Annotated in this window: 111 protein-coding genes and 1 pseudogene (2 of these 112 running past the window's edge); 57 read left to right on the forward strand and 55 right to left on the reverse strand. The window is 63.4% G+C overall.

Features of this window, described 5'->3' with window-relative positions; all coding sequences use genetic code 11:
* Nucleotides 1-645: the 5' end (the start) of a molybdopterin-dependent oxidoreductase gene (locus IVB40_RS10845; protein ID WP_247818854.1), read on the reverse strand. Its footprint begins 2,079 nt before the window's first position; 645 of the gene's 2,724 nt are visible here — the first part of the coding sequence; its start codon is at nt 643-645; its stop codon lies off the left edge, out of view.
* Nucleotides 642-1,469, reverse strand: a complete 828-nt coding sequence (locus IVB40_RS10850) for an FAD binding domain-containing protein (protein ID WP_247436731.1) — start codon at nt 1,467-1,469, stop codon at nt 642-644. Before IVB40_RS10850 ends, IVB40_RS10845 begins: the two co-directional genes overlap by 4 nt.
* A 153-nt stretch (nt 1,470-1,622) precedes the next feature.
* Here IVB40_RS10850 and IVB40_RS10855 point away from each other — a divergent pair, with 153 nt between their 5' ends.
* On the forward strand, nt 1,623-2,972 hold the full coding sequence (locus IVB40_RS10855) for an 8-oxoguanine deaminase (protein WP_247818855.1): 1,350 nt from the start codon (nt 1,623-1,625) through the stop codon (nt 2,970-2,972).
* A 112-nt stretch (nt 2,973-3,084) separates the two neighbouring features.
* Here IVB40_RS10855 and IVB40_RS10860 read toward each other — a convergent pair whose 3' ends face one another.
* From IVB40_RS10860 to IVB40_RS10875, 4 genes are all read right to left on the reverse strand, one after another.
* On the reverse strand, nt 3,085-4,161 hold the full coding sequence (locus IVB40_RS10860; RefSeq protein WP_027566587.1) for a BMP family ABC transporter substrate-binding protein: 1,077 nt from the start codon (nt 4,159-4,161) through the stop codon (nt 3,085-3,087).
* A gap of 77 nt (nt 4,162-4,238) precedes the next feature.
* On the reverse strand, nt 4,239-5,156 hold the full coding sequence (locus IVB40_RS10865) for an ABC transporter permease (RefSeq protein WP_027566588.1): 918 nt from the start codon (nt 5,154-5,156) through the stop codon (nt 4,239-4,241).
* On the reverse strand, nt 5,143-6,234 hold the full coding sequence (locus IVB40_RS10870; protein WP_247818856.1) for an ABC transporter permease: 1,092 nt from the start codon (nt 6,232-6,234) through the stop codon (nt 5,143-5,145). The genes IVB40_RS10865 and IVB40_RS10870 overlap by 14 nt, the downstream gene beginning before the upstream one ends.
* Nucleotides 6,218-7,789 (reverse strand): ABC transporter ATP-binding protein, encoded by a 1,572-nt coding sequence (locus tag IVB40_RS10875; RefSeq protein WP_247818857.1) that lies wholly within the window; start codon nt 7,787-7,789, stop codon nt 6,218-6,220. The genes IVB40_RS10870 and IVB40_RS10875 overlap by 17 nt, the downstream gene beginning before the upstream one ends.
* Nucleotides 7,790-8,361: 572 nt before the next feature.
* Between IVB40_RS10875 and IVB40_RS10880 the strand changes: the two genes are divergently transcribed.
* Nucleotides 8,362-9,471, forward strand: a complete 1,110-nt coding sequence (locus tag IVB40_RS10880) for a hypothetical protein (RefSeq protein WP_247818858.1) — start codon at nt 8,362-8,364, stop codon at nt 9,469-9,471.
* Between the two features lie 132 nt (nt 9,472-9,603).
* Here the strand turns inward: IVB40_RS10880 and IVB40_RS10885 are convergent, their stop codons facing one another.
* From IVB40_RS10885 to IVB40_RS10910, 6 genes are read right to left on the reverse strand one after another with little or no spacing between them, the layout of a single operon-like run.
* Nucleotides 9,604-10,089, reverse strand: coding sequence for a nucleoside deaminase (locus IVB40_RS10885; protein WP_247818859.1), 486 nt, complete (start codon nt 10,087-10,089; stop codon nt 9,604-9,606).
* Between the two features lie 13 nt (nt 10,090-10,102).
* Nucleotides 10,103-11,635 carry an ABC transporter ATP-binding protein gene (locus IVB40_RS10890; protein WP_247818860.1) on the reverse strand — a complete coding sequence of 511 codons (1,533 nt, stop codon included), beginning with the start codon at nt 11,633-11,635 and terminating at the stop codon, nt 10,103-10,105.
* Entirely contained in the window at nt 11,632-12,315 is a 684-nt protein-coding gene (locus tag IVB40_RS10895; protein ID WP_247460969.1) for an isochorismatase family cysteine hydrolase, read from the reverse strand. Before IVB40_RS10895 ends, IVB40_RS10890 begins: the two co-directional genes overlap by 4 nt.
* 11 nt (nt 12,316-12,326) lie before the next feature.
* A complete protein-coding gene (locus tag IVB40_RS10900) occupies nt 12,327-13,253 on the reverse strand; it encodes an ABC transporter permease (protein WP_007612833.1) in 927 nt (308 codons plus the stop codon).
* A gap of 1 nt (nt 13,254) precedes the next feature.
* Nucleotides 13,255-14,367: an ABC transporter permease gene (locus tag IVB40_RS10905; RefSeq protein WP_247818861.1), complete on the reverse strand. Its 1,113-nt coding sequence runs from the start codon at nt 14,365-14,367 to the stop codon at nt 13,255-13,257.
* Nucleotides 14,364-15,476 (reverse strand): BMP family ABC transporter substrate-binding protein, encoded by a 1,113-nt coding sequence (locus tag IVB40_RS10910; RefSeq protein ID WP_027566597.1) that lies wholly within the window; start codon nt 15,474-15,476, stop codon nt 14,364-14,366. Before IVB40_RS10910 ends, IVB40_RS10905 begins: the two co-directional genes overlap by 4 nt.
* 403 nt (nt 15,477-15,879) lie before the next feature.
* Here IVB40_RS10910 and IVB40_RS10915 point away from each other — a divergent pair, with 403 nt between their 5' ends.
* Nucleotides 15,880-17,139: an allantoate amidohydrolase gene (locus IVB40_RS10915; RefSeq protein ID WP_247818862.1), complete on the forward strand. Its 1,260-nt coding sequence runs from the start codon at nt 15,880-15,882 to the stop codon at nt 17,137-17,139.
* A 97-nt stretch (nt 17,140-17,236) separates the two neighbouring features.
* Complete coding sequence (locus IVB40_RS10920; protein ID WP_247818863.1) at nt 17,237-18,610, forward strand: hypothetical protein; 1,374 nt, start codon at nt 17,237-17,239, stop codon at nt 18,608-18,610.
* Nucleotides 18,611-18,620: 10 nt separating this feature from the next.
* Here IVB40_RS10920 and IVB40_RS10925 read toward each other — a convergent pair whose 3' ends face one another.
* The gene (locus tag IVB40_RS10925; protein WP_247818864.1) at nt 18,621-19,934 is read right to left on the reverse strand and encodes a dicarboxylate/amino acid:cation symporter; all 1,314 of its coding nucleotides are present in this window, start codon (nt 19,932-19,934) and stop codon (nt 18,621-18,623) included.
* A 216-nt stretch (nt 19,935-20,150) separates the two neighbouring features.
* Nucleotides 20,151-20,372, reverse strand: coding sequence for a hypothetical protein (locus tag IVB40_RS10930; protein ID WP_247818865.1), 222 nt, complete (start codon nt 20,370-20,372; stop codon nt 20,151-20,153).
* A 351-nt stretch (nt 20,373-20,723) separates the two neighbouring features.
* Between IVB40_RS10930 and IVB40_RS10935 the strand changes: the two genes are divergently transcribed.
* A complete protein-coding gene (locus IVB40_RS10935) occupies nt 20,724-20,906 on the forward strand; it encodes a hypothetical protein (protein WP_027519316.1) in 183 nt (60 codons plus the stop codon).
* An 18-nt stretch (nt 20,907-20,924) separates the two neighbouring features.
* Here IVB40_RS10935 and IVB40_RS10940 read toward each other — a convergent pair whose 3' ends face one another.
* The 3 genes from IVB40_RS10940 to IVB40_RS10950 form a co-directional block, all read right to left on the reverse strand.
* Nucleotides 20,925-22,301, reverse strand: coding sequence for a VWA domain-containing protein (locus IVB40_RS10940; RefSeq protein WP_247818866.1), 1,377 nt, complete (start codon nt 22,299-22,301; stop codon nt 20,925-20,927).
* Between the two features lie 5 nt (nt 22,302-22,306).
* A complete protein-coding gene (locus IVB40_RS10945; protein ID WP_007601482.1) occupies nt 22,307-23,254 on the reverse strand; it encodes a MoxR family ATPase in 948 nt (315 codons plus the stop codon).
* Between the two features lie 147 nt (nt 23,255-23,401).
* Nucleotides 23,402-23,602 (reverse strand): hypothetical protein, encoded by a 201-nt coding sequence (locus IVB40_RS10950; RefSeq protein WP_247356466.1) that lies wholly within the window; start codon nt 23,600-23,602, stop codon nt 23,402-23,404.
* 224 nt (nt 23,603-23,826) lie between these two features.
* Here IVB40_RS10950 and IVB40_RS10955 point away from each other — a divergent pair, with 224 nt between their 5' ends.
* A complete protein-coding gene (locus IVB40_RS10955) occupies nt 23,827-24,801 on the forward strand; it encodes a quinone oxidoreductase (protein ID WP_247402853.1) in 975 nt (324 codons plus the stop codon).
* A 39-nt stretch (nt 24,802-24,840) separates the two neighbouring features.
* Here the strand turns inward: IVB40_RS10955 and IVB40_RS10960 are convergent, their stop codons facing one another.
* On the reverse strand, nt 24,841-25,116 hold the full coding sequence (locus tag IVB40_RS10960; protein WP_247818867.1) for a hypothetical protein: 276 nt from the start codon (nt 25,114-25,116) through the stop codon (nt 24,841-24,843).
* A 96-nt stretch (nt 25,117-25,212) separates the two neighbouring features.
* Nucleotides 25,213-25,821 carry a S24 family peptidase gene (locus IVB40_RS10965; RefSeq protein WP_007612810.1) on the reverse strand — a complete coding sequence of 203 codons (609 nt, stop codon included), beginning with the start codon at nt 25,819-25,821 and terminating at the stop codon, nt 25,213-25,215.
* 158 nt (nt 25,822-25,979) lie between these two features.
* On the opposite strand from IVB40_RS10965, the gene IVB40_RS10970 reads away from it, so the two are divergent.
* Nucleotides 25,980-26,507, forward strand: a complete 528-nt coding sequence (locus IVB40_RS10970; protein WP_027566605.1) for a GcrA family cell cycle regulator — start codon at nt 25,980-25,982, stop codon at nt 26,505-26,507.
* 46 nt (nt 26,508-26,553) lie between these two features.
* Nucleotides 26,554-27,129, forward strand: a complete 576-nt coding sequence (locus tag IVB40_RS10975) for a hypothetical protein (protein ID WP_247818868.1) — start codon at nt 26,554-26,556, stop codon at nt 27,127-27,129.
* Between the two features lie 40 nt (nt 27,130-27,169).
* Here IVB40_RS10975 and IVB40_RS10980 read toward each other — a convergent pair whose 3' ends face one another.
* Nucleotides 27,170-27,526 (reverse strand): hypothetical protein, encoded by a 357-nt coding sequence (locus IVB40_RS10980; protein ID WP_007612800.1) that lies wholly within the window; start codon nt 27,524-27,526, stop codon nt 27,170-27,172.
* 241 nt (nt 27,527-27,767) lie between these two features.
* Here IVB40_RS10980 and IVB40_RS10985 point away from each other — a divergent pair, with 241 nt between their 5' ends.
* From IVB40_RS10985 to IVB40_RS10995, 3 genes are all read left to right on the forward strand, one after another.
* The gene (locus IVB40_RS10985) at nt 27,768-27,968 is read left to right on the forward strand and encodes a hypothetical protein (RefSeq protein ID WP_247818869.1); all 201 of its coding nucleotides are present in this window, start codon (nt 27,768-27,770) and stop codon (nt 27,966-27,968) included.
* A gap of 300 nt (nt 27,969-28,268) precedes the next feature.
* Complete coding sequence (locus tag IVB40_RS10990; protein ID WP_027519309.1) at nt 28,269-28,454, forward strand: hypothetical protein; 186 nt, start codon at nt 28,269-28,271, stop codon at nt 28,452-28,454.
* Nucleotides 28,455-28,596: 142 nt separating this feature from the next.
* Nucleotides 28,597-28,938: a phasin gene (locus IVB40_RS10995; protein WP_027519308.1), complete on the forward strand. Its 342-nt coding sequence runs from the start codon at nt 28,597-28,599 to the stop codon at nt 28,936-28,938.
* Between the two features lie 196 nt (nt 28,939-29,134).
* On the opposite strand, the gene IVB40_RS11000 is transcribed toward IVB40_RS10995, so the two are convergent.
* The 3 genes from IVB40_RS11000 to IVB40_RS11010 all read right to left on the reverse strand — a co-directional run bounded on the left by IVB40_RS11000 (nt 29,135) and on the right by IVB40_RS11010 (nt 32,526).
* Nucleotides 29,135-29,452 carry a cytochrome c gene (locus IVB40_RS11000; protein ID WP_247356472.1) on the reverse strand — a complete coding sequence of 106 codons (318 nt, stop codon included), beginning with the start codon at nt 29,450-29,452 and terminating at the stop codon, nt 29,135-29,137.
* A 293-nt stretch (nt 29,453-29,745) separates the two neighbouring features.
* The gene (locus IVB40_RS11005) at nt 29,746-30,576 is read right to left on the reverse strand and encodes an alpha/beta fold hydrolase (protein WP_247818870.1); all 831 of its coding nucleotides are present in this window, start codon (nt 30,574-30,576) and stop codon (nt 29,746-29,748) included.
* A 153-nt stretch (nt 30,577-30,729) separates the two neighbouring features.
* Nucleotides 30,730-32,526 (reverse strand): POTRA domain-containing protein, encoded by a 1,797-nt coding sequence (locus IVB40_RS11010; protein WP_247818871.1) that lies wholly within the window; start codon nt 32,524-32,526, stop codon nt 30,730-30,732.
* Nucleotides 32,527-32,655: 129 nt separating this feature from the next.
* Between IVB40_RS11010 and IVB40_RS11015 the strand changes: the two genes are divergently transcribed.
* Together IVB40_RS11015 and IVB40_RS11020 are read left to right on the forward strand one after the other, a co-directional pair.
* Nucleotides 32,656-33,936: a FecR family protein gene (locus IVB40_RS11015; protein WP_247818872.1), complete on the forward strand. Its 1,281-nt coding sequence runs from the start codon at nt 32,656-32,658 to the stop codon at nt 33,934-33,936.
* A gap of 59 nt (nt 33,937-33,995) precedes the next feature.
* A complete protein-coding gene (locus IVB40_RS11020; protein ID WP_247818873.1) occupies nt 33,996-36,737 on the forward strand; it encodes an EAL domain-containing protein in 2,742 nt (913 codons plus the stop codon).
* Between the two features lie 12 nt (nt 36,738-36,749).
* Here the strand turns inward: IVB40_RS11020 and IVB40_RS11025 are convergent, their stop codons facing one another.
* Nucleotides 36,750-37,034 carry a hypothetical protein gene (locus tag IVB40_RS11025; protein WP_007612789.1) on the reverse strand — a complete coding sequence of 95 codons (285 nt, stop codon included), beginning with the start codon at nt 37,032-37,034 and terminating at the stop codon, nt 36,750-36,752.
* 244 nt (nt 37,035-37,278) lie between these two features.
* Between IVB40_RS11025 and rocF the strand changes: the two genes are divergently transcribed.
* From rocF to IVB40_RS11045, 4 genes are all read left to right on the forward strand, one after another.
* Nucleotides 37,279-38,256, forward strand: coding sequence for an arginase (rocF, locus tag IVB40_RS11030; protein WP_247436804.1), 978 nt, complete (start codon nt 37,279-37,281; stop codon nt 38,254-38,256).
* Nucleotides 38,257-38,417: 161 nt separating this feature from the next.
* Complete coding sequence (soxC, locus tag IVB40_RS11035; protein WP_247818874.1) at nt 38,418-39,689, forward strand: sulfite dehydrogenase; 1,272 nt, start codon at nt 38,418-38,420, stop codon at nt 39,687-39,689.
* The gene (locus tag IVB40_RS11040) at nt 39,676-40,218 is read left to right on the forward strand and encodes a cytochrome c (RefSeq protein ID WP_247818875.1); all 543 of its coding nucleotides are present in this window, start codon (nt 39,676-39,678) and stop codon (nt 40,216-40,218) included. The genes soxC and IVB40_RS11040 overlap by 14 nt, the downstream gene beginning before the upstream one ends.
* A 97-nt stretch (nt 40,219-40,315) precedes the next feature.
* On the forward strand, nt 40,316-40,612 hold the full coding sequence (locus IVB40_RS11045; RefSeq protein WP_035961179.1) for a hypothetical protein: 297 nt from the start codon (nt 40,316-40,318) through the stop codon (nt 40,610-40,612).
* Between the two features lie 6 nt (nt 40,613-40,618).
* Here IVB40_RS11045 and IVB40_RS11050 read toward each other — a convergent pair whose 3' ends face one another.
* Entirely contained in the window at nt 40,619-41,833 is a 1,215-nt protein-coding gene (locus tag IVB40_RS11050; RefSeq protein ID WP_247290489.1) for a mandelate racemase/muconate lactonizing enzyme family protein, read from the reverse strand.
* A 175-nt stretch (nt 41,834-42,008) separates the two neighbouring features.
* On the opposite strand from IVB40_RS11050, the gene IVB40_RS11055 reads away from it, so the two are divergent.
* A complete protein-coding gene (locus tag IVB40_RS11055) occupies nt 42,009-42,197 on the forward strand; it encodes a hypothetical protein (RefSeq protein WP_027566617.1) in 189 nt (62 codons plus the stop codon).
* Between the two features lie 154 nt (nt 42,198-42,351).
* Here IVB40_RS11055 and IVB40_RS11060 read toward each other — a convergent pair whose 3' ends face one another.
* Together IVB40_RS11060 and IVB40_RS11065 are read right to left on the reverse strand one after the other, a co-directional pair.
* Complete coding sequence (locus IVB40_RS11060; protein WP_247818876.1) at nt 42,352-43,638, reverse strand: divalent metal cation transporter; 1,287 nt, start codon at nt 43,636-43,638, stop codon at nt 42,352-42,354.
* 283 nt (nt 43,639-43,921) lie between these two features.
* Entirely contained in the window at nt 43,922-44,107 is a 186-nt protein-coding gene (locus IVB40_RS11065; protein ID WP_007612773.1) for a hypothetical protein, read from the reverse strand.
* A 270-nt stretch (nt 44,108-44,377) separates the two neighbouring features.
* Here IVB40_RS11065 and IVB40_RS11070 point away from each other — a divergent pair, with 270 nt between their 5' ends.
* Both IVB40_RS11070 and IVB40_RS11075 read left to right on the forward strand, forming a co-directional pair.
* Nucleotides 44,378-44,614 carry a hypothetical protein gene (locus IVB40_RS11070; protein ID WP_247818877.1) on the forward strand — a complete coding sequence of 79 codons (237 nt, stop codon included), beginning with the start codon at nt 44,378-44,380 and terminating at the stop codon, nt 44,612-44,614.
* 454 nt (nt 44,615-45,068) lie between these two features.
* Nucleotides 45,069-45,272 (forward strand): hypothetical protein, encoded by a 204-nt coding sequence (locus tag IVB40_RS11075; RefSeq protein WP_027566621.1) that lies wholly within the window; start codon nt 45,069-45,071, stop codon nt 45,270-45,272.
* An 18-nt stretch (nt 45,273-45,290) separates the two neighbouring features.
* Here IVB40_RS11075 and IVB40_RS11080 read toward each other — a convergent pair whose 3' ends face one another.
* Nucleotides 45,291-45,494, reverse strand: coding sequence for a hypothetical protein (locus IVB40_RS11080; protein WP_346283288.1), 204 nt, complete (start codon nt 45,492-45,494; stop codon nt 45,291-45,293).
* A 257-nt stretch (nt 45,495-45,751) separates the two neighbouring features.
* Here IVB40_RS11080 and IVB40_RS11085 point away from each other — a divergent pair, with 257 nt between their 5' ends.
* A complete protein-coding gene (locus IVB40_RS11085; protein WP_247290468.1) occupies nt 45,752-45,928 on the forward strand; it encodes a hypothetical protein in 177 nt (58 codons plus the stop codon).
* Nucleotides 45,929-45,947: 19 nt separating this feature from the next.
* Here IVB40_RS11085 and IVB40_RS11090 read toward each other — a convergent pair whose 3' ends face one another.
* The gene (locus IVB40_RS11090) at nt 45,948-46,724 is read right to left on the reverse strand and encodes an EAL domain-containing protein (protein ID WP_247818878.1); all 777 of its coding nucleotides are present in this window, start codon (nt 46,722-46,724) and stop codon (nt 45,948-45,950) included.
* Nucleotides 46,725-47,354: 630 nt separating this feature from the next.
* Between IVB40_RS11090 and IVB40_RS11095 the strand changes: the two genes are divergently transcribed.
* The gene (locus IVB40_RS11095) at nt 47,355-47,603 is read left to right on the forward strand and encodes a hypothetical protein (RefSeq protein WP_247460941.1); all 249 of its coding nucleotides are present in this window, start codon (nt 47,355-47,357) and stop codon (nt 47,601-47,603) included.
* Between the two features lie 128 nt (nt 47,604-47,731).
* Here IVB40_RS11095 and IVB40_RS11100 read toward each other — a convergent pair whose 3' ends face one another.
* On the reverse strand, nt 47,732-48,292 hold the full coding sequence (locus IVB40_RS11100) for a hypothetical protein (protein WP_247460940.1): 561 nt from the start codon (nt 48,290-48,292) through the stop codon (nt 47,732-47,734).
* Between the two features lie 321 nt (nt 48,293-48,613).
* Here IVB40_RS11100 and IVB40_RS11105 point away from each other — a divergent pair, with 321 nt between their 5' ends.
* Nucleotides 48,614-48,883, forward strand: a complete 270-nt coding sequence (locus tag IVB40_RS11105) for a hypothetical protein (protein WP_027566626.1) — start codon at nt 48,614-48,616, stop codon at nt 48,881-48,883.
* Here the strand turns inward: IVB40_RS11105 and IVB40_RS11110 are convergent.
* Together IVB40_RS11110 and IVB40_RS11115 are read right to left on the reverse strand one after the other, a co-directional pair.
* Nucleotides 48,877-49,083 carry a hypothetical protein gene (locus IVB40_RS11110; protein ID WP_247290462.1) on the reverse strand — a complete coding sequence of 69 codons (207 nt, stop codon included), beginning with the start codon at nt 49,081-49,083 and terminating at the stop codon, nt 48,877-48,879. The two genes, IVB40_RS11105 and IVB40_RS11110, sit on opposite strands and share 7 nt — an antisense overlap.
* Nucleotides 49,080-49,280: a hypothetical protein gene (locus IVB40_RS11115; RefSeq protein ID WP_027566628.1), complete on the reverse strand. Its 201-nt coding sequence runs from the start codon at nt 49,278-49,280 to the stop codon at nt 49,080-49,082. The genes IVB40_RS11110 and IVB40_RS11115 overlap by 4 nt, the downstream gene beginning before the upstream one ends.
* Nucleotides 49,281-49,785: 505 nt before the next feature.
* Here IVB40_RS11115 and IVB40_RS11120 point away from each other — a divergent pair.
* The gene (locus IVB40_RS11120; RefSeq protein ID WP_247460938.1) at nt 49,786-50,562 is read left to right on the forward strand and encodes a DUF4261 domain-containing protein; all 777 of its coding nucleotides are present in this window, start codon (nt 49,786-49,788) and stop codon (nt 50,560-50,562) included.
* A 469-nt stretch (nt 50,563-51,031) separates the two neighbouring features.
* On the opposite strand, the gene IVB40_RS11125 is transcribed toward IVB40_RS11120, so the two are convergent.
* On the reverse strand, nt 51,032-51,244 hold the full coding sequence (locus tag IVB40_RS11125) for a hypothetical protein (protein ID WP_247818879.1): 213 nt from the start codon (nt 51,242-51,244) through the stop codon (nt 51,032-51,034).
* A 196-nt stretch (nt 51,245-51,440) separates the two neighbouring features.
* Here IVB40_RS11125 and IVB40_RS11130 point away from each other — a divergent pair, with 196 nt between their 5' ends.
* A complete protein-coding gene (locus IVB40_RS11130) occupies nt 51,441-52,814 on the forward strand; it encodes a hypothetical protein (RefSeq protein WP_247818880.1) in 1,374 nt (457 codons plus the stop codon).
* 437 nt (nt 52,815-53,251) lie between these two features.
* Here IVB40_RS11130 and IVB40_RS11135 read toward each other — a convergent pair whose 3' ends face one another.
* The 3 genes from IVB40_RS11135 to IVB40_RS11145 all read right to left on the reverse strand — a co-directional run bounded on the left by IVB40_RS11135 (nt 53,252) and on the right by IVB40_RS11145 (nt 55,754).
* Entirely contained in the window at nt 53,252-54,802 is a 1,551-nt protein-coding gene (locus tag IVB40_RS11135; protein WP_247818881.1) for an FAD-dependent monooxygenase, read from the reverse strand.
* Between the two features lie 299 nt (nt 54,803-55,101).
* On the reverse strand, nt 55,102-55,446 hold the full coding sequence (locus tag IVB40_RS11140) for a response regulator (protein ID WP_027566639.1): 345 nt from the start codon (nt 55,444-55,446) through the stop codon (nt 55,102-55,104).
* Between the two features lie 107 nt (nt 55,447-55,553).
* Nucleotides 55,554-55,754: a hypothetical protein gene (locus tag IVB40_RS11145; protein ID WP_247402917.1), complete on the reverse strand. Its 201-nt coding sequence runs from the start codon at nt 55,752-55,754 to the stop codon at nt 55,554-55,556.
* Between the two features lie 363 nt (nt 55,755-56,117).
* Here IVB40_RS11145 and IVB40_RS11150 point away from each other — a divergent pair, with 363 nt between their 5' ends.
* The 5 genes and pseudogenes from IVB40_RS11150 to IVB40_RS11170 all read left to right on the forward strand — a co-directional run bounded on the left by IVB40_RS11150 (nt 56,118) and on the right by IVB40_RS11170 (nt 60,293).
* Nucleotides 56,118-56,417, forward strand: coding sequence for a hypothetical protein (locus IVB40_RS11150; RefSeq protein ID WP_247402919.1), 300 nt, complete (start codon nt 56,118-56,120; stop codon nt 56,415-56,417).
* Nucleotides 56,418-56,489: 72 nt separating this feature from the next.
* Nucleotides 56,490-56,896, forward strand: a pseudogene (locus tag IVB40_RS11155) (GNAT family N-acetyltransferase).
* 237 nt (nt 56,897-57,133) lie between these two features.
* Complete coding sequence (locus IVB40_RS11160; protein ID WP_247818882.1) at nt 57,134-58,402, forward strand: CoA transferase; 1,269 nt, start codon at nt 57,134-57,136, stop codon at nt 58,400-58,402.
* Between the two features lie 106 nt (nt 58,403-58,508).
* Complete coding sequence (locus tag IVB40_RS11165; protein ID WP_247818883.1) at nt 58,509-59,738, forward strand: acyl-CoA dehydrogenase family protein; 1,230 nt, start codon at nt 58,509-58,511, stop codon at nt 59,736-59,738.
* Between the two features lie 9 nt (nt 59,739-59,747).
* Entirely contained in the window at nt 59,748-60,293 is a 546-nt protein-coding gene (locus IVB40_RS11170; protein ID WP_247290439.1) for a flavin reductase family protein, read from the forward strand.
* Nucleotides 60,294-60,318: 25 nt separating this feature from the next.
* On the opposite strand, the gene IVB40_RS11175 is transcribed toward IVB40_RS11170, so the two are convergent.
* On the reverse strand, nt 60,319-61,410 hold the full coding sequence (locus IVB40_RS11175; RefSeq protein WP_346283289.1) for an NAD(P)-dependent oxidoreductase: 1,092 nt from the start codon (nt 61,408-61,410) through the stop codon (nt 60,319-60,321).
* A 1-nt stretch (nt 61,411) separates the two neighbouring features.
* On the opposite strand from IVB40_RS11175, the gene IVB40_RS11180 reads away from it, so the two are divergent.
* The 6 genes from IVB40_RS11180 (at nt 61,412) to IVB40_RS11205 (ending at nt 67,763) form a co-directional block, all read left to right on the forward strand.
* On the forward strand, nt 61,412-62,395 hold the full coding sequence (locus IVB40_RS11180; RefSeq protein ID WP_247818885.1) for an ABC transporter substrate-binding protein: 984 nt from the start codon (nt 61,412-61,414) through the stop codon (nt 62,393-62,395).
* A 78-nt stretch (nt 62,396-62,473) separates the two neighbouring features.
* Complete coding sequence (ilvD, locus tag IVB40_RS11185; RefSeq protein WP_247818886.1) at nt 62,474-64,168, forward strand: dihydroxy-acid dehydratase; 1,695 nt, start codon at nt 62,474-62,476, stop codon at nt 64,166-64,168.
* 121 nt (nt 64,169-64,289) lie between these two features.
* The gene (locus IVB40_RS11190) at nt 64,290-65,135 is read left to right on the forward strand and encodes an ABC transporter ATP-binding protein (protein WP_247818887.1); all 846 of its coding nucleotides are present in this window, start codon (nt 64,290-64,292) and stop codon (nt 65,133-65,135) included.
* The gene (locus IVB40_RS11195; protein WP_247290429.1) at nt 65,132-65,917 is read left to right on the forward strand and encodes an ABC transporter permease; all 786 of its coding nucleotides are present in this window, start codon (nt 65,132-65,134) and stop codon (nt 65,915-65,917) included. Before IVB40_RS11190 ends, IVB40_RS11195 begins: the two co-directional genes overlap by 4 nt.
* Nucleotides 65,914-66,681 (forward strand): ABC transporter permease subunit, encoded by a 768-nt coding sequence (locus tag IVB40_RS11200; RefSeq protein WP_247818888.1) that lies wholly within the window; start codon nt 65,914-65,916, stop codon nt 66,679-66,681. Before IVB40_RS11195 ends, IVB40_RS11200 begins: the two co-directional genes overlap by 4 nt.
* 35 nt (nt 66,682-66,716) lie before the next feature.
* Nucleotides 66,717-67,763, forward strand: a complete 1,047-nt coding sequence (locus IVB40_RS11205; RefSeq protein ID WP_247818889.1) for a peptidase M29 — start codon at nt 66,717-66,719, stop codon at nt 67,761-67,763.
* On the opposite strand, the gene IVB40_RS11210 is transcribed toward IVB40_RS11205, so the two are convergent.
* Genes IVB40_RS11210 through IVB40_RS11230 form a run of 5 tightly spaced genes read right to left on the reverse strand, consistent with a single transcriptional unit; the run spans nt 67,760 to nt 73,466 of the window.
* Nucleotides 67,760-68,752, reverse strand: a complete 993-nt coding sequence (locus IVB40_RS11210; RefSeq protein ID WP_247818890.1) for a 3-hydroxybutyryl-CoA dehydrogenase — start codon at nt 68,750-68,752, stop codon at nt 67,760-67,762. The genes IVB40_RS11205 and IVB40_RS11210 overlap by 4 nt on opposite strands.
* Before the next feature lie 3 nt (nt 68,753-68,755).
* A complete protein-coding gene (locus tag IVB40_RS11215; protein WP_247818891.1) occupies nt 68,756-69,844 on the reverse strand; it encodes an NAD/NADP-dependent octopine/nopaline dehydrogenase family protein in 1,089 nt (362 codons plus the stop codon).
* On the reverse strand, nt 69,841-71,364 hold the full coding sequence (locus IVB40_RS11220) for a long-chain fatty acid--CoA ligase (protein ID WP_247818892.1): 1,524 nt from the start codon (nt 71,362-71,364) through the stop codon (nt 69,841-69,843). The genes IVB40_RS11215 and IVB40_RS11220 overlap by 4 nt, the downstream gene beginning before the upstream one ends.
* A 2-nt stretch (nt 71,365-71,366) precedes the next feature.
* Nucleotides 71,367-72,656, reverse strand: coding sequence for an acyl-CoA dehydrogenase family protein (locus IVB40_RS11225; protein WP_027566688.1), 1,290 nt, complete (start codon nt 72,654-72,656; stop codon nt 71,367-71,369).
* 12 nt (nt 72,657-72,668) lie between these two features.
* Complete coding sequence (locus IVB40_RS11230) at nt 72,669-73,466, reverse strand: alpha/beta hydrolase (RefSeq protein ID WP_247818893.1); 798 nt, start codon at nt 73,464-73,466, stop codon at nt 72,669-72,671.
* A 216-nt stretch (nt 73,467-73,682) separates the two neighbouring features.
* Here IVB40_RS11230 and IVB40_RS11235 point away from each other — a divergent pair, with 216 nt between their 5' ends.
* The 4 genes from IVB40_RS11235 to IVB40_RS11250 all read left to right on the forward strand — a co-directional run bounded on the left by IVB40_RS11235 (nt 73,683) and on the right by IVB40_RS11250 (nt 79,075).
* The gene (locus tag IVB40_RS11235) at nt 73,683-74,444 is read left to right on the forward strand and encodes an SDR family oxidoreductase (protein ID WP_247818894.1); all 762 of its coding nucleotides are present in this window, start codon (nt 73,683-73,685) and stop codon (nt 74,442-74,444) included.
* A gap of 43 nt (nt 74,445-74,487) precedes the next feature.
* Nucleotides 74,488-75,324: an enoyl-CoA hydratase family protein gene (locus IVB40_RS11240; RefSeq protein ID WP_027566691.1), complete on the forward strand. Its 837-nt coding sequence runs from the start codon at nt 74,488-74,490 to the stop codon at nt 75,322-75,324.
* A 93-nt stretch (nt 75,325-75,417) separates the two neighbouring features.
* Nucleotides 75,418-77,769: a bifunctional salicylyl-CoA 5-hydroxylase/oxidoreductase gene (locus IVB40_RS11245; protein WP_247818895.1), complete on the forward strand. Its 2,352-nt coding sequence runs from the start codon at nt 75,418-75,420 to the stop codon at nt 77,767-77,769.
* 55 nt (nt 77,770-77,824) lie between these two features.
* A complete protein-coding gene (locus tag IVB40_RS11250) occupies nt 77,825-79,075 on the forward strand; it encodes a flavin-dependent oxidoreductase (protein WP_247460916.1) in 1,251 nt (416 codons plus the stop codon).
* Between the two features lie 9 nt (nt 79,076-79,084).
* Here the strand turns inward: IVB40_RS11250 and IVB40_RS11255 are convergent, their stop codons facing one another.
* Both IVB40_RS11255 and IVB40_RS11260 read right to left on the reverse strand, forming a co-directional pair.
* A complete protein-coding gene (locus IVB40_RS11255) occupies nt 79,085-79,540 on the reverse strand; it encodes a cupin domain-containing protein (RefSeq protein ID WP_027566694.1) in 456 nt (151 codons plus the stop codon).
* Nucleotides 79,541-79,569: 29 nt separating this feature from the next.
* Nucleotides 79,570-80,745 carry an ABC transporter substrate-binding protein gene (locus IVB40_RS11260; protein ID WP_247460914.1) on the reverse strand — a complete coding sequence of 392 codons (1,176 nt, stop codon included), beginning with the start codon at nt 80,743-80,745 and terminating at the stop codon, nt 79,570-79,572.
* 277 nt (nt 80,746-81,022) lie between these two features.
* Between IVB40_RS11260 and IVB40_RS11265 the strand changes: the two genes are divergently transcribed.
* The 3 genes from IVB40_RS11265 to IVB40_RS11275 all read left to right on the forward strand — a co-directional run bounded on the left by IVB40_RS11265 (nt 81,023) and on the right by IVB40_RS11275 (nt 83,832).
* Nucleotides 81,023-81,514 carry a MarR family transcriptional regulator gene (locus IVB40_RS11265; RefSeq protein WP_027566696.1) on the forward strand — a complete coding sequence of 164 codons (492 nt, stop codon included), beginning with the start codon at nt 81,023-81,025 and terminating at the stop codon, nt 81,512-81,514.
* 146 nt (nt 81,515-81,660) lie between these two features.
* The gene (locus IVB40_RS11270; protein ID WP_247818896.1) at nt 81,661-83,352 is read left to right on the forward strand and encodes a benzoate-CoA ligase family protein; all 1,692 of its coding nucleotides are present in this window, start codon (nt 81,661-81,663) and stop codon (nt 83,350-83,352) included.
* 21 nt (nt 83,353-83,373) lie between these two features.
* Nucleotides 83,374-83,832 (forward strand): RidA family protein, encoded by a 459-nt coding sequence (locus IVB40_RS11275; RefSeq protein WP_027566698.1) that lies wholly within the window; start codon nt 83,374-83,376, stop codon nt 83,830-83,832.
* Nucleotides 83,833-83,864: 32 nt separating this feature from the next.
* Here the strand turns inward: IVB40_RS11275 and IVB40_RS11280 are convergent, their stop codons facing one another.
* Nucleotides 83,865-84,593: a CBS domain-containing protein gene (locus tag IVB40_RS11280; RefSeq protein WP_247290406.1), complete on the reverse strand. Its 729-nt coding sequence runs from the start codon at nt 84,591-84,593 to the stop codon at nt 83,865-83,867.
* 190 nt (nt 84,594-84,783) lie between these two features.
* Here IVB40_RS11280 and IVB40_RS11285 point away from each other — a divergent pair, with 190 nt between their 5' ends.
* Nucleotides 84,784-86,631, forward strand: coding sequence for an alpha/beta fold hydrolase (locus IVB40_RS11285; protein WP_247818897.1), 1,848 nt, complete (start codon nt 84,784-84,786; stop codon nt 86,629-86,631).
* Here IVB40_RS11285 and IVB40_RS11290 read toward each other — a convergent pair.
* Both IVB40_RS11290 and IVB40_RS11295 read right to left on the reverse strand, forming a co-directional pair.
* Nucleotides 86,628-87,599 carry a CHAD domain-containing protein gene (locus IVB40_RS11290; RefSeq protein WP_247290402.1) on the reverse strand — a complete coding sequence of 324 codons (972 nt, stop codon included), beginning with the start codon at nt 87,597-87,599 and terminating at the stop codon, nt 86,628-86,630. The two genes, IVB40_RS11285 and IVB40_RS11290, sit on opposite strands and share 4 nt — an antisense overlap.
* Nucleotides 87,600-87,611: 12 nt before the next feature.
* On the reverse strand, nt 87,612-89,144 hold the full coding sequence (locus IVB40_RS11295) for a bifunctional aminoglycoside phosphotransferase/ATP-binding protein (protein WP_247818898.1): 1,533 nt from the start codon (nt 89,142-89,144) through the stop codon (nt 87,612-87,614).
* A gap of 193 nt (nt 89,145-89,337) precedes the next feature.
* Here IVB40_RS11295 and IVB40_RS11300 point away from each other — a divergent pair, with 193 nt between their 5' ends.
* Nucleotides 89,338-90,177, forward strand: a complete 840-nt coding sequence (locus IVB40_RS11300) for a universal stress protein (protein ID WP_247290397.1) — start codon at nt 89,338-89,340, stop codon at nt 90,175-90,177.
* A gap of 70 nt (nt 90,178-90,247) precedes the next feature.
* On the forward strand, nt 90,248-92,941 hold the full coding sequence (locus IVB40_RS11305) for a bifunctional acetate--CoA ligase family protein/GNAT family N-acetyltransferase (RefSeq protein WP_247460904.1): 2,694 nt from the start codon (nt 90,248-90,250) through the stop codon (nt 92,939-92,941).
* 7 nt (nt 92,942-92,948) lie between these two features.
* Here IVB40_RS11305 and IVB40_RS11310 read toward each other — a convergent pair whose 3' ends face one another.
* A complete protein-coding gene (locus IVB40_RS11310) occupies nt 92,949-93,437 on the reverse strand; it encodes a phage holin family protein (protein ID WP_247460903.1) in 489 nt (162 codons plus the stop codon).
* Nucleotides 93,438-93,713, reverse strand: coding sequence for a hypothetical protein (locus IVB40_RS11315; RefSeq protein WP_027566706.1), 276 nt, complete (start codon nt 93,711-93,713; stop codon nt 93,438-93,440).
* Nucleotides 93,714-93,888: 175 nt separating this feature from the next.
* Between IVB40_RS11315 and IVB40_RS11320 the strand changes: the two genes are divergently transcribed.
* Genes IVB40_RS11320 through IVB40_RS11330 form a run of 3 tightly spaced genes read left to right on the forward strand, consistent with a single transcriptional unit; the run spans nt 93,889 to nt 96,902 of the window.
* Nucleotides 93,889-95,025, forward strand: a complete 1,137-nt coding sequence (locus IVB40_RS11320; RefSeq protein WP_247460901.1) for an ABC transporter permease — start codon at nt 93,889-93,891, stop codon at nt 95,023-95,025.
* 2 nt (nt 95,026-95,027) lie between these two features.
* A complete protein-coding gene (locus IVB40_RS11325) occupies nt 95,028-95,795 on the forward strand; it encodes an ABC transporter ATP-binding protein (protein ID WP_027519252.1) in 768 nt (255 codons plus the stop codon).
* 3 nt (nt 95,796-95,798) lie between these two features.
* Nucleotides 95,799-96,902, forward strand: coding sequence for an MlaD family protein (locus IVB40_RS11330; protein ID WP_247356555.1), 1,104 nt, complete (start codon nt 95,799-95,801; stop codon nt 96,900-96,902).
* Nucleotides 96,903-96,908: 6 nt separating this feature from the next.
* Here the strand turns inward: IVB40_RS11330 and IVB40_RS11335 are convergent, their stop codons facing one another.
* Entirely contained in the window at nt 96,909-97,226 is a 318-nt protein-coding gene (locus IVB40_RS11335; RefSeq protein ID WP_247356556.1) for a cytochrome c, read from the reverse strand.
* Between the two features lie 148 nt (nt 97,227-97,374).
* Between IVB40_RS11335 and IVB40_RS11340 the strand changes: the two genes are divergently transcribed.
* Together IVB40_RS11340 and IVB40_RS11345 are read left to right on the forward strand one after the other, a co-directional pair.
* The gene (locus IVB40_RS11340) at nt 97,375-98,085 is read left to right on the forward strand and encodes a helix-turn-helix domain-containing protein (RefSeq protein ID WP_247818899.1); all 711 of its coding nucleotides are present in this window, start codon (nt 97,375-97,377) and stop codon (nt 98,083-98,085) included.
* 493 nt (nt 98,086-98,578) lie between these two features.
* Nucleotides 98,579-99,307, forward strand: a complete 729-nt coding sequence (locus tag IVB40_RS11345; protein ID WP_027566711.1) for a Crp/Fnr family transcriptional regulator — start codon at nt 98,579-98,581, stop codon at nt 99,305-99,307.
* On the opposite strand, the gene IVB40_RS11350 is transcribed toward IVB40_RS11345, so the two are convergent.
* A complete protein-coding gene (locus IVB40_RS11350) occupies nt 99,304-100,080 on the reverse strand; it encodes a cyclase family protein (protein ID WP_247290372.1) in 777 nt (258 codons plus the stop codon). The genes IVB40_RS11345 and IVB40_RS11350 overlap by 4 nt on opposite strands.
* A gap of 322 nt (nt 100,081-100,402) precedes the next feature.
* Between IVB40_RS11350 and IVB40_RS11355 the strand changes: the two genes are divergently transcribed.
* The 4 genes from IVB40_RS11355 to IVB40_RS11370 all read left to right on the forward strand — a co-directional run bounded on the left by IVB40_RS11355 (nt 100,403) and on the right by IVB40_RS11370 (nt 104,122).
* Complete coding sequence (locus IVB40_RS11355; RefSeq protein ID WP_027566713.1) at nt 100,403-101,374, forward strand: TRAP transporter substrate-binding protein; 972 nt, start codon at nt 100,403-100,405, stop codon at nt 101,372-101,374.
* Nucleotides 101,375-101,459: 85 nt separating this feature from the next.
* Nucleotides 101,460-102,008, forward strand: a complete 549-nt coding sequence (locus IVB40_RS11360) for a TRAP transporter small permease (RefSeq protein WP_027566714.1) — start codon at nt 101,460-101,462, stop codon at nt 102,006-102,008.
* Nucleotides 101,999-103,291, forward strand: coding sequence for a TRAP transporter large permease (locus IVB40_RS11365; protein ID WP_247290369.1), 1,293 nt, complete (start codon nt 101,999-102,001; stop codon nt 103,289-103,291). The genes IVB40_RS11360 and IVB40_RS11365 overlap by 10 nt, the downstream gene beginning before the upstream one ends.
* Before the next feature lie 24 nt (nt 103,292-103,315).
* Complete coding sequence (locus IVB40_RS11370) at nt 103,316-104,122, forward strand: SDR family oxidoreductase (RefSeq protein ID WP_247290367.1); 807 nt, start codon at nt 103,316-103,318, stop codon at nt 104,120-104,122.
* 9 nt (nt 104,123-104,131) lie between these two features.
* Here the strand turns inward: IVB40_RS11370 and IVB40_RS11375 are convergent, their stop codons facing one another.
* Genes IVB40_RS11375 through IVB40_RS11390 form a run of 4 tightly spaced genes read right to left on the reverse strand, consistent with a single transcriptional unit; the run spans nt 104,132 to nt 108,398 of the window.
* Entirely contained in the window at nt 104,132-104,830 is a 699-nt protein-coding gene (locus IVB40_RS11375) for a substrate-binding domain-containing protein (protein ID WP_247290364.1), read from the reverse strand.
* Nucleotides 104,827-106,959 (reverse strand): molybdopterin cofactor-binding domain-containing protein, encoded by a 2,133-nt coding sequence (locus tag IVB40_RS11380; protein WP_247290362.1) that lies wholly within the window; start codon nt 106,957-106,959, stop codon nt 104,827-104,829. Before IVB40_RS11380 ends, IVB40_RS11375 begins: the two co-directional genes overlap by 4 nt.
* A complete protein-coding gene (locus IVB40_RS11385; RefSeq protein ID WP_247290360.1) occupies nt 106,956-107,426 on the reverse strand; it encodes a (2Fe-2S)-binding protein in 471 nt (156 codons plus the stop codon). Before IVB40_RS11385 ends, IVB40_RS11380 begins: the two co-directional genes overlap by 4 nt.
* A 15-nt stretch (nt 107,427-107,441) precedes the next feature.
* Nucleotides 107,442-108,398, reverse strand: a complete 957-nt coding sequence (locus IVB40_RS11390) for a tripartite tricarboxylate transporter substrate binding protein (protein ID WP_247403054.1) — start codon at nt 108,396-108,398, stop codon at nt 107,442-107,444.
* 252 nt (nt 108,399-108,650) lie between these two features.
* Between IVB40_RS11390 and IVB40_RS11395 the strand changes: the two genes are divergently transcribed.
* The gene (locus IVB40_RS11395) at nt 108,651-110,741 is read left to right on the forward strand and encodes a molybdopterin-dependent oxidoreductase (protein ID WP_247290357.1); all 2,091 of its coding nucleotides are present in this window, start codon (nt 108,651-108,653) and stop codon (nt 110,739-110,741) included.
* A 110-nt stretch (nt 110,742-110,851) separates the two neighbouring features.
* Nucleotides 110,852-111,473, forward strand: the 5' portion of a protein-coding gene (locus IVB40_RS11400) for an enoyl-CoA hydratase/isomerase family protein (RefSeq protein ID WP_247290355.1). It continues 161 nt past the right edge of the window; the window shows 622 of its 783 coding nt (coding positions 1-622); the start codon lies at nt 110,852-110,854; its stop codon lies off the right edge, out of view.

The following is a 111,473-nucleotide window of genomic DNA, read 5'->3' on the forward strand; positions in this document are numbered from 1 at the left end:
CAGCACCGCGTGCACGCCGGGAACGCTCAGCGCTTCCGACTTGTCGATCGCGACGATCCTTGCATGGGCGTGCGGCGAACGGAGCAGCTTGATATGCAGCAGGCCGTCAATCTGCGTGTCGAACGTGTAGCGCGCCTTGCCGCGCACGACATCGGGGCCAGCCGGCTCTGGCAGGCTGCGACCGAATGCGGCGCCGGCCTCGACGTTCGCCTCGATATTGGTCTTGCCGATCAACGCATCCTCGATCGAACGATACCCGGTGCAGCGGCAGATATTGCCCTTCAGCGCGACGCCGAGATCGGTGCGCTGCGCCTGGTTCAGCGAGGCACAGGTCAGGATCATGCCAGCGGTGCAAAAGCCGCATTGAAAGCCCTGCGCATCGAGGAAAGCCTGCTGCATCGGGTGCGCCCCGCTGTCTCCGCCGAGACCTTCGATCGTGGTGACGGCGCGCCCCTCGGCACGGAAGGCCGGGATCAGGCAGCTATGCACCGGCTCGCCGTCCAGCAGCACGGTGCAGGCGCCGCAATCGCCGGCGTCGCAGCCCTTCTTCACGCCGAAATGGCCGAGCTCGCGCAGGAACGTGCGCAGGCACTGGCCGGCGCGTGGCTCCTGCGGAAACGTCGTGCCGTTGACCTCGAAGCTCATGACGACGGTGCTCCGAGGAGTTCGTCGCGGATCTCTTCGGCAAGCCGCAGTGTCATGTGCTTGCGCCACAGCGGCTTGCCGTGGATGTCGGTGTGGTAGAGATCGTCGGTGATCTGCTGCGCGATGGCTTCACGAAGCGCTTTCGCGTCGGGGGCCTCGCGAAAGGACAGCCGAATCGGCCGCACGGTCGAGGCGGTGACCGTGAGCGTCAGCGTGCCATCGGCATCCAGACTGCCGATCACCAGCGCCGCCGAGCGGCCGACCGGCGCCAGCGAGATCTGGCGAAAGACCGTACGACGCTTCAAGGCGGCAATCGGGATATCGATCTGCCGGAGCAGGTCCCCCGGCGCCAGAAGGTTGAGCTGGTTGCCGGTGACGAAGTCGACGACGGGCATCATCTGTTCGCCGCCGCCGGCCTTCCAGATGGTGCAGACGCCCTCCAGCGCAGCGGTGAGCGAGATCATCGGTCCCGCCGGAAGCGACATGCAGAGATTACCGCCGACGGTCGCCGTCTTCCAGATCTTGAACGAAGCAAGGAAGGCGCGGCAGCACTGGTTGATCAGCGGCGCCGCGAACCAGTCGGGTGGGCAGACGAATCCATCGAGCTGTGCAAGGGTGCAGGTGGCAGCGATGCTGAAATGGCTCTCGGTGACCGTCAGCGCCGGCCATTTCAGATCGATGAGATCGATGAGCCGAGTGAGGTGAACTTGCGGCTCCGAGAACAGCCAAGTGCCGCCCGCGAGCCAAGCATCACCTGGCGTCCAAACGGGCAGCTGCGCGCGCGTTTGCGGATGGGCGACCGCTGTGATGGTATTCAAGTCCATGGCGACGTCAACGCTTCCAACGAGTGAATCGAGCCAGGAGAAAGTCTTGCAAGACGAGCGCCAAGTCGCAACAACAAGTCGCAACAAAAACGCAATCAGGCCGGCCCCTGCCGTGCAGGCCTGTCGTGAGCGGATGTGAGGAGAAGCGGGATCATGAGCGACGCAAAGCCGATCTGGATCAGGAATCCTCTGGCTATCCTCGCCGATGGCGCCGAGCGCGGGATCGTGGTGAAAGGCGGCCGGATCGTCGAGCTGGTGCCGGCCGGCGCTGCGCCCGCAACCGCTGACGTCGCGGTGTTCGACGCTGGCGACCACGTCGTGCTGCCGGGCCTCATCAACACCCATCACCATTTCTACCAGACGCTGACACGGGCGCTACCCGCGGCGATGGACCGCGAGCTGTTCCCCTGGCTCCAGGCGCTCTATCCGGTGTGGGCGAAGCTGACGCCTGAAGCTCTCGAGCTCGGCGTCACCGTGGCGATGTCTGAACTGCTGCTGTCGGGCTGCACCACCACAACGGATCATCACTATGTATTTCCGGCAGGGCTCAAAGACGCCGTCGATATCGAGGTGGCGGTGGCCAGGCGGCTCGGCGTGCGCGTGCTGCTCACGCGCGGCTCGATGAACCTGTCGCAGCGCGACGGCGGTCTGCCGCCTGATAGCGTCGTGCAGGACGAGGACACCATCCTCGCGGACAGCGCGCGTGTGGTCGCCAAGTACCACCAGCGCGGCGCGGATGCCATGGTGCAGATCGCACTCGCACCTTGCTCGCCGTTCTCGGTGACGACGTCCCTGATGCGCGCCACCGCCGATCTGGCCAAGAAGCTCGACGTGCGCCTGCATACCCATCTTGCCGAGACCGAGGACGAGAACAAATTCTGCCAGGAGATGTATGGCTGCCGTCCGCTCGACTATCTCGAACAATGCGGCTGGCTTAATGCGCGGACGTGGCTCGCTCATGGCATCTTCTTCAACGCAGACGAGATGAAGCGGCTCGGCAAGGCGAAGACGACGATCAGTCATTGCGCCTGCAGCAATCAACTCCTGGCCTCCGGCTGCTGTCCCGTCTGCGAGATGGAGGAGGCCGGCGTTGGCATCGGGCTTGGTGTCGACGGATCGGCCTCGAACGACGGATCGAACCTGATGCAGGAGGTGCGGGCCGCGTTCCTGCTGCAACGGGCGCGCTACGGGGTGACGAAGGTCAGTCACAAGGATGCGCTACGCTGGGCCACCAAGGGCTCGGCGGCCTGCGTCGGTCGGCCGGAACTCGGGGAGATCGCGCTCGGTAAGACGGCCGATCTCGCGCTGTTCAGGCTCGACGAGCTACGCTTCTCCGGCCATGGCGATCCCCTGGCGGCACTGGTGCTGTGCGGGGCGCATCGGGCCGATAGGGTGATGGTGGCAGGAAAATGGGCCGTGATCGACGGCGCGGTCCCCGGCCTAGATGTGGCAGACCTCATCCACCGCCACAGTTCGGCGGCGCGGGCCATGCAGGCGGCATAGTATCCAGGCGAAGATAGAAAGAGGGGGCGACCACAAGTGCCGGGTGCTTCTGGCCACCCCCTCCGAACCTCCTCCGGGAGGAGCAGGTGATTTAGGCGATGCAAGAAGCGTGCTACTTGCCCGGCAGCTTGTCGTCGATCCCTTTGACATAGAAATTCATGCCGAGGATCTGGCCGTCGTCGAGATTGGCGCCGCCCTTGCACTCGACCGGCTTGCCGTCCTGCCCAAGGACCGGGCACTTGAACGGATGCAACTTGCCCGCGGTGATCGCGGCCTGGGCATCCTCGGCAATCTTCTTCACGTCGTCAGGCATGTTGGTGTAGGGCGCCATCGCGAACATGTGGCTGTCGAGGCCGCCCCAGCTGTCCTCGGATTTCCAGGTTCCGTCGAGCTCGGCCTTGACCCGGGCGATGTAGTAGGGACCCCAGGTATCGAGGATCGAGGTCAGCTGGGTCTTCGGTCCGAACTTGATCATCTCGGAATCCTGGCCGAAGGCGAGCTTGCCGCGTTCGCTGGCGATCTGCATTGCCGCCGGCGAATCCGTATGCTGCATGATCACGTCGGCACCCTGGTCGATTAGCGCCTTGGCGGCGTCGGCTTCCTTGCCCGGGTCGAACCAGGTGTTGGCCCAGATGATCTTGACCTTGATGTTCGGGTTGATGGTCTGCGCGGCGAGGATCGTCGCGTTGATGCCGGAGACAACCTCGGGAATCGGGAACGAGCCGATATAGCCGAGCACGCCGGACTTCGACATCTTGGCCGCGATTAGGCCCTGGATGTAGCGGCCCTGATACCATTTAGCCGAATAGGTCGACATGTTCGGGTTGCGCTTGTAGCCGGTCGCGTGCTCGAAATGCACGTTCGGATATTTCTTCGCGACCTTCAGCGTCGGATCCATGTAGCCGAACGAGGTGGTGAAGATCAGCTTGTTGCCGGCGCGGACGAGCTGCTCGATCGAGCGCTCGGCATCGGGGCCTTCAGGCACGTTTTCGAGAAAGGTGGTTTCGATCTTGTCGCCGAGCTCCTTCACCAGCGCCTGGCGTGCCAGTTCATGCTGATAGGTCCAGCCGAGGTCACCGACCGGGCCGAGGTAGATAAATCCGACTTTCAGCTTGTCGGCGGCGGAGGCTGCACTGACGCTCCCGGCAAGCAAGAGCCCGGCGGCCAGCGCAAGAAGTGATTTCCTCATCATCAATCTCCAAATGTCAGGGGAAAGCCACGATCCGCAACGTGCGCGCCCCATCGCGCACGGTGTGGAAATGAAACTCAGCGGTCAGGCACGAACACGGTGCCAAGCGCAGCCGGTGCGGTCGATCCACCCGTGCGCGCGCGGGAGAGCAGGACCAGGACGACGACAGTCGCAAGGTAAGGCAGCGCCGACATCAACTGCGAGGGAATGCCGACGCCCCAGCCCTGCGCGTGCAGCTGCAGGATCGTCACCGCGCCGAACAGATAGGCGCCGACCACGAGGCGGCCCGGCCGCCAGGACGAGAACACCACCAGCGCCAGCGCGATCCAGCCGCGTCCCGCGGTCATGCCCGGAATGAAGAACGGCGTATAGGCGAGCGGCAGATAGGCACCGGCAAGTCCGGCGCAGGCGCCGCCGAACATCACCGCTAGGGTGCGGATGCGCAGCACGGGATAGCCGAGCGCATGCGCGGAGACATGGTTGTCGCCGCAGGCGCGCAGGATCAATCCTGGCCGCGTGCGGTACAGGAACCACCAGACGCCGACGACCAGCGCCAGCGAGAAATAGACAAAGGCGTCCTCGCCGAACAACACGCGACCGACCAGCGGAATATCCGTGAGACCGGGAATGTTGAGATGCAGCGCCGGGGTGATGCGCTCGCCGACGAAACCGGCGCCGATCAGGCCGGAGAGTCCGACGCCCAGGATGGTCAGCGCAAGACCCGTTGCAACCTGGTTGACCGCAAGTCCGAGCGCCATCAGTGCGAAGACCAGTGACATCAGCGTGCCGGCGACGATGCCAAACAGTGCGCCAATGAAGATCGAGCCGGTCAGCCACGCACCTGCAAAGCCACATGCGGCGCCGACGATCATCATGCCCTCGACGCCGAGATTGAGCACGCCGGAGCGCTCGGTCACGAGCTCGCCGGTCGCCGCGATCAGGAGCGGCGTCGAAGCGGCGAGCACTGCGAGAATGATGGCTTCAATGAGCTCCACGAGCCACCTGTCGGTTCGGGAAGACCAGCTTGAAGCGGTAGAGAATGAGGGAATCGCAGGCGAGCACGTAGAACAGCAGGATGCCTTGAAAAACCTTGGTGACGTCCAACGGGATCTTCATCGCGATCTGCGCCTGCTCGCCGCCGATAAAGGTCAACGCGAGAAAAAGGCCTGCAATTAATATTCCAAGGGGGTTCAACCGGCCGAGAAAGGCCACGATGATCGCCGTAAAACCGTAACCCGGCGAGATGCCGGGCTGGAGATGTCCGACCGGACCCGCGACCTCGATGATACCGGCGAGGCCGGCCAGCGCGCCCGAGACGGCGAAGGTCAGGATGATCAACTGGTTGGAATTGAAGCCGCCGAACCGCGCGGCGCGAGGCGCCGCACCGACCACGCGAATCTCGAATCCCTTTATGGTGCGCCCGAGCAGGATCGCCACCGCCGCGACGACGAGAAGGGCGATGATGGAGCCGAGATGCAGCCGGCCGCCTTCGATCAGGAGCGGCACCGTTGCGACCGGATCGAACTCGGCGGTGGTCGGGAAGTTGAAACCGTGTGGATCGCGCCAGGGGCCGCGCACGAGATAGTCGAGGAAGAGATCGGCGACATAGACCAGCATCAGGCTGGTCAGGATTTCGCTGGCGCCGAACTTCACCTTGCAGATTGCCGGGATCAGTGCGTAGAGCGCGCCCGCCGCGGCGGCGAGCACAAGCATGACCGGCAGCACCCAGACGCCGGCGTCGGTGCCCTGCGTCTTCACCGCAATCCAGCTTCCGGCGACTGCACCAATCAGGAACTGCCCTTCGGCGCCGATGTTCCAGGCATTGGCGAGATAGCAGAGCGATAGTCCGATCGCGATCATCACCAGCGGAGTTGCCTTCACCGCGATTTCCTGGAGCGAATAGCTGTCGGTCAAAGGCGCGATGAAATAGGCGTGCAGGGCGAGCAGCGGATTCTTGCCGAGGATCGCGAACAGGATGACCATGGTCACGATCGTGAGGCCGATCGCGATCAGCGGAGAGATCAGCGCGATCGCGTTGGAGCGCTCGGCGCGCTTCTCAAGCACCAACTGCATGCGCGGCCTCCTTCGGCTCCAGCGTGCTGCCGCCCATCAATAGGCCGAGTTTTTCGCGCGTCGCCTCGCTGGTGGCGAGCGGTGCAGACAGATGGCCATGGAACATCACGGCGATGCGGTCGGCGATTTCCGCGAGCTCGTCGAGGTCCTGGCTGGTGACGAGCACGGCGGCGCCTGCGGTTGCGAGATCAAGCAGCGCCTGGCGGATGACGGCGGCAGCGCCGGCGTCGACGCCCCAGGTCGGCTGGCTCACCACCAGCACCGCGGGATTGCGCAGGATCTCGCGTCCCACAATGAACTTCTGCAAATTGCCGCCGGAGAGGGATGCTGCTTCCGGATCGCGCTTGGCCTTGCGGACGTCGAACGTCTCGGTTGCGCGGTCGACCGTCTTCAGAGTGGCCGCAGTATCGATGAAGCCGTGATGGACCATGCCGCTGGCGGCATGCCCGGTGAGAAGCGCATTCTCCGAAAGCTTCATGCGGGGCGCGGTGCCGTGGCCGAGCCGCTCCTCGGGAACGAAGGCCGCGCCGAGCTTGCGGCGCTGCGTGATCGAGAGATGGCCGGCAGCAAGGCCTTCGATCACGATCGTGCCGGGATCTTTCGACAGGCGTTCGCCGGACAGCGCGGCGAACAATTCGTCCTGGCCGTTGCCGGCAACCCCGGCGATGCCGAGGATCTCGCCGCCTTTCAGCTCGAACGAGATGTACTCGAGCCGCACGCCATGCGCCTCGCCGGGGGCGAGCGAGAGATCGTTGACGACGAGGCGCGGCACCGTGGTCTGCCGGCCGGCGGCCGCCTTCACTTCCTTGATCTCGCCGCCGACCATCATGCGCGCGAGCGAAGCGGCGGTCTCAAGCCTGGGATTGCAGGTCTCCACCTTCTTGCCGCCGCGCAGGATCGTTGCCGTGTCGCACAGGCGCTTCACCTCTTCGAGCTTGTGGCTGATATAGAGGATCGCGCGGCCTTCGGCCTTGAGCCGCTCCAGCACGATGAAGAGCTGGTCGGCTTCCTGTGGCGTCAGCACCGCGGTGGGCTCGTCAAGGATCAGGAATTGCGGATCCTGCATGAGCGCGCGAACGATCTCGATGCGCTGGCGTTCGCCGACCGACAATTGCCAGACCTCGCGTTTGGGATCGAGCGGCAATCCATAAGTCTTCGACACCTGCTCAAGCCGCGCCGACATGTCCTTGAAAGATTGTTTCCCGTCGAGGCCGAGCGCGACGTTCTCGGCGACGGTGAGATTGTCGAACAAGGAGAAGTGCTGGAACACCATGCCGATGCCGCGGCCGCGCGCTTCCGAGGGACCGGACAGCAGGATCGGCTGGCCCTGCCAGAAAATCTGGCCAGCGCTGGGCTGGATCAGCCCGTAGATCGCCTTGACCAGCGTCGACTTGCCGGCGCCGTTCTCGCCCAGCAGCGCGTGGATTTCCGTTGGCCAGATATCGATGTCGATGGCATCGTTGGCGAGGAAATCGCCATAGCGCTTGGTGAGCCCGACCGTCCTGAGGAGCGGGGACTCGCCGGAATGCAGGCTCTTAGCCGTGGGATCCAACATTCGCTGATGCGCTTGCATGGGGTGAAGTGCCTCAATACTGGGCTAGTTTGAACCGCCGCGTAAGGTGTGAAAAAGCGTCATCCCTTGCTCAACGCTTCGGCAGGCAAGTGGTGTCGGCGAGTCGCGGCTGTCGCCGGGAGGCGATCGTCCTCAAATGCCTGCCGAGCAGCCTTTGCAGTCCCGACTTGCGTGCGACGCGTGTTGCAAATTTGTGACGGCTCAAGCCAAATCGGAACCGGCTATGCAGGCTTGGCGTGAAGTTAAGCAGAGACGCGCCATCACGCGTATGCATTTGCGAACACCGCAACAGTAGCTCCCGCCCATCTTGTCTGCCTCGTCCGCGAGACATGAAAAGGCGAGCGAAATCAAACGGGAATATCCGGCAATGGCCGCTCTCGCCTGACCCTGTGGCGGTGAGCTTGGCCTTCCAAATCCGCCAGTGAAACGCAGCACCCTGTGCAAACAAGCGGCATGCCTTGAAACAAGTTGAGGCTTCTCACTCCGGGAGATCGGCGCAAGTGTCGCACCCAAGGGACGTTCATTTTTACGTGTCCAAACTTGGGGGTATTCGGATGTCGTTTCGTATGAAGGCAGTTGCGGCGGCGGCGCTGTCACTTGCTACGCTCGCTACCGGTGGCATGGCTCGGGCAGCCGACTTGCCGGTCAAGGCTGCCAAGAAGGCGGCCGACCTTCCGTTCTTCCTGGTGATCGACGACCGCGTCACCTTCTCCTACATCTTCAATGCCTCGCAGCCCGGTGCGTTCACCAACACCAACGGTGTGATCAACGCCAAGACGACGAAGCAGGTCTACTCCTTCACCCACTTCGATGCCTGGACCTACGGCACCAACTTCTTCACCATCTCGATGTTCAAGTCAGACCACAACGATCCGGCAGGCCCCTGCACCGCCACAGGCGTGGTCGTTTCGCCGGCAGCGGGGTTCGCTGCGACGCCGACGAGCTGTGCCGGCGCGACAGAAATCTACGGCCTTTTCCGCTCAACCTTCGGCTGGAACGAGATCTTCAACACCAAGGCCTTCACGCAAGGCCCCCTGCACAACATCTCGTTCGAGGTTGGTATGGATGCCAACACGGAGAACCGGTATTTCGGCGCCGCCAAGCGCGACGTTGTCGCGGGTCTGCAGTTCGCCTTCGATCTTCCCTATAAGGGCTACTTCAACGTCGCGCCGCTGGTGTATTGGGAGTTCGCCAACCACAACTCCTTCTCGCAGTGCGGCGCCGGTTGGTCCGCTCCGTGTATTGCCGACGGCAACACGTCGTTCAAGCCGACCTGGGCGATCGAAACCAACTACTATATGGACCTCGGCTTTCTGCCGCAGAACATGCAGTATTTCTCGATCAGCGGCCGCGCGGCGTGGTACGGCAAGAAGGGCACCGACACCGAGCCGCTTCCCGCCAGCGTCGCCAACAACGTCTATCCGACCAAGGTCGAGTTCAATTCCGAGCCGATCCGCCTGACCCTCGATGCCTCGAAGGCGATTTGGGGCGACAAGTACTCGCACTTCGTCGACGTCTGGGTCGCCTATCGCTACTGGCAGAACAAGTTCGGCCTCGATCACAACAATGCCTTTGCTTGCACCACCTTCGTCGGTGGTACGAAGGTGAGCACCGGATCCTGCACCGAGTCCTCGCTCTACTCCGGTATCACTGTGAAGTTCTAACCACCTGACTCTTCAGGTGAATGACGATGACGCCGCGTCAAACCTCCGCGGCGTCATCTTCGTTTGGGGGACGGGCTGGGTACCGTCAGGCAGCCCTTCAATGAGCGCGGGACAAGGCCCGCTCGGCGCCGTCTACTTCGTCCACACGCCATCGTGCAGCGCTTCGGCCTCGTCTTCGAGCAACGGCCCCACAACCTCTGTCGGCCGCTGGCCGCTGGCAAAGACTTCGCGGCAGGGCAGGTCGAGGGTCGGGTTCTCCGGATGATCGCCGGTGATGCCGCGCAGGCGGTGCTCGCTGAGCCCATAGACGACACGGCGGATGCCGGCCCAGTAGATCGCGCCGGCGCACATCGCGCAGGGCTCGGCGGAGGAATAGAGGGTGGCTCTCGCCAACACGTCGCGGCCGAGCGTCCGGCAGACCAGTGTCGCGGCGAGGCGCTCGGCATGCGCGGTGCCGTCGTGATCCGGCATGTAACCGTTCTCTGCCTCGATCAGCACTTTGCCTTCAGCATCGACGACGATGCAGCCGAAAGGATGGTTGCCGTGGGTGAGGGAACGGCTGGCGACCGCAAAGGAAAGGCGGAGGAAGTGCTCGTCGCGCTCGGACCCGCCGCTCATCGCTCTCCCCTGGTCAATGCCCCGCCATATGCCGACCGACAACGGTGAGATCGGCTTCGCTGGTCCGTGCTTCATACACGAATTCGCCGTGGAACATCACCACCAGCCGATCGGAGAGTTCAAGGAGTTCGTCGAGGTCCTCGCTGACCAGCAGCACCGCGGCGCCGCGGTTGCGCGCGGCCATGATCTCGGCATGGATTTGCGCCACCGCTGCGAAATCGAGCCCGAAACAGGGATTGGCTGCGATCAGCACCTCGACGGCGCCGCCGAGTTCGCGGGCCAGCACGGCGCGCTGGACGTTGCCGCCCGACAGCGCCGAGATCGGCGTGTCGGGCGTGCGGGTCTTGATCTTGTACTGGGCGATCTTCTTCCTGGCGTCGACGCGGAAGGCACCGCGGTTGAGCCACCAGCCGAAGCTAGCGAAAGGCGCGCGGTCGAACTCGCGAAAGGCGATGTTGTCGGCGACGCTCATGCCGCCGACACATGCGTTCTTCAACGGCTCCTCCGGCAGGAGTGACATCTTGTGCCGCCGCATCTCCTCGCGGCTGGCGTGATAGGCATCGCCGGCGACACGGATCTCGCCACTCTCGGCTTCGCGCTGGCCGGCCAGCACCTCGACGAGCTGGCGTTGGCCGTTGCCGGAGACGCCGGCGATGCCGACGATCTCGCCGGCGCGGACCGTGAGGGAGACATCATGAACGGCGATGGCGCCGGCGTCGTCGCGCGCGCGCATCTTCGCCAGCTCCAGCCTCGCCTTGCCGGCCTCTCCGGTGCGGGGCGGCTGCACCGTCAGCTCCTCGGCGCCGATCATGGTGCGCGCCATCGCGTCCGGCGTCAGTTCGGACACCTTGCCGGCACCGGCGAGCGTGCCGCGGCGCAGGATCGTGACGTCGTCGGCGAAGGCCATGACCTCGCGGAACTTGTGCGTGATCATCAGGATGGTCAGCTCGCCCTTGAGGACCATGTCGCGGAGCATGCCGAGCACCTCGTCGGCTTCCGCCGGGGTCAGCACCGAAGTCGGCTCGTCCAGGATCAGGAAGCGGCGCTTCAGGTAGAGCTGCTTGAGGATCTCGCATTTCTGCCGCTCGCCCGCGGAGATGTCTGCGACTTTTGAGCTGAGCGGGACCTTGAATGGCATGCGCGCAAGAAAGGCCTCGAGCTCCTTCATCTCTTTCGGCCAGTTCACGACAGCCGGCACGTCATCGCGCGCCAGCACCAGATTTTCGGAAACCGTCATCGCCGGCACCAGCGTGAAATGCTGGTAGACCATGCCGAGGCCGAGGGCGTGGGCGTCCTTAGGATTGCCGATCGCGTGCTCGCGCCCGCCGACCAGAATGTCGCCCTCGGTGGCGTGATAGTAGCCCATGATGCATTTGACCAGGGTCGACTTGCCGGCGCCGTTCTCGCCGAGCAGCGCATGGAACGAACCCGGCCGCACTTTCAGCGCGACATTGTCCAGCGCTAGGAAATCACCGAAGCGCATGGTCATGGCGATGGCATCGACGCCGAAGGCGCCCGATGGCGGCGGCGTTTCGCCGACAATCACGAAATCGCTCCGATGAAAGCGTCGGACGTCGAGACCGCGCCGAACACGCCGCCCTGCATCTTGATCATCTTCAGCGCGTGGTCATGGTTGCTCTTGTCGGTCGCGCCGCAGCAATCGTGCAGCAGCACGCATTCGAAGCCGCGGTCGTTGGCCTCGCGCATGGTGGTGTGAACGCAGACGTCGGTAGTGATCCCAGTGAGCACGATGTTCTCGATGCCGCGCACGCGCAGGATCAGCTCCAGATCGGTGGCGCAGAACGAGCCCTTGCCGGGCTTGTCGATGATGGGTTCGCCGGGCAGCGGCGCGAGCTCCGGGATGATGTCCCACCCGGCCTCTCCGCGCACCAGGATGCGGCCGCAGGGGCCCGGATCGCCGATGCCGGCGCCGATCTGCCGGGACCGCCAGCGCTTGTTGGCAGGCAAATCCGACAGATCGGGACGGTGGCCTTCGCGGGTGTGGATGATGTGAAAGCCTTGGCCCCGCATGGCCGTCAGCAGTCTCTTGATCGGCTCGATTGGCGCCCGCGTCAGTGAGAGGTCGTAGCCCATCTTGTCGACATAGCCGCCGACGCCGCAGAAATCGGTCTGCATGTCGATGATGATGAGCGCGGTATTCTCGGAACGGAGATCGCCGCTATAGGGCCAGGCATAGGGCTCGGACTTGATGGTGCGCTCGGGCATAATTTGGCTCTCTAGCGGGTGATCGACAATTCGGCCGGGGCTCCGGTCAGCGTGCGTTTCGGCGAGCAGGTGATGATCATGATCGCCAGCGTCAGGATGTAGGGGGCGGCGTTGAAGAGGTGGTAGCCGGAGGTGACGCCGACCGATTGCAGCGCCGGGCCCAGTGCTGCAGCACCGCCAAAGGCGAGCGAGGCCCACAGACAGAGCAAGGGATCCCAGCGCGCGAAGATCACGAGTGCAACCGCCGTAATGCCCTGGCCCGAGGACAGGCCCTCGTTCCAGCTTCCGGGATAGAACAGCGACAGGAAGGAACCGCCGATTCCGGCAAGGAAGCCGCCGACCATGGTTGCGCGCAGGCGGATCAGCAGCACGGAGTGGCCCATCGCACGCGCGGCGTCCGAACTCTCGCCGGCGGTGCGGATCAGGAGGCCCCAGCGCGTAGTCCGGAAGGCCCAGTAGAGAATTGGGGCGAGCGCGACGCCGATCAGGAACAGCACGTTGACCCGTAGGGCCGCGCGCACCTGCGGAATATCGCTCCACCAGCCGAAATCGATTGCGGGCAGTCGAGGTGCCGTCGGCTCGATCAACGGTTTGCCGAGGTAGAAAGCTAGTCCGGTGCCGAACAACATCAGCGCGATGCCGACCGCGACGTCGTTGACGCGCGGCAACGAGCAGATGCCGGCATGCAGCGCGCCCAGAAGCGCACCGGTGATGCCAGCGGCGAGCACGCCCAGCCACGGCGATCCCGTGAGATAGGAAATGCCGTATGCGCTCATCGCGCCCATCACCAGCGTGCCTTCGAGGCCGAGATTGATGCGGCCTGAGCGCTCGGTGATGCATTCGCCCAGGCTCACGAACAGGAACGGGGTCGAGACGCGAATGGCGCCGCCGAGCACGGCGAGCGGGACGGTCCAGAGTCCGATCGAGCCGTCTGCCATCTCAGGACTTTCCCTTCAGAAACCCGATGCGGCCGTAGAGCGCATCGCTGGCCAGGACGAAGACGAAGATGATGCCTTGCAGCACCAGCACGGATGCATCCGGCAATCCGAGGCGGCGCTGCAACAGCCCGCCGCTGGCGCTGATACCACCGAGCAGAATCGCGACGGGGATAATGGCGAGCGGATTTTGCCGCGCCAGGAAGGCGACGAGAATCCCTGTGAAGCCGTAGCCCGCGGCGAGGTTGGCGTTGGTGCGCCCCTGCACGGCGGCGACCTCGACCATGCCAGCAAGGCCCGCGGCGCCGCCGGCGAGGAAGCAGACGGTCAGGATCAGCTTGCTGACATTGAGACCGACGATCTTCGCAGCGCGGATGTTGCCGCCGGCAACGCGCGCGGCAAAGCCGAACACAGTGTGATAGATCAGGATATAGGCGGCGATCGCGGTGATCAGGCCGAACACGAGACCCCAATGCACGTCGGTGCCGGGAATCGATCCGATCATGTTGGCCGCGCCGATCTCGCGGGTCGACGGCTTGTTGAGGCTCGCGGGGTCGCGCATCACGCCTTCGACGAGATGGTTGAGGACCGCGAGCGCGATATAGACGAGCAGCAGGCTCGAGATCGTCTCGTTGACGCCGCGATATTGCCGCAGCGCGCCCGAGAGCATGACCCAGAGGCCGCCGCCGATCACGCCGGCGATGACCATGGCGATCTGCACGACGAGCGGCGGCATGCCCTGAAGCACCAGCGCCGCGCTGGTTGCCGACAGTGCGCCGATCAGGAGTGCGCCTTCGCCGCCGATGATGACCATGCCGAGCTGCGCGGGCAGCGCCGTGCAGAGTGCGGTAAGGATCAGCGGTGCCGCGCGCGTCAGCGTGTTCTGCCATGAGAACCAGGTGCCGAACGCGCCGTAGTACATGTAGAAATAGAGGTCGAGCGGGCTCTTGCCGAACATCGCGACGAAGATGCCGAAGACCCCGAGCGCGCCGGCCAGCGCCGCGCCCGGGATCAGGACATATTCGATCGCTCCGCCGTGACGTTGGAGGAATCCCGGATCGGCGGCCGGGGCCACTGTCCCGACCGCTTCAACGAGATCCGCAGCTTCCGTCGTCACGAAGTTGCCCCGACCACGCCCTCCACAAGATAGTCCATCTTCTCGAGCTCGGGATCCTTCTGGCCGCGATCGGTGCCGGCTGCGATCACCGTCTTGCCCTTGTTGTCGACCAGGCCTCCCTTGAAAATGGCGTAGCCGTCACCGGACAAGAACTTGGCCTTGACGTCGTCGGCGTGCTTGCGCGCCTCGGCGGAGACCGCTTCGCCATAGGGCGAGGTCTTGACGATTTCCTCCTTGAGGCCGCCGCGATAGAAGTTCGGGATGCTCTCGCCGGCGGCGATCATCTTGACGAACTTGGGGTACAACGCTTCCCAGTTCCACTCGGCTCCCGTGAGATACGCCTTTGGCGCGAGTGGCGACTGGTTGACGTGATAGCCGCACACCATGGCGCCCCGGCGCGCGGCGTTCTCGACCATGGTCTTCGGACCGTCGACATGGCAGGTCAGCACGTCGACGCCCTGGTCGATCAGACTGTTGGTGGCCTCGGCTTCCTTGACCGGCATCGACCAGTCACCGGTGAAGATGACCTGCGTGGTGGCCTTGGGATTGGCGAGCCGCGCGCCGAGCGCGAATGCGTTGATGTTGCGCAGCACCTGCGGGATCGGTTTCGCGGCGACGAAGCCGAGTTTGCCGCTCTTGGAGCTGTAGCCGGCGACGATGCCCGAGATATACTGGGCTTCATCGATATAGCCGAAATAGCTGCCGGCGTTCTTTGGGTCCTTGTCGCTCCACAGGCCGCCGCAGTGCTCGAAGTGAAGCTTCGGGAATTTGTTGGCCATCTTGACCATGTGCGGATTGTAGTAACCGAACGAGGTCGGGAAGAGCAGGGTGGCACCGTCGAGATTGATCATCGACTCGATCGTCTTCTCGACCGCGTCGGTCTCCGGCACCTTCTCTTCTTCCACGACCTTGAGGCCGGGAATCTTCTTCAGCGCCGCCGCGCCCTGCGCATGCGCCTGATTGTAGCCGTAGTCGTCGCGCGAGCCGACATAGATGAAACCGATCGTCGTCTCGGCCGCAAAGGACGGGCGGGCGCCGGCCGCCGCGCCGAGCGTGAGGGCCGCACTGCCCTGCAACAAATGACGTCGTGAGATCCTGCCAAATTCCATTGCTTGCTCCCCTTGGCGGATGAACCGCCTCATCTCGCGCTGCGCCGGTCTGGCGGAGCCCGGGATCAATTGTCGCAAGCTTCGTGCCAGAGGTTGCCGAGAGAGAATCTTTGATTAAGCCGTTGAAATTAATTAGGTATTTTCGGCAATTCGAGCTTGATCAGGAAAGCAGCAGATGAAATTATAGGCAATATTTTATAATTGTATGCAATGGAGTTAAGCAATCTTAACCGGCCTGGACATGTGCATGACGAGGGCCGGGTGGTCTGCCGGCGACCGCATTCATGCTAACCACGCGCTGATTGGAACGGTGTCGGCCGCGTGATTTCGCTGGCACCGAACTTGAATCGATTGCGCCAAGACCGACGTCGCCGCGGTCCCAAGAGATGGAAAGCTCGCCGAGATGGCTGCTGGTAACGCCGTTCACACTGGTTCGCTCGGCGAAGAGATCGTGCGAGGGATCAATGAGCTCGCGGCGATCTCGGAAGAAGGCGACAAGCTCACCCGCATCTATCTGACCAGCGAGCTGCGCAAGGCGGCGGACCTCATCCTGAGCTGGATGCGCGACGCCGGCATGAGTGCGCGTCTCGACGCGATCGGCAATGTCTGCGGGCGCTATGAAGGCGAGCGGCCGGGCGCGCCCTGCCTGATGCTCGGCTCGCACTACGACACCGTGCGCGATGCCGGCAAATGGGACGGGCCGTTGGGCGTGATCACGGCGATCGCCTGCGTCGCCGATCTCAACCGCCGCGGCAAGCGCCTCCCGTTCGCGATCGAAATCGTCGGTTTTGCTGATGAGGAAGGGGTGCGCTTTGCTTCGACCTTGCTCGGCAGCCGCGCGGTCGCCGGCACCTTTGACGAGAGCGCCCTCAACACACGCGACCGCGATGGCGTGTCCATGCGCGACGCGCTGGTGCAGTTCGGGCTCGACCCCGATCATATTGGCGCGGCCGCGCGAGCCCGGCGCGAGCTGCTTGCCTATCTCGAGCTGCACATCGAGCAAGGGCCGGTGCTGGAAGCACAAAACCTGCCCGTCGGCGTGGTCACCGCGATTGCGGGCGCGACACGGCTTGCCGCGCGGCTGACCGGCATGGCGGGGCACGCAGGCACGGTGCCGATGGCACTCAGGCGCGATGCGTTGGCGGGCGCGGCCGAATGTATCGGCGCGATCGAACAGTTTTGCCGCACCGACGAGGACGGACTGGTCGGCACCGTCGGCTACATCCAGGCGAGGCCCGGCGCGACCAACGTCATTCCGGGCGAGGTGTCGTTCACCATCGACATGCGGGCACCGACGGACATGCACCGCAAGCGCGCGGTCCCCGATGTCGTCAGGCAGATCGAAGCCATCGCAAAGCGCCGTCAACTGTCGCTTCAGCTCGACGTCACCCACGAGAACCGCACCGCGCCGTGCGCGCCCTGGCTGAAGGACCAGATCGCGCAGGCAATCAAGGCGGAAGGTTTTTCCGTGTTCGAGCTGCCGAGCGGGGCCGGGCATGACGGCATGGCCATGATCGATATTGCCGATGTCGGCATGATCTTCGTCCGCTGCCGCGGCGGCATCAGCCATCACCCGGACGAGCATGTCGAGCTAGCCGACGCCGATGCCGGCGCCCGGGTGCTGCTGCGGCTGATCGAGGATTTTATGCCGCGGAAAGGGTAAACTGAACCGGCAAGTCACGGGATGGAGACACGAATCATACAGGTCTAGAGCCGCGACGGCCTCCCGCCGAACCACGAGACACCATTCGACGGCGCCTATGAACAGCGGCATCTCTTTTCCATCCCATCGCGAAAACCGATTTTACCAGGGTGTGGCGGCGACCTTCGTCGCCAACGCGCTCCAAGCCGTGAACTTTCTCGGTGATCGATTCCTGAGGCAGTCACATCATCCGTTCACGGCCATCGAAGACCTTTACCGGCACTCGATGGACAGCGCCTTTGCGGTGACTGAGTCCTTTCTCGTCACGGGCGCGCCGCACGCCTCTGCGTATTATCCGCGCGACTTTGCCTGGTTCTATCCCGACGTCCTCGACCCCGACACCATCATGGATTCGCAGGATGCGGTGCGGCGGGCTCGTCTGCTCGACAAGAGCGTCCGCCTGCTGCTGGAAGCGGTTCGCGCCAACGTCGTCACGACGACCATCGTCCCGGCTGGGCGCGCCAGGTATCTTGGCGTGAACTATTTCTCGCGTCCCTCGGATACGCTGCTCGGCATTCTGGCCGGCCTGCGGCAGATGATCTCTGCCGAGGAGAGAGGGTCATCCTATCTGGCGATGTCGCAATGCGCGCATGCCGGCCGCCTGCTGCTGGCCGAATATTGCGGTGATCTGAAGCGGGCGATCCTCCAGCTCGCAAGCGAGCTCGAACCGTTCAATGATGATGGCTCCACCTATTTGCTGTGCGACGCCAGTGCTCCGCGCTCCGCAGCAACCGACACGCGCGCCGAGCGCAGGCGTTTCGTCACCAATGCCTGCGTCTACACGACGTTCTTGTGGGGCGTGCAGCTCGGAATCGTAGACGAGAACGAGCTGAAGCGGCGGCTCGGACGCGACCTGGCGCAGTACAAGAGGGACCTGCTCCACCTGTTCGGCAAGGGCGGCTATATCAGGCATTCTCTTGATGGCGCCACGGGCTCGCCAGTGTCCTCGGTCGCGCTGGATTTCGTCGGTGTGCATCGCGGCTTCTGGGATATGAGCGAGGAAAGCGAGCGCGCACTGTTCGCGGCCACGGCGGGTCTGATCATTGCGGAGCCGCGCTTTCGCATCCCCGGCACATTCCACTTCCTGGTGTCCGCGGATAATCCGCGTAACAAGATGATCCACAAGATCGCGGCTCCCGCCTACCAGGGACGGTCCTCCTGGCCGACGTTCAACGTCGAGTTCGCGGATCGCATGCTGGACTACGACGAATTCTCGGGGAGCAATACTTACCGTTCCTGCGCCCGGGGAATTCTGAAGGACATTCGCACCGCGATCGAAGTCCACGGCGGCTATCAGGAGCTGATCTCGGAGCAGGGCCTGAAATATCACACCTGGGCCTACAAGGGCGCCGTAGCCCACTCCTGGTTTCCGCGTTTCCTCTCCGTCTGGAGGAGGGCGCATGGAACGCCGCTCCTCCAGTGGAATGACTGAACGGCGGTCGTTACCCCGCCGTTACGTCCACGAGCTCGCCGCCGTCGAGGACCTTCGCCGCCTTGGCGCGGTCGAGGTCGCCTTCCCAGGCGGCCACCACCACGGTGGCAACGCAGTTGCCGGTGAGGTTGCCGACCGCGCGAGCCATGCCGATGAACCAGTCGACCGACAAGACCAGCACGAGGCCGATCGCAGGGATGCTCGGCACCGCGTTCAGCGTCGCCGCCAGAATCACGATCGCGGAGCCCGGTACGCCATGCGCACCCTTCGAGGTGATCAGGGAGACGCCGAGCACCAGCAGGAGATCGCCGAAGGACAGCGGCGTGTTGGTCGCCTGCGCGATGAATACGACCGCAAGCGTCAGGTAGATCGAGAACGCGTCGAGATTAAAGGAATATCCGGTCGGGATCACCAGGCCGACCACGGAATCCTTTACGCCCATCCGCTCCAGCTTCTTCATGATCTGCGGCAGCACGGCGTCCGACGAGGCGGTCGCGAGCACGATGGTCAACTCCTCGCGCAAGTAGGCGAGGAATTTGAGGATGTTGATGCCGGCGAGCGCCATGACGCCGCCGAGCACGCCCAGCACGAAGATGCCGACCGAGACGTAGAACAGCGCCACCAGTGAGACGAGCTGCTTGAGCGAGCCGACGCCGTATTTGCCGACGGTGTAGGCGACTGCGCCGAGCACGCCAAGTGGAGCGACGCGGACGATAAGCCCCATGACGCGGAACAGCACGGTTGAGGCGGCATCGATCATCGACGTGACGAGCTTGCCTTTCTCACCGCCGACCAGTGCGAGGCCTACGCCGAACAGCACGGCGAAGAACAGCACCTGGAGCACGTCGTTGCGCGACAACGCGTCGAACGAGGTGCTCGGGATCACGTTGAGGAGGAAGGAGCCGATGCCGCCGCCCTGAAGCTTGTGGGCGTTGTCGGCATAGGTATTGAGGGCCTTGGCGTCCAGCGTCGAAGGGTCGATGTTCATGCCGTGGCCGGGGCCGAAAGTGTAGGCCAGGATGAGACCGACCACGAGCGCGACTGTGGTCATCACCTCGAAATAGACCAGCGCCTTGACGCCGACGCGTCCGACCTTCTTGAGGTCGCCCGCACCGGCAATGCCGTGCACGACGACGCAGAACACGATCGGCGCCACGATCATCGAAATCAGCTTCAGGTCGCTCAGAATCTTGAGCGAGATGGCAAAATCCGGCGCGGCCACGCCGAGAATGATGCCGAGGATCAGCGCGGCCAGGACCTGGACGAATAGCGATGTATAGAGCGGCTTTGGCTCGGCAGCCGGGGCCGCGGCAATGGTCGACATGGTGACTCCCCCGTTTTGACGACGTCTCGATCGTCGAAAGGAGCAACTAGCGCGCCAGATTGTCGCGGTTTCCGCTGAGGAGGAGGTCTATTTGGTCGCTTTTGCGGTGCGACTGGGCATCCGCATCGGCACCGGGCCACCGTTCGAGCTGCCATCGGTCACATGGACAGGCGATTTTGCGGTCGTACCGTCATGTTCCGCACGCGGGTGGCCGTGTCACGCCGCCAGATCCAGCAGCCGACACGATCCGCGTACCAGCACCTTGCGTCCATTCGGCGTCATGACCGGCACACCGTAGCAGACGACGACAAGACCGAGCTTAACGAGGCTCTCGATGAGATAGGCCTTGGAAAGGCGACCGTTCGACACCGGGTTGCGCAGCGCTTTCAGAACCTCCCATTGGTCCGGCGAAAGATCGAAGTCGATGTCGTTGCTCATGTTGCCTCAAGCCGTAGTGCCGTTCGTGCGCCTCTGTTAGCGGCGTTGCATGAAGACCGTGCGACGACAATGAGTCGGGAATTCGGTGAGATGTTTAGAACTCCTCTTCACAAATTGCTGCACGCCATTGCGCCACAAGCGTTAAGACCGCTCGATCACGAGGACCGTCCGGAGCCTCGATCACATATTGATGATGTGGGCATCATGTTGGTCGGCAAACTACCGCACTGCACGGGAAGCGCTGCTGTCCCATTCTGCGTCGCAATACGCACAGAAATCATGAGACGAAGGGTTCGGGATTCTGTTACGCTGATTCACGGGGAATGGCTTCACACGGCAGGAGTGGAGTGCATGAACAGACTGGTCGAAATTCGTAGTCAGGAATCCCTGTGCCGGGAGCGCGCCGCGCTTGATTTCCAGCGCCGGGTTTTCTGGCTTGCGCAAGCTCAAGAATGGGAGCAGCGCGCGCTTGACGAGATCGCCTATCATTTCCGGGAGTGCAATGTGGCTCAGACGGAGCTGATGCGAAACTGACGTCCGCTTGGGTAAGGCCTACTGATAAGTCGCCACAATATCGGCCACCGCGCGCTCGAGCTGCTGCGCGGTGGCGCACTGGCGCACCACGCTGCAGAAGGTCGCATAACGCGGCATCTCGGAATCGCCAAAGCCCCAGGCGAGACGTCCTTCGGGATTGAGCCACACCAGTCGCTTCGAGCGCTCAGAGATGCGGCGCAGGATGTCGGCGCGCGGATCGAGATTGTTGCTGCGGGCATCGCCCAGCACGATCACCGTGGTCTGCGGCGTCAGCGTGCTCATAAACTCCTTGTCGAAATCGGCCAGCGAAGAGCCGTAGTCGGAGGAGCCGAAGCCGACCTTGGACATGATCTCGGCCATCGCCTCTTCCGGCGGTTTCGATTCCAGGACGTCGCTGACTTCGATCAGATGCGAGGAGAAGGCGAAGGAATGGACGTCGTCGACCACCTCGTGCAGCGAGTGGATCAGGAGCAGGAAGAAATCCGAGACCTGCGCGACCGAGCCCGAGACGTCGCAGAGCGCCACGATCTTCGGCCGGTCGCGATGCTTGCGCTTCCAGGCCGTGAGAAAGGGGATGCCGCCCCAGGCGGCGTTGCGGCGCAGCGTGCGGCGGACGTCGAGATGACCGCGCCGCTGGCGCTTGCGTGGCTTCGAATAGCGCTCGCGCAGGCGCCGCGCGATCTGGCGGATGAGAGCGCGCATTTCCGCGACATGGCGCCGCTCGATGCGGGCAAGCGGCGCGTTGCGCAGAATCTCGTTGCGGAGGTTTTCAGCCTCCTCGCGGGCATAGAGCGCAAGCCCCTGCGCGACAGTGTCGCGAACGGCGTCGCGCAAGCCATCGAGCGCGGCGCGAAGCCGCTCGGCCAGTGCCGGATTGGTCGCGGTCAGCTCGTCGAGATCGTCGCGTAGCCGCTGGAGCCCCATGGCGTCGAGGATGCGGCTGGAGAAGATGCCGCGCTGGGTGGAGTAGCGGATGTCGGACAGGGAGGCCGCACCTGAGGCGCTGGCGATCGCGGCGGTGATCGCGTTGCGATCCTGCGACAGCAGCATCTGCGCGAGGGGGCCCAATTCTGCGGGAGGCGAACCGCCGCTCGCATCGCTGGCCTCGCCGGATGACGGAGATTGATCTGCGTCCTCCGAAACATCGTTGCTGTCGGCTTCAGGCTGTTCCTGCCGCGGCTCCGGCTGGCTGAAGAACAGATCGAAGCAGTCACCAAGCGCAAGCTTTTCGTCCTGCGACTTGGCGAGCGTCAGAAGGAGCGCATCGCGCAGAATGGTCCGGTCGGAAACGCCGACCTGCGCGACCGCACGCATCGCATCGATGCTTTCGGCCGGCGAGACATGGACCCCGGCGCCCCGTGCCGCACGGAAGAAGCGATGAATATTCTCGCGCATCGGCGTCAACCGAAGACGTTGGATCGTGCTGCCTTGGCAATGAAGGTCGTAATCTGAGGCTGAGCCGCCTCGATGTCGGCCTCGTATTTCAGAAGCACGTTGAGCGTGTCCTTGACGATCTCGGTGTCGAGCTCCGAGGCCTGCAAGAGCACCAGCACGCGTGCCCAGTCGATGGTCTCGCTGACCGAAGGCAGCTTCTTCAGGTCGAGCGAGCGGATTTCGTGGATGAAGCCGACCATCTGCCGCCGCAGCGTCTGCGAAATGTTGGGGACGCGGCTCTCGACGATGCGCTCCTCGAGCCGCTGCTCGGGAAAGCCGATGTGCAGATGCAGGCAGCGCCGTTTCAGGGCGTCGCCGAGATCGCGCTCGCTGTTCGAGGTGAGGATCACCGTTGGCGGCGTGATCGCGGAGACGGTGCCGAGTTCCGGAATCGTGACCTGGAAGTCGGAGAGAATTTCCAGCAGCAGCGATTCGAATTCCGCATCCGACTTGTCGATCTCGTCGATCAGGAGCACGCAGCCGCCCGGCTGCTCCAGCGCTTGCAGCAGCGGCCGCGGCTCGACGAACTCCTTGGAGAAGAACACGTCGCCGAAATCGTGGAGCTGATTAAGTGCAGCGTGCAAAGTCTGCGCGCCGCCCAGGACTTCGCCGAGCTTGTCCTTGAGGATCTGCGTGTAGAGAAGCTGCTTGGCGTATTTCCATTCATAGAGCGCCTTGGCCTCGTCGAGGCCTTCATAGCATTGCAGGCGGATCATCTTCAGGCCGCGCCAGGCCGCGATCGCCTTGGCAAGCTCGGTCTTGCCGACGCCCGCGGGGCCTTCGACCAGGATCGGCTTCTCGATCTGTTGCGACAAATACACGGCGGTCGCGATCTGCCGGCTCGCGATGTAGCCTTGCGCGGCGAGGCCGCTCTCCACTGCCTCGATCGCTGTCGAGGGCTTCTGTTCAGCCACGAAAAGGCGCTCCCAAAGGTCTTGATTGAGGCTTGTTCTGCCTGCGTTCACGGCAAAGAACAAGCCTCGTTTGGGAGAGCCCAGACCCGCGCGAATGGGCGTTTTTTCCGCTCAGCGCAAATAGTCTAGCAGCCACCAGCCGCGCGATCAGTGCCGCAGCAACTCCGGCTTGCGGATCGTCTGTCTGACCTCGGCGCCGCAATCGGCGCATTCATAGACGAAGTCGATCTTGGCAAGACTCCAATGCGGTTCGACCTCGCGCACATACATTGGAAGGAACCCCGTGCAAGCAGGGCAAATCACAGGCGCGATCTCGATATCCTGATGATGCTGTACATAAGCTGGCATCTCGGCTCTCCTTCGCAGACGACGTCCAAACCCGCGCGAAGGCTACTGCCGGCTGGCGCAAGGCGGACATCAACTCTTTCGAACAGAGGTGGAACGGCGGAGGTTTGTCGTTCGCTGTGACATTCTTGTTACGTCTCTGTACTGTGACGGGCGGACCAAATACCTATTTCGAAAGCTCGATCCGGTATTCGGATTTTGACCTCAACGATAAGGGAGCAACGCCCATGACGCATGCCATTCGCTTTCACAAGACTGGTGGTCCGGAAGTGCTGGTCTGGGAGGAGGTCAGTGTCGGCAAGCCCGGACCTGGCGAGGCGCGAATCCGCCATACCGCCGTCGGTCTCAACTTCGTCGACATCTACAACCGTTCGGGCCTTTACCCGGTGCAACTGCCGAGCGGGCTTGGCAGCGAGGCCGCTGGTGTCGTCGAGGAGGTCGGGCCCGGTGTCACCGATCTGAAGCCGGGCGATCGCGTCGCCTACGGCGCCTCGCCGCTCGGCGCCTATTCCGAGGCGCGGCTGATCCCGGCCGACCGACTGTTGAAGTTGCCCGACGGTGTCGACGACAAGACTGCGGCGGCGATGATGCTGAAGGGACTCACCACGCAGTATCTGATCCGGCAGACCTATCGTGTGAAGGCCGGCGACACTATCCTGCTCCATGCGGCAGCCGGTGGTGTCGGCCTGATTCTCTCCCAATGGGCCAAGCATCTCGGCGCGACCGTGATCGGCACCGTCAGCAATGACGAAAAGGCCAAGCTCGCCAAGGCGCATGGCTGCGACCATGTCATCATCTATAGCCGCGAGGATTTCGTGAAGCGCGTGGATGAGATCACTGGCGGCAAGAAGGTGCCGGTGGTCTATGACTCCGTCGGCAAGGATACGTTCCTGAAGTCGCTCGACTGCCTCGCGCCGCTCGGCGTCGCCGCGCTGTTCGGTGCGTCGTCCGGCGCCGTCGAGCCGCTCAATCTCGGTTTGTTAGCGCAGAAGGGCTCGCTCTACGTCACCCGGCCGACGTTGTTCACCTACGCCGCCAAGCGTGAAAGCCTGGTCGCGATGGCAGGTGAGTTGTTCGACGTGGTCAAGTCCGGCGCGGTCAAGATCGAGGTGCACCAGACCTATCCGCTGAAGGACGCCGCCAAGGCGCATGCCGATCTCGCCGCGCGCAAGACCACGGGATCGACCGTCCTCACGGTGTGATCTCCGACCGGCCTGTGGCGCAGGCCGCTTGGCCTTGCGTCACGTCGGCTCGTGCTTACGCAGATCGTGGGCGTGATCGAGGCGGATAGCCTGTAAGTCGACTTCTTCGGGCTGGATCTCCGGGAGGGCCGCCTCGGCGAGGATGGCCTCGGTAATGTCCTCGACCGAGCTCTCCGCGATCTCGTGGATGAACGAGATGTTCCGATATTCACCTGAGGCAACGCGGGAAATGACCTCACGCCTGGTGATTTCAGGGTCGACGACCGCCTCGCGGCCGCGGCGCCCATAATCGATCATCACGACAAAATACTGCATGAAACGATCCTGCCGTGCCCCATGTCGGGCACGGCAGAGTATTTCCGAAAAACGGAATCAAGTCAAGGCGCATTTCGTAAAAACGGAAATTCCAGACTACTTGCTCCTCTTGCGAGGGCGCGCCGACTTGGCGCGCAGCCGCTCCAGCTGCCCCTTGGGCATGGAGAGGCAGATCTCGCCGACCCACTCCAGTTTCACGCCGACGATCTGCTTGGCATTGAAGCTGCTGAGATTGACGACGGAGGGGGATTTGCCCCGCTCGATCGTCTTTAGATAGCGCTCGCCGGTCTTGAGCCGAACCACGGCCTCCTCGCCGTAGAAGCTCGACAGGGGATGGCGCTGGTCCTTGTAGACCACGATGACGTCGCCGCTCTCGTATTTGGGCAGCATCGAATCGCCTACGATCTCGAATGCGATGGTCTCCTCCATGATCGGAAAGGGCAGCGCGATGTCGCCTAGGCCTTCCGGTGGAACCTGCTCATAATCCGGCTCGATCACGGCACCGGCGCCGACGCGGCCCATGATCGGCGCGAGATTGAGCTCGAGATATTCCATGATCGGAATGATTTCCGAAGCCTTCACCAGGCGTTCACCGCCGAGGATCTCCGAGACCGCGCCGGGCCGTACGCCCATGGCAGCCGCCAGGCCGCCCTTGCTCTTGCCTGTCTTTTCCAGGCCCCGTTCGATCATTGCAGCGTCCAACATGGTGATTCCCTCGATTGTCCATCGTTCCGCCTCTTGTAATCCGAAATTCGGAATTGATGCAATTATGAATATCAGAATTATCGCTTGACTCCGACTTCGGAATACCGGAATGTGCGCTTCGCCTCGCGATCGGAGGAGGCGCATCACAGGACAGCAGCATGGAACCGGGCCATTGGCCGTCGGAGCACTCCGACGCGCTTCGCGACTATTTTCTCAAGGGAATGTCTTATGCGGAGATCGGAAGACAGATTAACGCAAGGTTTGGAACGTCTTACACGCGCAACGCGGTGGTCGGCCGCGCCAAGCGGCTCGGGCTGGTCGTGCAGGTGCGGACGGCGAGCCCGTCGATCGTCCCAGTGTTGCCGTCTGGGGGCTGTCTTGTCCTGCCGCACCGCCCTACGGTGCTGAGCCTGCCGCCGAAATCTGCGATGAAGCCTGCCGCGCAGGTCAAATTGCGCTGCGTCGGCGTCCAGCCGCGCCTGGTCCCGTTGGTCGAACTCGCTGGCGAGGACTGTCGCTATCCCTATGGCGGCGACAAGGACGGGGAGGAGATCACCTTCTGCGGCCATCCGCGTGAGCCGGGCTCGAGCTATTGTACGCCGCATGCGCGCCTGACGCGCCGCGCCGGAGCTGGATCCGCTCGCGTCGCCGGCCCCGTCGTGCTGAGGCTGGTCTCTGCCGCCTGACCTGACGACCGCCCGTTCAATCGTCAATTTCGCAAGGAGTATCCGAGTGACACGTGTCCGACGCAACAGGTCTTACAAACTGGCGGATGTCTACGATCGACGCTCGCGTGAGATACCGTTCAATGCGGAGATCGCGGAAGTCGAGGTGGACAATCCGCTGGCGCTCGACCCCGGCGAGAAGATCATGGCCGTGCGGTCGATCCGCAGCGATCCGCTCGGCCGGCTGCACGCGCACCATCAGATCGACGAGGCGCAGTATCGCGGCGGGCGCGCCTTCCAGAACGATTGGGAGAGGGCCGAGCGTGGCCCTCAGGCGATGGACCCGACCCGCGAATATGTCGATGGCGCGCGCACGCGCGAGCCGGTTACCGAGAGCCAACGTCAGGCGGTGCTGCGGCTGAACCGGATCGAGCGCGAACTCGGCACCGACGGTGCCGCGCTAGTGCACGACGTGTTGGTGCTGGGCCTGACCATGGACGAGATCGGCCAGCGCCGCGCCGTTCGTACGCAACGCTGGACCGACTATTTTTCCCGACGTTTTCGTGAATGCCTGGACCGGTTGGCACTGATCTACGGCTTTGCGACGGAAACGGGGGCACGGCGTGCAGGGCAACGCAGATGACAAGGGCGCGCCCGCGACCTCGGTCGCGCCGGTCTGCTGCTTAGGGATGCGGTAGGATCTGGTAGGTCGTGGTATACGGCTCGACCCGGAGCGACGCGTTGGCCAAAAGCCCGATTCTGGCGGTCGGCGCTTGCTGCAATTCGCCGTTCGGACCGCGATGCACGTTGTATTGCCAGACGGTGAGATCGCCCTTCTGTGCCAGAGCATGTGCAACGGCGCTGGCATCATTGCCGCCGAGCGCCTGAAGCTCCTCCGTCGACAATCCGACGACGATTTCGTCCTTGATGGTGACGATCTTGAACAGGTTCATCCTTGTCTCCTGCGCCCATGCGCCTTGTATCGAGAAGGTGAGAAGCGCGACTGCGGCGCCCTTGATGAGATCGCAGCGAGAAAGCATGCCGTCGTCCTTTGGTTCTGGGGCGCCGAATCGATCAATGCATCGGCCATGGCGCCTGTGATCTGCGTGACTGTTTCGCCACCGCTTTGTCGTTTGCTCCTCAAAAACGGTTCACCGCCGGAAACAAATGCGGCCCGATGAATTCTGATGCGAAGAGGCGAGTCCAAGTCCAGGAGCTCGATGGGGCGGGTTAGATGAATCCAAACGCCATAGTCAGTCTCTTGGTTCAGAAGGCCGCTCTGTGGCTGCCGATCCATGGCCCGAGATCGACATCTATTTCGTGGACGATACAACCGCCGACGCCGGACTCAACAATTACGTGCATACGCTGAAGAAGCACTGGTTCGGGTCCACCAATGTCCATTCACATCTGAAACAAGACGAAACAAGGCGTCGATTGACGGCGATCGAGGCTGCATGCCTGATCGATGACGCTTCTTGACGCAGGTGGGTGACGGCTGGCCATATTCCTGTTATCCGGAATTGCCGTGGCGCGATGCAGACGAAGCATCGCTGGGCCAACTGTTAGGCTTGCCGGAGGGGTTGTTTCTTGACATGGTTGCAACCGGCTCAAGTGTGCCCGCTTGCACATGCAACTCGGCGTGCGAACACACCGGGTTTCCCCCGGACGAAGCGCGCCGTCGCCATGGCATCCCGGTTGTGTCATTCGGTTGTGGCGTTCGGTTCTTAGTTGGGACCTCGATGTTGGATCACGAAGTCCGATGCTTGTTATAGGTGCGAGATGAAGAACCTCAATTTCGCAGCTGAGCTGCACCTCAAGCTCGGCGCGCCTGCAAGCGGTACTGTCGAAAGCCTGCGCCTGCTCCGCGCCTTTCTGAAGCTCGCGCCCCGGCAGCGTTTCGAGGTCATCAAGCTTGTCGAAGACCTCGCCACCGAAGAATCCCTTCCCGAACACCCCCTGTCCTGAGCCGGCCTGCGCGCTGGCCTTACCCCTTGCCCTTTGTTTTCCTGCCAGAGCCGGCCGCCGGGCGACGCCTTCCCCGGCCTGGACGCTGGCAGGCGATCCGGCAAGTGTGGTATTCAGTTCTGAAAACGGGAGGAGTGCGACCATGATCGAACCGAAGCTCGAAGTTCCGGCCGAACTGCGCGACCTGGCCGAGAAGACGATTGACCAGGCGGAAAAAGCATTCGGCATGTTTTTCGAAGCCGCCACCAAATCGATGACGACCGTTCCGGGTGCGGGGACGGACGTCTCGAAGCAGGCGCTCGCATTCACCGAGCAGAACATGAAGTCGGCGTTCGAGCATGCTCGCAAGCTCGTCCATGCGACCGACCTTCAGGAGGCGATGCGAATCCAATCGGATTTCCTGCGCAGCCAGTTCACCAATGCCGGAGACCACATGCGCCAGATGACCGGCAGTCTCATGCAGCCAGGGAAGGGCAAGTCCTGATTCTCGGTGTGTTCCTGGCGCGTCCAGAGATTGGACTTGCGCGGGCGTGATTATCCGCACGTCGATGCGGGTACCGGTCCATGCTGGGCCGTCGAATGGACCTCATTCGCCCCCATCATCCCTTCTGCTGATCCCTGTCGGTTCTCAGGCAGGGATAAGCATTTGTCGCGGGTGTCTTGACCGATCGGTGGCTCTGCTAGCGCAGCGATGCGATGTAGGCCGCGATATCGCCGGCTTCGATCCGGCTCAAAGGGAAATTCGGCATCTTCGGGTGCGGGTCTAGCAGGAAAAAGGCGAGCCTTTCCGAACTGAAGTCAGGCCTGCGCGCAACGGACGCGAAGGAGGGGACGTCGGCGCTCGCCTGGATCTGGCCGTTCGCCACGACATGGCAGCTGGCGCACCAGCGCCTCGCAAGGTCGGCGCCGTGATCTGCATCGGCGGCGAGAGCGGACGACGCGCACACGCTCGAGGCCACTGCAACCAGCAGACAGATTCGTCTCAAATGCCGGTGCATAGGGCAACCCTGTGTGTTGTTGGCTAGCGACGCCGTCCTCATCCGCAACACGAACCCGGAAACTGCGAGAGGTCGATGCGGGCGATGATCGACCGCAGCAGCTTGCGGGCCAAACGATAGAGATGCCGGGCGAATCTCGGCGTCCTTGCCGCAGGCAGGACAAAGCTCGTCGCAGCGAGTCTTTTCGTACCAAGGCTTTCGATGGAGTGCGACACGGTGCCTCTCCGAGATGGCAAGGCTCTTTCTAGCGTGGCCGGCTCGCCGCAGCCTTGATCTGCCGCAAAGGTGCTGGACTAATAGTCGCCGGGGTTCATGATCATCGGGCTTCGTGTATCGGCCGGCGCGAGCGCGCTGCTGGCGCTGTCGCGCAGGAAGCGGTCGAGTGTCGCCTGGATCTTCTCCTTGACCGCATCGGGACCGCGATCGCTCATCTCGGTATGCTGCGCGCCGGTGTGGATAATGTCGATGCCGCGCGCCTTGGCCTCCTCCGGCGTCGGCAGCACGCCGGGATCGGTTACGAAATGCGGATCCTTCGAGCGGAACGACAGGATCTTCATGTTGTCGCTAAGCACGAAAGGCACTCGCAGATTGTCCAGCGTGATCACTTTCGACACCAATTCCGGGTGCTGATGGGCGACATACATCGAAACGTCGCCACCGTTGGAATGCCCGACGAGCGTGATGTGGTCGTAGTCGGCGTTCTCTTGCCGCCGCTTCAACTCGCCCAAGGTGAAAAGGATGTTGGCCTCGCAGCGGATATAGACCTCGCGCCGGCCGACATATTGCTGGCCGGTCTTGGTCATCAGCGGCGGATCGCTCGGCAGATCCTGCTGGATGCTCGCGACGAGATAACCGCGTGCGGCGAGCACGTTGGCGAGGAAGGAATATTCGGTGGCCTTGACGGTATTGCCGTTGCTGATGATGGCGAGCGGGAGCTTCCAGAGGCCGAGATTGGCCTTGGTCTCGTAATCGCGCCGTACAGCGATTTCGACCGCAATCGGCCGCTGGCGCGCGGCGTCGAACAGGGTCAAAACCTCATGGCGGATCGCGAACCGGCTGACGACGAAATACTGGCCGACGCCGAGGATGCAGAGAAACGCCAGAACAGCAAAAACCTTTTTCATGGTTCCGTCTCAATCACTTTGGACTGAACATGGCCATTGGGAACTCCCGGATCGAGCGATCGTGAGCAGGTTACGGGATTAAATTTAGGCAAGTCTGTGAGCCGCGTCCCAAAAGAGCCGCATGCCCGGGGCCATGGCGGGAAGGGCAAGGGTTTAGAGACAGCCGCCCTTGCCGCGTTCGGGGCATAGCCGCAGCGCGCTTGACAGAGTAAACAGGAAGCGGGGGCTGCGGCGGTCGTTGTCGGGCGCCCGGTAGCTCAGGGGGACGGCCACGCCGAGATCGGCCTGGAAATCGTCCGGCAGGAAGAACCGCACGCCAGCTCCGGCCGAGGTCAGCGACAGGCCGTCGCTCAGGCGGTAACCGTCGTTCCAGACGGCGCCGGCGTCGCCGAAGGCATAGAGCTGATAGCCGGTCCAGTAGCGGTAGTTGAGCTTCTGGTCGAAGCGCAGTTCGAGTGAGCCGGCAAGACCGTTGTCCCCGCTGATCTCTGCTGCGCCATAGCCGCGCCCGAAGGCGGCGCCACCGAGATAGAATTGCTGCGAGGTGAACAGCGGCCGTGACGCCGTCTGGCTCGCAGCGGAAAGCTTGAGCGACCAGACGTCGTTGAGCGTCTGGTAGCGCGTGAACCAGAGGTTTAGCACCGAGAAGTTCGATGACGCGCCATCGCGCGACAAAAGATCGTCGTCGAAATGCGAGGAACCGAAGATGTCGAGGCCCAGGCGGTAGGTCAGCGTCGCGAAATTGGTGCCGCCGAAATGGTCCTGAAGCCGGTAGTCGGCGGTCAGGCTCACGGTCCTGATGTGGTCATTGTACCAGGGGCCGTAAAGGTCATGCTCGGACACGTTGCTGAAGGTCGTCGCCGCAGTCAGGGTCAGCGAGGAGGATTGCGACTGCAATGGGACGATGCTGGCACGCAGCTCGAACGCCTCGGTCGTGGTGATGTCGCTGTCGAGGCGGCGTGCATCGCCCGGTCTAACCGCGCTGTACAGGACGGACCCGCCGAGACGCACACCGTCGACACCGACCGGTGCATCGTAGGACAACCGTGCGAAGCCAAGCTGGCGGGGGTCGTTGGCGATGGTCGACAGATTGACCGCCAGCGTGTCGCCGGGCGTGAGGTAGGAGTTAAACGCGCCGGTCGCATAGGTCTGCCACGGACCGACTGATGATGAGCCGAGATTGTCCAGACCGAACGACGAGAAGACGTGCCAGGTCTTCAAATAGACGATGAGGCGGAATCGGCCGGTTGCAGTGCCGATCTCCTCCAGTGCGGTATCGGTAATCCGGACGCCAGGTCTGCCGTTGATGAGAAAGAGCTGACGTTCCAGCGTTGCCAGGCGCGACGGTTGCTCGGCTAGGATTGGCCCGAGCATCGGCCTCACGCCGAACTGCTCGGCGCCGTCGCCTTTCAGCTCGGCCTGCACGATAGCGCCTTCGACCACCTGGATCCGGAGCAGGCCGTCGGCAATGTCTTGGGGCGGCACGATCGCCCGGCTCAAGTGAAAACCATCGGCGCGGTAGAGATCGCTGATCGCGCCGGCGATCACGGCGAGATCGGCCTGCGAAACCTTCTTGCCGACATAGGGCTGATAGACCGCGGCGATGCGATCGGGGGAAACGGCCCGGGCCCCGCTGACGTTGATGCCGCGCAGCACGAACTGAGGCTTGGTATCGCCGCCGGTGTTGGGCTGGCCGACTGTCGGCAGCCTGACCGGAGGGCGGCTCAGCGATTCCCGCTCGGTTTGGTTTTCAAAATATTTCTCAGGCTGGCGCGGATCGAAGCCCGGCTGGTTCGCCTGTTGTGCGAAAGCCTGAGGAACTCCCGTGAAAAAAGCGGCTAACAGCACCAATGTGGTAATGAGATGCCGCTTCCCGACGCGCGCAATGCGCCTGTCCCCGTAGTTCGACGGAGATGTGCCCCTGATGCGATAAGGGTTCGTTAGCCACATGATTTTTCATAGTTTTTTATGGTCAATGAACCGTTAACGCGACCGCTCCGCTGGCCGCTTCCCGCTAATCCTATGTTGAGTGATTTCGGATACCCCTCAGGCTGGCTGTAACGCGGACTGAGGATCGTCATGCTGAGCAAAATTGGAATGCGGTGCGCCTTCGCGGCTGCGCTGATCCTGGGAACGGCTTGCGGCGCATCCGCCGCCGACGATGGCGTCTGGTCGGTCGGCAAAGCCACCGGCGAGGTCTGGGTCGCCACCAGCGGCGCGCAGCAGGTCTCGTTGAATCAGCAGGAGGCGCTCAAGCCCGGCGACACCATTCGCACCGGACGTAATGGTCGCGTGCTCCTCGTCCGCGGCGAGGAGACGATCCTGATCTCTCCCAACTCGGTGGTCGGCTTGCCGACCGAGAGCAAGGAGGGCCTCTCGACTACCATCATCCAGCAGGCAGGTTCGATCCTGCTCGAGGTCGAGAAGCGCAACGTCAAGCATTTCGAGGTCGAGACGCCCTATCTCGCCGCCGTGGTCAAGGGCACCCAGTTCAGCGTCACCGTGGCCGCGGGCAGCACCAAGGTCGGCGTGCTTCGCGGCCAGGTCGAGGTCTCCGACTTCAAGACGGGACAGATCGCCCAGGTCCTGCCGGGGCAGGCCGCCACCGTATTTGAGCATGGCAAGCCTGGTCTCAGCCTGAGCGGCGCCGGGACCTTCAATCCGATCGAGCACGGCAAGCCACGCGCCTCGAGCATCGAGCGCGTCCCCGTGCCGAAATCGGGCCTGCCGGCGCCGCGCAACGGGGCGAATGGCCACATGATCCATGCGCTCGGGCCGATCGATAAGGGCACCAAGGCGGCTGGCGCGCTCAAGCCATCGCAACAGGCGGCTGGAGCTCACGCGTCCAAGGGCGGTGCTGCAAAGCCCGGCGTCGTACGCATCTCGAACTCGCTCGGCGAGGTCAAGCTGAACGTCCACAAGGTCACGCACGGGCTCGCCCACGGCGGCGGTGCCCCCGGACAGGTGCGCAACGCGCACGCCAGCACGGAGACGGTCTGGAGCGACTCGAAATCGGGCACAAACGCATCCAACAGCACCGTCCAGACTGCGGTCACCACGAGCAGCGGCGTGACGGCTGGCAGCACCAGCTCGTCGGCTGCGAGCACGACAATAGCCGCGACCACGGCCGGTGCGTCCAGCGACGGCTCTGGCGGCGGCAGCGGAAATTCCGGTGGCAAGACCAACCCCGGCAACGGCAACTCCGGTAACGGCAATTCCGGCAATGGGAATTCCGGCAACGGTAACGGCAACAACGGTGCCACCGGTAACGGCAGGGGCAACAACGGTAACGGCAACGGCAATGGCGGCGGCAACGGCAGCAATGGCCACGGCAATGCCTTTGGCCACAACAAGCACTGAGGCGATTTCCTGGGGATGAGGGGGCGCAACCGCAGAAGCGGGTGCGCGGGAGGACCGGAGTGAAGCGCTATCGTCCGCATATTCTAGTCGTGTCCGCGCTGGCGATCGTGCTGTCGACGGGGTGGCATGGTGCGCTTCGCAACGCGCTGACCGACCTACGGTTCGCCTGGCAATCGCGCGCCGCGAGCGGCAACGTCGTCGTGGTGGCCATTGACGCGCCCTCAATCGACCAGATCGGGGTATGGCCCTGGCCGCGCCGGCTGCACGCGGAACTGTTGCAAAGGTTAGAGGCTGCGGGGGCACAGGACGTCGCTTTCGACGTCGATTTCAGCTCGCCATCCGATGCGGCCTCCGACGAGGCTTTCGTCAACGCGCTGCGTGAGGCCGGCGGCTCGACCATCCTGCCGTCCTTCAAGCAGCCGGCGCCGAATGGCGGCGCAGCTCACATCAATCGTCCCCTGAAGCCGTTCGGCAACCAGTCGTGGCCCGCGCTGGTCAATGTCGGGATTGAATCCGACGGGCTCGTTCGCCGATATCCGTTCGGCGACAAGCTCGGCGATGCCCTGATGCCGTCGATGGCAGTCGTATTGGCCGGGCAGGACGCCAATCGGCGGCCGCCGTTCCTGATCGATTTCAGTATTCGGGCGGGCTCCGTTCCAAGTGTCTCCTATGTCGACGTGCTCCGCGGCAACACGGCCACTCTCGACAGGCTGAGAGACAAGAAGATCATCATTGGAGCGACGGCGCTCGAACTCGGCGACCGCTTCAGCGTTCCAAATGGCCGCATCATCTCCGGACCCATCCTCCAGGCGCTGGCAGCGGAATCGATCCTCCAGAACCGGATGCTGCGCTGGACTTCCGATACCGGCATGATCCTGGGTCTCGCGGTGATCTGCCTGCTGATGATGTATTCGTGGCGCCGCTTCGCTTCGGGAATTCGCGTCGCAATCCTGATCTCGGCCGGGGCGGCCTTCGAGCTGGTTGCGATCCTCGTTCAGGCAAGATGGCCCTTCATCATCGACACATCGCTGTTCCACATCGCGATTGTCGCTTATCTGACGGCAATCGCACTCGACGAAATCGATTTCCGCGGTCTGCTGGGGCGCATCGCCGAAAGCCGCTTTCATCGTATCGCGATGTCGCTTGGCGATGGCCTCGTCTGCACCGACGAAGGTCAGCTGATCACCGTGTGGAATCCCGGCGCCAGTGCGATCTTCGGCTATATGCCCGCCGAGATCATCGGCCGCCCGTTCGAAACGTTGTGCGCCGTGTCAGTGGACGGTGACGCGAGGCCGTCCATGCGCGATGCCGCGCGCCAGGCCCTCCTGGTCCCCGGCGGGGCGGTCGTCGTCGAGTTCGAAGGGCGGCGCAAGAACGGTGAAACTTTCCCGGTCGAGGCGAGCTTCTCGGGCTGGCAGGGAACGGACGGCTTCCAGTACGGAGCCATCCTGCGCGACATTTCGGTCCGCAAGCGCGAGGCCGAACGCGTCAGATATCTCGCCGAGTACGACGTGCTGACCGGTCTGGTCAACCGCAACACGCTGCATGCCGGACTGGTCGGCATGATCGCGGATGCAGCGCAGCGTCCTTGCGAGGTCGCGCTGCTCGTGATCGGGCTCGACGGCTTCCAGAGCATCAACGACATGCTGGGTCATTCCGCCGGAGATCTCGTGCTGCAGGCGGTCGCGGGTCGCCTGAAAGCCCAGGCAGGCGACGGCGCTATCGTTGCCCGGCTTAGCGGAGACGAATTCGCCATTGCGCGCAAAGGGGCCGATGGCGACGAGCGGATCGCAGAGTTCGCTGAGCGCATCGCGCGCGCGTTCGAAGCGCCGCTTGCGACCGGCACGCGGCAGCATCGCGTCAGGATCAGCATCGGCGTCGCGGTCCATCCGGAAGGCGGACACAACGCCGACGATCTCCTGAGCAACGGCCATCTTGCGTTGACCAAGGCAAAGCTGACGCGGCGCGGCGGTCATGTGGTCTTCGAGAGCGCGATCCGGCAGGAGCTGGAGAACCGCCTGACGCTGGAGAGCGAATTGGCGCTTGCCGCGGATCGCGGCGAGTTCGAGCTGTTCTACCAGCCCCAGGTTCGCCTGATCGACGCCAGCCTGGTCGGAGCCGAAGCGCTCATCCGCTGGCGGCATCCCGTGCGCGGCTACGTTTCGCCGGGAGAGTTCATGCCGGTGGTCAACAGCTCAGCCCTGTCCGAGCGGATCGGAAACTGGGTGATGGAGACCGCCTGCCGGCAGGCACGCGCCTGGGAATTGTCCGGCGACAGAGTGCGCGTCGCGATCAATTTGTCGCCTTCGCAGCTTCACTCCGGCGACCTCGCCCATTCGGTTGCGGGGATGCTCGAAGCGACGGGGCTCACACCGTCGCTGCTCGAGATTGAGGTCACTGAGGACATCCTGCTTCACGACGAAGCCCGCGTGCTCGACATGTTCAAGCGCATTCAGCAGCTCGGCGTCCGCGTTCTGTTCGACGATTTCGGCACTGGCTATGCGAGCCTGAGCTATCTGAAGAAGTTTCCGCTCGACGGGCTCAAGATCGACCGGTCGTTCGTGCTCGGTCTGCTCGCGAATTCCGACGATGCCGCGATCGTCGGGTCGACCATCGGCCTCAGCAAACAGCTCGGACTGACGGTCGTGGCCGAGGGCATCGAGAATCGCGCTACGGCCGACTTCCTGGTGAGCATGGGATGCGAGGAAGGCCAGGGCTATTTCTTCGGCCGTCCGATGCCGGCGGAAGCATTCGAGCGGCAGTTCCTCGCAGCCGAGTGCGCCGCCGTCAGTGCGGCCTGAACATACGTTGCTCTAGCGCCGCCGCGCGACCGCGACGCCGAACAGGAAAGCAACGAACAGGCTGGCGAGCGGCGCTTCGCGCGTGATCGCGGCGACGGTCGCGAGGGGCCGGCCCGGCTTTCGCGCTTCGTCGATAGCGGAGGTCATGCGGTCGACAGCTGCATGCAGGCCACCCGCGACTTCACCGATGGTGCGGGATACGTCCGTCGCGGCATCGATGGCGCGCTCGGCCATGCCGGGATGTGAGGTGGACTGCGGGATCTCCGTGCTCAAGTGCGCGACCTCCGGGCTGATCATGTGACGGAGGCCGATACCTTTGGCTATCCGCGCGAGCGCTCGTTCTGAACAGCGGGTCAGATGACCTTTGGCTATCCGCGACAGGCGCCGTGGTTTTTACGGCGGGTACCGGCCTTGAATGAGCAATTCGGCGCGCGGGCTTTTGTTCCGAAACGATCCGCCCCTGCGCGGACCCGCCCCCGTGAAACGACGGATGCGAATCTCTGTTAGGCTGGCTCAATCTTGCTGATGTCAGGAGACAGCTGTGACCGACCGGACCACGACGGATCGAGCCCGGCGCATCGCCTTGCTCGGCGCTCCCATCGACATGGGGGCTTCGCAGCGCGGTACCCTGATGGGCCCTGCGGCGCTCCGCACTGCCGGCCTTGCGACACTGCTCGAGAGCCTGGATTTCGAGGTGGTCGATTACGGCGATCTCTCGGTGGCCGAGCTCCGGGACCTCGCAGACAGGGCCCCCGACAAAGCCAATCACTACCGCGAAATTCAGCGCTGGACGCGCGTGCTGAGCCGCAGAGGCTACGAGATCGCGAAAACCGGCGCGCTGCCGATTTTTCTCGGCGGCGATCACACGTTGTCAATGGGATCGGTGAATGCCATGGCCCGTCACTGGCAGGAGCGCGGACGCGAGCTGTTCGTGCTCTGGCTCGATGCCCATGCCGACTACAACACCCCGGAGACGACCATCACTGCCAATATGCACGGCATGTCGGCGGCATTCCTTTGCGGCGAACCCGGCCTCGACGGATTGCTGGGCGACGATCCGCGCGCCTCGATCGATCCCGACAGGCTCGACCTGTTCGGCGCGCGCTCGATCGACAAGCTCGAAAAGGAGCTGATGCGCACGCGCCGGATCAGGGTCGTCGACATGCGCCAGATCGACGAATTCGGCGTCGCCGTGCTGATCCGCCGCGTCATAGAGCGCGTCAGGGCCAGCAACGGCGTATTGCATGTCAGCTTCGACGTCGATTTTCTCGACCCCTGCGTCGCACCTGGCGTGGGCACGACGGTGCCGGGTGGAGCGACCTATCGCGAGGCGCATCTGATCATGGAGCTCCTGCACGATTCCGGCGTAGTCGGTTCACTCGACATCGTCGAGCTCAATCCGTTCCTCGACGAGCGTGGCCGCACCGCGCGCACCGCGGTCGAACTGATCGGCAGCCTGTTCGGCCAGCAGATCGCCGACCGGCCGACCCCGAGCAACGCGATCGCGCCGGGCGAGTGAGGGACGAGCCGTTTGTGCGTTGCGAAGAAGAGAATTGCCGTCGCTGCCACCGGATTTAGATCAGTCCAGATGGAAATCGCCTGTTTTTGAAATGGCTGCGAATTGCAAATGCTCGTTGCAGAATGTTTCATGCGGATCGCGCTTCAGCCGAGGATCCGCAAATGAGCCGCACCTTCGACGCCGACGACAAATCCGCGGGCACGACTCGCCGCCGCTTTCTGCGTGGCAGCGCTGCGGTGGCGGGTGGGACCGTCCTGGGCGCCGGCGCATCGGTTGCCGCCGGGGCCGACAACCTTCCACCCAACATTCCCGAATGGATGAAGGCGCCGGGCGAACCGACGGGGGGCCAGCTCTATGGCGCGCCATCGTCGTTCGAGAAGGGCGTCGTCAAGAACATCCCGAAGACTCTCAAACAGTACATCTCGGCCTCCAGCCGGACGCCGTTGCAGGAGCTCGATGGCATCATCACGCCGAATGGACTGTTCTACGAGCGTCACCACGGCGGCGTTCCGACCATCGATCCGGCCCAGCACCGGTTGATGCTGCACGGGCTGGTCGAGCGCCCGCTGATCTTCAAAATGGACGATCTCAGGCGGTTCCCGTCGGAATCGCGTGTCCACTTTCTCGAATGCTCCGGCAATCCCGGCTACAGCAAGCCTTACGGCAGGACCGCGTCAGACCTTGTGGGTCTGGTGAGTTGTGCAGAATGGACCGGCGTCAGCCTCAAGCTAGTGCTGCAGGAGGCCGGGTTGAAGCCGGATGCCAAATGGGTCGTCGCCGAGGGCGCCGATGCGGCTGCGCTGACCCGCAGCATTCCGATCGAGAAATGCCTCGAGGACGCCATGCTGGTCTACAGCCAGAACGGGGAGCGGCTTCGCCCGCAGCAGGGCTATCCGCTCCGGCTCTTCCTGCCGGGCTTCGAGGGCAATATGAGCGTGAAGTGGCTGCGGCGCCTGCATGTGACGGCGGAGCCGGTTTATTCGCGCGAAGAGACCTCGAAATACACTGACCTCCTGCCGGACGGCACCGCGCGTGAATTTTCGTTCTACATGGAGGCGAAGTCGATCATCACGAGGCCCTCCGGCGGCCAACGCCTGGGCGCGCCCGGCTTCCACGAGATCACCGGCATCGCCTGGAGCGGGCATGGCAAGATCGCGCGCGTCGAAGTGTCCGTCGACGAGGGAAAGAGTTGGCAACCGGCGCAATTGCAGGAGCCGGTGCTGACGCGAGCGTTGACACGCTTTCGCCTGCCCTGGCAGTGGGACGGCAAGCCTGCCGTGATCCAGAGCCGGGCCATCGATGAGACCGGCTATGTGCAGCCGACGCTTTCCGAGTTGCTCGCGGTGCGCGGCGAGAACTATTTCTACCACAACAACGCGATCTGGCCGTGGCGCATCGCGGCCGACGGCGAGGTGACCAATGCGCTGGCGTGAGACTTGCGGCATTGCTGTCGTCATCTTGCTGTGTGCGTTCGCGAGCGGAGCGCAAGCACAAAGCCTGTACGGCCTCGGACGCCCCGCGACGGCTGCGGAGATCGCGGGCTGGAATATCGACATCGGACGCGACGGCAGCAATCTGCCGAAGGGAAGCGGCTCGGTCAGCCATGGGCGCGAGGTGTTCGCCCAGCAATGTGCATCATGCCATGGCGACAAGGGCGAGGGCGGGCTGGGTGATCGGCTCGTCGGTGGGCAGGGCACGATAGCAACGCCAAAGCCTATCCGGACCGTCGGCAGCTATTGGCCATATGCGCCGACGCTGTTCGACTACATTCGCCGTGCGATGCCGCAGAACGCGCCGCAATCGCTCAGCGATGAGGAGGTTTACGCGGTGTCGGCGTACATCCTGAACCTGAACGGGCTGGTGGGAGCGGATGCGACGCTCGATGCCAATTCGCTTGCGGCGGTCAAGATGCCGAACCGCGACCGGTTCGTCGGCGATACCCGGCCGGATGTGAAACACTGAATGCCTTGTGGCGCTCAGGTTCCCTGCTTGGAACTTACGTTCGCCAAGGGCGGAACTCGCAGGACCCGATTGCATTAACCTGCGAGAGGAAAAACCTATGGATTCCACGATGGCAACGGATCGCTTCGCAAATTCCATGTCCTCAGCGCTTCGCCATCCCGGCGTGATCGCGTTGATTGTGGCCGCGGTGACGATTGCTGCGATGCTGATCGTCGATCACGGACCATGGAATCGGGCCAAGACGCAGCCTGCTCACGTTGCGATGTATGCGACCACGGGCGAGGCCGCACGCGCCGCAGGCGCCGCAGTGCTCCCGACCGAACAGAAGTCGCCGCTCGAGCCGGAGCGGCCGGGGCCCAAGACGTCCCCGACCGTCAATCCAGTGACGCCGTAAGACGCTCTAGCCTTTGCGGCCGTAGTTGAGCAATCCGCCGCTGGTCTTTGGCGGGTGCGCCCGAAGGGCTTCCTCGTTCGGATCGGTACCCCAGCCGGGCCGGTCCGGAATGACCAGATGGCCGTCCTGAATTTCGGGCTCATGCGTGAACAGTTCGCGGTCCCACGCCAGGCGATCGATGTCGATCTCCATGATGCGCAGGTTCGGCACGGCGGCGCAGAAATGCGCGTTCATCATCGAGCAAAGATGGCCGTAGAAATTGTGTGGGGCAACGTTGACTTCGAACGCTTCAGCAGCGGCTGCGATCTTCATCGACTGCCAGACGCCGTTCCAGGGCGTGTCGATGATCGCGACGTCCATGGCCTGCTCGCGGAAATAGGGCAGGAATTCCCGCAAGCCCAATAGCGTTTCGCAGGACGAGATCGGATGCGGGCTTTGCCTGCGGATGTAACCGAGCGCTTCCGGATTGAAACTGTCGATCTCGACCCAGAACATGTCGAAATCCGCGATGGTGCGCAGGATCTTCAGGTAGCCCTCGGTCTTGGCGTTGAAGTTGCAGTCAAGCAGGATGTCGACGTCGGGGCCCGCCCCGTCGCGGATCGCTTCCAGATGCATGCGCAGGTCGCGCAGGATCTTGCGATCGACGTTGATTTCGGGGGCGAAGGGCGAGCCGAAGCCCGGTCGCCAACCGGTTGGCTTGCCGTCGTCGTAGGAGAAGATGTTGGTCTTGAGCGCGGTGAATTTGTTCTCGCGCACTTCGCGTCCCATTGCCTTGACGCCGTCAAGGTTCTCGATCGGCGGCTTGTACCAGGACGGATGATTGATCCGCCACGTCGCGCAATGCGACCAATAAACCCTGACACGGTCGCGGATCTTGCCGCCGAGCAGTTCGTAGCAGGGCACACCGAGACACTTCGCCTTGGCATCGAGCAGCGCATTCTCGATCGCGCCGAGCGCCTGCGCCACCACGCCGCCGGCGGCGGGACGCGTGGCCGCGAACAGCTCTGCGTAGATGCGCTCGTGCCGGAAGACGTTCTGCCCGACGACGCGGGCGGACAGGCGCTGGATCGCAGCGCCGACGCCAGGCGAGCCGAAGCCCTCGTCGAACTCGCTCCATCCGACGATGCCGTCCTCGGTCGTCAGCTTGACGAAGTGGTAGTTTCGCCAGCCGGCGTCGCAGGCGAGAATTTCAAGACTCGTTGCTTTTGATGATCTGGTCATGTCGCTCCCTGTGACCCGGCTGGGTCCTTTTTTTTGTTTGGCCGGCTCGCAAGCCCCGCTCCAGCCGCAACTGTTAAGCTAATGGCCCTGCGCAGTGAAGCCGGGGGGGCTGCGCCGGGGGCGCTTTGCCGCCTTTCTTCGGCGGGAAAGGTCGGGGAATCCAGTGGGGACAGCCATGATCTTTCCCGGGATCGTCCTGAAAAGGGACCATGCTTTGACGTTTTTGGCCACAATCGGGATCGACCCTCCGGCCATGAAATTTCTGGCTGTGATTTCGATCCTAGCGCTGCTCACGATGGGTGGAGCCGCCATTTCCGATCAGTTTCTGACGGCCGATCAGCACGTCGCGCACGGGGTGGAATAGCGCGGCGGGCGGAGATGCTTTTTTGTCTTGGGGAGACAGCGATGCTTTCGATCGATCAATTCCTGCGCTTCATCAGCGTGCCGGCCGTGTTCGCGGCCCTCGTCATCGCCTCGCAGATCTCGGCCGCCTTGTCGCAAGGTTAGTGAAAGGCTGGTCAGCCGATCGCGGACGAGCCGAGCAAAGCGAGCACGGCCAGCGCCATCAGCGCGGTGCCGAGCCAGCCCAGCGCGACCAGCCATGAGCGGCCCTTGAAGCGACCCATGATCGCCTTGCTCGACACGATCAGCATCATCATGGCCATGATCGGAACGGCGACGATGCCGTTGAGCACGGCGCTCCAGACCAGCATGTGGATCGAATCGATCCCGGTGAAACCGAGCCCGAAGCCCATGATGGTTGCCGCGGCGATGATGGTGTAGAAGCCGACCGCCTCGTCGGGCTTCGCCTCCAGCGTCGCGCGCCAGCCGAAGATCTCCGCCACGCCGTAAGCGGCCGAGCCCGCCAGCACCGGAATCGCGAGCAGGCCGGTGCCGATGATGCCGGTCGCGAACAGGGCGAAGGTGAAGTCGCCGGCGAGCGGCCGCAGCGCTTCGGCGGCCTCCGTCGCCGAATTGATGTTGGTGACGCCATTCGCGTGCAGCACCGACGCGGTGGTGAGGATGATGAAGAAGGCGATGCCGTTGGAGAGCAGCATGCCGGCGATGGTGTCGGACCTGATGCGTGCCAGCTCCGGACTGCCGCCGCGCTTCAACTCGCGCAGCGGCTTGTCGCGCTTGCCCTGGTTCATCTCCTCGATCTCCTGCGAGGCCTGCCAGAAGAACAGATACGGGCTGATCGTGGTGCCGAGCACGGCGACGACCATCATGAAATAGTCGGCGCTGACATTCGTCTTCGGCCACACCGCCGCGAGCAGCGCCGTGCTCCACGGGATCTTGACGGTGAAGGCGGTCGCGACATAGGCGAACAGCGCCAAGGTGAGAAATTTCAGCACCGGCGAATAGCGCCGATAGGGCAGGAACACCTGCAGCAGGGTCGAGCCCGCCGCGAAGATCAGCGCGTGCTCGTGGTTGAGGCCGCCGATCACCAGCGACAGCGCCTCCGCCATCGCCGCGATGTCGGCGGCGATGTTGAAGGTGTTGGCGGCGACGAGCATGCCGACCAGCGACAGCACCGCCCAGCGCGGCGCGATCTGCATGACGTTGGCGGCGAGCCCCTTGCCGGTGACGCGGCCGATCCGGGCGCTGACGAGCTGGATGGCGATCATGAACGGCGTGGTCAGAAACACCGTCCAGAGCAGTCCGTAGCCGAATTGCGCGCCGGCCTGCGAATAGGTGGCGATGCCGGACGGATCGTCGTCCGCCGCCCCGGTGACGAGACCCGGCCCCAGCCTCTGCAACAGCGTCGGCGCGGATTTCGTAGCGGTGAGGGCACTGTCGGTCATGGCAGGAGGACCTCGGTCGGGCGCGTCCTTCACAAATGCTAATCAGGGAACAAGGTTCCCGCGCCGGAGGTGAGCGGGCGTCTCATCCGATTCGGATAAAGCTAATCGGCTTTGACTCGTCGGGCAAAACACCTGTATAAGTGCATCATCGGAGGATACCCGGTGCCCGCTTTGGCGCGCATCCCCGGGCGCAACCGGGCGGCCATGGACGGCTGTCGCGCATTCCGCAACCCCCGTATTACGGACACCAGCAAGGTGTTCGTCCCGCAGAGAGTGCGGTCGATTATTTGATGCTGACGAACATGCCCCAGGCGCCGGCCAGCGCGGCGCCGGAAAAGACGATCAGCGGGTTGTCGCAGAACGCACTGCCATAGGTGCACATGGTGACGCCAAACGAGCCGATCTCGTGATGGCTCGCGGAGTAGAACAGTCCGGACAGCACCAGCAATGCGGCGGCGACGACATACATCGACGATCTCTCCGAGCTACCCCCTTGCGTCTGTCGCAAGGGACCTGTCAAGGGACGCGTCCCAGCATGGCGCGAACCCATTGCATCCTGCCGAATTCACCCTGCTGCATTTGAACTAAAGTTGACCCGTCCCCCCGGGATGCCGCCGTCGGCTGCAGTTTGCTGCGCAATCTGGACGTGCGAGCGGGAATGGAATATCTGCGCGGGAACTGTTGGACGCGCTCTCCATTAACGAACATGAACAATTGGACCAACTGAGGGGAGTGGCCCATGGGCGCCGAGCGGATGCACCCTCCGCGGTACTGGCGGATGCGGGCGGAAGAATTCCGCACCAAGGCGGACAATTGCGAATATCCCGAGACGCGGGACGTGCTGCGCAAGGTGGCGGAAAATTACGACGAGCTGGCCCGCCGCGCCGCGCGCATCTCCACACTCGAGAGCCTAGACGGGGGGGGGGGAGCCCGCCAACAGCAAGCCGGCTTGATCGTTCAGGACAAACCCGCTTGATGGTTCAGGACAAAGCCCATGACCAGCGCGCGCGATCATGGGGCGTCTAGGCCCTCGCTTCTACCACAAGCACCGCCCGCGCCATTGGAACGAATGTCCACTTTGGCACTTAGGAACTCGGTCCTCCAATGAGGGATGAGATGAGCAGCGAACAGCAGGGCCCGGCAACGAGGCCGGATCAGCATTTCAGGCCGGGGCCGGCTTGCCCTAAATGCGAGAGGGGGACGCGTTGCCTGACCTCGATCTTCGACGTGAGGCGCGATTGCTCGATCCTGATCTATCGCTGCGACTCGTGCCGCGAGGACGTCTGGATCTGAGTGAGGGCGGTCCCCGGCTTCCGCCCAACCTGCAGGATGGCCTTTTGCGGGTCGCATAGGAACGCCGCATAGGAACTTCGCTTGTTTCGCGCGCTTTTCGTCTGCGTCGACCACGCAGAGCGAGACAGCTTCCGACCATGCAATCACGCTACCCGTTGTTGAAGAAGTGGACAGCGGAAGAGCACGAGCGGCTGACGGCGCTGGCCGAAGCCGGCTGGCGGCCGGACGAGATCGCCGGCGAGCTTGGTCGCAGCGAAGCGGCCGTGAGGGTGCGAGCCTGGCAGCACGGCATCGCGCTGCGCCTAGTCACGCAGAAGCGCGCACGATCCGATCACCCATGACACACCGGGCCGATGGCATTACTTTGGCGCCTGCAAGCCTGGGGACTTCAGCCAATCGCTCATGTGCGCGGACGTCTCCGCCAGGCGTGCCCGCCTGAGAAGACTGTCGCGCTCCGCGCCTGCGGGTAATTGATTGGCCAGGTCTTTGAACTGGGCGGCCAGTTCGGCCAGTCGCTCTTCCAGGGAACGAGTATGCTTCACTCTGCGGCGATGCCCGATCACGACGCACGCTCCTGAGCTGTTGACGACGACTCCAAAACTGAAAACGGTAAGTTCAGTTCCCTGCTCGGAACAAATTATGTGCTTTTCAAATATGCCTTCGATGGCCGTGGGTTAAACAGCAGCCCAAGTCGATGGAGACATGCATGGTCTCGCGTGCTGCCGTATCTGGTCGCCGATCTCGTTAAGTTCACTTCTGAACTGTCCGCAATCATCTCTTGACCTACTTCGCCCATCGAGCAGGAAGACGGGAGCTTGTCATGCTCACCAGCAAGGAATTCGAGGCGTATCTCGACCGGCAGAAAACGCATCAGCTTGATGGAAGCCAAACGACGCGGCAGATGCTGCGCCGTTCCCGGGAGCAGATCGCGGCGTCAATGGCGCTGCTTCAGCACCAGGTGCCGAAGATCTGGCATCCCGAGCCTCCAGAACAATAGAGACCTCGTCCACCGTTCTTCACGAGGCACTTGCAATCGAGACATCCAGCCGCTGGAGTCCCGCAACCTGCGGCAGCGACATGAAGCCTGGTTTGGCGAAGTAGTAACCCTGGAACAGCGCGATGCCGGCGGCCCGCAAGGCCGTGAGCTCGGCCTCGCTCTCGACGCCTTCGGCCAGCACGGTGATATCGAGCTCGCGCGCGATCGCGGCCACCGCGGAGACGATCACCTGCTTGGGATGGCTGAGCTGGATGTCTCGCACGAGCTCCATGTCGATCTTGATCAGGTTCGGCTGCAACCGCGCAAGCAGGCTGAGGCCGGCATAGCCGGCGCCGAAATCGTCCAGTGCGGTCCAGAACCCGAAGGCCTTGTAGGCGCGGACGATGTTTTCGATATGGGCGGGATCGCTGATCCGCTCGTTCTCGGTGAATTCGAACATCAAATTCGAGGTCGGAAAGCTCGCGCGGCGCGCGGCCTCCAGCGATTTCTGGATGCAGGCGCGCGGCTCGTAGACCGCATTCGGCAGGAAGTTGATCGAGAGCCGCGCCTCCGGATCGTCGAACAGCGCGCCTGCGGTTTCAATCGCCAGCACGCGTGCGGCCTGGTCGAAGCGATAGAGCTGCTGGTCGGTGAGCTGGCTAAGGACGCTATGCGCACTTTCGCCGTTCGGACCGCGCACCAGGGCCTCATAGCCCCAGATGCGGTGCTCGACGACGTTGACGATCGGCTGAAACGCCATCTTGAACTGGAACGGGAGCTCGGTCCCGTCGGCACATCCCGCACACTTCACAGCCATCACGCGAACCCCAAGCCCTCTCAAGCGCCGCGGGAAAAACTAGGTGGCAGGCGTTAACGAACAGCGAAGAGCAGAACGATAGAAACCTCCTGCTCTGTCCCGCGTTTGCGCGGATGGCGAACCGAGATACCAGGCAGCGGCCGATGTGCGCCGCGTGCAACAAGCCCATGACCTTCATCGACGCGGTCAGCTCACCCGAGGGGGCGATTGCCATCTTCCGGTGTTCCGGCTGCAACAAGCTGTCCTGGGAGAAGCCCATGCGAGACCAGAACGCGCGCTCGGGTTGAATTGCGCGGGGAAGAAACGGCCCCAGCCCGGGGGCGAGCTGAGGCCGTGGGGGGTAGCCGGTCGTGCATCCGGACCGACGCACCGATAACCTTTAGCCCGAACAGCTGTTCCTATTTCAGACGACCATGGTCGCGCGTCACGACGAAACACGCCTGAAACAGTGCTGAAACCCGATTGTCTCGAACGCCCCGCCCGCTGTGCCCGACCAACCTAGCGAAAAGGAGATCATCATGATCCAGGTCGGTTCGAAGGAAGAAGTCGCGTTTCTGCTGGCGCTGTTCGGCACCCACACCCAGCCGGTCAAGCGGCCGGCGAAATCGCGCGCGTGAGGCGCTGATCCCCATGCCAGGTTTGGCCGAATGCCAGAGCCTCTTGCGGCTTCTGATCGCAAGGGGCGACCCGAAGGCCATCCCGCTCGCGAAGGGCGCCATCGATCAATATCTGAACACGGCGCCAATCTGCATGCGCGGCCGCGGCCTGCGCGTGCTCCAGCGCGACGCGCTCGAGCAGCATGGGACCGCGGTCGGCGTGCAGCGCTCGTTCGCCGAAACGGTGGATGCCTATATCGTCGGGAAGCTTGCGGAGGAGTGAAGGGCCGAATGTCGTTTCGCCCCTGTCGCTTCGCCCCTGTCGCTTTCGCTTCAAGAAGAGACACGAACGCGACAGGCGATGCTGCCGCGTTCGATTTGGTCATCGTATCCTGAGCCCGGCTCCCGCGATTACTGGGTCGGCGGCAGCACGGCCTGCGTGGTCTGCTGCGGCAGGTTGGTGTAGGTCGCGCTTTCCTTGGTGCAGATATCCCTGAACACCACGACGCCGGCCTGCGGATATTCCTTCACGAGGCAGTTGCAGTTGTTGTTGACCACCGGAGTGGGCGCAGCCGCCGCGACCGGTGCCGCAACTACGGTGGCGGGCCGCTGCACGACCACCGTCTTCTCCACCACCTGCGGCGTCGGAACGTACACCGGCCTGTTCACGACAACCGGATACTGGACCGGCCGGACCACGACCTGCGGCGGGATATAGACCGGCGGCGCGGGCCGCGGATAGACGTTGACCTGGGGCATCGGCCGGGGGCCGGGATAGACGACCGGGCGCTGGCCGCCGTTGCCGCCATAGCCGTTGAAATGGGGACCGAACTGGGGCCGCGCCTGCGGCGCGTTGCCGTACTGTCCGTTCTCGCCCCAGCCGGCCTGAGCCGAGCTGCTCGCAACGCCTGCCGCAACACTGGCCAACACGATCGCTGCCGCCATCTTCGTGATCATCAGGGTCTTCGTCATGGTCCACCTGTCTGGTTGTTTGTTTTGTCTCATGCCGTCGTCGTGGGATGAGTGATAGGCGGACATGGCGCGTGCATCCGTGACCCCGCGCACACAGCAGGCGAAATCCTCCTTCGTTGGAATGAGAGATGACGGGGGAGGGGCGGCGCGGCCGGCGCTCGTTGCCTGCCGGATCGACCTGAGATGGGTACACGCAGGCGAAGTGCAGGCGCCGGTCGGGAAACGCCGGGTTCCCGGAACCTGTTGATTCCACCAGATTTTTTCGGGGCCGCCGGAAACTCTTTGTCCGCTTCGGGCCTATTACGGGCAAAGGATGCTGCAATGCCCCGATATTATTTCGACCTGCGCGACGACACCGGTGTAGCGCTCGACGAGGAAGGGTTGGAGCTGGCCAGCGCGCGCGCCGTTCAGGCGGAGGCCGCCAAGTCGGTCGCGGACATGGCGCGCGATGCCATCCTCTCCGCGCCTCCCGCAGGTGCCAGGCAGACCATGGCGATCGACGTTCGCGATGCCAAAGGTCCCGTGATGCAGGTCAAGTTCTCGTTCGCGATCGAGACCTTCAGGCCGCCCTCGACATCACGCGATCATTGACGCGTGAGAAATTCCGGCGGGTAGGAGTCGGACTCGAGCACGGCGATCTTGCGGCCGAGCTGCCAGACCTCCACCTTGCCGTGCCGCGTGAACTGCTGCGCGAAGGTGAGGGCGTTCGCATCGGAGGCGGCCTCGAACGCCTCGGCGGAGCGGAACACGCCGTTGTCGCCGACCAGATAAGCGCGATATTGCTGCATCATGACGGTGCCCTCAGCCCGGGCGATTGCAGCCAGGCGTCGATGTGCATGGCGGTCTCGTCCTGCCGCGCGCGGCGCAGCAGCATCTCGCGGCGGCGCCCCGGTGCCAGCGTGCGCGCTTCCTCGCGCAGCCGGGCGGCCTCCTCGGCCAGCCGTTCGGTGAGTGTCGTGGTCTGCTTGAATCGTCGTCGTGTCGGCATGCACGTCTCCCTCGTTCGTGTGCGGGGTGGGAGCGCTTTTTCGGCGTTCTCATCACCGGTCGACGCCAATTGCCTTGCGGTGATGGATAAAGCTTACGCCCCGCGTTTGAGGGAGAGACACAGCATATGATATGTCGGCGGATTAAATTGCGAGAGCGGGTTGAGCCAGTTGAGGGACTTGCTCAACTTGAGTGCCTGCGATTCCAATGTTCACTTTTGAACAAAGCCAGCTCAGCTCGCGTGGGAAGGGACGCGCCGGAAGATCAGCGCGGGATGTGAGACCTCTGCGCCGGCGCAAGCGCTGCCGAGCTCGGCGCAGCAAAGCCGATGACATCATCACGCGCGAGATGATTTCAGAACAACGTGCGTGTGGCCCGCAAGCCGATGCTGGCGAAGAGGATGACTTGACAATGTTCGTGTTTTGTTCTAGGAAAGTAAAAGTTCAGCCTCTGGGCGGGGAGCAAATGTATCTGGTCTCGCTCCCAAAATTTCTGCGCGATAGCCGATGAGCAATTCACTGCTCGCTTTGGTCCTGTTGGACACGCCTGCAACGCCGGACATGTCGGCACTTGCCAAGGCGCTCCGCGCGCGACATCCGGAGCTGGCAACTGATGTTGCGGAGAACGGAGACGCGCAACAGGCTGAGGCAAACTCGCCGCTCATTCGCTGTGGCAACGAGCTTGTTGCCGTCATGTCGATGCCGGCGCGCATTCCCGACGATCCCGGCTTGTGGTCGCGCGCTTCCACGACATGGCCGCAGGCGAAGGCGGCCGCGGCGCGACATCGAGGGCATCTGATCGTCTCTGTGCTAGGCCAAAGCCAGCAGCCGCTGTCCGCCGCTCGTCTGACGACGGCTGTCATCGGCGCATTGATTGCGACGGTGCCGGAATGTTGCGCCGTTGTATGGAATGGCAAGGTCGCACGATCCGCCGAACTATGGTCGGACATGTCCAGCCGATCGTTTGCGCCGTATCCAGACTATCCTTCCTCACTGTGGGTGGACATATTGCCGTTCCGATCAGAGACAGGCATCGGAGCAGTAACGATGGGTCTGTCAGCATTCGCTGAGCGTGAAATCGAGTTCGAGACCCGCAAGCTGACACTTCCAGCGCTGGTCAACAAGGTGGACGGCCTTGCCGTCTATCTGGTTGAGCACGGGCTTGTAGTCAAAGACGGTGATACGTTTGGTCGGGACTCGCGCGAGCGCTTCTCGGCTCGTTACAAGGACTCCGATCGATTTGAAGGCTTACCCGTTCTTTTCTGTACCGATGGTTCGACTTAATTGAGTGGAACGATACGCGAAGAGAGTTGCGCGCGCCTCATTCAGGATAACGGACACCAGAGCCGTGATGCATAGTCAGTGCGAGTCATACTAAACTGTCGGGGCAGCTCATCCTGGGAGCAATATCGTGCAGATTAAGCTACCTCAAGCGGACCTCAAATCAGCCCAGAGTCTCCTAGCCATTGAACTCAAAGATGGAGCCGGCCAGCACGTGGGCCAATACTTCTTCGGAAAGGGACGCGGCCGAACGGTTTTCTTGTTCGGCAAGTACAAGGGCGCCTTCAAAACGCACGCTGAGTGTCAGGCCTTCGTCGACGGCGTTCTTGCAGTGCTCTTCCCCTGATGGAGTGGCTAGCAGCTACTGCCCTGAAGGGTGTACCAGGGCGCTAGAGGTTTGACATGATGCCTCCAGAACAGACGGGCTAGTTTTCCGAACGTGCCTTTACTGCGCGACCACACCCTTAATTGCTCACATGACGGCTTCTTTGACCTTGGTGTTGGAAAGGTCGAACTCGCGGGTCGGGTTGCAGTTAGGCGGAAGGAAGGCGATCAGATCGGGGAACGCGGCCTCGGCCGCCCTGATCTCGCCTATGCGCTGGCGCTTGGAGTCGTTGAGTTCGACGCCGTCCAGCTCGGTTACAGCATCGCTTGCGTCTGCCGGCGGCGCCTGATCGGCAGGCATCTACGGCGGCCTGGCGTTCGTCTTCGCGTTCATGGTTGCCCCTCGTGGGTTAACCAAACAATCCTTTTAAGGGTAATCATCGAATTGCGCAACTTATTTTACGCTACTTTAACGAGCTACACTTACAGGTTGATCGCAACATGAAGCTCTGACATCTCGTCTCGTTCTTGAAGAAATCACCAGCATCAGTAACAGCGTGACAGAAGAGAATATTCAGATCGGCACGTCGCCGGGGCCCGCGCGCTGCAACAGTCCAGACGAGGCTTTGCTCACCAAATGGCCGCTTGCGATCGCCTTGGTAATAATGTGCGGGTTTGCAGGCCTTGTGCTCCGTTACCTCACCCGGGAGCACGCCACCGTCGACGCCTTTCAGTTCCTGATCCCGTGGTATTCCTTTGCTCGTGATCACGGTATCGGCGCGCTGGCCGATCCTTTCACCAATTACACCCCGTTTTTTAGCTATCTCCTCCTGATCGCCGCGCAATTTGATTGGCTTGGCCAGCCACTTTCCCTCGTGAAGATGATCTCGGCAGTATTCGAATTCGGTTGCGCCATCGTTGTCGCCCAGATGGTCTGGCGCACTACAAGGGTGCTATTGCGCGCGTCCTTAGCCTTCTGCGCGGTTTGGCTTGCCCCTACGGTGATCTTCAATGGTGCATTGTGGGGGCAGGCCGATTCGATCTGGACCTTTTTCACGCTGGTTTCCGTGACGCTGTTCATGCGAGACCGAAACGGCATTCTGCCATTCGCGGTGGCTTTTTCAGTCAAGGCCCAGGGCGTATTCTTGGGCCCTTTCTTGTTGGGTATGATGTTGCGCCGCCGGATCCACCTGGCATGGCTCGCAACGGTCCCCGGGGTCTATATGGTCCTCGCCATTCCGGTTCTCATCGCGGGCAGATCCTTGGTCTCCGTGGTGGGGGTCTATGTGGACCAGGCCAACACTTTTGATCGTCTCTTCATAAGTGCAGCGAACATCTGGATCTTCGCCGCAGGCGTACCGTACACGACCGGTGTCGCCGTCGGCTTGGTGCTGACAGCGGCATGCGGACTTGCCTTATCGATTTTTATAGCGGAGTCCAAGCGGGTGGGGCCGGAGTTTGTTCTGCTCGTCGCGTGTGCATCACTCATGTTCATGCCCTACCTGCTGCCGAAGATGCATGAGCGATACTTTTACCCGTTCGAGATTACGTCGATCGCCCTGTCCTGCATCAATCTGCGCTATCTGCCGTTCGCGGTTATTGCTCAAGTCGACGGTGTAATGTCCTATCTCGCTTTCGATCGCGGCATCGTTATGGCTCTACCGCCGGCAGCGCTATGCAATACCTTTCTCGCGTTCTACCTTGTGCTTGATCTCTGGCGCGCCGGACGTGGATTTCATTTTCCGAAGCTTGCCTGGCTTGGCTTCGCCGTGTCGGCCGCGGGATTGCTGTGCTATTTAGTGGTCACAGGTAGCGGATGGAACATGTCCCCTGCCTACCTGATCGCCACAGCTCTTACCACTGCTATGACGGTGCGGCTCCTGAAGGAGTCGCAGCGTGCCTCGACGTCCAGTGAAGGCCGACGAGCGTAAGCCTTTGAGTGGCTGTCACCTTAAGAGACGCGAGGTCGGCTCTGAGTCATGAACGACAAAACTCAGTCTGAGCATAATAGGCCGGCTTTCGGGTGCAGTCAGCGTTCTCGGCAACTTCGGGCAAAGAATAATTTCGATGCCGATTATGAAGAGCTTTAGCTGAGTTCGCAGGATGAGGCATGAGCACGGAAGCGAAAGGGCGTCAAACTCGCGTTGAAGCAGGTGCAGGCACCGGATGGCCGCAATGGACGCCGATGGGCTAGCATATGAATCGGAAAGGCCGGTTCTGGCATTTGGCTTGGCGGGAAACCCAGCCGGATCGGAGGCCGACGAGCGGTGCAACATCCGAATCTTGAGTCGCATTCCAAAAACCTGTTACTCAACAGCCGTCGGCGAACCGCGGGCTGTTGTTTCATGGGCGGGTGCACTGCTTCTCGCTACGCCGCAGGCGCCCCGAACCATCTCGTCAGCGCGTCCGCAAGTCCGTCATGGCCTTGATCTCTCACCCAGGCCACGTGCCCATCCGGCCGCACCAGCACGGCGCTTGGTGCTGCGACTTGTCCGACGGTCGGAAGCTCCCAGGCGCCGTCGTGTTCGACATCCACTGTCTTGATGCGATCAACCCATGGTGCGGTATCGAAGCTGTTCTTGTCGCCAAAATTGAACAGCAAGCCGCGCGCTCCGCGCAACAGCGTGAATAGTCGCAGCGGACGCCCTTCGACCGTGAGGTCGAGATCGGGCATGCGCCGCCCGAGCAGCGCGTGTCCTTGGCCGAGATCATAGTGCACGTCGAGCCCGCTCATCATCGCGCCAAAACGCTGGCGCGGCGCGTCCATCGCGAGCAGCTCGGACACGATTTCGCGCGCGGCCTTGAGGCCGTCCTCGCCGCGGCGGAGCAGGGCGATCTGCGCCATGGTGTTGCGCAAGGTCCGCGCGGCGACGGGATGGCGCTCGGCGTGATAGCTGTCGAGCAGGGTTTCGGGCGACAAACCCTTGACCACTTGCGCGAGCTTCCAGCCGAGATTGACGGCGTCCTGCACGCCGGTGTTGAGGCCTTGTCCGCCGACGGAGTGATGGATATGCGCGGCATCGCCGGCGAGCAGCACGCGTCGCTTGCGATAGGACACGGCCTGCCGTGCCGCATCGGTGAAGCGGGAGATCCAGGACGGGTTCTGCAGGCCGAAATCAGTGCCGTAGACGGCGACGAGGGCGTCGCTGAGATCGCGCGGACCGGGCGCGCCCGTGCGATCGAGCGTCGCTTCCGTCACGACCACCAGCACGCGTCCGCTCTCGGTCTTGCTGAGGCCGTGAAAGCCGAGCGCGTCGTGACGCAGACCCCATGCTGGCTCCTCTCGCATCTCGACTTCGGCCATGAGGTTGCTCAGCGTCGGATCGGAGCCTGCGAAGTCGATGCCGGCGGCCTTGCGCACCAGGCTGCGGCCGCCATCACAGCCGACCAGATAATTTGCGCGCAAGGTCTCGCCGCCGGACAGCGTCACGTCGATGCCGGTTTCGTCCTGCGCAAAACCCGTCATCTCGCGGTTTCGATAGATCGGCACCGCGAGCTCGCCGACCCAGTCGGCCAGGATGCGCTCGATGTGGCTCTGCCGCAGTACGAGCCCGTAAGCGTGCCGGGTGGGGAGATCGCTGATGTCGAGCCTGGTCCAGGCGAAGCCCGCGAGCTGGGTGACTTGTCCTTCGCGCAGGAAACGATCCGCGACGCCGCGCTGGTCGAGGATCTCGATGCTGCGCGCGTGCAAGCCGCCGGCGCGCGTGCCGACCAGTTCCTGATCGGCGCGCCGTTCGACCACGGCGACGTCGACGTTCGCGAGCGCGAGCTCCGCGGCCAGCATCAAGCCCGTCGGGCCAGCGCCGGCGATCACCACCGCGTGGTCTTTCACGCGGTCTTGCACGTGATCCTGCGCGCGCCGGGCGCCGGGCCCTTTGCTGTGGTCGCGCGTCCGGGACGTCGGAAGCAGTACAGGCATGTGATGACCCCTCGGGTTTGGATGGTGTTCGGGTCGAGGGTTCTACGGCAGGGTCGGGGGCTTGAAGCAAGCCCGTTGCACACCACATATCTGAGTGGGGAGAGGGAAATCCTTTGTCCGCGTTCGGCGCGTTGACACGTCGGGCAAAACACCGGCATAATGCCATCGTCGAAAAGAGTTTGGTTCAACCCGCGCGGACGCGATCCGCCGCGGGTTTTGTTTTGGGGTTTTGGGTTTGCGACGTCTTGTTGCGACGTCTCCTTGCGACGTCTTCCCGCGACGTCTTGGGCTTGCGACCTTCAGCAGATGCCGGTGGTTCGCTGCATGGTGCTGGCGAGTTCCTCGAACGAGAACGGCTTTCTGATCATGGGAAGGCCGTCGCGCCGGGGTTCACGTCCCGACAGTTGCAGGATCTTCAGCTCCGGGCGGCGTCGTCTGGCCAGCTCGGCGAGTTCGTGACCGTCCATGCCCGGCATGTTGATGTCGGTGATGAGAATGGAGATGTCCTGGTTCTGCCTGAGCCGGTCGAGCGCATCCGGGCCGCTATTGGCGCTGATGACGCCGCAGCCGAGATCTTCCAGCATGCCCACAAGGACATCGAGCACGCCGGGATCGTCGTCAACAACCAGTACGGTGTGGCTCATCGCAGAATGTTCCTCCTGAAGGAATAAACGCGCCCGCCTTGGTGTAAGTTCCGCACGGCGTGGTCGAACGAGCGATGTTTCACACGTCGCGCCGCCTGCGGAGCGGCCTAATCGTCCTTCGACAAATCGCCGGGGCTGGTGGGGAGGTCGATGGTGCCGCCCTCGCCATGCACGAGATCGCGCTTGTTGTCTTCGGTGTCGCCGGCGTCTTCAACGACGGTCTCTTGCGTGTCGCGCTCCTTGTCGATGCGCGGCTTTCGTCCTGGAAGATTTCGCGATGTGTCTTGTGATGGAGTTTTGAGCGTCATCTGCCGGCCTCCTGATCGTCTAACGCAGCTTGAGCAAATTCGTTCGTTTGACACGTCGGGCAAAACACCGGCATAATGCCATCATCGAGACGAGTTTGGTTGACCCGTGCGGAACGCATCCGCCGCGGGTTTTTTCGTCTCGATTGAGATCGGACGGCGGCGGCGCATTGCGGCCACGCACTCGTCAAACCTGGAGCGCCGATCGGCGCGCCGCCGGCCGTGCCATTGCTGGCCGCGCACGCGCGAACGTGCCGGCCCGCGGCGCTGGGCCGGTGCTCGCGCTGCTGCTGTCTCCGGAGCTAATCTGGTTGTCTCCTACTTCGCCAAGCGCGGCTTTGCGAACATTGAGAGGATCATCAAGCGGTGAAGATGGCAGATGACGAAATCAGGGCGGTCGTTGCTGAGACGCTGGCTGAGCAACACAGGCTTCAGCAGCCGAACATCGATGCCATCGTATTGCGGGCAGTGGCATCGGTGCTGGCGTCTTTCGGAATAGACGATGACGATCGAAAAGAGCTAAGGGCGGATTTTCAGCACCTGCGCCGATGGCGAAGGAGCCTGGAGCAGGCGCAGAGCTACACGCTCAAGGCCGTGATTACAGTGATCGCGACCGGCCTGATGGGCGTGGTTGGGCTAAGCGTCAAGTTCGTGCTCGGGAAGTGAGCCTCAGCCGCGACGACATTTGCTGCATTCCACTCGCGTCATCCTTCGCCAACGGACCGTCTCATGTAGAGAATTCGCATCGTCGATGCATCCGATGACGACATCGCCGATCTTCATCGGTTGACGTACTTCGATGCGGCTCCCTTGTACAATTCGAGTTAGGGGCCTGGTGGCTTGCCTATCACGGCGATGAGGCAGTGGCCTTCGCCGGTGTCGTGCCGTCAACGTACCTTCGAAACGGCGGTTGTTTCTCCAGGGTCGGTGTGTTGCAGCGGCACCGGGGACGTGACCTTCAGTGCAGGCTGATGCGGGTGATCGAGGCAAGGGCACGGCATGTTGGATGGAAGAGCATCGTCTCGGATACGACGGACAATCCGGTGTCTGCGAATAATTTCATCCGGACGGGCTATCGGCTCTTCGAACCCCATGTGCCCTGGGCTTGGGTGCATACGCTTTGCTGGCGAAAGCGGCTTCGCTGAGCGAGTGGAGCCAGGTTTCCCGTGGTGCGGAACGCGATTCCCGCTACGGAAAATGGTTCGCGCGAGATGAAGCGCAACACGGAACGTCCAAGGGCCCGGCAGCTTGACAGCTGTCGGGCCCTTTTTGCGTATTGAAGCGATGCGGGCGAAGGACTTGCGAAGTCAGCGGTGCCGGGCTTTAAGTTTGCTCCTGCGGGAAATTCGGCAACCATAAGCCGATGTAAGGGAGCGCCGTCGATGCCCACCAAGCCTCAATTGCCGGAACGTTCGTCGCGCGCGACGGGGGCGCCTACCGCGCTCGACGGTCTGCTGGTCGTCGATTTCACGCGTGTGGTTGCCGGCCCGGCCTGTACGCAGACGCTTGCTGATTTCGGCGCGCACGTCATCAAGATCGAGAATCCAGACGGAGGCGATGACACGCGTGCGTATGAACACGCCGAGATCGGTGGAGAGAGCGCTGCCTATCTGAGCCTCAATCGCAACAAGCGTGGCATCACGCTCGACCTTACCGTGCCGGAGGCTCTTGAGATCGCGCTGGATTTGATTCGCAAGGCGGACGTGGTCGTCGAGAACTTCTCCAGCGGGGTCATGAAGAAATTTGGCCTCGACTATGAAACGGTTGCGCCGCTCAATCCGCGGCTAGTCTATTGCTCGATCTCCGCCTACGGGCGCACCGGACCGTTTGCCTCGCGTCCCGGCTTTGATCCGATCACGCAGGCGGAAAGCGGCTTCATGTCGCTCAACGGATTTGCCGATGGCCCGGCGGTTCGCACGGGCCCGCCGATCGTGGACATGGCGACGGGGATGTCTGCCTGCAACGCCATCCTGATGGCGCTGCTGGCGCGGGATCGGCTCGGTCGCGGTCAGCATGTTGAGGTCGCCCTGTTCGACGTCGCGATGGGCATGACCGGCTTCTATGGCATGGCCTATCTGATCAACGGCGAAAATCCCGGCCGGTTTGGTAATTCGCCGAGTGGCTCTCCTACCGTCGGCGTGTACGAGGCCTCCGATGGGGCGCTTTACATGGCCTGCGCGAACGACCGGCTCTATCGCCGGCTGGTTGTCGAGGTGCTGAACCGGCCGGAACTGATCACCGATCCGCAGTTTGCCTCGCGCAAGGCGCGTTCCGAGAACAAGGAGCTTCTGCGGGCAGCCATCGCGGAGGTCTTTGCGAGCGATACTCTCGAGAACTGGATGACCAAGATGAAGCTGGCCAATATCCCGGTCGGCTATCTCCGGACGGTAGAGGAGGGGTTCAATGCACCGGAGGCGCGAGAGCGCCATCGCTTGAACCGGATTCCACATCGTACGGCAGAGTGGGTCCCGAACATCGAGCCGCCGATTGCCATGAGCTTGACCGGCCCGATTGATCCTGTGGCTGCTCCATTGCTGGGCGAGCACACCGAGCAGGTCTTGCGTGATACGCTCGGTTATGACGAGCGCCGGATCTCGGAGTTCAACCAAAAGGGGGCTTTTGGATCGGGCAATCCATCGGAGCAGGTCTGAACCCAAGCGGTCGTTCCCTTGGGACGTGCAAATCGCGCCCTTTCGCTGCATCCGCTTGATTTGGCGATGTTCCAGCCGCATAAATGCGTGAAAGCGAGGGATACGAATGGCGCCTGGTCAAGAGCCGAGCGCGGGCCAACCCGCAGGGGCGCAATTCGACGAACCTGCCCATGCGGCAATGGTCGCGAAGGCCCGCGCGCTCGTCCCGCGGCTGCGGGAGCGGGCGGCGCGGACGGAGGAGTTGCGGCATTTGCCGCCCGAAACGGAGAAGGATCTGCACGACGCGGGCCTGTTCCGGATGCTTCAGCCCAAGCGCATTGGCGGCGCAGAACTCGATTATGTCGCCTTGATCGACTGCGCGGATTTGCTCGGACAGGCGGACGCGTCGGTGGCGTGGAATCTGGCCAATCTGGCGAGCCATCACTGGATGCTCGGCATGTTCGAGCCGGCGGCGCAGGATCTGGTCTGGGGCCTTGATCCGGACGCACTGATCGCGTCCTCGTTCATTTTTCCTGCCGGACGTGCCACGAGAGTGGAGGGCGGATACCGTCTCCATGGCAGCTGGCCGTTCTCCTCGGGCGTTGCCTCCTGCGCATGGAACATGCTTGCAAGCGTCGTCTACTCCGACGACGAGGCGGACGGCATCGAGTATCGGATATTTCTGCTGCCGAAAGCCGACTACAAGGTCCTCGACACCTGGAATGTCGCGGGGCTGCGCGGGACGGGTTCTTGCGACGTGGAGGTCAGGGACGCTTTCGTGCGCGAGGACATGACGGTTGCAGTCGGCGATCTTGACGGGGGTCCGACGCCGGGAAGCAAGCTCAATCCCAACCCGCTGTATGCGCTCCCGGTGTTCTCGCTGTTTCCCTACGTCCTCTCCGGCGTCGCGCTGGGGAACGCGCAGGCGTGTCTCGACGATTATGCGGAGGTCGTCCGTCATCGCATTTCCACCTACAACCACGCCAGGCTGAGCGACTTTCAGAGCACCCAGATCAAGATCGCCGAGGCCTCGGCGAAGATCGACGCTGCACGCCTGATCATGCGATCGCCCTGTCTGAATGCCATGGAGGATGCACGGCGGGGGCATATCCCCGATATGGCGACCAAGACCAGATATCGGCGCGACGGCGCCTTTTCAGTAAACTTCTGCACGGATGCGGTGTCGATGCTGTTCGCCGCGAGCGGAGCGCGGGGCCTGTTCACGACGGGCGCGTTGCAGCGGCAGTTCCGCGATGCGCACGCGATCAATTCGCATCTCGCGTTCAATTTCGATGCAGCCGGGACCAACTATGGACGCGTGGCGTTGGGCCTGCCGTCCGAGAATCTCACGCTGTGAGGCCGGCCGATGAATGATCTGCCGAAGCAGCCGGCCGTTCCCGATCCGGCCAACGAACTCGCGAGCGACAACTCGCCGATCGATCCCCGTGATTTCCGCAGTGCGCTAGGCACCTACGCCACGGGGGTGACGATCATCACAGCCGCTGCGCCTGACGGCAAGCCCTATGGCCTGACGTGCAATTCGTTTGCCTCGGTCTCGCTGAATCCGCCGCTGGTTCTTTGGAGCCTTGTCGTCTATTCCTCTAGTCTGACCATCTTCCAGAACGCCAGTCATTTCACGGTCAACGTTCTTGGCGTTTCGCAACAGGCGCTTGCGAGCAAATTCGCCAAGTCGTCTGATGACAAGTTCACCGGTGTCGACTGGACGCCGGGCCTCGGCAACGCGCCGGTGCTCGCCGAGAGCGTCGCCAATTTTCAATGCCGCTCGGTCAATCGCTATTACGGCGGCGACCACGTGATCTTTCTCGGTGCGGTCGAGGCCTATACTTACAATGCGAAGGAGCCGCTGCTCTTCGCGCGCGGCGCGTTCGGCCGATTTCTCGCCGACGGCTAGCGCAAGTAGTCACTCAAAGCGTGCTTCAGCTTGCGGGCGACGGTTGAGCGCCCCCTGCCGAAAGCTTGTAGATTTCGAGCGCATCCGCGTCCGCGCCTCGCGCGGCCTTGGCGAGCCTGAAAAGTTGTCCTGCGAGCGAGGCCATGGGCACCGGAGTCGACGTCGTCTGCGCGACATCGGCGACGGTATCGAGGTCCTTGAGCATTGTAGCGATGTGACCAAGCGGCGGTGAGTGAATGCCCTGGACCATTCGCGGCACGAACAGCTGTAACGGAATGGAATCCGCGAAGCCGCCGGCGAGTGCTTCGGGCAACCGGTTGGCATCGATTCCGGCGTTCACGGCAAGGCGTGTTGCCTCCGCAAGAACAGCCATCGCGCATCCGACGATCACCTGATTGCATAGCTTTGTGGTCTGGCCGGCGCCGGTCGGGCCCATGTGGGTGAACCTGCGTGCCATGGCCAGTACGTAGGGGCGGACCCGGTCGATATCGTCTGCTTTTCCGCCGGCCATGATGGCAAGCGTGCCTTCCTCGGCGCCCTTGGTGCCACCGGAGACCGGCGCATCGATCCAGTCCGCGCCGTTCGCAGCTAACAATCGTGTTGCAAGGTCCCGTGCGGCATCAGGATGGATCGACGAGAAGTCGACCACGAGCTTACCCGCGCCGGGCGCTGTTGAGATGCTCGTGGGCCCGAAGATCACCTCTTCCACGGCGGCCGCATCCGTCACGCACATGAAGACGATGTCCGAGCTCTCCATCAAGTCGCGTGGGCTGGCTGCGCGCCTGGCACCGGCTTCGACGAGCGCGGCCATCTTCCCTTCCGAACGGTTCCAGACAGTGACCTGATGGCCGGCGTTGAGCAGGCGCCGGCTCATCGGTGTCCCCATCAGTCCAAGGCCGAGATAGCCGAGCCGCTCGACGCCTTGCGGGTTTGTCTTGCTTGCCTCAGCCATAGGTTGCCTCCATCTGCTGCTGTGCGACGCTGCACTACCATATAGGGCGTATCCCACGACGAAACCGCCCGGCCTGCATGGCTTGCTTGATTGTTTGAACCATGAAACATTTGCCGCAGTCGGGTTGGATGGCGCGGGTCGGCGCCTGGGCAGCGGAGTGGGCACGATGCGAACCGTTTCGAAGTGGATCCTGGCTTTGAGGGCGGCAGTGGCCGTGAGCGCGAGCGCGGGCCCGTCATGGGCGCAGCAGACAATTCGCGTCGGCTGGACGATTCCAGCCGAGGAATCCAAATACTGGATGATGCGCCGCCCGGCTGAGTTTCCCAACATCGGCAAGGCCTACAATATCGAATGGACCCAGTTTCAGGGCACCGCTCCGATGACGCAGGCCTTGGCGGCCGGCGCGCTGGATTGCGCGACGCAGGCGCCGCTGTCGCTCGCCAACGGCGTGGTTGGCGGCAACCTCAAGGCCTACATCGTGGCGCAGCATGTCTTCGAAAAGGCCGGCGGTTTCTCGGTCTACTGGGCTGTCATGGACGACTCCCCGATCAAGACCATCGCCGATCTCAAAGGCAAGACGGTCGGAATTTCCGTGATCGGCGGCGGCACGCAAGGCCCGTTCAATCTGTTGCTGAAGCAGAACGGCATCGATCCGGCCAAGGACATCAAGCTGGTCGAGGTCGGCTTTGCCGTCTCCGAAGATGCGTTGCGGCAGGGCCGCGTCGATGCGGTCAACATGAACCAGCCGTTTGCCGCGCGCGCCGAGGCAAAGGGCGGCACGCGCAAACTGTTCTCGCTGTCGCAGGCGATGCCGAACATCGTGCACATCCTGGAAGCCTGCCGTGCCGATTTCGTCGACAAGAACCCGGAACTGGTCAAGGCTTACGTGCGTGACATTACCTCTGGCATGAAGAAAGCGCTGGCGAACCGCGAAGAGACGTTGAAGGTCGTCAACGAAGTCCTGAAGGCACCTATTCCGGTTCTCGAGACCTATCTGCTCAAGGACAATGATTTTGGCCGCGACCCGGGTGCGGCACCGAATTTCCCCGCGATCCAGAAGATGCTGGACATCTACGCGGAGACAGGGATGCTGCCGAAATTGGATGTCGCGCAATTCAAGCATTCGACGATTGTCGCTCCACTGCAATAGGCGATCGGGCGAACGAACCGAGCGAGAAGGTCGTGGCGTCCAGGATGATCCGGGACGTTGCATGAAGAAGATGCACGTATGAAGAAGCTCCGATCTCGGATCACGACGGATGGTCTCGACCGGGCCCCGCACCGCGCATTCATGCGCGCCATGGGGCTCGACGACGCTGCGATTGCCAAGCCGATGGTCGGCGTCGTCAGCATGAAGGGCGAACAGACGCCCTGCAACATGACGCACGACTTTCAGGTCGCTGCGGCCAAGACGGGAATCGAGGAGGCCGGCGGCACGCCGCGCGAGTTTTCGACCGTATCGGTTTCCGACGGTATCAGCATGAATCACGAGGGGATGAAGTTCTCGCTGTTTTCGCGGGAGCTGATCGCCGACTCGATTGAAGCCGTCGTCCATGGTCTCGCCTACGATGCGCTGATCGGATATGGCGGATGCGACAAGACGCTTCCCGGCGTGATGATGGGCATGGTCCGGTGCAACGTCCCGTCCATTTTCATCTATGGCGGCAGCGCGCTGCCGGGCCGTATGGACGGGCGGACCCTCACCGTGCTCGACTCCTATGAGGCTGTTGGCAGCTTCATGACCGGAGAGATCGACAGTGCCACGCTCGAGCGGATTGAGCGGGCGTGCCTGCCGACCATCGGCGCGTGCGCCGGCCAATTCACTGCCAACACCATGGGGATGGTGTCGGAGGCGATGGGCCTCACCATTCCCAACGTGTCGATGGTGCCAGGTGTCTATGCCGAGCGCGCGCAGATATCCAGGCGGGCCGGGCGCCTTATCATGGAGATGCTGGAACGCGGCGGGCCGTTGCCGCGCGACGTCTTGACGCGGAAATCCCTGGAAAACGGTGCGGCGATCGTGGCCGCCACGGGCGGTTCGACCAATGCTGCGCTACATCTGCCGGCGATCGCAAACGAGGCCGGGATCGCATTCACGATCGACGATGTCGGCGAGGTTTTTGCCAGGACGCCGCTGATCGGAAACCTGCGGCCTGGAGGCAAATATACAGCGAAGGATGTCTACGATATCGGCGGTGCCGCCGTGGTGATCCGGGAGCTGATCCAGAGCGGGCATATTGATGGCAGCTGCTTGTCTGTCACGGGCCGTACACTTGCCGAAGAATACGGCGCCGCCAACGCTCCTGACGGAGAGGTCGTTTACGCGGCTCGCGCGCCGATCATGCCAGATGGCGGTGTCGCAGTGCTGAAGGGAAACCTCTGTCCCGACGGCGCGGTCATCAAGGTCGCGGGCCTGAAGAGTCAGTTCTTTGAAGGCGTGGCGCGCGTTTTCGAAGACGAGGAGGCCTGCGTCGCTGCGGTTCGTGATCGCACCTATCAGGCGGGCGAGGTTCTTGTGATCCGAAACGAGGGGCCGGTGGGCGGCCCCGGCATGCGCGAGATGCTCGGCGTCACCGCGCTGATCTATGGACAGGGCATGGGCGAGAAGGTGGCCCTGATCACGGATGGACGCTTCTCTGGCGCCACGCGCGGAATGTGCATCGGCTATGTGTCTCCCGAGGCCTTCGTCGGCGGTCCGCTGGCGCTGGTTCGCAATGGCGACAGGATCCGGATCGATGCTGCGAACCGGCGGATGGATATGCTGGTCGACGAGCAGGAACTCGCTGCTCGCCGGCACGATTGGAAGCCGCGTCCGCCTCGTCACCGTGCCGGCGCGCTGGCGAAATATGCCCGATTGGTTGGCCAGGCACCGGGCGGGGCCGTGACGCATGAGGGGCCCGCAGAATGGCCCTGGTTCGGATGACGTGGCGCACTTGCCCGAAAACAGCCAAACGTCTGGCAAGTTTCTTGCTAAGCTCGCGTCGCTGACGAAGGATGTTCAGCAAGCCTGTTGCGCAGGGGTCGCGCGAACGAAGTGAGACGGGATGAAGGTAGTGCCTTCGAGATCGAGCGAATGGGTGAGACCGGTGACGCCGCAAAAACCGGCTTCTGCAATCATCGAGATCGAGAGCGTCTCGCAGGTATTTCAGACCTCGGCGCGCAAGGATCATGTAGCGCTATCGGACATCTCGCTGGCGATCGACGAAAGAGCCTTCGTCTCCATCCTTGGTCCCTCCGGCTGCGGCAAGTCGACACTGCTTTACGTCGTCGGCGGCTTCGTCAGCCCGACCAGCGGTTCAGCGAAGATCAAGGGACGGACGATCACGGGTCCAGGGCCGGATCGCGGCCCGGTGTTTCAGGAATTCGCGTTGTTTCCGTGGAAGACCGTGCTGGACAATGTGATGTATGGCCCTCGCCAGCAGGGCGTGCGCACCGCCGAGGCCGAAGCACAGAGCCGGGCCTTGATCGAAATGGTCGGGCTCAAGGGCTATGAGAACTTCTATCCCAAGGAGCTGTCCGGCGGCATGAAGCAGCGCGTAGCGCTGGCTCGAACGCTGGCTTACCATCCTGAGGTTCTGTTGATGGACGAGCCGTTCGGCGCGCTCGATGCTCACACGCGAACTCGCCTGCAGAACGATCTGTTGAATATCTGGGAGCGTGATCGCAAGACGGTGCTGTTCGTCACCCATTCGGTGGACGAAGCGGTGTTCCTGTCAGACAAGGTCGTGATGATGTCGAAGTCTCCCGGCCGCATCCGCGAGGTCATCGACATCGATCTGCCGCGGCCGCGCCGACGCAGCGAGTTGCTGCTCGATCCACGCTACCAGAAATACGTTGTCGATATCGAGCGGATGTTCGACGAGACCGACCCTGTCGGGTCTCCGTCATGATATCGCTCGCCGCTTTGGCGAGACGGGCTGCCCCGGTGCTTGCCTGCATCGGATTGCTCGCGATCTGGCAGGCGGCGTCCCTCGCGTTGAAGAATGACAGCTTTCCGACGGCGATCGAAGCAATTCGTGCAATCCCGGACATTCTCGGGGACAAGGAATCGCTGATCAACATCCTGGCCTCGCTCCGCCGCATGGCGGTCGGGTTTGGCATAGCGGTATCGGTTTCGATTCCGCTCGGCCTGTTGATGGGCCGTAGCCGGGCCGTCGCGGCCTTCTTCAATCCGCTCCTGATGGTAATCTACCCGGTGCCGAAGGCCGCCTTGATGCCGATCATCATGCTGTGGCTCGGCGTCGGCGACATCACGAAGACGCTGGTGATCTTCCTCGGCGTCAGCTTGCCCGTGATCTATCACAGCTTCGAGGGCGCCAAGGCGGTGGAAGAGAAGATGCTGTGGTCGGGTGCCGCGATGGGGCTTTCGCCTGCGCAACGGCTGGTCCGGATCGTACTGCCGGCGGCGCTGCCGGAAATTCTGACCGGTTGCCGCACCGGACTCGTGCTGGCGCTGATCACGATGATCACCAGCGAGATGATCGCCCGTCAGTCCGGCGCCGGCAACATCTTGTTCAACGCTCTCGACATGGGCCAATACGACACCGTCTTTGCGATGATCATCATCGTCGGCGCGATGGGAATCTGCCTGGATGCGATCTTCGAGCGGGTCCGCGCAAGGCTGGTGCGCTGGTCCGAACCGCAGTTCGACATGCCGCTGAGCTTCTCATGATGCCGCAGCTTCGCTACACCAGCATCATCCTCGGGCTCGCGCCGATCGTGCTGGTGATCGCGCTGTGGCAAGGCCTTGTATCGTTTGGCTTTGCGCCTGCGGTCTTGCTGCCGCCGCCGGGATACGTATTCAGCAGGCTGCTTCAGCAACTCCTGACCTGGACGTTTCAGCAGGAGATCGCGGCGACTCTGATCCGGCTGTTTGCCGGCTTCGCGATTGCGGTCGTGCTCGGTGTCAGCATCGGCATCGCCGCTGCCGCCAATCCGGCTATCAACGCCGTGGTTCGGGCGATCGTTCGCGTGCTTGCACCCTTGCCAAAGGTCGCGCTCTATCCAGCATTGCTGCTGCTGCTCGGCTTCGGTCACGGATCGAAGATTACGCTGGTGGCGGCGGATGCACTCTTTCCCATTCTGTTGTCTACCTATTACGGCGCGTCGACGGTGGAGCAGAAGCTGATCTGGTCGGCCATGGCGGCGGGAACGCCGCGCTATGAGATCCTGTTCAAGGTGGTGCTGCCGGCCGCGATGCCGTCGATCCTGACCGGTTGCCGGATCGGCCTTGTCATTTCCTGCATCGTGGTGTTTCTGGCGGAGATGATCACGTCGAGCGACGGGCTCGGACATGTGCTCGTCACGGCGGCCCGGACCTTTCAGGCCGTCGACATGTTCGTGCCGCTGATCACGATCTCGCTGCTGGGCCTGATCCTCAATGGTCTGCTGGGGGCAGTGCGCGCGTATCTGCTGCGGGGTTTCCCCGAAGCATGAACTGACGAAGAAGAAACAGAAAGACGGGAGTAGACATGCTGGCTGATCGCATTGAGGCAAAATGGATCGACGCATTTTGCGAGGTTTTTGAGCGATGCGCCGTCAAGGCCGGCGATACCGCGGCGATCCTCTCGGAAACCCAGTCACGTGCGTTGAACGTTCATCTGGCGGAGCTCGCGCTGTTGCGGATGGGCGCCCGACCGTTTCACGTGGTCATGCCGACCCCGCGTAACCGGAATATCGTTCCGGTTCGCTCGACAGGGGCGAGCGAGGCGATCCAGCGGCTCGGCCCGGTCATTACCGCGCTTCAACAAGCCGGCTTTGTGGTGGATTGCACCATAGAGGGCTTGATGCATGCGGTAGAGACACCCGAGATCCTCAAAGCCGGCGCGCGAATCCTGGTGATCTCCAACGAGCATCCCGAAGCGCTGGAGCGGATGGTGCCGGATTCCGCGCTCGAGAAGCGCGTTCGCGCGGCGGCGAAGATGCTGCGCGGGACCAAGCGGATGCGGGTGACGTCGAAGGCCGGCACGGCGCTCGACGTCGATATGGTCGGCGCATCCACGGTCGGCGTGTGGGGCTGGACGGACAAGCCCGGGACGCTGGCGCATTGGCCCGGCGGCATCGTCGTCAGCTTCCCCAAGAGCGGAACGATCAACGGCACGCTGGTGATGGCGCCCGGCGACATCAACCTGACCTTCAAGCGTTACCTGACCTCGCCGGTGAAGATGACACTGAAGGACGATTATGTCGTCGAGCTGGAAGGCGAGGGCACGGATGCCGCAATGATGCGTGCCTATCTTGCCGCCTGGGGCGATCGGGAAGCCTATGCGGTGTCGCATGTCGGCTTCGGCATGAATCCCGGCGCGCGCTACGAGGCGCTGTCGATGTATGACCAGCGCGACACCAACGGCACGGAAATTCGTGCCGTCTCCGGCAACTTCCTGTTCTCGACCGGTGCCAACGAATTCGCCGGCCGTTACACGGCGGGCCATTTCGATCTGCCGATGATGGGGACGACGATCGAGCTCGATGGTGCCGCCGTGGTGAGTGAAGGGGTGCTGCAGGACGTGTTCGGCTAGTTCCGATCGAGCACCGGCGGGCGAGCCAGGTCAAAGTGACGGAGCAGGTCGACCATGGCCTGAAGCCGTTTTGCCCGATAGGCGTCGATGTCCATACCTGAATAATCGAGAAAGCCTGCGCCCGTTCGCAGGCCGATCCGGCCCTCGTGCATGTTCCGCGAAATGACCTCGGGTGCACGATAGCGGTCGCTGCCGAGTGCGCTTTCAAGATAACGACTGGCGTAGTAGAGGATGTCGCCGCCACCCCAGTCGATGAATTCGAGCAGCCCGAGCACGGCATAGCGGAAGCCGAAGCCGTAGCGGATCGCCTTGTCGATGTCTTCTGCGCTAGCGACGCCTTCCTCGACCATGCGCGCGGCCTCGTTCATCGCCAGCGCCTGGATGCGCGGAACGATGAAGCCGGGCGTCGCCGCGCAGACTACCGGCACCTTGCCGATGCCTTCGAGTAGCGCCTTGACCTCCTCGACGATGCCTGGATCGGTGGCCTTGCCTGGCGAAACCTCGACCAGCGGGATCAGATAGGCCGGATTGAGCCAGTGCACATTGAGGAAGCGGCGAGGATTCACGATCGCGCCAGAGAGATCGTCGACAAGGATGGTCGACGTCGTCGATGCGATGATCGTATCGGGGCCGACTTGTTTTGAGGCCGCCCCCAGCACATCCCGCTTGAGCTCGACGATCTCGGGGACCCCTTCGAAGACTATTCCCGCATCGGACAGTGCCGCATCGCTCTGGCTGGCCGGCACCACCGAGACCCGCGCGATCAGCGGATCGACATCCGCCTCGGTCAGTAGCCCCAGCTTCGCCAGGCTGGCAAAGGTCTTCCTGACTTCGCCGAGCGCATCTGCCTCCAGCCTGGCGAAATCTTCGGCTGAACGGGCCTTGATGTCGATCATCGTGACCATATGCCCCGCGTAGGCGAACGCGACGGCGATGCCGCGGCCCATCCGGCCGGCCCCGAGACAGGCGATTGTGGCTCGGCTGGTCATCGGTCAAAATCCCTTGCGAAGAAGCGTCTGCAAAGCGGCCTTGTCGAGATTGCCGAGGCCCAGCGTCTCGAGGGTTCGGCCGTCTTGCGTAAAATCCTCACCGCAGATTGCGCCACCGATGGCCAGAAATCCTTTGGCCAGCGGCGTAGCCACGCCCGTCAGGCTGGCGACAGAGACCAGCAGCGATAGCCCAAGCCGCAAATCTTCTCTCATGTAGCGGTGCTCGGTCAGCACGATCCGCTCGCGCCAGTCGCCGGAATCGGTCAGCCGGTCGTGCGAGCCGCGGCCATACATCCACACCTCGCCTTCCTTGGCATAGTGATGGGCGAGCGGAAAATGCGGTGCGCCATATCCGAGCGCCTCACGCACGGCAATCCGTTCGGCATCGAGCGCGTCGGTGACACGGCGGATCGCGGCTTGCGTTCCTTCCTTGTGGATGTCCCACTTCTCGAAATGCTCGATAGGGCCTGCATTCATCACGATCAGCGGTGGATGGATAATCGGGCCTGCATTCATCAGCGCACCGGACAGAGCATCGCCGCACGGCTCGATTGCGCCGGCGAAAGCCTGTCCAATCACCGCAAGCGCACGCGGCGCCTGATCGAGCGGGAAAACGCCGACCGGCAGTCGCTTGGCGCGGATTGTGATCGCGACCTCGAACGGGCCGTGCTTGCGGGTCAGCCAGGGCAAGGTCCCGGTTTCGGCAAAGCACGCCTTGGCGTGGTTGCCGGCATTCCGCGCAGCCTGGGCGAAGATCATCGAGCCGAACGTGGCCGGCGGCAGAAACACGACCTGTCCATCCTGCAGATGTGGAGCAAGCAGGCGCGCAATATCAGACTGCGCGAAGGCGGGGGCGGGGCACAGGATCAGCTCTGCGCCGTTGACGGCTTCGGCGATGGCAGCGGTGACCAGCGCGAGCTTGACGTCGTGACGGCCGTCATGATCCTTCACCAGGATGCGCGAGCCGGCGGCGCGATGGGCTGCGACCTGATCCGCGTCGCGGCGCCAGAGCCGGACCTCATGTCCCGACAGCGCAAAATCGCCCGCGGCCGCGAAAGAGCCGTTTCCCCCACCCAGAACCGCAATCTTCAAGATGCTTCTCCTTGCGCGCGCGATTGCGCATCAAGCTGCTTCAGCAGGAAATGCTGGACCTTGCCCAGCGCTGTGCGCGGCAGGTCGGTGACGAAAACGATGTCGCGCGGAACCTTGTAGCGGGCGAGTTGGGCCTGAAGATGCGCTTTCAACGCGTCTGCTTCGAGCCGACAGCCGGATCGCGGGATCACGTAGGCGATGGGCACCTCGTCCCAGCGTGGATCGGGCCGGCCGATCACGGCGCATTCGCTGACATCGGGATGTTCCAGCAGGACGCGTTCGACCTCCGCCGGATAGATGTTCTCGCCGCCGGAAATGATCATGTTCTTCTTGCGGTCGCGCACCCAGAAATAGCCATCCGCGTCGCACAGGCCGATATCGCCGGTACGATACCAGCCGTCGTGCAGCGCATCGCGCGTTGCGTCCGCATTGCCCCAATATTCGAAGAACACGTTGGGGCCGCGCACTGCGATCTCCCCCGGCGCTCCCGTCGGCACCTCGTTGCCGGCCTGATCGATCACTTTCGCTTCGCAGCACAGGCCGGCAAGTCCGGTCGATCCCGCGCGCGAGAGATCGCCACCAAGCCGGGTGTAGACTGCGATGGGACAAGTTTCCGTCGAGCCGTAGACCTGAAGCACGGGTACGCCGCGCGCCACGAAGCGGTCGATCAGATGCGGCGGTACGATGGTCGAGCCGGTCGCGACGGCTTTGAGTGACGAAAGGTCGGTCGTGGGCCAGGCGGGATGCTCGCTCACCGCCTGGATGATCGCCGGCACCATCACAGTCAAGGTCGGCCGTTCCCGTTCGATGGCTGCAAGCGCGGTGTCCGGCGTGAAGCGTGCGTGAACCGTGACCGTCGCGCCCAGCTGGAGCGCCGCCGTGGTCTGGATGTTGAGGCCGCCGACGTGGAAGAACGGTAGCAGCGTCAGCACATGGTCATCGGACGTCATGTTGTGCATGTGCTGGCTCATGACGCCGTTCCAGAACAACGCCTCCTGGCGCAGCACTGCGCCTTTGGGCCGTCCGGTCGTTCCCGATGTGTAGACAATGAGGAGCGGACAGGAGAGATCAGTGTGCGGGTTGCGGCCGGTGCCGCGGCTTCGAGCCAACAGGTTTTCGAACGTCATGCTGCGGGCCGGCTCGAAATCGAGCCCGACGATTGCGGTCCCCTCAAGCTCGGCGAGTACCCCCTCAAATGCCTGCTCGAGCACCAGGACCTTGGCGCCGGCATCGTTGAGGATGAAGAGCTGCTCGGCCACAGCGAGCCGCCAGTTCAGGGGCACCAGCATCGCGCCGAGCCGCGCGCAGGCATAGAGCAGAACCAGATAGTCCGGCCGGTTCAGGCTGAGGATCGCAACGCGGTCGCCCCGGCCTACGCCGAGCTCCTGCTTCAACGTCGCCGCCGTCCGCTCGATGCGTGCAGCGAATGCCGCATAGCTCGACCGTTCGCCCTCGAAGGCGATGGCCGTCTTGTCTGGCGCGAACGCCGCGTTGCGATCGATCAGACTGCAGAGATCCACCGTTAGTCGTCCGTTTCGCCGGCCTCGTACAGCGCCTCGCGCCCGATCCGGTCGAGGCAGAGCTCGGCTGTCCAGGGCAACATCAGCGAGCCGCAGCGGCTGTCGCGATAGATGCGCTCCAGCGGCAGCGAGCGCAGCATGGCCTGTCCGCCGCAGGTGCGGATCGCGAGCGCGGCGAGCTCATTGGCACCCTCCATCACCGAATATTGTGCGGCATAAGCGCGAAGCACCTGCTCCTTGCTCGGATTGGCGCGCGCTTCGGTGACGGCCTGGAACCAGATCGCCTTGATCTGCTCGAGCTTGATCTGCATCTGCGCGACCGCAATTTGCTTGGTCGGATACATCCTGCGCTTGACCGGCGGCATGCCCGGTACTTCGCCGCGCAGATACCGCACGGTGAAGTCATAGGCGGCTTGCGCAAGGCCCATATAGGTTGGCGACAGCGTCAGGAACATGTGCGGCCAGCGCATCGCGGCCTGGAAATAGACGCCGCGCGGCATCAGCGCCGAATCTGCCGGCACGAACACCTCCTTGAACAGCAGCGTGCGCGAGACTGTTCCGCGCATGCCAAGCGGGTCCCAGTCGCCGACGACCGAGACGCCTTCCGATTTTGAGGGGATGGCGAGGTAAAGCGTATTGCGGCGCGAAGCCTTCTCGCCTTCCTCGATCTCCGTGCAGAGAACGCCGTAATAGTCCGCATGGCCGGAGAGTGATGCAAAGATCTTCTTGCCGTTGACGATCCAGCCGCCCTCGACCGGCCGCGCTTCCGTGCCGAAAGCAACACCGCCTGCCGCAGCTGCACCGCCTTCCGAAAAAGGCTGCGAATAGATCGCGCCATGCTCGACGATGCGCTTGTAGTGGACTGCACGCCGCTGCTCGTGCTCGGCGCGGGTTTCAGCATCCATGTCGAGATCGTCGGCGAGCGGACCCGACCACAGCGTCGAGCAGACATGCATGTTCCAGGTGAGCGCAGTCGCGCCGCAATAGCGGCCGATTTCGGCTGCCGCCAGTGCGTAGGTTTGATAATTCGCGCCGAGCCCGCCATGCTTCTTGGGTACGGCAATACCGAGCAGGCCGACGCGATGCAGGTCGCGATAATTCTCAGACGGGAAGATCGCCTCGCGGTCGTAAGTCGCGGCGCGGCCGGCGAACACGCTCTGGCCGATCTCGCGCGCCCGCGCGATGATGCCGGCCTGCTCGTCGCTCAGTCGGAATGCGACGGGATCGAAGATCGGCGCATCCAGCGCGACCTTGTCACTCGCGCCGATGGTCTTGCTGACTTGCATGGTCATTGCGCAGTCATCCTACGTTTTCGTCGCGACGGAATTCAGGAATCGGCCGAGCGCCTCGTTAAAGGCATCGGGGCGTTCGAGGTTGGCGAGATGGCCGACAGCGTCGAGCTCGACATATTCCGCGGAAGGAATGTAGGTCGCCGTCTTCGCCATCATTGGGGCTGGCGCGTTGTTGTCCTTGGAGCCGGACAGCAGCAGCGTCGGGATGGAAATATCCTTGAGGGTGCTGCGTTGGTCGAAGCCGATCAAGGCCAGCATCATGGCGCGATAGCTCGCCTCGGGCACACTTGCCATGCACTCGCGTGCAAGCTCCATTCCCCTGGGATCAGGATCGTCGCCCACCAGCTCCTTCACCAGAGAGGGAGCCAGCGACTTCATCGTTTCGCCGCGATCGAGCGGCCCGAGCCGGACGGCGATAAACGATTTCTGCCAATCGCCGCCGGCCTTGCCGAACGCCGGGCTGGTCTGCGCCAGCACGACCGCGCGCGCCAGTTTTGGGGATTGCACCAGCCATTTCTGGACGATCATGCCGCCGATGGAATGTCCGACCAGAATTGGCTTGCTCGCCCCAAGCTGCTCGATGAATCGCTGAAGCGCATCCGCCAGGGAAGCGATGCTGACGGTGGCGAGCGGCGCCGAGCCGCCATAGCCCGGCATGTCCCATGCAATCGCGTGAAAGCGGTCGCCGAATGTCGCAAGCTGCTGCCGCCAGGCCCGTGCCGCACCGCCGATGCCATGCAGGAAAATCAGAGGTGTCCCGCCCGGATCGCCCGCTGCTTCATAGGCGAAGCGGCCGTCCTTTGTTATCATTGGCGCAGGCTGCGACACGCGACATCCTTTTGCTTGGCCCTTCGATGCTAACAGGCCTGTGAGGGATGGGAAGAGATAATTTTATACTTAAAGCAATTTTCAGGCCGTCTTCTCCGTTGCGACCGTTCACGGGGTGGAGTCGAGCTTTGTTTGCAAAAGTTTGAAGGTTAAAATATATCGAGAAGAGCGATCAGCAGAATGCAAGGAAGCCAGCGCATGTCCGGATTACCGCATTCGCCGCACGCGCTGGTGACCGGTGGCGGTCGCGGCATCGGTCGCGCCATCGCAGCAGCGCTCGTCGGGGGCGGTGCCACCGTGACCGTCCTTGGGCGGAACGCTGCGACGCTTGAAGAGGCTGTCAGCGCAGGGGCAGCGCATTTTGCGGCCGTCGCCGACGTCTCGGACGAAACCTCAATGAAAGTCGCCATCGCTCAAGCGAGTGCGCGGCAGCCGATCGATATCCTGATCGCCAATGCGGGAAGCGCCGAGTCCGCGCCGTTCGCCAAATCCGACAGCGCACTGTTTGCGCGCATGATGGACGTCAATTTCATGGGCGTGGTCCATGCTGTCAGCGCTGTGCTGCCCGGGATGAAGGATCGTCCCTATGGCCGTATCGTCGCGATCGCGTCGACGGCGGGGCTCAAGGGATATGCCTATGTCAGCGCCTACACCGCGGCCAAGCACGCTGTGGTCGGTCTCGTGCGTTCCCTCGCCATTGAAATGGCCGGCAGCAATGTGACCGTCAACGCGGTGTGTCCCGGTTTCACCGACACCGATCTGGTCGCCGGCAGCATCGAGAACATCATGAAAAAGACGAGGCGTAGCCGCGAGCAGGCCATTGCCGAGCTCGCAAAGCATAATCCGCAGGGACGATTGATCTCTCCTCAGCAGGTCGCGGATACCGTGCTCTGGCTGTGCGGCGAGGGTGCCGGCGCAATCACCGGGCAGGCGATCGCTGTTGCCGGTGGTGAGATTTAGCGCGCATGGCACCGGCACGGAACAAGAAAGCCAAGGAGATCGTATGAGCAGACCAGCCAATCCCGTGACCTTACCGCTTGCGGACTATTCGCCGCAGCACTTCCTGCTGGCCGTGGTCGATGGTGTTGCGACAGTCACGCTCAATCGTCCGGAACGGAAGAATCCGTTGACCTTCGAGAGCTATCGCGAACTCACCGATTTCTTTCGCGCCTGTGCGTTCGACGATGCGGTCAAGTCCATCGTCGTGACCGGCGCTGGTGCCAATTTTTCGTCCGGCGGCGACGTGTTCGAGATCATCGGGCCGCTCGTGAAAATGGACACCAAGGGGCTGACGGCGTTTACGCGGATGACCGGCGACCTCGTCAAGGCGATGCGGGCCTGTCCGCAGCCGATCGTTGCTGCGGTTGAAGGCATTTGCGCCGGCGCGGGCGCGATCATCGCCATGGCGTCGGACATGCGGCTTGCTGCGAGCGGGGCCAAGGTTGCCTTCCTCTTCAACAAGGTGGGCCTTGCCGGTTGTGACATGGGCGCCTGCGCGATCCTGCCGCGGATCATCGGACAGTCCCGCGCTTCCGAGTTGCTCTACACCGGCCGGTTCATGACCGCGGAGGAGGGCGAGCGCTGGGGCTTCTTCAGCCGCATCGTCACGTCGGAGCAGGTGCTGCCCCAGGCACAGCTACTGGCCAAGCAGATTGCTGAGGGACCGACCTTCGCCAACACCATGACCAAGCGGATGCTGGCCATGGAATGGGCGATGTCGGTGGAGGAGGCGATCGAGGCGGAGGCCGTTGCTCAAGCGCTGTGCATGACAACGGCCGATTTCGAACGGGCCTTCGAGGCCTTTGCCAACAAGGTCAAGCCGGTCTTCAGGGGCGACTAGGCCGGGCTTTGCGGCAGCCTGCCGCAATGGGGACTTGCGCGAGATTATTTTAGGCTTAAAATAGTTTCGCCGGGTTGAATTGGCGAGGCTCCCATGAAAGTCGCGATCATCGGTGGCGGACCTGCGGGTCTATATGCTGCAATCCTGCTGAAGAAGCAGCGACCGAGCGCTGAGATCGCGGTGTACGAGCGCAACCGCGCCGACGACACCTTCGGCTTCGGCGTGGTGTTCTCGGACGCCACGCTCGATAATTTCGAGAAGCACGACCTCCCGAGCTATCGCCGCATCACCCAGGAATTCGCCTACTGGGACGACATCGCCGTGCACTTCCGCGGAACGGTCCATCGGGTCGGCGGCAACGGCTTTTGTGGCTGCTCGCGGCAGAAGCTGCTCCTGATCCTGCAGGCGCGCGCGCGAGAACTGGGCGTCATCCTGAACTTCGAGGCGGATGTCGAGGACGAATCCCGCTTCGCTGACGCCGATCTCATCCTGGTCGCGGACGGCATCAACAGCCGCTTCCGCGACAAATATGTCGATCATTTCGCGCCGGAACTCGATCTCCGTGCCAACAAGTTCGCCTGGATGGGTTCGACCAGGCCGCTGGATGCCTTCACCTTCATCTTCCAGGAGACGGAGTGGGGACCGTTCATCGCCCATGCCTATCAATATGAAGCCGGGCACTCGACCTGGATTTTCGAGACCGATCCGGAGACGTTCGAGCGCGCCGGGCTGACGGGGCTGAACGAGACCCAGTCGGCTGCGCGAATGGCCGAGATCTTCGGCTGGTTCCTCGATGGGCATCAATTGCTCACCAATCGTTCGACGTGGCGCAACTTCCCGATGATCCGCAGCAAGCGCTGGGTCAAGGACAACATGGTTCTGCTCGGCGACGCCAAGGCGAGCGCGCATTTCTCGATCGGCTCGGGCACCAAGCTCGCGATGGAAGATGCGATTGCGCTGGCAGAGGCGATGGAGAAGGCGCCCAGCATCAAGGCGGCGCTGGACGTCTATGAGCACGGGCGGCGTGAGGAGGTCGAGAAGACGCAGCACGCCGCGGACGTCTCGCTGGTCTGGTTCGAGCATGTCGACCGCTTCTGGGATTTCGATCCCGTGCAGTTTGCCTTCGGCGTGATGACGCGCTCGAAGGCGATCACCTACGATAATCTGAAGCTTCGCGCTCCTGACTTCGTGGCGGAGGTCGAAAGGTCGTTTGCCAAGCGTGTTCGTGACAGCGGTTTCGAAGTCGACACCGAAAAGCCAATGGTGCCGCTGTTCCAGCCCTTCCGGCTGCGTGAGATGGAGATCGCCAATCGCGCCGTGGTGTCGCCGATGTGCATGTATTCGGCGAAGGAGGGCGTGCCGACCGATTTCCATCTGGTGCATTACGGATCGCGCGCGATCGGCGGCGCCGGCCTGATCTTCAGCGAGATGGTCTGCGTCAGCCGTGAGGCGCGGATCACGCCGGGCTGCGCAGGACTGTGGAATGACGAGCAGGAGGCCTCCTGGCAACGCATCGTTGATTTCGTCCATGCCAATTCGGCCGCAAAAATCTGCCTGCAACTGGGGCACGCCGGGCGCAAGGGCGCGACCAAGCTGATGTGGGACGGCATGGACCGTCCGCTCGAGGAGGGCGGTTGGGAGGTGTGTTCGGCATCGCCGCTGCCCTATTTTCCCGACAGCCAGGTTCCGCGGGAGCTCGATCGCGTCGGCATGAATGCAGTGAAGGACGCTTTCGTCGCGGCGGCCGAGCGCGGCGAACGCTGTGGCTTCGACATGCTCGAACTGCACTGCGCCCACGGCTATCTGCTTGCGAGCTTCATCTCGCCGCTGACGAATAGACGCGCGGATGAGTATGGCGGCTCGCTCGAAAACCGCCTGCGCTTCCCGCTCGAAATCTTCGAGGCGCTGCGGGCCATATGGCCGTCGCACAAGCCGATGTCTGTGCGCATTTCCGCGACCGACTGGGCCGAGGGTGGCATCGGCGGCGACGATGCAGTGGTGATCGCGCGGGCTTTTGCCGAGGCGGGCGTCGATCTCGTCGACGTCTCGACCGGGCAGACCGTGCGCGATGCGCAGCCGATCTATGGCCGCATGTTCCAGACTCCGTTCTCCGACCAGGTCCGCAATGAGGCGCGCGTGGCCACGATGTGCGTCGGCAACATCACGACGGCGGACCAGGCCAACACCATCCTGGCTGCCGGCCGGGCTGACCTCGTTGCGCTCGGGCGGCCGCATCTGGTCGATCCCTCCTTCACCATGAGGGCGGCAGCCTGGTACGGGGCGGACGACGCGTTCTGCCCGCCGCAATATCTTCCCGGAAAAGATCAGATTTTCCGCAACAGCGTGCGCGACCGGCAGGATCTCGAGGAGCTGAGAATTAAGGCTAAGCCCAAGACCCGGGCCGAGCTCAAGGCGGAGGCGACAAAGCCGCTTGCGGCCGAGTGACCGCCCGTGCGACTTTGGCCGCATTGCCTGGTGTGTACCGAGTGGAGTGAGGGCGATGAAGGCGATTATCGTCGGCGGCGGTATCGGTGGTCTCACCACCGCATTGATGCTGCGCTCGCGGGGCCTCGCTTGCGAGATCTTCGAGCAGTCCGACACCATCCGCGAGCTTGGCGTCGGCATCAACACGCTGCCCCATGCCATGCGTGAGCTGGCAGGCCTCGGTCTGCTGCAGCAGCTTGACGATGTCGCGATCCGCACCGACCAGCTCTATTACCTTAACCGTCACGGCCAGGAAGTCTGGCGCGAGGCCCGCGGCATCGACGCCGGCCACGATGTGCCGCAATTCTCGATCCACCGCGGCCGCCTTCAAGGCGTCATTCATCGGGCCGTCGAGGAGCGGCTCGGGCCGGAGGCCATCCACACCGGCTGCCGCCTCGGTGCCTTCACGCAGGACGAGGGCGGCGTCACCGCGTACTTCTTCGACCGCTCAGGCGCGCACATCCATACCGCGCGCGGCGACATCCTGATTGGTGCCGACGGCATCCATTCGCGGGTCCGTGACACGCTGTTCCCGAGCGAGGGGCCGCCGTGCTGGAACGGCCTGATGCTGTGGCGCGGTGCGCGGGATTGGCCGCTATTCCTCACCGGCAAGTCGATGATTGTGGCCGGCGGGCTCAACGCCAAGGTGGTGATCTATCCCATCGCGGAGGGATCGAGTCCGGCGAGCCGCCTTACCAACTGGGCGGTCCTGGTGAAGGTGGGCGAGGGCAATGCCCCGCCGCCGCGGAAGGAAGACTGGTCGCGGCCGGGCCGGCGCGAGGAGCTGATGCCGCATGTGGCGCGCTTCTCGGTGCCTTACGTCGACGTGAAGAGCCTGATCTCGGCCACGCCCGAGTTCTACGAATATCCGACCTGCGACCGCGATCCGTTGCCCTATTGGTCGTCGGGCAGAGTCACGCTGCTCGGCGATGCCGCGCATCCGATGTATCCGGTTGGCTCCAACGGCGCTTCGCAGGCCATCCTCGACGCGCGCTGCCTCGCCGACGCGCTGGTGCGCGCCGAGCATCCGCGCCAGGCGTTGCTTGAATACGAGAAGAAGCGCCTGCCCATGACTGCGGATATCGTCCGCTCCAACCGGCGCGGCGGCCCCGAGGGCGTCATCGACGCCGTCGAGCAGCTCGCGCCTGATGGTTTCGACAATGTCGACAACGTGCTGAGCTATTCCCAGCGCGAGGCGATCGTGCGCGGCTATGCCACCAAGGCCGGCTTCGCCGCAGTGCCGGGACTTGCGGCGGTGCGGGCTTAAGATGCGCTGCTAGCCGCCGGGAGGCGGCGGCAGGAAGTGGATGTTGAACTCGGCGGCCATCGCCACCACGTCCTCGGGCTTCTGTTCCTTCATGTTGTGAAGGCCCCAGAACAGGTCGAACAGCTTGCGGGTCGGTGACACCCAGAACAACACCTTCGCGGTCTGATCCGATTTGTTGAAGATGCCATGCGGCACGCCCATGCCGAGCCGGATCAGGTCGCCCGCGGTCGCCTGCGACTCGGAATTGCCGAGCATGAAATCGAGCTTGCCCTCCAGCATGTAGAGATATTCATCCTGGTCCGGATGAATGTGCGGCGGCACGAACGTGCCCGGCGGCAGCGTCGCATGCCAGGAGAAGCTGTGCTCCGTGTTGCTCTTCGGCACATAGGTCTGGCCGAGGATGTTCCAGGAGATGCCCTGGATCCCCTCATTGGCCCGTGTGATGCCGGTGATTTCGCTTTTCATCGTGATCCTCCCTCGACGCGACGTGCGGCTTAGTTCGCCGCCTTGCAGTCCTTGGCGTAGCGGTCGCCGTAATTCTCAAAGACTTTCTGGACGATTTCGGTCTGGAACTTGCCGTCCGCGCGCTTGGCGACCTTGGTCAGGTAGAAATCCTGGATCGGATAACCGTTGGTGTTGAACTTGAAGGCGCCGCGCAGCGAGGTGAAGTCGGCCTTTTTCAGAGCGGCCGCGACCGCGTCCTTGTTGGAGAGGTCGCCCTTCACGGCCTTGACGGCGCTGTCGATCAGCATCGCGGCATCATACGCCTGGAAGGCGTAGGTACCGGGCACGCCGTTATAGGCGGCCTCGTAGGCGGCGACGAACTTCTTGTTCTGGGGATTGTCGAGATTGGGCGCCCAGTTCGCGCCGCCGAACATGCCGACCGCCGCGTCCTGCTGCGCCGGCAACGTCGATTCATCCACCGTGAAAGCCGAGAGCACCGGAATGCTGTCGGCGAGGCCAGCCTGCCGGTATTGCTTGACGAGATTGACCCCGAGGCCGCCGGGCATGAACGTGAAGAGCGCATCGGGCTTCTGCGATGAAATCTTGGAAAGCTCCGGCTGGAAGTCCAGCGTGTTGAGCGGCATGTAGGATTCTTCGACGATCTCGCCCTTGTAGTCGAGCTTGAAGCCCGCGACCGAGTCCTTGCCGGCCTGATAATTCGGAACCATCAGATACATGCGCTTGTAGCCGCGATCCTGCGCGACCTTGCCGAGGATTTCGTGCACCTGATCGTTCTGATACGAGGTCACATAGAAGAACGGGTTGCAATCCTTGCCGGCAAAAGTGGACGGGCCGGCATTGGGGCTGATCAGGAAGGTTTTCGATTCCGTGACCGGCCGGTGAATCGCCTGGAGGATGTTGGAGAAGATCGGGCCGACCACGAAGTCGACCTTGTCGCGCTCCAGAAGGCCCTTGACCTTGGTAACCGCTGCGTCCGGCTTCAATTCGTCGTCGACCACGACGACCTCGACATCGCGGCCGCCCATCTTGCCGCCGAGATCCTTCATTCCGAGCGCAAAGCCGTCGCGAACCTGTTGGCCGAGCGCGGCGGCGGGTCCCGACAGGGTCACGATCACACCCAGCTTGATTTTCTCCTGGGCGAGGGAAGGACTCACCGTGGTGCCAAGCAGCAAGGCGGCTGCGGCCAACGTCATTTGCGTCTTCATGATCTGTCCCCCGTGACAACAGGACTTGCGCTGCAAGCCGCTACTCCAATCCAAGTTTATGCCGATGATTGCTGCCGCGGCAAGCGAGCTCAAAGCGTCGTCATCTGCGGACAGCGGCGCATGCAAGCGGCGCGCCAATTATTTGAAGCCTAAAGAAATCGGGATGCGATCGATTGTTGCGGCTTTAGGCTTGCAGCCGGCTTCGATTTATTTGAAGCTCAAAATGTTGGGAATCCGTGCCGGGCGCCAATGCTAGGCCGTGAGTGACTGCATCAACATGCTCGATTCCGAGACCAAGGCCGTCGAAACTCCGGAGGATCACGCCGAAGAGCTTCGGCTGTGGCTGCGCCTCTTGACCTGCACGACGCTGATCGAGGGCGAGGTCCGTGGCCGGTTGCGGCAGCGCTTCGACGTCACATTGCCCCGTTTCGACCTGATGGCGCAGCTCGACAAGGCACCCGACGGCATGACGCTGTCCGACGTCTCCAAGCGCATGATGGTGTCGAACGGCAACGTCACCGGTCTCGTCGAGCGCCTCGTGGAATCCGGTCATCTCGACCGCCGCACGTCGGAGACCGACCGCCGCGTCCAGGTGATCCGGCTGACCAAACTCGGTCGCGCCGAATTTCGCAGAATGGCCGCGGAACACGAGACCTGGATCGCCGATCTTTTCGCCGACCTGACGCCGAAGGATGTGCGCGAATTGATGCGGCTGCTCGCCAAGACCAAGGCATCGGCGCAGAAATCGGCCGGTCGCCGCCGGGCCTAGTGCGCGGCTGACGCGCCCACCAATCCCATTTGCCGCCGGAAAAAGCACGGGATGCCCAAAATCCGCTATTGCACGAAATTGCTTTAAGCCTAAAATGTTTCCGAGTGAGTGCTGCCGGGTGCTTTCCATGCTGAAAGGAGCGTGCGATGGCCAACGCCGCCAAGGTTCAAGTCTCGGGCTCGCGTGACGATAACGCCGCGACAGCCCATGTCGATACGTTCGCGCGGCAGCATCTTCCGCCAGCCGAGCTCTGGCCGGAATTCATCTTCACGCGACCGGAACTGCAGTATCCGCCCCGCCTCAACTGCGTCAGCTATTTCCTCGACCGCTGGGTCGAGCAGGGACATGGCGACGCTCCTTGCGTGATCAGCCCCGCCGTCAGCTACACCTATCGTGAGCTGCAAACGGTCGTGAACCGCATCGCCAATGTGCTGGTCGGCAAGCTTGGTCTCGTCACCGGCGGACGCGTGCTGCTGCGTTCGGCCAACAATCCGATGATGGTCGCGACCTATCTGGCAGTGATCAAGGCCGGTGGCATCGTCGTCGCGACGATGCCACTGTTGCGTGCCAAGGAGCTGTCCTATCCGATCCAGAAGGCCGAGATCACACTCGCACTCTGCGACGGCAAGCTCGCCGACGAAATGGAGAAGGCGAAAGCCGCAGCCCCCGGCCTCAAGCGCGTGGTCTATTGGGGCAACGGCGGCAGCGACTCGCTCGAGGCGCTGATGGAGGATGCAAGTCCGGAGTTCAGGGCTGTCGATACCGCCTCCGACGACGTCTGCCTGATCGCGTTCACGTCGGGCACGACCGGCGATCCCAAGGGCACCATGCATTTCCACCGTGACATGCTGGCGGTCTGCGATGGCTATGCGCGCAACATCCTGCGCGCGGAGCAGAAGGATCGCTTCGTCGGCTCGGCACCGCTCGCCTTCACGTTCGGCTTCGGCGGCGTGCTGTTTCCAATGCACATCGGCGCCTCCTTCGTCGTTCTGGAGAAGACGGCGCCCGACGACATTCTGAATGCGATCGAGCAGTACAAGACCACGGTCTGTTTCACCGCGCCGACCGCGTACCGGGCGTTGATCGGCAAGCTTCCGGGCCGCGATATTTCCTCGCTTTGCAAATGCGTGTCCGCCGGAGAGACGCTGCCCAAGCCGACATTCGATGCCTGGCTGAAGGCGACCGGCATCAAGCTGATGGACGGCATCGGCTCGACCGAGCTGCTGCACATCTTCATCAGCGCGACCGAGGACGAGATCCGCCCCGGTGCGACGGGCAAGCCGGTGCCGGGGTATGAAGCGAAGATCGTCGATGATTCCGGCAATGACGTTCCGCCGGGCACGATGGGAAGGCTCGCGGTACGCGGGCCGACCGGTTGCCGCTATCTCGCTGACGAGCGGCAGCGCAAATACGTCCAGAACGGCTGGAACATCACGGGCGACACCTATCTGATGGATAGCGAGGGCTATTTCTGGTACCAGTCGCGCTCGGACGACATGATCGTGTCGGCCGGCTACAACATTGCAGGCACGGACGTCGAGGCGGCGCTGCTTACGCATCCCTCCGTCCTCGAGTGCGGGGTCGTCGGCGCGCCGGACGAGGCGCGCGGCATGATCGTGAAGGCGTATGTCGTTGCCGCGCCGGGCGTAACGCCGGATGCCGAGCTCGTGGCTGCGTTGCAGGAGCATGTCAAACGCGAGATCGCGCCATACAAATATCCGCGCGCGATCGAGTTCGTGGCGCAACTACCGAAGACCGAGACCGGCAAGTTAAAGCGCTTTGCCCTGCGGCAACTGGCGCAGACCGCGGTGACGTCCTCCGGCGTCGCGGCGGAATGAGAGAAGGATAGAGAATTGTCCGTGACGACGCCGAAAAGCCCGCAGCTTGCGGTGCTGCCGACAGCAGCTGAGGACGAAACCCGCGCCAGGGCGCAGGTGCTCCAACCGTCCGGTTGGCCGGTGCCGAAAGGCTATGCCAACGGCATGGCCGCCGAGGGACGCATCGTCGTCACTGGCGGTGTCATCGGCTGGGATGCCGAGGAGCGTCTCGCGGAGGGTTTTGTCGCGCAGGTGCGCCAAACCCTAGGCAACATCGCCGCGATCCTCGCGGAGGCCGGCGCGCAGCCCGAGCATCTGGTGCGCCTGACCTGGTACGTCGTCGACATGGACGAGTACCTGACGAACCTGAAAGAGCTCGGCAAGGCCTACCGCACCATCTTCGGCGCGCACTACCCGGCGATGGCGCTGGTTCAGGTCGTCCGCCTCGTCGAGAAGACGGCGCGCGTCGAAATCGAAGCCACCGCCGTCATTCCGCGCTGAACTGCGATCGGTGCGCGGTCAGCTTGCCTTGGTCAGCTTGCCTTGGCGAGGTCATCGTCTTCGGGCGAGTTCAGGTATATTCCTGACATGGTGTCGACCCAGCAGAGATGGTCGTGCACCTTCTTCACGCCGTTGACGTTCTCCGCTGCGACGACCGCGGCCTGTCGCACGCGCTCCTCGGTGATGACGCCGCTGAGATGAACGATGCCGTCGCGGACGATGACGTTCAGCCCGAACGGGCACCAGTCGTTCTTCTCCATGGTATCGATGATGCGGCTGCGAATGTGATCGTCGTCCGCGGTCGGGTCGGGTACGTCTCGGGCGAGGTCCGCCACCGCCTGGAGCAGGTTCGCGCGCGACACGATGCCGACGATTTTGTCGCCGCGGATTACCGGGAGACGCTTCACGTTGTTCCGCTCCATGAGATCGACGATCTCGGCAAGCGCCGTATCCTCGGTGATGGTCACCGGTGAAGAGGTCATCACCACCGAGACCTTGCGGCCGTGCTCGTGGACGAAGTCGCTGGCCGATTTGCCGGATCCGAGAATGAACCGCAGCCAGCGCCCGCGCTTGCGTCCCGTGCCGATTTCGCTGCGGCGGATGAAGTCGCCTTCCGAGACCACGCCGACCAGCTTGCCGGCATTGTCCACGACCGTGAGACCGCTGACATGCCGCTTCAGCATGATGTTTGCCGCCTCGACGATGCTGGTGTCGGGCGTAACCGAGATGACCGACCGGGTCATGATCTGATGGGCGCGCATGGCAGACTCCGCTGGCTTGTCGATGTCGATGCGCAAAACCTAGCTCTCGCGTCGTGCTGCGGCTTGACGCAGGTCAAGGGGTGAAGCGGGGCTCTTTCCGATGCCCGGACTTGATGCAGCTCAACGCGCATCCCAAGCCTCGCCATATCCTGCTGCCACGCAGCCAAGAAGCCGGCAGGAACATTCAGCCATGAGCGTCGTGCAGATATTTCCAAGGTCCGAAGGGTCGGCCGCGCAGGTTCTCTCCGTCAGTCCTGTTGCTGAGCCCGAAGCCTCTACGACCGGCCCCGAAGCGCCGGCTGGAATGCCAGTCGCCGCCGATCCCCTGCCTGTATCGGAGCCATACCCTCTCGATCGCGCGTTTCATGCGATGCTGGCGCGGTTGACGGGCGGGATTTCGCCGCTGGCCTTGTCGCTCGCCTGGCTCGATTGGAGCTCTCATCTGGCTGCCGCGCCGCAGCGTCAGGTGGAGATGTCGCGCAATGTCCTTCGCGACATGGGCCAGTTCCTGGAAGCCGCCGCGCATGCGACGTCGCAAAAGCCGTGGTCCGTGATTGCACCGCAGGGACGGGATCGTCGCTTCAGGGGGCCGCAGTGGGAAGCCGCACCGTTCAATCTGCTTGCGCAGGCGTTCCTGCTCGGAGAGCGCTGGTGGCACGATGCCACGACCGGCGTACGCGGCGTGTCGCACGCAAATGAAGCCATCGTCGAATTCTCGATGCATCAGATGCTCGACATGCTGGCGCCGTCGAATTTCACGGCGACCAATCCGCAAGTGCTGGAGAAGGCGTTCCGGAGCGGCGGGGAGAATTTCGTATTCGGCTGGCAGAACTGGTGCAGCGACCTGATGCGCCTGCTCTCCGCCGCAAGGCCAGCGGGCGACGAACAGTTCATCGTCGGCAAGACGGTCGCGGCTTCGCCGGGCAAGGTCGTTTATCGCAATGCGTTGATCGAGCTGATCCAGTACCATCCGACGACGGCTCAAGTGCGACCTGAGCCAATCCTGATCGTGCCCGCCTGGATCATGAAGTACTACATCCTCGATCTGTCGCCGCAGAATTCTCTGGTGAGGTATCTGACCGGCCAGGGCTTCACCGTATTCGCGATTTCCTGGCGAAATCCGGATGCCAAAGACCGGGATGTTGCCTTCGACGACTATCGCAAGCTGGGTGTCATGGCGGCGTTGGACATGATCGGCCGGATCCTGCCGGGCCGGAAGACCCATGCGCTCGGCTACTGCCTGGGTGGCACATTGCTGTCGATCGCTGCGGCTGCGATGGCACGCGATGGCGACAAGCGACTGTGCACGACCACCCTGCTTGCCGCACAGACGGATTTCACCGAGGCCGGCGAGCTGACGCTTTTCGTCAACGAGAGCCAGGTCGCCTTTCTCGAGGACCTGATGTGGCAGCGGGGCTATCTGGACACGACGCAGATGGCCGGCGCGTTCCAGTTGTTGCGCTCCAACGAACTGATCTGGTCGCGGCTGTCGCACGACTATCTGATGGGCGAGGGCGCGCCACCGAGCGACCTGATGGCCTGGAACGCCGACGCCACGCGGCTACCCTATCGTATGCACTCGGAGTATCTGCGAAAGCTATTCCTGGGCAACGATCTCGCCGAGGGCCGCTATCGTGTCGAGGACAAGAGCGTCTCGCTTTCCGATATCCATGCGCCGATGTTCGTGGTCGGCACGCTCGCCGATCACGCGGCGCCGTGGCGATCGGTCTACAAGATCCACTATCAGGTCGATGCCGACGTGACCTTTGTGTTGACCAGCGGCGGCCACAATGCCGGCGTCGTCGCGCCGCCGGACGAGCCCGGCCACAGCTATCAGGTGCTGATCAAGGCCGCCGATGCGCGCTATGTTGGCCCGGACGAATGGCTGAAGCTGGCACCGCAAGTCGAGGGATCGTGGTGGCCGGAATGGGCCGAATGGCTGGCCGCACACTCCGGGGCGCCCTGCGATCCGCCGCAAATCGGAGGCGGAGACCTTGACGGTCTGCCCGACGCGCCGGGAGACTACGTCCACACCTAGTCCTCAGGCTCAGCATTCGGCGCAAGGTCGGCGGAGCGGAACGGCTTGGCCTTGTCCAGTTTCCGGTAGGCGTCCGAAGCGATCCGCAACAGTTTCTTTTCGCGCTTGCGATTGAGGAAGCGAATGCCCGCCTCGGGGACGGCCTCGTTCAACGACGCCGCCAGGGCCTGACCTCGCGCATCGTCGTTCAGTTGTCCGAGGGACTTTTGCGCCTTGCGCAATTGCTTGAGGATCGACTTCTGCTTGGTCAGCGACTCGTCGGCGAACAGGTCCTCGAGCGACTCGATCGAATAGGTCAGCCGCTTGTTGAGAAGCCGCAGCTTGTGCCGTTTCTCGACGTCAAGCTTGCGGAGCTTGCGCGCTGTCTTGAGCAGCGTCTTTTCCCATTGCGTGAGTTTCGCTGTTGCGTGGTCGGCGAGCGTGCAGCGGCGTAGCCTGATAGCTTCCTTGCTGCGCCGGGTCGACCAGGGGCCGCTCTCGATCCAGGCTGACGTCTGCTCGACGAGACGGAGATACCGCGCGGATTGCAGCGCGCGCGCCAGCAGGCGGTGGCTCTCGGCGCGCTTTTCGTCCCAATGCTGGAGCTCGGCAATCACGGTCAACTCGCCTCCACTCTCGGCGATGACCCGCTCGATTGCCACGTCGAGGTCCCGGACCATGCCGAGTTGGCTGTTCAACCATTTCAGTTCGATCCAGACCTCTGGCCGAAGGGCATCATCGACCATCGGCGAGAAGAAGCGGATGGCGGTGCGCAGATGCGTCAGTGCAATCCGGATCTGGTGCAGTGCCTCGGGATCGCCGCGGCAGGTGCCGTCATGCTGGGCGAGAACGGCGGCGAGGTGACGGCGGGCGATGATCCGGAACGCGGTGTCGCAAACCATGCCGGGGCTGAGGCGGCCGGGCAGGACATCGTGCCTCGCCGCAGGCTTGACGCGCGCGGCCGTCGAATTCGTGCTGGGTCGCGCCATTTGCAGATTGCCTTACTTGCTCTCGGCGATCGCGTCCCGGCAGTTCTGGAGCGTCTGCTCTTGCGTCCCGGATGCGTCGATGGTCGCCCAACCGACATGGCCGATATTATAGTGCTCTTGCAGCGCGGCAACCTCTTGCGTGGCGTCGGATGCGTCGCCCCGGCGGCCTCCGATCCGCGCCTGCCGGGTCGCGAGGTCGGCAACCAGAAACAGGCCGCTCAGCGGCACGTTGCGCTCGCGCGCCAGCGCGGCGACCGCGTCTCGTTCGTCCTCGCGGGCGAACACGCCGTCGATGATCGCTGAATGGCCTTGCGCCAGCACCCGCCCGGCGTACTCAGCCAACATGTCGTAAACGCGGGCGGTAACCTCCGGCGTGTATGCGGATGCCGGCAGCCGGTCCGTGTCCTCGACTCCGAACATCTGCTTGCGGACCAGGTCGCTGCGCAGCACGACTGCGCCCGGCTGCGGCGTGACCTCCGGCGCGAGCGTGCGTGCCAAGATCGTCTTTCCGGTGCCTGACAATCCGCCGACTGCAATTAGCCGGGGAGCCGGCGGCTGGATCAGCGCGCGGGCTAGGCCAAAATAGCGCCGCGCCCCGTCGAGAATGCTGGGATCATCGGAATGCGGCGGCTTCAGCCGTGCCAGCGCGACCTGGGCGCGGATCGCCGCCCGGATGGACATGAACAATGGCAGTGCGGAGAGCGCGTCGAGATTTTCGACCGGAGTCGCGGCGAGATAACGGTTCAGCACGATGTTGGCCGCGCGTGCCTGACCGTGGTGCAACAGGTCCATCAATCCGAATGCGAGATCGTAGAGTACGTCGGTGGTTGCCATCTGCGCATCGAATTCGATGGCGTCGAACAGCACCGGCTTCTCGTCGATCGACACGATGTTCGCAAGATGCAGGTCGCCATGGCAGCGGCGGACGAAGCCTTGACGGCCGCGCTCTTCGAGCAAAGGCCGGAGCCGGACCAACATCGCGTGCGAGTCTCTGCCGAGTTCTGCGATCTCTTCGCCTTCGAAATGATTGCCGGTCCGCAGGCCATTGCTGTTGCCATCGATCAGGCCGGGGATGGAGGAAACCCATGCGTTGCCGTTGGCGCGAACAGCCTGCGCATGCGAAGCGGCGATCGCGTCGGCGACAGCCGAAGCAAAAGTGTCATCCAGCGCTCCGGCCTTGGCCAGATGATCCAGCGTGCGGCTTTCGTCGAAGCGCAACATCTCGACCGCATACTCGATCGGCCGGCCGCTTCCGTCGACCTTCACCGATCCATTGGACTGTTCCGTGATCGCCACGACGCGGTGATAGATCTGCGGCGCCAGCGCCCGGTTGATCCTGATCTCCTTCTCACACGCCGCCTTGCGCTTCTCGAGCGTCGAATAATCGAGGAATGGAAATTTCACGGCGCGCTTGATTTTCAGGGCGCGTCTACCTTCGAGGAAGACTGAAGCGGCGTGCGTATCGATCCGCCTCACGTTTGGATGATCGGCGGAATTGGTGAGCGCCGCAAAGATCCGGTCCTGAGTCGCAGAATCGTCTGTCATTCCAGCTGGTACGTCCAGATGCGTCGGAAGGCGGCTCGCCCCGCGATCAGGGTAATCCATAGAAGCAGATCGCGGCCAGTCCTTGACTTCGGTCAACGCCTGTCTCCTTCCGGCCGGTCGAAGTTCCCGGGCTTGACGAGGATCAAGCGTCCCGACCAAAGCCAGCCTATTCTGGCGCCTGAGGAGAATCCCGATGCCGATCAAGGACGTCTTTCTGCCGCTCGTAGGCCAGCCACGCGGCCCGGCCCTTGCTGCGATCGAGAAATGCGTGGCCGTTGCCGCCGACCTCGGCGCCAGGATCACCGCGCTTGCCCTCGAGGAGGATGTCTTCGTGCGGCCGAAGGTGATGCTCCCCGATGATTCCGATGCGGCGGAGGCAAACGGGCCGCTTGGGGCGGGCGACACGCAGGATCTCCTGGGCGCGTTCACCCGTGCAACCTCCCGCACCGGCATCCGCGCTCAAAGCCGGTCGGCCAAGGTGCCGGCAGACCAGATCGCCTCAGTGCTGGCCGAGCACGGACGCTTCAGCGATCTCACGCTGCTCCCCGTGAAGCAGCACGACAGCCGAACCGAGCACATCATCGAGACGCTCCTGTTCGAATCCGGGCGGCCAGTGCTGCTTTGCCCGGAGCAGCATGTGGACGAACTGCGACCGGAATTCGAGAACGTCATGATCGCCTGGGATCACTCCGCGCGTGCGGCGCGTGCGGTCGGCGACGCGCTGCCTATCCTTCAGGCAGCAGCCCTGGTCCGCGTCGTGACCGTGGCGGACGACAAGTCAGACGCGATCGTGCAATCCGGGACGGCTCTGGTCGATCATTTGAGGGAACATGGGGTCTACGCCTCGTTCGAAACCACGACGGGCAGCGGCAGCTCGATTGGCAAGGTGCTCGGAAGCTGGGCGAATTCCCATGCCATCGATGCAATCGTGATGGGCGCTTACCATCATTCGCGCCTGAACGAGATCGTTTGGGGCGGTGTGACAAAGACCGTCATTGGCGAGCCACCGTGCTGGGTTATGCTCTCGTACTAGGCGGGTCGCCAGTTTATCGGGCTTGATCGTCAACCATCGGAACCGCCACCGACCGGGCGCATTTGTTTTCATGTCAACCTATCGTCTGAAGAACCTGCTGTCGCCGCGTTCGGTCGCGCTCGTCGGTGCGAGCGCCCGCCCGGTGTCCGTTGGACGCGCCGTTCTGGAGAACATCCGCAAGGCTGGATTCACGGGACAGTTCGGCCTCGTCAATCCGCGCCATGCCGAGATCGGCGGCGTCGCGGCCGTGGACAGCCTCGACAAATTGCCGTTCGTACCCGAGCTCGTGATCATCACCGCGCCGGCGCGCGCGGTTCCCGGCATCGTCGATCAAGCCGGGCGACGCGGCTCGGCGGGCGCCCTGATCGTCTCGGCCGGGCTCGGTCACGGACCGGGGTCCCTGCAGGAAGCCGCCATCGCTGCGGCCCGCAAATACGGCATGCGGCTGATCGGGCCGAACTGCCTGGGCATCATGATGCCCGGCGTGAGCCTCAATGCCAGTTTTGCCGCGCACATGCCGGGGTCGGGGAATCTCGCGCTGATCTCGCAATCAGGCGCGATCGCGGCCGGCATGGTCGATTGGGCCGCGCAGCGCGGCGTCGGCTTCTCCGGCATCGTCTCGATCGGCGATCAAATCGACGTCGATGTTGCCGATCTGCTCGACCATTTCGCGATGGATCACAAGACCCGCGCGATTCTGCTCTACATCGAAGCCATCAAGGACGCGCGCAAGTTCATGTCGGCCGCGCGAGCCGCGGCGCGTGTGAAGCCGGTCGTGGTGGTGAAGTCCGGCCGAATGGCGCAGGGCGCGAAGGCGGCCGCCACCCATACCGGTGCACTCGCCGGCGCCGACGCCGTCTATGACGCGGCGTTCCGGCGCGCGGGCGTCCTGCGGGTCTCCGATCTGCGTGAGCTGTTCGATTGCGCCGAGACGCTCGGCCGCGTCGAATCGCCGGCGGGAAAGCGCCTCGCCATCCTGACCAATGGCGGCGGCATCGGCGTCCTCGCCATTGACCGATTGGTCGAGCTCGGCGGCATTCCGGCAGCCATCTCGGCCGACGCCCGCAAGAAACTCGATGACGCGCTGCCGCCGACCTGGTCCGGCGCAAATCCCGTCGACATCGTGGGCGACGCCGATGCGTCGCGCTATGCGGCGGCGCTCGAGGTGTTGCTCGCCGATCCCGACAACGATGCGGTCCTCGTTCTCAACGTGCAGACCGCGATCGCCTCGGCTGCCGATATCGCAACGATGGTGACCGAACGGGTCAAGGCATATCGCGAGAAGCACCGCAGTTGGGCCAAGCCCGTGCTCGCCTCGTGGATCGGAGCAGACCAGAACATCATCGAAACACTGTCCGGTGGGGGCATCCCGAACTATCCGACCGAGGATGACGCCGTGCGCGGCTTCATGTACCTCGTGAGGCACCGCGAAGTCGTGGAGGAGCTGAGCCAGGTTCCACCGGCGATGCCCGAGACTTTCGTGCCGGACGCGCGTGCCGCAAAACAGATCATAGCTGCTGCCATCGCAGACGGCCGCCAATGGCTCGAGCCCGTCGAGATCAAGCACCTGCTCGAAGCCTACGATATCGCGATGGTGCCCACATACGCCGCGGCCGATGTCGAGCAGGCGGTGGCCTACGCGAAAGACATCTTTGCGCAAGGCGCCACGGTCGTGCTGAAGATCATGTCGCGCGACATCGTCCACAAATCCGATGTCGGCGGCGTCGTGCTCAATCTGACGACGGTCGAGGCGGTCCGCGCCGCCGCCACCGACATTCTCGCCCGGGCGGGGAAGCTGCGTCCCGAAGCTCGCATCGAGGGCGTCATCGTGCAGGCGATGGTCGTGAAGGCGAAGGCGCGCGAGTTGATCTTGGGCCTCGCCGACGATCCGACCTTCGGCACCGTCGTCGTGTTCGGCCGCGGCGGGACCGCGGTCGAGATCATCAACGACAAGGCGCTTGCGCTGCCGCCGCTCGATCTGCAACTGGCCCGCGACCTGATCGACCGCACGCGCGTGTCACGGCTGCTTCGCGCTTACCGGGACGTGCCGGCGGTGAAGCCCGACGCGGTCGCCATGGTCCTGGTCAAGCTGGCGCAGATGGCCGCCGACCTTCCCGGGATCCGTGAATTCGACATCAATCCGCTGCTGGCGGACGAAACCGGCGTGACCGCGGTCGACGCTCGCGTCGCGGTCGGGCCACCGCAACGGAAGTTTGCGGGCTCCGGCGCCGCCAATTTCGCCGTTCGGGCCTATCCGTCGCAATGGGAGCGCCGCCTCAAGCTCAAAGAGGGCTGGCGGATCTTCGCGCGGCCGCTGCGTCCGGAGGACGAGCCGACCATCCACGCATTTCTGCGTCATGTCACGGCGCACGACCTTCGCCTGCGTTTCTTCGCGCCGATGAAGGAGTTCACCCACGAGTTCATCGCGCGCCTGACCCAGCTCGACTACGCGCGCGCAATGGCCTTTATCGCGTTCGACGAGGCGACCGGCGAGATGGTCGGCGTGGTCCGACTCCATTCGGACTCGATCTACGAGAGCGGTGAATATGCGATCCTGCTGCGGTCGGATCTCAAGGGCAAGGGGCTGGGATGGGCCCTGATGCAGCTGATCATCGACTACGCGAGATCGGAGGGACTCAAAGCGATCTCCGGTGATGTTCTCAGGGAGAACACCACGATGCTCGAAATGTGCCGGCAGCTCGGCTTCGAGGTGAAGCCGGATCCGACCGAGCCGGATATTTGCGACGTCAGGCTGAAACTTTGAGCGCCCGCTATGAGCGCGCTTCGGCCGGATTTGCCGCGGCGGAGTCCTTGGCCGGTCTCCGCAAAGTCTTGACCAGGACCGCAATCAGCGGCACCAGCACGGGCACGATCGTGCCGAGCGGATGGTGCACGGCCCCCGACACCTGGGCCTGGAATGTGCGTGCCTCGAGCTGAAGTGCTTCGATGGATGCGCCGTGAATCTCGTTGGCGAGTTCGATGTCGCGGCCTGCAGGAGGCCGGCCGGCAATCACAAAGAGAATTGCGGCGATGGCAAAATTGACGGCGCCGAGGATGGCCGCCGCGCCAATGGCACTCCAGATCTGCACCAGTGCGAAATAGGCGGACAGCTCCAGCATCAGGAGCCCGAACGCGGCGATCAGCGCCGCAAAGGCGCGCAGGCCAAGGCCGATCAGCAGGTGGCGCAGTTTGATGTCCGCGATGATCCTGTCGGTACGCCAGAGCACACGCAGATGTTTGACGACATTTTCCGTGTTCACCTAGTGCCTCCGCAGCATGAAGCCGACGACTACGCCGAGCGCGAAGGCCGAGGCCAATGATGTGATCGGGCGGTCCGCAATGAGGCCCTGAAGCTGCTGCTGCTCCTCGTCGACGGTCTCGCCGAGCTCGGCGAGCGCGGCCCTGATCTGATCGGCAAGCGCCTCCGCGCGGTCTTTCGAACTGTCGAACATCTCCTCGCCGGCCGTGCTCAGCAAGCGTGTGACGTCAAGCTTCAGCGTGCGCAGTTCTTCGCTCATCCTGTCGCTGTCGAACATGGATCTGATTTCCCCGTTAATGGAAACAAACCTAGGACTCACCGGCCCGACCGGGCTTGATTTGCGTCAAGAAGGCAGACGCGTCGTGGTCTTGAGACAGGTCAAACCGGCTGCCACATGCTGGCCTAGAATGACCGGCTGAATGGGGACCCGGTTGTCCCGATGAGGTGGAAGCGTGAACTCCGAACCGCTGTTGCTGGCAACGCCCTCCGGCGAAGAGCTGAAATTGTGCCCGGAAGGGCCGTGGATTGCCGCGAACGTGTCGATGCTGGAGACATTGTCCCGGTCGGTTGGGGCGGACGTCGATCAATCCAGAGCCGTGACCTTGGACATGTCGGGCGTCAGCGCGCTCGACACGCTCGGCGCCTGGGTCCTGGAAAAGCTGTCGCGCAGGGCTTCATCATCCGGCAGGTCGGCCGAGTTTATCGGTGTCGCCGACCATTTCAGTGGCCTGATGGACGAGGTGCGCCAGGTCAACCGCCACACCCCGCCGCCGGCGCCTGCACCCAACCCTGTTCTGCTCAGGCTGAACGATCTTGGCAAGTCCACGGTCGGCGCGCGCGAAGACATCACGATCTTTCTTCAAATGCTGGGTGCGCTGTTCATGGCCCTGATCGGCGTGCTGCGCCGGCCGCGCTCGCTGCGACTGACATCGCTGATCTACCAGCTCTACCGCATCGGCTGGCAGGCCATTCCCATCGTCGTGCTGATCACCTTCCTGATCGGCGCCATCATCGCCCAACAGGGATTTTTCCATTTCCGCAGGTTCGGCGCGGAGTCCTACACCGTCGACATGGTCGGCATCCTGGTGCTGCGCGAGCTCGGCGTGCTGATCGTCGCCATCATGGTCGCCGGCCGCTCGGGAAGCGCCTACACCGCCGAGCTCGGCTCGATGAAGATGCGCGAGGAGATCGACGCGCTCTCGACCATGGGCCTCGATCCCGTCCACGTCCTGATCCTGCCGCGGGTTGCGGCCCTGGTGATTGCGCTGCCGATCCTTGCCTTCATCGGATCGATCGCCGCACTCTATGGCGGCGGCTTGGTCGCGCAGTTCTACGGCGGCATGGCGCCGGCGATCTACATCGCGCGGCTGCACGAGGCGATCTCGGTCACCCATTTCGAGGTGGGCATCCTGAAGGCGCCGTTCATGGCGCTGGTGATCGGAGTAGTCGCCTGCAGCGAGGGCTTGCGCGTGAAGGGCAGCGCCGAGTCGCTGGGACGACAGACCACGACGTCGGTGGTCAAGTCGATCTTCCTGGTGATCGTGCTCGACGGCCTGTTCGCGATCTTCTTCGCCTCGATCGGAATGTGATCATGGGCGAATCGCAAGAGCAGTTCGCGATCCGCGTCCGCGACCTCGTGGTCGGCTTCGGCCGGCAGACCGTGCTCGATCATCTGTCCCTCGACGTGCGCCGGGGTGAGATACTCGGGCTCGTGGGGGCGTCCGGTGGTGGCAAGTCGGTGTTGATGCGAACCATCATCGGCCTCATCCCGCGCCAAGGCGGGACCATCGAGGTTACGGGACGGCCGATCGGCGGCCGTACCGAAGGCGCCGCCACGACATGGGGCATCCTGTTCCAGCAGGGCGCGCTGTTCTCCTCGCTGACGGTCCGGCAGAACATCCAGTTTCCGCTCCGTGAAAATCTCGTCCTGTCGCAGGAGCTGATGGACGAGATCGCGATCGCCAAGCTCGAAATGGTCGGGCTGCGGGCGCAGGACGCCGATAAATATCCGGCGGAGCTGTCCGGCGGCATGACCAAGCGCGTGGCGCTGGCGCGCGCGCTCGCACTTGATCCGCCGATCCTGTTCCTGGATGAGCCGACATCAGGTCTCGATCCGATCGCGGCGGGCGATTTCGACGCGCTGATCGGGACCCTGCAAAAGACCCTCGGCCTCACCGTGTTCATGGTCACCCATGATCTGGCGAGCCTCACCACGGTCTGTGATCGCGTCGCCGCTCTCGCCGACGGCAAGATCGTGGCGATCGGTCCGATGCGCGAACTGCTGCAATCCGAGCATCCCTGGGTGCGGGCCTATTTCCACGGCAAACGCTCGCAGATGCTGCAACACGAGATGAGATGAGACATGGAAACCCGCGCTCCCTACGTGCTGATCGGCAGTTTCGTCCTGGCGGCGATTCTCGCGGTGTTCGGCTTCGTCTATTGGCTGAACAACACCGGCGGCATCGGGCCGCGCACCAGCTATCACGTGCAATTCCAGGGCCCGGTGCCCGGTCTTCTGGTCGGCGCCGGTGTGCTGTTCAACGGCATCCGCGTCGGCGAGGTCACCCAGCTCGGGCTTGCGCCGGACAATCCACGCTTCGTCAATGCGACGATATCGGTTGCTTCAACCACGCCTGTGCGCGCCGACAGCAGGGTCGGGCTCGATTTCCAAGGGCTGACCGGCGTGCCGGTGGTGACGCTTGAGGGAGGCATCATCGTCGCCAAATCCGGCGAGCCCCCGACCCTGATTGCCGAGGCGGGTGCGGGCCAGAGCATGACGCAGGCCGCACGGGATGCACTGCGGCGGGTCGATACCGTGCTGGAGGACAATTCGGGCCCGCTGAAGGACACCATCGCCAATCTCAAGACCTTCTCGGACGGGCTTGCGCGCAACACCGGCAAGATCGACGGCATTTTGGCGGGCCTGGAGAAGATGACCGGCGGCGGAACGCCGGCGCAGAAAGTCACCTATGACCTGCGCACGCCGCAGAACCTCGGTCCGGCCGGCAAGACGCTCGCGGCGTCACTGGCCATCCCCGAGCCGACAGCGGTCGCCATGCTCCAGACCCAGCGCATGCTGTTTGCGCCTGGCGGCGACAATCCGGGTTTTGCCGATTTCCTCTGGGCCGACAGCATTCCCAAGCTGGTGCAGGCGCGGCTGATCGACAGTTTCGAGAACTACGACATCGCCCATGCGCCGTTGCGCACGGCCGATCTCGGGCAGGCGGACTATCAGCTGCTGATCGACATCAGGCGCTTCCGCATTGCCACCGAGGGAGAGACACGGGTCGAGATCGGCCTGTCGGCCCGGATCGTCGACAAGAACGGCAAGGTGGTCGCCTCGCGTCTCATCGAGACCAGCGAAAAGCTCGACAAGGTCGAACCGGCCGCGGCGGTCGCAGCGTTCGATACGGCCTTCACGCGCATCGCGAAGGAGCTGATCGGCTGGACCGTGCAGGCGGTGTGAGGGCGGCTATTCCAGGGTCTTGAGGTAGGACAGGAGATCGTGGATCTGGTCCGGACTGAGCTCGAAGGCCGGCATGTCGGCGTGGCCGGTGTTGATGCCCTCGGCCAGCGCCTCCCCAAGGCTCTCGATGGGATAGCGCTGGTGCAGGGCTCGCAGCGGCGGTGCGATCTTGAGCGGACTGTTCGACGCACGGTCGATCGCGTGGCAGCGCGCGCAATTGGCGCGCGCAAAGGCCTTGCCGCGTTGTTCGGCGGTCGGGGCCGCCAGGGCAGGCGTCATCAGAAGCAACCCGACCAACCCGTGACGCAGCGTGCCTTGCAGCATGTAAAGTGACCCCGTTTAAATCCGGGAGAAGAATAGGGCGGGGATTCCCTCCAAAATTGATCTGGGTCAACCGGCTTTGGCGCAGTGCAGTAAAATGCATCCGCGCGACGGAGTGGGCCTGATTGGCAGCCGGCGCTTGGAGCGGTCGATGAAGCCCGTAGTCACGATTGAGCCGAACTGGCAGCTCTGCAGCGATTGCGCCGTCCGCGCATCAGCGGTTTGTTCGTCGCTGGATGCGGTCGAGCTTCGGGAATTCGAGCATCTCGGCCGGCGCGTCCATTTTTCCTCGGGCGAGACTGTGTTCTCCGAGGAGGACATCACGACCTCGTTCTACAATCTCTTCGAGGGCGTCATGCGGCTGTACAAGCTGCTCCCCGACGGCCGCCGGCAGATCGTGGGCTTTGCCTTGCCCGGCGATTTCCTGGGGATGAATATTTCGGGCAGGCACAATTTTTCGGCCGATGCGATCGGCGCGGTGACCGTATGCCAGTTCGCGAAGGCACCCTTCGGCCGTTTCATCGAGGACCGGCTGCACCTCCTCAGGCGGATCAACGAGCTGGCGATTCGCGAGCTGAACCAGGCCCGGGACCACATGGTCCTGCTCGGCCGCCGTTCGGCGGACGAAAAGGTTGCGGCCTTTCTGCTCGGCTGGCGCGAGCGGCTGGTCTCGCTGAAGGGGGCATCGGACACGGTCCCGCTTCCGATGAGCCGCCAGGACATCGCCGACTACCTCGGCCTGACCATCGAGACCGTCAGCCGCACGTTCACCAAGCTGGAGCGCCACGGCGTGATCGAGATCATTCACGGCGGGATCAGCCTGCTCGATCCGGCGAAGGTCGAGGCCTTGGCCGCAGCCTGATTCCGACGCAGCGCGGCTCGATTTTGATCGGGATCAATGCATTCGGCCGCGTGCCCCGAATAATGCCTGAAACCACAGGGGAGGGCATCATGCCGGCTGACGCGTTGCTTATGAGCATCATTGTCGTAGCAATCTTTGTCACATTCGCCGGGGCACTGGCCTGGGCAGACCGGCAAACCAGTGCGGGCCCGCTCAAGTCAGACGTCAAGCGTCGAAGCTCCTGAGATCACGGTCGCATTTGCGCCCGCGGCGCGGGCTATGCCGCGCGAGTGCGGGAGGGTTGGCAGCGCCTCAACGCAAGGCGGCGTGCGGCGCCTGCAACTCTGCATCGCCTAGGACGCATTGGCTCATCCTTCGGCTGCCGGCTTCACGCCTGACCGCGGCATTTTCGCCGCGTTTGCCTCAAATAGGGAGCATGCTTTCCGGTTGAAAAACTGGGCTACACTGACTACGCAGGGACCCCAGTGCCTCGCAGTCTTAGGAGCCCAGTGGCGTGCCTCAGGACAAGACCGGCGACGACCCCCGACAAGCGGCGGGAAATAAATTATCGGTCCTGCGCAAGCACCCGATCTTTGCGGATCTGGGGCCGGAGGCGCTGGATCAGCTCTGCCGTTACGCCAAGCACACCACGGTGAAGCGCGGCGCGACGATCGCCGCCAAGGGCGATCCCGGCAACAACCTGTTTGCGGTGATCACGGGAACGGTGAAGATCTCCTCTTCGTCGCCCGATGGCCGTAACGCCATTCTCAATCTGATCGGTCCCGGCGAGATCTTCGGCGAAATCGCGGTGCTCGACGGCGCCCCCAGGTCGGCCGATGCGACCGCCAACACCAATTGCGAGCTCTACATCATCGATCGCCGGGACTTCCTGCCGTTCGTGAAGAGCCAACCGGCGCTCGCAATGAAATTCATCGAGCTGCTCTGCGCGCGCCTGCGCTGGACCAGCCAGCAGGTCGAGCAGGTGATCCTGCAAAATCTGCCGGGCCGGCTTGCGAGCGCGCTGCTGGGGCTCACCGAAGAGCGCAAGTTCGACTCCGGCAGCGGCACGCTCGTCATCACGCAGCAGGAGATCAGCGAGATGGTGGGGATGACGCGCGAGAGCATCAACAAGCAATTGCGCGCCTGGGCGGGCCGCAACTGGGTTCGCCTCGAGCACGGCGCCATCGTCGTGCTCGATATGGATGCCTTGCGCGAACTCGCCGAGAGCGGGCTCGACAGCTAGCTGTCGATGATCGCGACGGCGCGGGTCCAGCCTGCGGAGGCCCGCTCGATCTTCACCGGAAAGCACGAGACGGTGAACCCGGTCGAAGGCAGCTGGTCGAGATTGTGCAGCTTCTCGAGATGGCAATAGCCGATGTGCCGCCCCGCCTTGTGGCCCTCCCAGATCAGGCCGGCGTCTTTCGTTTCGGCGTATTTCTTCGCGGTATGGACGAACGGCGCGTCCCAGCTCCAGCCGTCGGTGCCGGTCAGCCGCACGCCGCGCTCGAGCAGATACATGGTGGCCTCATAGCCCATGCCGCAGCCCGAGCTGACATAATCGGCTTGGCCGAACCTGGCGCCGGCGCCGGTGTTGACGACGACGATCTCCAGCGGCGACAGCGCATGCCCGATCCGCCTCAACTCCTTCTCGACGTCGTCGGCGCTCGCCACGTAGCCGTCGGGGAGATGACGGAAGTCGAGCTTCACGCCGGGCTGAAAGCACCATTCCAGCGGCACCTCGTCGATCGTCCATGACCGCTCGCCGCGATTCATGGTTGGATGGAAGTGCCAGGGCGCATCGAGATGCGTGCCGTTATGGGTCGACAGCGAGACCTGCTCGACCGCCCAGCCCTGGCCGTCCGGCAGGTCCTGCGCCGTGAGGCCCTCGAAGAACTGCAGCATCCGCGGCAGACCCTGCTGGTGATCGATGTACTGGATTGCCGGGTGATTGCCCGGCGGATCGGCCGTCACGTCGTTTCTGAGCGGCACGGAGATGTCGATCAGCTTCCGCGGCATGGGCAGTCCTCGGGATGGTCGTTTTGTTTCGCAGCATCTTGAGGGGGCCGCACCGGCGTCGTCAAGCAACGCCCATGAACGCTTCCCGCGCCGGACGACCAGATGATTTCGGAAAAACTGGACGATGGGCCGGTTGTCTGCCCAAAGCCGGCTTGATCCATCGATGCAACTCTAGCATTGATCGATGCCGGATTTAGCTTGGACAGAGAATGCCGCGCGCCCTAGGGACGACAATGGCGCTTGACTTCACACCGGAAGTGGAGCGACCCAAGGCGGCCCGCAGCTCTGCCCAACGACATAATCAACTCAGGAGGAAGCTCAGATGAAGATACTTACCGGCGTCATCGCAGCCGCTCTGCTGGCGGTCTCAGCCCCCTTGGCGACCGCACGCGATTTCCGTTCCGCCGACATCCATCCCGCCGATTATCCGACCGTCGAGGCCGTCAAGTTCATGGGCAAGCAGCTCGCAGCGGCGAGCGGCGGCAAGCTCGGCGTGAAGGTGTTCCCCAACGGTGCGCTGGGCTCCGAGAAGGACACCATCGAGCAGCTCAAGATCGGCGCACTCGACATGATGCGGATCAACGCATCGCCCTTGAACAACTTCGTGCCGGAAACGATCGCGTTGTGCCTGCCCTTCATCTTCCGGGACACGCAGCACATGCGTACCGTTCTTGACGGGCCGATCGGCGACGAGATCCTGGCGGCCATGGCGCCCGCAGGCCTGATCGGCCTCGCCTATTACGACAGCGGCGCCCGGTCCATCTACACCGTCAAGGCACCGATCAAGTCGCTCGCGGACGTCAAGGGTCTGAAAATTCGCGTCCAGCAATCCGATCTGTGGGTCGGCATGATCCAGAGCCTCGGGGCCAATCCGACGCCGATGCCCTACGGCGAGGTCTATACCGCTCTCAAGACCGGTCTGGTGGACGCTGCCGAGAACAACTGGCCGTCTTACGAGTCCTCGCGCCATTTCGAGGCCGCCAAGTTCTACAACGTCACCGAGCACTCCCTGGCGCCCGAAGTTCTCGTGATGTCGAAGACGGTCTGGGACACGCTGAGCAAGGAGGACCAGGCGATGGTCCGCAAGGCGGCGAAGGAATCGGTTCCCGTCATGCGCAAGCTCTGGGACGAGCGTGAGCAGGCGTCCCGCAAGACCGTCGAAGCGGCCGGTGTTCAGGTCGTGACGATCGCCAACAAGGCGGAATTCGTCGACGCGATGAAGCCGGTGTACGACAAGTTCGCCGGTGACGAGAAGCTGAAGGGCCTCGTCAAGCGTATCCAGGACACGAAGTAAGACCATAGCGTCGGTCCGGCGCGCCGACTGGCGACGCCGGACCGACGCGTTGGAGGCGCGCAAGGAGACTTGCAAGGAGACTTGGATGACAGACCCTCACGTCGCAGACCACGAACTGGACGTAGCCGGACGCCCGTCCACCGGTTTGCTGTCCCGGATCAATGCTCCCGTCGCTCGGCTAGGGATGTATCTGTCGGTGACCGGACTGCTCGTCATCGTCACCATCGTCTTCTACCAGGTGTTCGGACGCTACGTGCTCAATTCCAGCCCGACCTGGACGGAGAACCTTGCGTTGGTTCTGATCCTGTATGTCACGTTGATCGGCGCCGCGGTCGGCGTGCGCGATGCCGGACATATCGGCATGGATAGTTTGCTGGTGATGCTGCCGGATCATGCGCGGGAGAAGATCGAGCTTGTGATCCACGTCCTGGTGGCCGGGTTCGGCGTCGCGATGGCCTATAACGGCTGGATCCTCGGAGCCTCGGTCGGAACGGTGAAGATCCCCAATCTCGGCCTGCCCGAAGTCATCCGCTACGTGCCGCTGATCGCCTCCGGCGTCCTGATCGTCTCCTTTTCAATCGAGCACATCATCGCTCTCCTGCGCGGCGAAGAGGTCGTCCCCTCATGGAACTGATCATTCTCGGCGCCAGTTTCTTCGGCTTCCTCGTCCTCGGCGTCCCCGTCGCCTTCGCGATCGGCCTCTCGGCGATTTGCACCATCCTCTACGAAGGCCTCCCGGTCGCGGTCATCTTCCAGCAGATGATGTCGGGGATGAACATCTTCTCCTTCCTCGCCATCCCGTTCTTCGTCTTCAGCGGTGAGCTGATGCTGCATGGCGGCGTCGCCGACAAGATCGTGCAGCTCGCCAAGAATCTCGTCGGACACATCCGCGGCGGGCTCGGCATGTCGAACGTGGTCGCCTGCACGCTGTTCGGCGGCGTGTCCGGCTCGCCCGTGGCCGACGTGTCGGCGATGGGGGCGGTGATGATCCCCATGATGAAGAAGGAAGGTTTCGACACCGACTATGCCGTCAACGTCACGACCCATGCTTCGCTGGTCGGAGCACTGATGCCGACCAGTCACAACATGATCATCTATGCGCTCGCCGCCGGCGGTAAGGTCTCGATCGGAGCGCTGATCGCCGCCGGCCTGCTGCCGGCGCTGGTGCTGATGGTGTGCATGCTGGTCGCCGCTTACGCGGTCGCGGTGAAGCGCGGCTATCCGGCCGGCAAGTTCCCGGGCTGGCCCGCGGTTTTCCGTTCGTTCGCGGCCGCTCTGCCCGGCCTTCTGATCGTCGGCATCATCCTCTCAGGCATCCTGTCGGGCGTGTTCACGGCGACCGAATCCGCGGCCGTCGCGGTCACCTACACGATCCTGCTGACGTTCTTCATTTACCGCACCATGACCTTGCCGAACTTCCTGCGCGCGGCGGCCAAGGCGGTGAAGACCACGGGGGTGGTGCTGCTGCTGATCGGCGTCTCCACCATGTTCCAGTATTTGATGGGGCTTTACGAGGTGGCCGACTTCGCCGGCGAGATGATGAGCAGGGTCTCGACCCAGCCCTGGGTCATCTTCCTGCTCATCAACGTCATTCTGTTCGTGCTGGGCACGTTCATGGACATGGCCGCGACCATCCTGATCTGCACGCCCATCTTCCTGCCGATCGCGATGAAGGCGGGCATGGATCCGGTGCAGTTCGGCATGCTGATGCTGATCAACTGCGCGCTCGGGCTGAACACCCCGCCGGTCGGGACGACGCAGTTCGTGGGCTGCGCCATCGGCGGCATCTCGGTGGGCGCGGTGATGCGCACTATCCTGCCGTTCTACGCCGCCCTGATCGCAGCTCTGATGTTCGTGACCTACGTCCCCGCCTTCTCGCTGTGGCTGCCCCGTCTGCTGATGGGCTACAAGGGCTAGCAGCAACGAAGGGAGAATCTATCCGTGACTGACTATCGCAAGCTCTTCGATCTCACCGGCAAGACGGCCGTGGTGCTGGGCGCCGCCTCCGGAATCGGCAAGTCGTCGGCCGAGGCGCTGGCCGGGCTCGGCGCCCGTGTCGTCTGCGCCGATCGTGCGCTTGAAGGCGCTGAAGCAACCGCCGCTGGCATTCGTGAGAAGGGCGGCTGGGCCGAGGCGGCTGCGTGTGACGCGGCGAGCGCTGCGGACGTCAATGCACTGGCGAAGACCGTGATGCAGAAATTTTCGCGGCTCGACATCGCGGTGACGACGCCCGGGCTCAACATCCGCAAGACCATCCTCGACTACACCGAGGAGGATCTCGACCGCGTCCTCAACCTCAACATCAAGGGCACGGTCTGGTTCTTCCAGGCCTTCGGCCGCATCATGGTCGAGCAGAAGGGCGGCAGCATCATTGCCTGCTCCTCGGTGCGGGCGGTGACTATCGAGCCGGGCCTTGGCGTCTACGGCTCGACCAAGGCCGCCATCGGCCTGCTGGTGAAGGGCTTTGCTTCGGAGGTTGGACGCTCCGGCGTGCGCGTCAACGCGATCGCGCCGAGCATCGCCGAGACCGCGCTGACCGGCCCGTTCAAGCAGCGTCCGGACATCTACAATCTCTATGCCGGCCATACCGTGTTCAACCGCTGGAGCAGCGCCGACGAGGTCGCGACAGCCGTCGCCTATCTCGCCTCGGACGCCGCGAGCTATGTCAGCGGCAGCACATTGTTTGTCGATGGTGGCTGGACCGCCGTCGACGGTCCGCCGACCGGTCTCACCCAGTTGCACACATAGGGCGATTATCTAGCCTGCAAAGCCGGCGCGCTGGCGCAGATCCCTGCGGTCTGCGCTGGTCAGCAACGCGATCAGCGCGGCCGCCTCTTGTGGATGTACGGCCCGCGTGGTCACGCCGGCCGTATACATCGTCACGAGCTCGCAGCCCGGCGGCAGCGCTCCTGACAGCGCGATGCCGTCGGTTGCAATGATCTCGGTCGCTTGCGTGCAGCCAATCGGATGCGCGGCGGTGGACGCCGCAAGCTCCCGCATCGCGGTCGCGCCGTTGGGGAAGATCTTGAGGCGCGAAGCGACCTCGTAGGCGATGCCGAGCTGATCCAGCACCTTTGCGACGTGCTGTCCCGCCGTCGAGGCTTTCGTATCAGGGACGTAGATCGCGTCGGCGCTGCGCAGTACCTCGCGCAAATTGGCCTCGGTCTTCACGGTCACCTTGGGATCGCGGCTCCGGACCGCCAGCGCGGTCTCGACCCGCCCGACATTTGTGATCGAGGAAGGGATGACGAGCGTCTCTTCGGCAAGCTTTGCAAGCAGCGCCTGCGTCAGGATCACCAGATCGGCCGCCGTTCCCGTGCGCAGCTTGTCGGCCATGATGCCGACTGCGCCGAACTCGCCGTCGATGCCGAAGCCGGTCTGCGTCTTGAAGGGATCGCCGAGGCCGCGCACCAGGCCTTGCGCCGCGCCTCCGCTCAAAATGCTCACTGTCGTCACGATGCCAGCTCCATGGCTGCAATGATCTTGTCGCGGGTGATCGGCAGGTCGCGCAGGCGCACGCCGAGGCAATCGTAAACGGCATTCGCGATCGCCGCCGTCACCGGGCCGTGGGCGGCCTCGCCAGCGCCGACCGGCTCGATCTCCGGCCGCTGGACGATCTCGACATCCACCATTGGCACCTCGCTGAAGGTGAGGATCGGATAGTCGGTCCAGGACGTCGATGTGATGCGCGTGCGGTCGAAGCGGACGCGTTCCTTCAGCACCCAGCTTGTCGCCTGGATCGCGCCGCCCTCGATCTGGTTGATGACGCCGTCCGGGTTGATGGCCTCGCCGACATCGACCGCAAGCGTCAGCCGCTTGACGCGGATGTTGTCAGTGCCCTCGATCTCCGCAATCGCGGCGCAATAGGCCCCCATGTTCTTGTAGCGGGCGAAGCCGACGCCGTGACCGATGCCGGACTTCTTTTGCGGCTTCCATTGCGCGCGTCGTGCCACCGCGCGAATGACCTCCTTTGCCCGTTCGTCGCGCAGATGGCGCAGGCGGAACGCGATCGGGTCTTCGCCGCGCAGCGCGGCGATCTCGTCGAGCAGGGACTCGATGGCGAACACATTGCCTTGTCCGCCAAGTGTCCGCAGCGCCGAGGTCCGCACCGGCATGGTCAGCAACCGGTGGCTCGTGACCGTCCAGGCCGGGAGGTCGTAGAGCGGAACGGAGTTGCGGTCGCCGCCGCCGCCATTGGCCGCGGGCGGATTGGTCGAGATCATGCGCGGGTAGGGGGTCGCAATCTCGGTTGCGGCAAGCAGCGCGGGCTGTGCTGCGCGCCCGGGCCGCGCCGCGTGGCCGTTGCTCCAGATCGCATGGCGCCAACCGACGATCTCGTTGTCCCCATCGAGGTCGGCCTCGATCTCGATCGCCATCGCCGCGCCGAACGGCGCGTGGGCCATCTCGTCGTGGCGCGACCACTGCACCCGCACCGGACGGCCGCCGGCCGCTTTCGCCAGCAGCACGGCATCGAGCGCGACGTCATCGGCCGCGTTGTGTCCGTAGCAGCCGGCGCCCTCCATGTGCTCGACGACGATGCTCTCGATCGGCAGCTTGAGCACGATCGCGAGGTCGGCGCGCAGCAGATAGACACCCTGGCTGTGCGTCCACACGTGGACGCGATCGCCGTCCCATCGGGCCATCGCACAGGACGGCGCGATCGAGGCATGCGCGATGTAGGGACGGATGTATTGCCGGCGGAGGGTGCGAGCAGCGTTCTTTATCGTTGCTGCAGAGGTCCTGGTGTCGATGACAGTGGTCTCGACCGGCTGGCTCTTCAGGAACCCGGCGAGATCAGCTTCCGGCAGCGGCTCGCCAGCCGACCATGTCGCCCCCTTACGCAAGGCTTTCAGCGCGGCTTCCGCCGCTGCCTCGCCGTCGGCAACCACGCCGGCAAAGCCGCCGTCGCGGACGATCGCGACGAGGCCGGGAACGGCTCGCGTCGCCGTCTCGTCGAGCGCGATCAGCCTGGCGCCGGAAATGTCCGGCCGCAGCACGCGTCCGTGCAGCAAGTCCGGCAGCGGACAGTCATGGATAAAGCGCGGCCGTGCGAACACCTTGTCGGGAATGTCGACGCGCTGGACCGAATGTCCGGCCACAGTGCGTTTGGCGACGATCTTCGCTGTCGCACCGGCTTTGGCGTCGTGGTCGAGCGAGACGTCACCGGCCAACTCCCAATAGCTCGTCCTGACATTGCCGGGGCCCGAGATCGTGCCGTCATGGATGTCGAGCAGCGACGCATCGACACCGAGACGCTCCGATGCTGCGAGGAGGAAGCGCTGGCGGATTTCGGCACAGGCGTGGCGCAGCGCCCGGCCGGACTGCTGGACCGAAAGGCTGCCCGAGGTGACGCCCTCGTTCGGACTTGCCGCCGTGGAGGCGCGGATCATCTCGATGCGGCCAATATCGACGTCGAGCTCGTCGGCTGCGATCTGCGCCAGGGCCGTGACGATGCCCTGGCCGATCTCGACCTTGCCGGGCGAGATCGCCACACGGCCTTCGCCGATGAGCTTCACCCAGGCTGACAGCTTGGGATTGGCCGCAAGGCTGACCGGCAGTGTCGGGGTAGGGGACGGCGCACTCATGATGTCGCCATCTCCGCGGCCGCCCGCAGCACAGCGCGGACCATGCGATTGTGCGATCCGCAGCGGCACAGATTGCGATCAAGCGCGGTTCTCACCTCAGCCTCCGTCGGCGACGGATTGCGCTTCAGCAGCGCCGCCGCGCTAATCAGGATCCCCGAGACGCAATAGCCGCATTGCATCGCCTGCTCGGCGATAAAGGCGCGTTGCAGCGGATGCGGCTGCTCCGCTGTGCCGAGGCCTTCCACCGTGACGACGTCCTTGTCCGCGACCGACCACATCGGCAGGTCGCACGAGGCCATCGCGCGGTCGCCGACCATGACATGGCAGGCGCCGCACTCGCCGGCCCCGCAGCCGAAATGCGGACTTGTAACGCCGAGCCGGCTGCGCAGCACGTCGAGCAGCGTCTGATCCGGATCGGCATCCACGGCCGCGGCCGTGCCGTTGAGCTGGAATTGAATGGTAGGCATTGTCGCTCTACAGCCTCAGGACTTGTCGAACTTCTTGACCACGTCGGCCCATTTTTCGATGTCACCGCGCAGGAACTTGTCGAATCCCTCCGACGTCATTGACATCGGCACCGCGCCCTGCGCAGTCCAGAGCTTGACGATGTCGGGCCGCTTCACCATTGCGTTCACGGCGGCATTGAGCTTGTCGATCACAGGTTTTGGCGTGCCGGCCGGCGCCATCAGGCCGAGCCAGATCGTGGCTTCGTAGCCTGCGACCCCCGCCTCGATCGCGGTCGGCACGTTCGGCAGCACCGCTGAGCGTTGCTTGCCGGTGGTCGCGAGCGCGCGGACCTGGTTCTCGCCGATGTTCGGCGCCATCGCCGGCACCGCGTCGATCATCATCTGAACCTGCCCGCCGATCACGCCGCTGCGCGCCTCACCACTGTTGCGATAGGGGACGTGGACGAGATCGATGCCGGCCATGGCTTTGAACAGCTCGCCGGCCATGTGATAGGGCGTGCCCTGGCCGGAGGAGGCATAGTTCAACTTCCCCGGCTGCGACTTGGCGAGCGCGACGAACTCCTGCAGCGTCTTCGCTGCGACTTGCGGGTTCACCACGATGACGAGATCGGAAGAGTTGACCGGTGCGATCGGCGCGAGGTCGCGCATCAGCTCGTATTTGCGCTTGTCCGGCGTCAGCAGGGATTCGTTCGCGGTCTGGGTGTTGGACATCATCAGCAGCGTGTAGCCGTCGGCGGGCGACTTCGCCGCTTCGACCGTGCCGATGACGCCGCCCGCGCCGGTGCGGTTCTCGATCACGAAGGGTTGGCCAAAACTCTCCTGGAGCGCATTGCCGATCAGCCGGGCCGCGACATCGGCCGGCCCGCCGGCGCCGAAGGGCACGACGATCCGGACCGAATGGTTGGGATAGTCCTGCGCCAAGGACGGGCTTGCGGAGGACGCGCTGAGCAGACCGGCGGCCAGCGCCAGCATGAATTGTCGGGCCGTCACACCCACCTCCCTGATGTCGTTCTTGTTGTTGGGCACTGTAGCGGCAGGGGAGGCGGACTGTCGACGCCTCACAAGACCGATGGTGCCTGGAATATCGGGCGGTTTTCGGTGTGGCGGCGCCGCTCTTCGCGGTCGCGGCAGGAACCGGCGGCGCACACGGTCTGAGCAAATCGCATGGGCGTTGCCGGATAAATACCCTCGGCTGAGGGGTATTTTGGTGTTACCAAATTGGACATGAACCAGCACGCCAAGATCGAAATCCGCCATTCGACCTGTCCGCATGATTGCCCGTCGGCCTGTGCCCTCGATGTCGAGGTGCTCGAGGGACGCAGCATCGGTCGCGTCCGCGGTTCGAAAAAGCAGACCTATACGGCCGGCGTGGTCTGCGCCAAGGTTGCCCGTTACGCCGAGCGCATCCATCATCCTGAACGGCTGATGTATCCGCTGCGTCGAACGGGTGCGAAGGGCTCCGGCCAATTCGCCCGGATCAGCTGGGACGAGGCGCTGGACGAGATCGCGGATCGCTTCAACCAGGCCGAGCGCGAGTTCGGTGCGGACTCAATCTGGCCGTACTATTACGCCGGCACGATGGGGCTGGTGATGCGCGACGGCCTCAACCGGCTCACGCATGTGAAGAAATATTCGCGGTTCTACCAGACCATCTGCGCCAATGTCGGTCGCATCGGGTTCGCGATCGGCACCGGCAAGATCGCCGGCGTCGATCCGCGCGAGATGGCGCTGTCCGATTTGGTGGTGATCTGGGGCACCAACCCCGTCAACACGCAGGTCAACGTGATGACGCACGCCGCGCGTGCGCGCAAGGAGCGTGGCGCCAAGATCGCAGCCGTCGACATCTACGACAACGAGACCATGAAGCAGGCGGACATCAAGATCATCCTGCGGCCCGGCACCGACGGCGCGTTCGCTTGCGGCGTGATGCATGTCCTGTTCCGCGACGGCTATGCCGATCGCGCCTATATGGACAAGTACACCGATTGCCCTGGCGAGCTCGAGGCGCATCTGAAGACGCGTACGCCCGAATGGGCCTCCGCGATCTCAGGCGTGCCGGTGGCGGAGATCGAGGCCTTTGCCAAACTGGTCGGGGAGACCAAGCGGGCCTTCTTCCGGCTCGGCTACGGCTTCACCCGGTCGCGCAACGGCGCGGCGCAGATGCATGCCGCGAACTGCATTCCCGCGGTGACCGGCGCCTGGCAATATGAAGGCGGCGGCGCCTTCTTCAACAATTACGCGCTGTGGCACTTCAACGAATCCATCATCGAAGGCCATGACGCCATCGACCCAACTATCCGCGCGCTTGACCAGTCGCAGATCGGCCGCATCCTCACCGGCGATTCCAAGGCGCTGCACGGCAAGGGTCCGGTCAAGGCGATGCTGATCCAGAATACCAACCCGATGACAGTGGCGCCGGAGCAGGCGCTGGTGCGGCAGGGTTTTGCGCGCGAGGATCTGTTCGTCGCGGTGCACGAGCAGTTCATGACCGAGACGGCCGAGATGGCCGACATCGTGCTGCCGGCGACGATGTTCATGGAACATGACGATCTCTATTACGGCGGCGGCCACCAGCACATCTCGGTCGGACCGAAGCTGATCGATCCGCCCGGCGAATGCCGCTCCAATCACGAGGTGTTGCAGGCGCTGGCGCCGCGGCTTGGCGCCAGGCATCCGGGATTTGAGCTGACGCCGCGTGAATTGATCGACGCGACGCTGAAACTGAGCGACCACGGCGACATTGCCGGCCTCGAAGCCGACCTCTGGCGCGACCTGCAGCCGGACTTCCGCACGTCGCATTATCTCGACGGCTTCGCCCATGCCGACAGGAAATTCCATTTCAAGGCCGATTGGGCGCATCCGCCGTTCGGCCAGAAGATGGGTGACTTCGACAAGATGCCGTCGCTGCCGGACCATTGGGCGGTGATCGAGCATTCCGACCAGGCCCATCCGTTCCGGCTTGCTACCAGCCCGTCGCGCAGCTTCCTGAACACCACCTTCAACGAGACGCCGTCCTCGCAGGCGCGCGAGGGCAAGGCGAGCGTGATGATCCATCCCCTGGATGCCGCCGCGCTCGACATTGGCGATGGCGATGCGGTGACGCTTGGCAACACCCGCGGCGAGACCACGATTGTAGCGACTTTGTTCGACGGCGTGCGGCGTGGCGTGCTGATCGCGGAATCCGTGCATCCCAACAAGAACCATATCGGCGGGCGCGGCATCAACATGCTGACGGGCGCCGAAACCGTCGCGCCGATCGGCGGGGCCGCATTCCACGACAACAAGGTCTGGATCCGGAAAGCGGCTGCGGCCTGAGCCGCGCAATTTGCGTCGAGGCGCTAAGCGGCGCCTCCCGACAGATTGCCCTTGCACCTCGCGCCTGAGCTGCCGCAAATGCTGCAGACCGGGAGCAAGGATCAAGCGTCATGACCGACACCACAGCCGTCATCACCGAGAAGCGCGGGCAGGCGTTCTGGATCACCATCAACCGGCCGGAGAAGCGCAATGCGCTGAACGGCGACGTGATCGCCGGCATCGCGGAGGGCTATCGCGACGCGCATGAGGACAAGGACGTCCGCGTCATGGTGCTGACCGGCGCGGGCGACAAGGCGTTTTGCGCCGGCGCCGACTTGCAGAATTCCGGCGCGGCGTTCGCAATGGATCATTCCATGCCGAACGTCGATTATGCTGATCTCTTGCGCCTGTCGCAGAACGCGACCAAGCCCGCGATCGCGCGCGTCGGCGGCGTCTGCATGGCTGGCGGCATGGGCCTGTTGTGCATGACCGACATGGCGGTCGCGGCTGACCATGTCATCTTCGGCCTGCCGGAGGTGAAGGTTGGCGTGTTTCCGATGCAGGTGCTGAGCCTGATGCAGGAGATCGCACCGCGACGCCTCGTCAAAGAATGGGCGCTGACCGGCGAGCCGTTCGATGCGAAGGCGGCATTGGCAGCGGGCCTGCTCAACTACGTCGTGCCCACGGCCGAGCTCGACGCCAAAATCGACTGGCTGATCGGCCGGATCGTCGACAAATCCCCGACCGCGATCC

The organism is Bradyrhizobium sp. 40 (assembly GCF_023100925.1).
Lineage (GTDB): Bacteria > Pseudomonadota > Alphaproteobacteria > Rhizobiales > Xanthobacteraceae > Bradyrhizobium.

Coding starts and splice junctions, on each gene's coding strand:
- IVB40_RS10850 (WP_247436731.1), bottom strand. CDS start 1,469: ATGGACTTGAATACCATCACAGCGGTCGCCCATCCGCAAACGCGCGCG.
- IVB40_RS10855 (WP_247818855.1), top strand. CDS start 1,623: ATGAGCGACGCAAAGCCGATCTGGATCAGGAATCCTCTGGCTATCCTC.
- IVB40_RS10860 (WP_027566587.1), bottom strand. CDS start 4,161: ATGAGGAAATCACTTCTTGCGCTGGCCGCCGGGCTCTTGCTTGCCGGG.
- IVB40_RS10870 (WP_247818856.1), bottom strand. CDS start 6,234: ATGCAGTTGGTGCTTGAGAAGCGCGCCGAGCGCTCCAACGCGATCGCG.
- IVB40_RS10875 (WP_247818857.1), bottom strand. CDS start 7,789: ATGTTGGATCCCACGGCTAAGAGCCTGCATTCCGGCGAGTCCCCGCTC.
- IVB40_RS10880 (WP_247818858.1), top strand. CDS start 8,362: ATGTCGTTTCGTATGAAGGCAGTTGCGGCGGCGGCGCTGTCACTTGCT.
- IVB40_RS10885 (WP_247818859.1), bottom strand. CDS start 10,089: ATGAGCGGCGGGTCCGAGCGCGACGAGCACTTCCTCCGCCTTTCCTTT.
- IVB40_RS10895 (WP_247460969.1), bottom strand. CDS start 12,315: ATGCCCGAGCGCACCATCAAGTCCGAGCCCTATGCCTGGCCCTATAGC.
- IVB40_RS10900 (WP_007612833.1), bottom strand. CDS start 13,253: ATGGCAGACGGCTCGATCGGACTCTGGACCGTCCCGCTCGCCGTGCTC.
- IVB40_RS10910 (WP_027566597.1), bottom strand. CDS start 15,476: ATGGAATTTGGCAGGATCTCACGACGTCATTTGTTGCAGGGCAGTGCG.
- IVB40_RS10915 (WP_247818862.1), top strand. CDS start 15,880: ATGGCTGCTGGTAACGCCGTTCACACTGGTTCGCTCGGCGAAGAGATC.
- IVB40_RS10920 (WP_247818863.1), top strand. CDS start 17,237: ATGAACAGCGGCATCTCTTTTCCATCCCATCGCGAAAACCGATTTTAC.
- IVB40_RS10925 (WP_247818864.1), bottom strand. CDS start 19,934: ATGTCGACCATTGCCGCGGCCCCGGCTGCCGAGCCAAAGCCGCTCTAT.
- IVB40_RS10930 (WP_247818865.1), bottom strand. CDS start 20,372: ATGAGCAACGACATCGACTTCGATCTTTCGCCGGACCAATGGGAGGTT.
- IVB40_RS10935 (WP_027519316.1), top strand. CDS start 20,724: ATGAACAGACTGGTCGAAATTCGTAGTCAGGAATCCCTGTGCCGGGAG.
- IVB40_RS10940 (WP_247818866.1), bottom strand. CDS start 22,301: ATGCGCGAGAATATTCATCGCTTCTTCCGTGCGGCACGGGGCGCCGGG.
- IVB40_RS10950 (WP_247356466.1), bottom strand. CDS start 23,602: ATGCCAGCTTATGTACAGCATCATCAGGATATCGAGATCGCGCCTGTG.
- IVB40_RS10955 (WP_247402853.1), top strand. CDS start 23,827: ATGACGCATGCCATTCGCTTTCACAAGACTGGTGGTCCGGAAGTGCTG.
- IVB40_RS10960 (WP_247818867.1), bottom strand. CDS start 25,116: ATGCAGTATTTTGTCGTGATGATCGATTATGGGCGCCGCGGCCGCGAG.
- IVB40_RS10965 (WP_007612810.1), bottom strand. CDS start 25,821: ATGTTGGACGCTGCAATGATCGAACGGGGCCTGGAAAAGACAGGCAAG.
- IVB40_RS10970 (WP_027566605.1), top strand. CDS start 25,980: ATGGAACCGGGCCATTGGCCGTCGGAGCACTCCGACGCGCTTCGCGAC.
- IVB40_RS10980 (WP_007612800.1), bottom strand. CDS start 27,526: ATGCTTTCTCGCTGCGATCTCATCAAGGGCGCCGCAGTCGCGCTTCTC.
- IVB40_RS10990 (WP_027519309.1), top strand. CDS start 28,269: ATGAAGAACCTCAATTTCGCAGCTGAGCTGCACCTCAAGCTCGGCGCG.
- IVB40_RS10995 (WP_027519308.1), top strand. CDS start 28,597: ATGATCGAACCGAAGCTCGAAGTTCCGGCCGAACTGCGCGACCTGGCC.
- IVB40_RS11000 (WP_247356472.1), bottom strand. CDS start 29,452: ATGCACCGGCATTTGAGACGAATCTGTCTGCTGGTTGCAGTGGCCTCG.
- IVB40_RS11005 (WP_247818870.1), bottom strand. CDS start 30,576: ATGAAAAAGGTTTTTGCTGTTCTGGCGTTTCTCTGCATCCTCGGCGTC.
- IVB40_RS11010 (WP_247818871.1), bottom strand. CDS start 32,526: ATGTGGCTAACGAACCCTTATCGCATCAGGGGCACATCTCCGTCGAAC.
- IVB40_RS11015 (WP_247818872.1), top strand. CDS start 32,656: ATGCTGAGCAAAATTGGAATGCGGTGCGCCTTCGCGGCTGCGCTGATC.
- IVB40_RS11025 (WP_007612789.1), bottom strand. CDS start 37,034: ATGATCAGCCCGGAGGTCGCGCACTTGAGCACGGAGATCCCGCAGTCC.
- soxC (WP_247818874.1), top strand. CDS start 38,418: ATGAGCCGCACCTTCGACGCCGACGACAAATCCGCGGGCACGACTCGC.
- IVB40_RS11040 (WP_247818875.1), top strand. CDS start 39,676: ATGCGCTGGCGTGAGACTTGCGGCATTGCTGTCGTCATCTTGCTGTGT.
- IVB40_RS11045 (WP_035961179.1), top strand. CDS start 40,316: ATGGATTCCACGATGGCAACGGATCGCTTCGCAAATTCCATGTCCTCA.
- IVB40_RS11050 (WP_247290489.1), bottom strand. CDS start 41,833: ATGACCAGATCATCAAAAGCAACGAGTCTTGAAATTCTCGCCTGCGAC.
- IVB40_RS11055 (WP_027566617.1), top strand. CDS start 42,009: ATGATCTTTCCCGGGATCGTCCTGAAAAGGGACCATGCTTTGACGTTT.
- IVB40_RS11060 (WP_247818876.1), bottom strand. CDS start 43,638: ATGACCGACAGTGCCCTCACCGCTACGAAATCCGCGCCGACGCTGTTG.
- IVB40_RS11065 (WP_007612773.1), bottom strand. CDS start 44,107: ATGTATGTCGTCGCCGCCGCATTGCTGGTGCTGTCCGGACTGTTCTAC.
- IVB40_RS11070 (WP_247818877.1), top strand. CDS start 44,378: ATGGGCGCCGAGCGGATGCACCCTCCGCGGTACTGGCGGATGCGGGCG.
- IVB40_RS11075 (WP_027566621.1), top strand. CDS start 45,069: ATGCAATCACGCTACCCGTTGTTGAAGAAGTGGACAGCGGAAGAGCAC.
- IVB40_RS11085 (WP_247290468.1), top strand. CDS start 45,752: ATGCTCACCAGCAAGGAATTCGAGGCGTATCTCGACCGGCAGAAAACG.
- IVB40_RS11090 (WP_247818878.1), bottom strand. CDS start 46,724: ATGGCTGTGAAGTGTGCGGGATGTGCCGACGGGACCGAGCTCCCGTTC.
- IVB40_RS11095 (WP_247460941.1), top strand. CDS start 47,355: ATGCCAGGTTTGGCCGAATGCCAGAGCCTCTTGCGGCTTCTGATCGCA.
- IVB40_RS11100 (WP_247460940.1), bottom strand. CDS start 48,292: ATGACGAAGACCCTGATGATCACGAAGATGGCGGCAGCGATCGTGTTG.
- IVB40_RS11105 (WP_027566626.1), top strand. CDS start 48,614: ATGCCCCGATATTATTTCGACCTGCGCGACGACACCGGTGTAGCGCTC.
- IVB40_RS11110 (WP_247290462.1), bottom strand. CDS start 49,083: ATGATGCAGCAATATCGCGCTTATCTGGTCGGCGACAACGGCGTGTTC.
- IVB40_RS11115 (WP_027566628.1), bottom strand. CDS start 49,280: ATGCCGACACGACGACGATTCAAGCAGACCACGACACTCACCGAACGG.
- IVB40_RS11120 (WP_247460938.1), top strand. CDS start 49,786: ATGAGCAATTCACTGCTCGCTTTGGTCCTGTTGGACACGCCTGCAACG.
- IVB40_RS11125 (WP_247818879.1), bottom strand. CDS start 51,244: ATGCCTGCCGATCAGGCGCCGCCGGCAGACGCAAGCGATGCTGTAACC.
- IVB40_RS11135 (WP_247818881.1), bottom strand. CDS start 54,802: ATGCCTGTACTGCTTCCGACGTCCCGGACGCGCGACCACAGCAAAGGG.
- IVB40_RS11140 (WP_027566639.1), bottom strand. CDS start 55,446: ATGAGCCACACCGTACTGGTTGTTGACGACGATCCCGGCGTGCTCGAT.
- IVB40_RS11145 (WP_247402917.1), bottom strand. CDS start 55,754: ATGACGCTCAAAACTCCATCACAAGACACATCGCGAAATCTTCCAGGA.
- IVB40_RS11160 (WP_247818882.1), top strand. CDS start 57,134: ATGCCCACCAAGCCTCAATTGCCGGAACGTTCGTCGCGCGCGACGGGG.
- IVB40_RS11165 (WP_247818883.1), top strand. CDS start 58,509: ATGGCGCCTGGTCAAGAGCCGAGCGCGGGCCAACCCGCAGGGGCGCAA.
- IVB40_RS11170 (WP_247290439.1), top strand. CDS start 59,748: ATGAATGATCTGCCGAAGCAGCCGGCCGTTCCCGATCCGGCCAACGAA.
- IVB40_RS11180 (WP_247818885.1), top strand. CDS start 61,412: ATGCGAACCGTTTCGAAGTGGATCCTGGCTTTGAGGGCGGCAGTGGCC.
- ilvD (WP_247818886.1), top strand. CDS start 62,474: ATGAAGAAGCTCCGATCTCGGATCACGACGGATGGTCTCGACCGGGCC.
- IVB40_RS11190 (WP_247818887.1), top strand. CDS start 64,290: ATGAAGGTAGTGCCTTCGAGATCGAGCGAATGGGTGAGACCGGTGACG.
- IVB40_RS11195 (WP_247290429.1), top strand. CDS start 65,132: ATGATATCGCTCGCCGCTTTGGCGAGACGGGCTGCCCCGGTGCTTGCC.
- IVB40_RS11200 (WP_247818888.1), top strand. CDS start 65,914: ATGATGCCGCAGCTTCGCTACACCAGCATCATCCTCGGGCTCGCGCCG.
- IVB40_RS11205 (WP_247818889.1), top strand. CDS start 66,717: ATGCTGGCTGATCGCATTGAGGCAAAATGGATCGACGCATTTTGCGAG.
- IVB40_RS11210 (WP_247818890.1), bottom strand. CDS start 68,752: ATGACCAGCCGAGCCACAATCGCCTGTCTCGGGGCCGGCCGGATGGGC.
- IVB40_RS11225 (WP_027566688.1), bottom strand. CDS start 72,656: ATGACCATGCAAGTCAGCAAGACCATCGGCGCGAGTGACAAGGTCGCG.
- IVB40_RS11230 (WP_247818893.1), bottom strand. CDS start 73,466: ATGATAACAAAGGACGGCCGCTTCGCCTATGAAGCAGCGGGCGATCCG.
- IVB40_RS11235 (WP_247818894.1), top strand. CDS start 73,683: ATGTCCGGATTACCGCATTCGCCGCACGCGCTGGTGACCGGTGGCGGT.
- IVB40_RS11240 (WP_027566691.1), top strand. CDS start 74,488: ATGAGCAGACCAGCCAATCCCGTGACCTTACCGCTTGCGGACTATTCG.
- IVB40_RS11245 (WP_247818895.1), top strand. CDS start 75,418: ATGAAAGTCGCGATCATCGGTGGCGGACCTGCGGGTCTATATGCTGCA.
- IVB40_RS11250 (WP_247460916.1), top strand. CDS start 77,825: ATGAAGGCGATTATCGTCGGCGGCGGTATCGGTGGTCTCACCACCGCA.
- IVB40_RS11255 (WP_027566694.1), bottom strand. CDS start 79,540: ATGAAAAGCGAAATCACCGGCATCACACGGGCCAATGAGGGGATCCAG.
- IVB40_RS11260 (WP_247460914.1), bottom strand. CDS start 80,745: ATGAAGACGCAAATGACGTTGGCCGCAGCCGCCTTGCTGCTTGGCACC.
- IVB40_RS11265 (WP_027566696.1), top strand. CDS start 81,023: ATGCTCGATTCCGAGACCAAGGCCGTCGAAACTCCGGAGGATCACGCC.
- IVB40_RS11270 (WP_247818896.1), top strand. CDS start 81,661: ATGGCCAACGCCGCCAAGGTTCAAGTCTCGGGCTCGCGTGACGATAAC.
- IVB40_RS11280 (WP_247290406.1), bottom strand. CDS start 84,593: ATGCGCGCCCATCAGATCATGACCCGGTCGGTCATCTCGGTTACGCCC.
- IVB40_RS11285 (WP_247818897.1), top strand. CDS start 84,784: ATGAGCGTCGTGCAGATATTTCCAAGGTCCGAAGGGTCGGCCGCGCAG.
- IVB40_RS11290 (WP_247290402.1), bottom strand. CDS start 87,599: ATGGCGCGACCCAGCACGAATTCGACGGCCGCGCGCGTCAAGCCTGCG.
- IVB40_RS11295 (WP_247818898.1), bottom strand. CDS start 89,144: ATGACAGACGATTCTGCGACTCAGGACCGGATCTTTGCGGCGCTCACC.
- IVB40_RS11300 (WP_247290397.1), top strand. CDS start 89,338: ATGCCGATCAAGGACGTCTTTCTGCCGCTCGTAGGCCAGCCACGCGGC.
- IVB40_RS11305 (WP_247460904.1), top strand. CDS start 90,248: ATGTCAACCTATCGTCTGAAGAACCTGCTGTCGCCGCGTTCGGTCGCG.
- IVB40_RS11315 (WP_027566706.1), bottom strand. CDS start 93,713: ATGTTCGACAGCGACAGGATGAGCGAAGAACTGCGCACGCTGAAGCTT.
- IVB40_RS11325 (WP_027519252.1), top strand. CDS start 95,028: ATGGGCGAATCGCAAGAGCAGTTCGCGATCCGCGTCCGCGACCTCGTG.
- IVB40_RS11330 (WP_247356555.1), top strand. CDS start 95,799: ATGGAAACCCGCGCTCCCTACGTGCTGATCGGCAGTTTCGTCCTGGCG.
- IVB40_RS11335 (WP_247356556.1), bottom strand. CDS start 97,226: ATGCTGCAAGGCACGCTGCGTCACGGGTTGGTCGGGTTGCTTCTGATG.
- IVB40_RS11340 (WP_247818899.1), top strand. CDS start 97,375: ATGAAGCCCGTAGTCACGATTGAGCCGAACTGGCAGCTCTGCAGCGAT.
- IVB40_RS11350 (WP_247290372.1), bottom strand. CDS start 100,080: ATGCCGCGGAAGCTGATCGACATCTCCGTGCCGCTCAGAAACGACGTG.
- IVB40_RS11355 (WP_027566713.1), top strand. CDS start 100,403: ATGAAGATACTTACCGGCGTCATCGCAGCCGCTCTGCTGGCGGTCTCA.
- IVB40_RS11360 (WP_027566714.1), top strand. CDS start 101,460: ATGACAGACCCTCACGTCGCAGACCACGAACTGGACGTAGCCGGACGC.
- IVB40_RS11365 (WP_247290369.1), top strand. CDS start 101,999: ATGGAACTGATCATTCTCGGCGCCAGTTTCTTCGGCTTCCTCGTCCTC.
- IVB40_RS11380 (WP_247290362.1), bottom strand. CDS start 106,959: ATGAGTGCGCCGTCCCCTACCCCGACACTGCCGGTCAGCCTTGCGGCC.
- IVB40_RS11385 (WP_247290360.1), bottom strand. CDS start 107,426: ATGCCTACCATTCAATTCCAGCTCAACGGCACGGCCGCGGCCGTGGAT.
- IVB40_RS11390 (WP_247403054.1), bottom strand. CDS start 108,398: ATGCTGGCGCTGGCCGCCGGTCTGCTCAGCGCGTCCTCCGCAAGCCCG.
- IVB40_RS11395 (WP_247290357.1), top strand. CDS start 108,651: ATGAACCAGCACGCCAAGATCGAAATCCGCCATTCGACCTGTCCGCAT.